Genomic DNA, 111,361 nt, shown 5'->3' on the forward strand with positions numbered 1-111,361 from the left:
GTCGGCTTCCCCAAGGGCGTCATCAACATCCTGACCGGCGCCGCCGGCGAGATCGGCGACGAGATCTGCGCCAACCCGCTGGTCAAGAAGATCACCTTCACCGGCTCGACCGAGGTCGGCAAGATNCTGATCCAGAAGTCGTCCGTCACCGTCAAGAAGGTGTCGATGGAACTNGGCGGCAACGCGCCGTTCCTGGTCTTCGACGACGCCGATATCGAGCGCGCCGTCGCCGGCGCGATCACCGCCAAATACCGCAATTCCGGCCAGACCTGCGTCTGCACCAACCGCTTCCTGGTCCAGGCCGGCGTCTACGACAAGTTCGTCGAAAAGCTCGCCGCCGCCAGCAACGGGCTGAAGGTCGGTTCCGGCCTCGATGACGGCGTGCAGCAGGGGCCGCTGATCGACGAGAAGGCGGTCGAGAAGGTCGAGGAACTGATCGCCGACGCCACCGCCAAGGGCGGCAAGATCGTCGCCGGCGGCAAGCGCCATGCGCTCGGCGGTTCGTTCTTTCAGCCGACGGTGATCGCCGACGCGACACCGAAGATGCGCTTCATGAAGGAAGAGATCTTTGGCCCGGTAGCGCCCGTGTTCAAGTTCGAAACCGAAGAGGAGGCGATCGCACTCGCCAACGATACCGAGTTCGGCCTCGCCTGCTACTTCTACACCGGCGATCTCGGCCGCGCCTTCCGGGTCATGGAAGGGCTGAAATACGGCATGGTCGGCGTCAATGAAGGCCTCATCACCACGCCTGAGGCGCCGTTCGGCGGCGTCAAGGAATCGGGCCTCGGCAAGGAAGGCGGACATCAGGGCATCGAGGATTATCTCGACACCAAATATGTCTGCATCGGCGGCCTCGGCCTCTGATCGGGCAGGGTCTGTTGACTGTCAATGGACCCAAGCCGGCCCACGCGGCGAGCCGGGATCGATCAACCAACTGGCGTTTCGGGCATGGCGATGAAGGACGGTGAGGTTTTCGGCACGACGCAGGCGGGCGACGCCATCCGCCGCTTCAGCATCCGCGGCGGCGGCCTCACCGCCAACATCATCGGGCTGGGCGCCATCATCCAGGATCTGCGCCTGGCCGGCCACGATGCGCCGCTGGTGCTCGGCTATGACAGTTTTGAGCCCTATGAAACGGATACGGCCTTCTTCGGCGCCGTCGTCGGACGCTATGCCAACCGTATCCGCGATGGCCGCTTCACAATCGCCGGCCAGCGCTACCAGACCGAGCGCAACTTCCTCGACAAGCACACGCTGCATGGCGGCTCGCAAGGTTTTTCGCACCGGCCATGGGAGGTTTCCCTGCATGGCAGGGATTTTGTCACGCTGACGCTGCATGATCCCGACGGCACGATGGGCTTTCCCGGCGCGCTCGACGTGACCTGCACCTACAGGTTGAAGATCCCAGGGACGCTCAGCGTCGAGCTGACCGCCACCTGCGAGGAGCCGACGCTGTGCAATCTCACCCAGCATTCCTATTTCAACCTGGATGACGGCGGCGCCGGCGATGTCCTCGATCACCGGCTGATGCTGAACGCCGGCGCCTATCTTCCGGTCGATGGCGACCTGATCCCGACCGGCGTCGTGAAGCCGGTCGACGGCACGCCGTTCGATTTCCGTCAGGCGCGGCCGCTGCGCATGGAGAGCGAGGGCAAGCAGCTCCCCTACGACCAGAATTTCTGCCTTGCCTCGACGCGCGGGCCGCTCAAGCTGGCATCATGGGCGCAAGGCGCGAATTCAGGTGTCGAGATGGAGCTGTGGACCACGGAACCGGGCGTCCAGCTCTATACCGGCCAGTATCTGGCGCCAGCTTCGCCAGGGCTCGGGGCCTTTCATTACAAGGCTTATTCGGGCTTCTGCCTGGAGCCGCAGGTCTGGCCGGATGCGCCGAACCGGCCGTATTTCCCGCAGGCCACGCTATGGCCGGGCCAGATCTATCATCATGTGACGGAATACCGGTTCCGACTGCCTGACGCCTGACGCCGGAAGCCGGAACCGGCCTTTTGCTGTGCTGACCTTCGGTCCGGAAAGGATCATGCGCAAAGTTCAAAGAGCGTCCTTTGCGCTTCCATTAGACGCGCGACGCTCTCGGATCGGAACCCAATCCACGCTCGCGGAAAAGGACTGTCGGCGCTGACGGGATTGGCGTAAGCTACGGCCTTTGGGGTGCATCCATGCACCGTATCATCACCGTAGCTATTGTCGCGCTCGCGGCCGCCGCGCTTAGCTGTCCTGCGCGGGCGGAGGTGCTGATCGGGGTCGCAGGCCCGATGACCGGAAAGCTCGAATGGACTGGCACACAATTGAAGCGCGGCGCAGAGGTGGCTGTGGCCGACATCAATACGGCGGGCGGCGTCCTCGGCGAGCCGGTGCGGCTCATCACGGTCGACGACTTCTGCGATCCCAATCAAGCGGTGGCTGCTGCCCAAAAGCTGGTGGCTGACGGTGTAGTGTTCGTCGTCGGGCACTACTGCTCTGGAGCCTCGATTCCGGCATCGGAGGTGTACGAGGCGGCGGGAATTCTGCAGATTTCGCCGTCCTCGACCAATCCGATGTTGACCGAACAAGGCCGCGCCAACGTTTTCCGCGTCTGCAGTCGCGACGATGCGCAGGGCTTCGAGGCCGGCAACTACTTGGCCGATCATTGGAGCGACAAGAAGATCGCGATCCTTCACGACAATACGACCTATGGGAAGGGTCTCGCCGATGAGACAAGAAAGCAGTTGAACAAGCGGGGCGTGACCGAATCAATCTATGAAGGCTACACTCCCGGGAAAGACGACTACTCGGCCGAGATCAGCACGTTACAGGGGGCGGATATCGCCGTGCTGTACATGGGCGGGTATCATACCGAGGCTGCGCTTATGGTCCGTGCGGCGCGCGACCGGGGCTACTCGGTTCAGCTGATCTCGGGTGACGATACAGCGACCGAGGCATTCGGGCTGATTGCCGGCCCTGCCGCCGAGGGCACGCTCTTCACCTTTGTCCCCGACCCGCGTCGAAATGCCGAAGCGGCCAAAGTCGTCGAACGATTCCGAGCCGAGAACTTCGAACCCGATTCCTGGACGCTGCACAGTTACGGCGCCGCCCAGACCTGGGCGCAGGCGGTCGAGAAGGCAGGCTCACTAGAACTCCAAGCCGTGATTGCATCACTGCGCGGCAATCAATTTGACACTGTGTTGGGCCGTATGGACTTTGATAATAAGGGCGACCTCACTGTTCAGAGTTGGGTATGGTATGTCTGGAAGGGTGGCGAATACGTGCCGTTGGAGTAATGGACCACCGATCCGGCGAATCGCCTTGAGCCAATCTGTGCAGACCCTATCGGCCGCGCCAGCTGAATCAATGCGTCGCCGCGATGCTTAAGCGTCTCGGCATACGCGGCCGTCTGTTGCTCGCTTTTTTCGGTATCAGCACCTTCGCGGTGCTCGCGACAACAGCCGCTCTTTATGCCTTCCTCGAGGTGGGGGAGGTCGTCGACCACATCACCAAGGAGCGTGTGCCGTCGGCGCTCGCGTCCCTCCAGCTGTCGCGCCAGGCCGAGCGGGTCGCCGCCACTGCGCCCGCCGCACTTGCTTCGACCAGCAAGGCTCAGCATAACGAGGTCTCGACTGCGATCGCGGCAGAGATGACGCGCCTCGAGGAACTGCTTGCCGCTCTCAAAGGCGCCAAGCCTAGCACGGCGGTAGTGGCTGAGATCGAGGCTGCGGTGCTTGGTCTGCGGCGCAATCTCAACGCCCTCGACGACCTTGTCGCCGCCCGCCTCACCGTGGTGGCGCGCAAAGAGGAACTGTTACGTCGCCTGTCGGCTACGACAAATGCAAGCCAGCGCCTTGTGGCGCCCGGCATGCTCGTGATGAATTCCAAACTCCAGCAATGGCGGGCGGTCACGGCCGACACGCCGCTCGCGTCCGATCGAGGCGCGGAGGCGACGGCCGACCTGGTCCAGTCGATAGCGGCCTACATCCCGCAGCAGAAGGCGCAGCAGGAGATCTCGGCGGTCAATGACGCGCTGGTCAACACGGCGGACGCGCCGACGCCAGGCGATCTGGCGTTGATCCTGTTTCCGCTGCGCCGGTCACTCGCCGTTCTGGACACGATTTCCAACGAGATCGACGATAGGCTGCGAACCCGTTTCCAGCAGCGGGTCAACGAGTTCAAGGCACTGATCGACGGTGGAAACAGCATCCCGAAGGCGCGGCAGGACGAGTTCGCCGTCCTGGCGCAGGGCGAAGAGCTTCTGGCCGAAAACAATCAGCTGTCGCGCAGTCTTACCGTTGCCGTCGATCGCCTGGTCGCTGCGGCAGACCGCGAGATCACCGCATCTGGTCTCGAAGCCGCGGTCGTCCAGCGCTACGGGACCGGAGTTGTCCTTGGCTCCGCCTTTCTCAGCCTCTTGAGTTCCGTTCTGGTTGTTTGGCTCTATGTCGACCGCAGCCTCCTCGCCCGCCTGGGAGGGGTGAGCCAAAGCATGCTCGCAATCGCCGGTGGCAATCTTCGTGCGCCATTGCCTGCCGTGGGCCACGACGAAATCGGCCGCATGGCCGAGGCGCTCAGGCTCTTCCGGGACACTGCAGTCGAGATCGAGGAAAAGAACCTGCGCGAGGTCGCCGAAGCGCGCCAGCGGCTCATCGATGCCATCGAGAGCATCTCCGAGGGATTCGCTCTCTACGACGGCGAGGACCGGCTCATCCTTAGCAATAGCCGCTACCGCGAACTGCTCTACAGCGACCTTGCGATCGAACTGACGCCCGGTACGACATTCGAGCACATCATCCGCCGATCCGCTGAGCGCGGCTACATCAGGGATGCCGAGGGACGATTCGAGGAATGGGTCGCCGAGCGGCTCTCCCGGCACCGCAACCCTGGCGAACCGTGGGAGCAGCTGCGAGGCGACGGAAGATGGATCATGATAAGCGAGCGGCGGATCACCGGCGGCGGCACAGTCGCGGTCTACTCGGACATCACCGAGCTGAAGCTACGGGAGGAGAATCTCGCCGAGAAATCCGCGGCTCTCGAGGCGCTTTCCAGCAAGCTGGCGAAGTACTTGGCGCCCCAGGTGTACAACTCGATATTCACCGGCCGTCAGGAAGTCAGGATCGCCAGCCAGCGGAAGAAGCTGACAATATGCTTCTCGGATATCGCCGGCTTTACCGAGACCACCGACAAGATGGAGTCGGAGGACCTCACCCAGCTCCTCAATCACTATCTGACGGAAATGTCGAAAATTGCTTCGGATCATGGCGCGACGATCGACAAGTATGTCGGCGACGCGATTCTGATGTTTTTCGGCGATCCGGAAACTCGCGGCGTCAAGGAGGACGCGCTCGCCGGCGTGCAAATGGCTCTCGCCATGCAGAAGCGGATGAGCGAACTTGCCGAAGTCTGGCGCGACATTGGAATTGAAACACCACTGCGCTGCCGCATCGGCATTCACACCGACTACTGCACTGTCGGCAACTTCGGCAGCGAGGACCGGATGGACTACACGATAATCGGCGGCGCTGTGAATCTCGCCTCACGTCTTGAGCAGGAGGCGCAGCCAGGGACCGTGCTCATTTCTTATGAGACGTTTGCGCAAGTGAAGGACACGATTGACTGCGACGAGCTGGGGCGCATCCACGTCAAAGGGATCGCCTATCCGGTCGCCACGTATCGCGTCATCGATGCGAAGGCCAATCTTGTCGCTGCCCGTCGCGCCGTTCGAACCGAACTGCCGCATCTCAGACTGGAAGCTGAGCCCGAGCTGATGTCTGCTGACGAGCGTGACGAAGCCGCAACTGCGCTTCGAGACCTGCTCGATCGACTTTGTCACAAGCCTGGGTAGGAGGGATCGTCGCCTCCTACAGCGCTCACCTCGTCGACCACCACACCTAGGCAGTGCCTCGGCCAGCGTCTCGAGACTCGACCTTCCCGACGGCGCTGGCAAGGTCCGGACTTGTGATGGGTTTCGGATGCCGGCCGGGGCATCGGCTCAGATCATACCGCGATGGAGCGTTCTACGTCTCAATCGGGTGGCTTTGCCTATGGCGGTATCATCACGGCGATCAATGTGCCCGACCGCTGGGGCAGGCTCGACAACGTCGTGCTCGGCTTCAAGAAACTCGCCGACTACGAATCCTTGACCCCCTATTTCGGCGCCTTGATCGGGCGCTACGGCAATCGCAGACCGGTGCGCGGAATGAACTGCGACGAGTTTGGAGACAATGTAGCGGTTTTGATGGCCGGAGGTCCGCTCATGGCAGCGCGATACAGACGTTCCTGTTTCTGATATCCATTGAGGCTGTGAAAAGTGCCCGTGCAATGCGTGGTTGGTGTGTGTTGATACTTCCTGCGCTTGATCAGCTCTGTTAGGCGTTGGAAGGATTTTATCGGAGCGCAACGGCATGCCGACGGCCTTCTTTATCACCCATCCGGAAGTTTCCGTTGATCCCGCCCTGCCAGTCCCAGCCTGGCGGCTTTCGGGTCGCGGCGTTACCCGGATGAGGGCTTTCGCGGGCAACGCGGTGCTGTCGGGCCTGAGGTCCATCTGGTCGAGCTCCGAGGCCAAGGCAATTGAAGCGGCTGGCCTGCTGGCCGCAGGGTTTGGCTTGCCCGTCCAACTGGATAAGCACCTTGGCGAGAATGATCGCTCCGCAACAGGCTTTCTTCCACCCGCTGATTTCGAACGAGTTGCTGACGCCTTCTTCGCCAATCCACATGAGAGCGTTTGCGGATGGGAGCGCGCGCTCGATGCCCAGGATCGCGTAGCGCGGGCCGTGTTTCGCATTCTTGCGACCCATCACGACGGCGACATTGCTTTCATCGCGCACGGCGGTGTTGGCACGCTGCTGCTCTGCAAGCTGCTGGATGCGCCGATTTCGCGCAGTCGGGATCAACCATTCCAAGGACATTTCTTCGCTTTCGACTTGCCAGGTTGCAAGATCATCCACGAATGGCAGCCGATCGCCGAGCCTTAACCTCAACTTTTCCCTGCAGAATTGGGCCTTGAGTACAAAGAGCCGGGGAACGAATGGAAGCAGAAACAATGACGGAATTGACTGCGTGAATGGTGACGATAACGATCGGATGCTGTTTGCGACTGCGCTGGCGCGGCGCGGCGGCGAACTCGGCCTGCAATATTTCCGACAACTGGAGACACTCACAATCGAGAGCAAGGGTCATCAGGACCTGGTCTCCGAGGCCGACCGGAATGTCGAGACGTTCATCCGCCGGGAGCTTGCGGCGCAATATCCTGAAGACGGTGTTATCGGAGAGGAACACGCCGCACTCGCCGGCGGATCGGGTTACACATGGGTGATAGATCCAATCGACGGCACTGCCAACTTTCTGCGCGGCATCCCGGCCTGGACCGTCGTCATCGCCTGCGTCAAGGAGGGTGTGGCGGTCGTGGGCGTTATCCATGAACCCTCTACCGGCGAGACATTTTATGGACGCCGCGGCGGCGGCGCTTTCCTCAACGGCCGGCCCATCAAGACAAGCCCGACGACGAGCCTGACGCAAGGCTCGGTCGGAACCGGCTTCTCCAATCGTCGTGAAGCGCGCACCGTCGCCAAGCTGATCGATCTCCTGCTTCAGGAGGGCGGCGTGTTTTTCCGCAATGCATCCGGTGCGCTTATGCTTGCCTACGTCGCCTCGGGCAGACTGCTCGCCTATGTCGAGGAGCATATGAATGCTTGGGACTGCCTCGCCGGCATGCTTCTGGTCGAAGAGGCCGGCGGGTCGGTCGTCACGCCCGACCCGAAAACGGTCCTCGAGGAAGGAACACTGGTCATCGCGGGCGGCAAGGGCGTGTTCGACAAGGTCCACGCGCTCTGCAAAGAGGCGTTCAGTCTGTGATCAGCACGGGTCCGCGTTCGGGAAAGCCGATGCTCACCGGCTGCCCCGCTCGAAACTCGGTATCGACATCCGGCGAGACCACGAAGACTTCGCCGAATTGCGTGGCGATTACGAACTCGAGGTGGCTGCCGACATAGGTCACTTTTTCAAGCGTGCCGGGCAAGGCGCCAGGCGCATTCGGCTCACCAATCTCGAGGCGGCTCGGTCGCGCCGCCAGCTTGGCCGGCCCCGGTTTGCGGCCGCGAGCCGGCAGCTTCAGCACGGCGGGTCCCAGATGCACGGTGGCGCTGTCGCCCTCGACCGACACGACTTCGCATTGGAACATGTTGGCTTCGCCGATGAAGTCGGCCACGAAAGCATTCGCGGGCTGCTCGTAGAGGTCGCGTGGCGTGCCGTCTTGGGCGATCACCGCATTGTTCATGACAATGATGCGATCGGAGACGGCGAGCGCTTCCTCCTGGTCGTGGGTGACATAGACGACGGTCAGGCCCAGTTTCTGCTGAATCTCGCGGATTTCCTCGCGCACGCGCCGGCGGAGCTTGGCATCCAGGTTCGATAAAGGCTCGTCGAAGAGCAGCACCTGCGGCTCCAGAACCAGCGCCCGCGCCACCGCGACACGCTGTTGCTGTCCGCCCGAAAGCTGGCTCGGCAGGCGGTCGCCGAAATTGGAGAGGCCGACCAGTTCAAGCCCGGCTCTGGCCCTCTCGGCCGTCTCCTTCCTGCCGAATCCGGAAAAGCCCAGGCCGTATTCGACGTTCTGGGTCACGGTCATGTGCGGGAAAAGCGCGTAGGATTGAAACACCATGGAGACATCACGATCAGTGGCCGGCAGCCGGGTGACGTCGGCGCCCCCGATCAGGATCTGGCCGCTCGTTACCATTTCCAGTCCGGCTATCATGCGCAAGGTGGTCGTCTTGCCGCAGCCCGACGGTCCAAGGAGGGTGACCAGCTTCCCGGCCTCGATGAACAGCGAGATGTCGTTGACGGCGGGCGCCTTGCTCTTGCCGTAGATCTTGGTGACATTCCTGAATTCGACTGAGGCGGCATTGCCGCGAATTTCGGCCATCATCCGCCTCCCGAGATCGCCGGCTGTGGACGCGCCACGACCGCCTGGCTGACATTGGTGCGCGACTGCGCCAGATCGCCGTCGAGACCGCGCCGGCCGATCATGCGGCTGCCAACGGCAAGCTGCATCAGACCGATCACCGCCAGCATGACGCCGATAAGGACGGCGGAATAAGCAATGGCGACGCCATATTCGTTATTCTCGACGCGGCCGACGATATAGCTGGTCGACATGTCATACTGGGCGCTGACCAAGAAGATGATGGCGCTGATGGCGGTCATGGCGCGAACGAAGGAATAGACCAGCGCGGCAAGGATGGCCGGCCGCAGCAGCGGCAGCACCACTTTGCGGAAGGTCTGCCAGGAGTTGGCTCCCAGAGTGAGGGACGACTCGTCGAGGCTGCGGTCGATCTGCGACATCGACGCGACACCGGCGCGGACCCCGACAGGCATGTTGCGGAAGATGAAGGAGAGCACCAGGATGATGCCGGTGCCGGTGAGCTCGATCGGCGGCACATTGAACGCGATCACATAGGACACGCCGATCACAGTGCCGGGAATGGCGAAGGACAGCATCGTCGCGAATTCGAAGGTGTCCTTGCCGGCAAAGTTCTGGCGGACCAGCAAATAGGCGGTCAAAAGTCCGATGGCCGCGGTCAGCGGCGCGGAGATCATCGCTATTTCCATGGTCGTCCAGAAAGAACTCCAGGCCGACCCGCGCCAGTGGATGCCGAACTCGTTCCAGCCGATGGAGAACGCCGTCACGTAGTGTTCAAAAGTCAGAGAGAAATCGACGCCCCACAGCTTGACGAAGCTGCCGTAAAAGATCGTCACGTAAATCAGCAAGGTAAAAAGCGTCCAGACGGCGGCCACCGCGAAGACGACGTTGCGCAATCTTGCCGGCAGATGCGGGTGAACGCCGGCGTCGCCTTTGCCGGAGACGGTCGTGTAGGACTTCTTCCCAAGCCAGAATCGCTGGGCGTAGAACGCCCCGAGCGTGAAGAACAGGAGCACGAGGGCGAGGATCGCCGCCTGCGCCTGGTCGTATTGCGCACCGACGATGGCGAAGAAGATCTCGGTGGACAGCACATCGAAATTGCCGCCGAGCACCAGCGGATTGCCGAAATCAGCCATGCTCTCGATAAAGCCGAGCAGAAAGGCATTGGCCAGGCCCGGCCGCATCAACGGCAAGGAGACGGTGATGAATGTCTGCCAGCGATTGGCGCGCAGGGTCTGCGCGGCCTCCTCCATGGATGGGCTCACACCCTCGACCACACCGATCATCACCAGAAAAGCGATCGGCGTGAACGCCAGCACCTGGGCGATGAGCAGGCCAGGCAGGCCGTAGACCCATCGCGTCGGTTGGACGCCGATCAGCTCGGCGAAACCCAGATTGATGGCGCCCGAGAGGCCGAACAGAAGGATGATGGCGAGGCCGATGACGAAGGGTGGTGTGATGATCGGCAGCACGGTCAGCGCGCGCAACAGCGCGCCGTAGCGAAAGCCGGTACGGGTCACCACCAGGGCAAAGACAAGGCCGAGCGCGGTGGTCGTCACGCCGACGAGCACGGCGAGAAGGAGCGAATTCCAGGCGACCCCGCAGCGCGGGCCGCCGGTGAGGCAGCCGAGGCTCCAGAGCCGGTCGCTTGAGAGTTTCGCGAGAAAGACGGGAAGCGAATAGTCGCCCTCTTGCGTGAGCAGCGCGCTCCCCAGCATTTGACCGATCGGCATGAAGATGAAGACGGCGACAACAGCGACAACGAAGCCGATCGAGCCGGCGACGAATTCGTCGCCTGCCACCGCGCCGCGAGCCGCAAGCCCGAGGGTGAACAGGAACAGGAAAGCGCAGCCTACCAGCAGTGCTCCCCAGCCCATGCCAAACTGGCGGTCATCAAGCTCGCCAAACGGCGAGGTCAGCCATTGCCACTGGAAGCCACGCAGGCCAATGCCGAAGCCTTGAAGCAGGAAATAGGCGCCGCCGGTCGCGCCGACGGCGATCAGCAAATAGCCAAAGAAGGGATCGGACTTGCGCCGCCGCCATAGCAGGAGCGGCGCGAGAAGCAGCGGGCCGATAGGGGCGAGCCAGAGTTTGTCGCCTTGCAGCACAAGGAAAAGCGCCGGCGCTACGTCATCGTCAAGCGGATAGCCGTCCAGCAGCCAGGACAGGGTGAAGAGATTGCTGTCCAACCCGTACCAAGGCAGCAGCGCATAGCCGAGCAAGCCGACCGCCGTCCACAGGACGACGGTCGGGTGAAGCGCGCTCGTGGCAGTGCGGACGCGCATGATCACTGCGGCAGGGTCGAGACCTCCGTATCCCACTTCTGCAGCAGGCGCTTGCGCTCGGCGCTCGATCCATACTTCTTGAAATCGTAGTCGATGAGCTTGATGGTCGACAGGTCGGGCGACAATTCGGACGCGGTGGCGTTCTTGTTCGACGGCAACTGGAACGACTTCACGTCCTTGGCCTTCGACTGCATCTCGGCGGTCAGCGCCCAGTCGTAGAACTGCTTCGCCGCTTCCGGGTTGCGGGCGCCCTTGATCAGCGACATCGAGCCGATCTCATAGCCGGTGCCTTCGCAAGGCGCCACCGTGACGATCGGGAAGCCGGCTGCCGTCTGCGCTACCGCATCATGCATGAAAACGATGCCGATGGTCGTTTCGCCGAGACCCGCGGCCTTAATCGGAGCGGAGCCGGACTTGGTGTACTGGTTGATGTTGGCGTGGAGCGCCTTCAGGTACTCAAAACCCTTGTCCTCGCCCATCAGCTGAACCATCGTCGCGAGCATTGTATAGGCGGTGCCCGATGAGTTCGGGTTGGCCATCTGGATGTGGCCCTTGTATTCCGGCTTGGTCAGATCGGCCCAGCATTTCGGCTCCGGCAGGTTGCCCTTGGCCAACAGATCCTTGTTGTAGCCGAAGCCGAGCGCACCGGAGTAAACGCCGATCGTCTTGTTGTTGGCGGCTTCCGCCTGCTTGATCGCCCAGTCGTGCAGTTCGCCGCGCATCGGGGACATATATTCCTCGGTCAGTCCTTCCTCGGCGGCCTGAAGATGAGGATCGCCGGTGCCGCCCCACCAAACGTCGCCCTTTGGGTTTCCGGCCTCGGCACGCACCTGGGCATATGTCTCGCCTGAGCTCTTGCGGGTCATGTCGACGGTGATGCCGGTCTTTTCCTCGAAGCTGGTCTTGATTTGCTGGCACCAGGCCTCGTCGGCGGCGCAATAGAGGGTGAGGCTGTCGGCGTAAGCCGAGCTGGCGGCAGAGACGAGCATTACTGCCGTTGCCGCCAGACGGACACAGGTCTTTTTCATGTGCGAATTTCCTCCCATTGTTTCGCCGTCTAACAAGTATCAAGCATTGCTGCGGCGGCGACCAGATTGGGAGCTTTTGCGCCGATTTGCAAATCGAGTCGGCGGCGGCTGGAACAGCGGATCCTACGCGTGGCGAAGGGGGAAACCGATCAGGCAAGTTGCGGCAGTTCCGTTCCCCTCCAACACGACCAACCGCTTCATCTTGCCGAAAGGACGGCCGATGAAGGCATGAGCGGAAAGATGGCAGCAGTCACCGAAGCATGGGAAGGGCGCGCCTTGTCGGCGAGAGTCGCAAACGGCGGCGCCCGGAATAGCGTCACACTTGTTACTCCCACTGGTCGTTTTCCGGTGCCAAACTATTTTAGGCCCAACAACCAGCGATGAGCAGCGAATGAGCCGTGCTTCAGCGACGCGGGAATTCGCCCAGATCAGGAGGAAGCCATGACTTCAGCAGCCAAGAGCGAACGGAAAAGCGGACAGACTGCCATGCGCACGCCACCGGTGGTGTCGCCGCAGGAGTGGGAAGCGGCCCACGAGCAGCTGCTCGTGAAGGAAAAGGCCCAGACCCGCGCCCGTGACGCGCTGGCCGCCGAGCGGCGGCGGATGCCGTGGATGGCGGTGGAGAAGAATTATGCGTTCGAGGGGCCCGACGGGAAGGTGAGCCTGCTCGACCTGTTCGACGGTCGGCGTCAGCTGATCGTCTACCGCGCCTTCTTCGAGCCGGGAGTGTTCGGCTGGCCCGACCATGCCTGCCGCGGCTGCTCCATGGTGGCCGACCAGGTCGCCCACCTCGCCCATATGCACGCCCGTGACACCACTCTCGTCTTCGTCTCGCGTGCGCCGCAGGCGGATATTGCGCGGTTGAAGGCGCGGATGGGCTGGGAGATACCATGGTTCACCCTCACCGACAGCTTCGACGCCGATTTCGGTGTCGACGAGTGGCACGGCCACAACGTGTTCATCCGCGACGGCGACCGCGTGTTCCGCACCTACTTCATCAACAACCGCGGCGACGAGCAGATGGGCGGCACCTGGAACTATCTCGACATCACGCCGCTGGGCCGGCAGGAGGTCTGGGAGGACTCGCCCGAGGGCTATCCCCAGACCCCGGCCTACAAATGGTGGAACTGGCACGACAGCTACGCCGCGGATCCGGCAGCCGACAAGAAGTGGGCCGAGGTGTCGGAGGCCGGAGAGGCGGCGTTCCGGGAGGCGAGCACGAAGCAATGAGCCAGGCCTGATCCGCTGAGATCGACGGCGGCGACGGTCGATCGGCTATCCGGATATCCGGGCCCGAGACATTGCCGCTGGACCATTGCCGAGGCAAGCGCGGCGACGACGGCTGGCGGAAGCCGCTCGCCGCTATTCATGCCGACTTGACGATCGACAATGTGCGTTTGTGGGTGGCCGGTTTGGTGCGGAAATTCGCGGCGGGAGCAGGTCGGCCGACGTGAAAGCCCTGGATCTTATCGATGTCGAATTCGCGGATAAGGGCCAGTTGCTCGTCGGTTTCCACCCCCTCGACCAGGATTTTATGGCCGCGATTTCGCACCAGGGCAATAATGTCCTGCAGCATCGCCTTGCCCCTTGGGGTGCCGCAGTCATGCAGGAACGAGCGGTCGATCTTCACCGTATCGAAATCGATGAGACGAAGCCATGAGAGGCCCGCGAAGCCCGTCCCGAAGTCGTCAAGCCATACCCTGACCCCCAGCAGCTTCAGGTCGCTGATGCAGCGCAGAATGTCGGAGTGCATCTCCATCTCCAGCCCTTCGGTGATTTCGAGGGCCAGCCTGCTGCCGGCGATGCCGGTCTCGCTCAAAATCGTCGCAACCGAAGCTGCGAAGCCGGGCGTCTTGAGCTGAATTGGAGAGACGTTGACGCTGACGACACGGACGTGATCGTCCGCCAGGAGTTCAGTGCACACTGTCCTTATGGCCCAGCGCCCGAGTTCCAGCACCGCGCCGGTTCGTTCCGCAACAGGAATGAACAGGCTCGGCGGAACCGATGTGCCGTCCAGCATTTTGAGGCGCATCAGAGCCTCGACGGCTTCAACCCGGCCAGACGCCACATTCTGGATCGGCTGATAGACGAGTGAAACGAGATCCTGGCCGATCGCGATCTTCAGCAAGGCCGCAATATTCTCGCTCTCGTCGCTGCTCTGGGGATCGTTTGGATCGAACAGCCAGGTACAATTGCGACCGCCTGCTTTTGCCAGATAGAGCGCACGATCGGCCTCGTGGATGATCTTTTCCAGCTTGGCGCCGGTCTGCGGCCTGGTGAAGGCAGCGCCAACGCTCACCGTCACCACCGAGGTGCCGTCCCTGCGCTGCTGGTGGGGAAGCGCGAGGTTCTCCACCGTGCTTCGAATGGCTTCCGCGAGACCTGCAACCTGTTCCCTTTTCTCCATGCGAGCCAGGACGATGAATTCTTCCCCGCCGTAGCGGCCGATTGAGCCATTGTGCTGCTTGATCATCTCGGCAAGGGCATTGGCGACAAGTATCAGGCAGCGGTCGCCTTCCTGATGTCCGTAGTAGTCGTTGAACCTTTTGAAGAAGTCCACGTCGATGAGGATCGCCACAAAAACGCTGCCATGCCTTTGCCAGTCGCTCCAGTAGTCGCGCAGCTTCTCGTCAATCGCCCGCCGGTTCTCCAGACCCGTAAGCGGATCGGTTCTCGACAGACTCAACAGCGCCTGGCCGCGCTCGGTGGCTTCCTTGTGCTGGATTTTGGCTTCGAGGGCGTTCAGGAAGACGTTGTAACGTTCCTCGTTCAGCTTCCAGTTTACGTAGGATGTGAATGTGAAGCATGAGATGTAGAAAGTTCCAAAGACCATTTTGTACGTTAAAGTGGAGGGCACAAAGTAATTTACAATATACAATATTACGAGAATTATACTTGAAGTCACGATAGACAGGCTGAATTTAAACGTGAAAAATAGATTGGCGCTCATCATAAAGATGGTGCCGAAGACCATATAATAAGAGACGCTTTCCTTGTCCGTGCCCAACACCGCTGGGGACAACCAACCGACATAGCCAAAGATGATGGCCGCAGCGCAAGTCACGTCAATCCATTCCGTGGCGACCCCGCGGCGAAGTTGTGCTTCCAGGGTCAACAGCGCCGTCACTCCGACCGCGAAGCGTGCCATGATCGTATAGAGCGCGACATCCGGGATCAGCAGCAGATCCGTTGCCGAAAACAGCAGATAGATGGCAACGGCGATCCAAAGCCCCGGCCTGGCGTCCATTCTTCGCTTCGCCTGGCCTTCCTCTCGGTAGAGGTTGCGGAGTTCGTCGGATCGCGGCTCGTAGCGCCGCTCAAGCGGTTCCGCATGAACCATATCGGCCAATGCGGATGACGCGTATTCGTTCGTCACCCTAAGCCCCATTTGAACGGGGCTTTGTATGCCGAACTCATTTCTAGCTTCTGCCCCCACGCCGGCCGACTCCTCAGGCGCGACAGCGAATTGCGGCGCCTCGCAAGCAATATGCAGTCGCGCATATAGGTTTGCGTTAACTCGTATCGGGAATCCGACCCGCGAGGCGTCCAAAAAACCAGCATGGTTGGCGGCAATTTAACGACACCGCTAAAATGCCGGGGATGTGTCTTGGCAAAGATAAAATTTTAGGCAATATCTAACTATATCTAGTTAAATGTGATTATGGAGTTCTGCGGTGGCAACAATCCTCGATGGCAAAAGTCTGATTACTGCCGAGATGATCGCCGCCAGTCTCCCTCGAAGCAAGCTCGAGCCTCATAGCGAAGCGTTCGAAACCGCTCGCGTCGAGCTTGCGCTCATTCTCCACATCACGCACCAGCAGATCGAGCAGCAGAAGGACCCCGCGGAGATCATTCGCCGTCTGATGGCGCATCTCGAAGCAATGCGTACCAAGGTTCATCCGGACGTTTGGCAAGCATTGATGCCGGTGGTGCGGGACCACCCGGTCCTGGAGTACTTTCTTGAGGATCCGCTGACGCGGTGGTCCCACGACAAGCCCAGAGGTTATTCCGGCGACGCACAGTTGCTCGACTACATCTATTGTGATCCGCACGTGGCGGAGAGCGTGGCAAACGCCTCGGAGGTCGGCAAGGCGCTCTACAGGCATACCAAGGATGTGCCGTCGTGCGTCGCGGCACGCGAACGACGCGATCTTTTGACCCGATATGTCGATGAGATTGCGACCAGGAATGGACCTCAAGCCGAGGTCCTGGCGATTGCGGCCGGCCATTTAAGGGAGGCCAATCGCTCCGCCGCCTTACAGGAGGGCCGTCTCAAGCGCTGGGTTGCGCTCGATCAGGATCCTCAGAGTGTTGGATTGATCACGCGCGACTTTCAGGGCACTGCGGTAGAGGCGATCGACGGCTCGGTGCGAACCATGCTCACGAGGGGCCACAAGCTTGGCAAGTTCGACTTCATCTATGCCTCCGGCCTTTACGACTACCTTGCGCACAACGTCGCCGTGAAGCTCACGAAAACCTGCCTGCAGATGTTGAAGCCGAACGGGACATTCCTCTTCGCGAACTACGCAGAGGGCAACCCTGACGCCGGCTACCGGGAGACGTTCATGAACTGGGTGTTGCTGCTGCGGTCGGAGGCCGATATGTGGAACATCATCAATGCCAGCGTCGACCGAAACACCGTCGAGGCGCAGGTGTTCTTTGGCGAGAACCGCAACGTCCTCTACGGCGTCATCGAAAAGCGCGGATAACGACCGCCTTGGGCTGCAAGCTTGTCGGCGGTTGGCGGCAGCCAGTCCGATTGCGTTTAATCTTCGAACGCCGCCCTTAACGTCTCGAATGGCGCCAGCGCGCCGCGCACCTGGACGACGGCGGCGGCGACGCGATGCGCGTGCAGCACCGCCGCGGTCGGGACATGGCCGGCAAGCCGGGCGGCGAGATAGGCGCCATTGAAGGAGTCGCCGGCGCCGGTGGTGTCGACCGGGGCGGCGACATGCACGGCCGGAACGGGTTGCAGGGTCCCGCTTGCGGCGATCAGCGCCGGCTCCTCGCCGTTCTTGACGACGACTTCGCCGACCAGCTTTCGCAGCCGTTCCGCGGTTTTCTGCGGCGCTGCGTCGCCGAACAGCATCTGCTCGTCGGGAAAGGTCGGCAGCGCGATGTCAGTGACTGCCAGCGCATCGAGGATCGCGGTCTGTGCTTCCTCGCGCTGGCGCCACAGCCGCGGCCGATAATTGGGATCGAAGGCGACAAGCGAGCCGGCGGCGCGCGCCTTGGCCACCGCCGCCAAAAGTGTCTTGCGCGCGGCGTCGTCCAGAATTGCCAAAGTGATTCCGGAAAAGTAAACAAGCACCTGATTTTCAAGGCTTTTCGCCAAAGCGGCCGCGTCGGAGGCAAGCTGCCTCGCGGCTGCGTCGCCGCGCCAGTAGGTGAAGGAGCGTTCGGCGCCAGTCAGCGTGATTGCATAGAGGCCAGGCCGTGCGCCTGGTATAATCGGGCTGGCGCCGATGCCGATGCCGTTTTGCGCGAAGAAATCGATCTGGTCGCGGGAGAACGGGTCGTCGCCGAAGGCCGACACATAGGTTGCCGGCCGGTCGCCGCTCAGCGCATGCAACGCCCACAGCGTATTGAACGTGTCGCCGGCAAAGCCCATGCGCCAGTTCGGCCCGGCCTGGCCTGAAAGCTCGAGCATGCATTCACCGATCGAGGCGACGCCGTTTCCTGCCATGTATCTCTCTCCTGGTGCATGTCGCCCACAGCTTGCGCAGCGGTTTTGGGATAACGACATGCACAAACCAAGATCCGGTGCTGTAGCTTTTTGCGGGCGCCAGCGCCATGCTTGGCGGCAGCGGATTTTTGCGCCGGCGGCGTTTTCTCAGCTGCGCGGCGGGACGCGATCCGCTCAGTGAGACGTTATTTCTGGAAGAGGAACCGGTTTGGCATCGTTATGGCGCTACGTTCTGGCAGGTGTTGGTCTGGCTGCCTTGCTGGCCGGCATTCTCGCCGCCGTCTCTCTGACCGCGCCGCAAGCGCCTCGGCTCGCCGGCTCCGAGATTGCCCGTTCGAAAGAGACGGCGAACGGCCTGTTTGTGGCCAGTTTCGAGCCGGAGCGGGGCGTTGTCAGGCAGGGCGAACTGCAATCCTGGCTGCTGACCCTGAAGACAAATGCGGGAACCCCGGTGGAGGGCGCTGCGATCTCGATATCCGGCGGCATGCCGCAGCACAGGCACGGTCTGCCGACCAGCCCGCATGCGACCGATTATCTGGGCGATGGCCGCTATCGCATCGGCGGGGTGAAATTCACAATGAGCGGATTGTGGCAACTGCATTTCGCCATTTCGGCGGCGGCCGGATCCGACACGGTGGTCTTCAATGTGTTGCTCTGAGCGCTGGAGCAAGATGAACCGCTTTCCGCGACTTTTCGCGCTGCTGGCGATGGCTGTGCTTGCCGGGTGCGGCAAGCCTGAGTTTTCCGATGCCGAAAAGAAGACCATCGCCTCGCTGGCGCTATCAGCCCTGCCGCCGCTGAAAGCCGACACCACCAACCGCTTCGCCGACGTGCCGGCCGCCGCCGCGCTCGGCGCGACGCTGTTTTTCGACGCCGGGATGAGCGGCGACGGCAAGGTTTCCTGCTCGACCTGCCACAAGATCGACCGGCAGTTCCAGGACGATCTGCCGCGAGCGGTCGGTGTCGGCCGCACCAACCGGCGCACCATGCCGCTGGCCGGCGTTGCGCATGACGCATGGTTCTTTTGGGACGGGCGGCGCGACAGTCTCTGGGCGCAGGCGCTGGCGCCGCTGGAAAATCCGCTGGAGCAGGCCGGCAACCGCGCCGCCTACGCGCATTATATCAAGGCGCGATTCGGCGAGCGCTACGAGCGCATCTTCGGGCCGCTGCCCGACCTTTCAAATGTGCCGGCCAATGCCAGTCCGCTCGGCAGCGATGCCGAGAAGGCTGCCTGGAATGCCATGTCCGATGCACAAGCCCAGGACGTCAACCGCGTCTTCGTCAACATCGGCAAGGCGATCGCCGCCTTCGAGCGATCGATCGCGCCGCCGCAGACGCGCTTCGACCGGTTCGCCGCCGCTTTGGATACCGGTATACAGGCGCCGCAAGGCGACGATGCCTTGTCGCCCGAAGAAATCCTCGGGCTAAAACTGTTCATCGGCAAGGCCAATTGCGTGACATGCCATACCGGGCCGCGTTTTACGGACGGCGGTTTTCACAACACCGGCGTGCCGGCGGTGGCGAATCTGCCGCCGGATCGCGGCCGCATGGACGCGGTGCGCCAAGTCGAGGCCGATCCGTTCAACTGTTTCGGCGCGTATCGCGATGGCGACGCCGGCGCCTGCGGCGAGCTGCGCTTCATGGTCAAGGCCGGGCCGGAACTCGTCCGCGCCTACAAGACGCCGCCGCTGCGCGGCGCCGCCACCCGTCCGCCCTACATGCATGCCGGGCAGTTTTCCTCGCTCGAGGAGGTTGTGGCGCATTATTCGAAGGCGCCTGCCAGTGTCGAGGGTGTATCCGAGATCCACCCGCTGCAGCTTTCGGACCGCGAGCGCGCGGCACTGGTGGCGTTCTTGAAGACGCTGGCCGAGTGAGGGACCCAGCTGCTCGGTAGCGATCCTTCGCGCCCCCCTCTGTCCTGCCGGACATCTCCCCCACAAGTGGGGAGATTGGCTGTCCCCTCGGCTTTCGCCAATTTTCAACATTGAAGAAAAAGGGCACTGTCGCCGAAGCCGCCGATCTCCCCCCAAGTGGGGGAGATGTCCGGCAGGACAGAGGGGGGCGCTGTCCCGCCAGCATCGAAAGTTCGTTACCGCAACAGCGCGCCTACCGGTCCTTCACCGTCTCCATTGCCACGAAGGTCGAGGTCTGGGCGACGTGGGGCAGGGCGGAGATGCGCTCGCCGAGCACGCGGCGATAGGCGGCGATGTCGGTGGTGCGGACTTTCAGCAGATAATCGAAGCTCGACGCCATCATGTGGCATTGCTCGATCTCCGGCACCGCCTGCACGGCACGGTTGAAGGCGTCGAGCGCGGCCGAGCGGGTGTCCGACAGTTTCACCTGGACGAAGGCGACATGGCCTTCGCCCATGCGCTCACGGTCGACGATCGCCTGGTAGCCTCGGATGATGCCGTCCTTTTCAAGCCGCTTGACCCGCGCCTGCACCGGCGTCTTCGACAGGCCAACCTTTGCCGCGAGTTCCGACATCGAAAGCCGGCCGTCGCTGCCCAGCGCCGAAAGGATGTTCCTGTCGATCCGGTCCAATTGGTCTTCTGTCATCGAGTTTTTGGTCAAGTTTGGGGAAATCAGGCCGAACGATAGATCAATCGACCTCTCCTGTCGATTTCTTTGGACCGATCGAAACCAAGCTTTGTGCTAGCTTGCGCCATTCGGTCCGGTGACCGCCGGACCGCTCACTGATGCTCGCTCCACAGGACCGTCATGCCAGCGCTCGAAGCCATCCGCCAGCAGATCCTTGCCAATTACTTGCCTGACGAAGACGAGGCCGTGCAGCGGCTGGCCGAGGCGACGAGGCTTTCACCGAAAGAGCGCAAGGCGATCTCGGCCCGCGCCGCCGATCTGGTGCGGGCGGTGCGCGGCTCGTCCGATCCGCGGCTGATGGAGGTTTTTCTGTCCGCCTACGGCCTGTCCACCAAGGAGGGCGTCGCGCTGATGTGCCTGGCCGAAGCGCTGCTGCGGGTGCCGGACACCGAGACGATGGACGACCTCATCGCCGACAAGATCGCGCCGCATGACTGGTCGGCGCATTCGGGCGGCTCGAGCTCGATCTTCGTCAATGCGTCGACCTGGGCGCTGATGCTGACCGGTCGAGTGCTCGACGAAGGCGAGGACGGCATCGAAGGCACGCTGCGCGCCATGGTGCGCCGGCTGGGCGAGCCGGTCATCCGCAGGGCGGTCGCCGCAGCCATGCGCGAAATGGGCGAGCAGTTCGTGCTCGGCCGCACCATTGCCGAGGCCGTCAAGCGCGGCCGGCCGATGACCCAGAAAGGCTATCTCTATTCCTTCGACATGCTGGGCGAAGCGGCCCGCACCGAGGCCGACGCGCTGCGCTATCTCAAGGCCTATGCCGACGCCATCTCGTCGCTCGATGCCGGCGCCAACGGCCCCGACATCCGCCAGAATCACGGCATCTCGGTCAAGCTGTCGGCGCTGCATCCGCGCTACGAGGCGACGCAGAAGGAAAAGATGCTGCCTGTGATGGCCGAGCGGCTTTTGTCGCTGGCGCTGGCGGCGCGCCATTCGCGCATGGGTCTCAACATCGACGCCGAGGAGGCCGACCGCCTCGACCTGTCGCTCGAAATCATCGAGCGGGTGCTGGCCGAGCCGGAGCTCGCCGGCTGGAACGGCTTTGGCGTCGTCGTCCAGGCCTATGGTCCACGCGCCGCCTTCGTCATCGACTGGCTCTATGCGCTGGCGAAGAAGCACGACCGCACCATCATGGTGCGGCTGGTCAAGGGCGCCTATTGGGACACCGAGATCAAGCGGGCGCAGGCGCTCGGCCTCGACGGTTATCCGGTGTTCACCCGCAAGGCCAACACCGATGTGTCCTACCTGGCCTGCGCGAAAAAACTGCTGTCGATGACCGACCGCATCTATCCGCAATTCGCCACCCACAACGCCCACACCGTCGCCGCCGTCCTGTCGATGGCCGGCGATCGCGACTCCTTCGAGTTCCAGCGCCTGCACGGCATGGGCGAGGCGTTGCACGAGACGGTGCGGCGGGCCGAGGGCACGCGCTGCCGCATCTATGCGCCGGTCGGCGCGCATTCCGACCTGCTCGCCTATCTGGTCCGCCGGCTGCTCGAAAACGGCGCCAACTCCTCCTTCGTCCACCAGCTCACCGACGAGGAGGTCGAGCCGGAGGATATTGCCCGCGACCCGCTCGAAACCGTCGAGAAACAGGGTCCGGCCGCCAATCCGGCGATTCCCAGCCCGTCGTCGATCTTCGGTGCTGCCCGCCGCAATTCGAAGGGGTTCGACATCACCGATCCGGTGACGCTCGCCGCGATCGACAAGGCCAGGGCTGAATTCGCCGGGCCGGACCGCTGGCACGCCAGGCCGATCACCCGTGCTGCCGGCTACGGCAATCAGCGTCCGGTGGTCAATCCGGCAAAGCCCGAGGAAGTGGTCGGCACGGTCAGCGAGGCTACCGCCAAACAGGTTGCGACCGCCATGCGCATCGCCATGGAGGCGCAACCGGCCTGGGCGAAGCGTGCCGTCGCCGAGCGCGCCGCCATCCTCAACCGCGCGGCCGACCTCTATGAGGCCAACGCCATCGAATTCTTCGCGCTCGCCACACGCGAGGCCGGCAAATCCCTGGCCGACGGCGTCGCTGAGGTGCGCGAGGCGGTCGATTTCCTGCGCTATTACGCGACCGAGGCGGCCAATGCCGAAACGGGAACCGAGGCGCGCGGCGTGATCGCGTGCATCTCGCCATGGAATTTTCCGCTCGCCATCTTCACCGGCCAGATTGCGGCAGCACTCGTCACCGGCAATTCGGTCATCGCCAAGCCGGCCGAGCAAACGCCGCTGATTGCCTTCCGCGCGGTCGAATTGCTGCGCGAAGCCGGCGTGCCGGAAGACGTCATCCAGCTTCTGCCCGGCGACGGCCCCTCGGTCGGCGGCCCGCTGACCGCCGATCCGCGCATTGCCGGCGTCTGCTTCACCGGCTCGACCGACGTCGCCAAGCTGATCGAAAAGCAGCTGGCCGAGACTGCCGCGCCCGACGCCATGCTGATCGCCGAGACCGGCGGGTTGAATGCGATGATCGTCGATTCCACTGCGCTGCCCGAGCAGGCGGTGCGCGACATCCTGGCCTCGGCCTTCCAGAGCGCCGGCCAGCGCTGCTCGGCGCTGCGCGTGCTCTACGTGCAGAAGGACGTCGAGAAGAAGATGCTGGACATGCTGAAAGGCGCCATGGAAGCGCTCAGCCTCGGCGATCCCTGGCGGATCTCGACCGATGTCGGGCCAGTCATCGACGAGGAGGCACAAAAATCGATCCGCGACTATTGCACTGAGATGGGCCTGCAGGGCCGGCTGATCGCCAAGCTCGAAGCGCCGAAGGATGGCCGCTTCGTGGCGCCGCATGTGTTTCGGGTCAAGGGCATCGAGGACATCGAGCGCGAGGTGTTCGGGCCGGTGCTGCATGTCGCCAGCTTCGACGCCGACGATATCGACGGGGTCATCGCCGCGATCAACCGCAAGGGTTATGGCCTGACCTTCGGCCTGCACACCCGCATCGAAGGCCGCGCCCAGCATTTCGTCGACGGCATCCATGCCGGCAACATCTATGTCAACCGCAACCAGATCGGCGCCGTGGTCGGCTCGCAGCCGTTCGGCGGCGAAGGACTTTCCGGCACCGGGCCGAAGGCCGGCGGGCCGCACTATCTCAGGCGGTTCCGCAAGGGGCCGCAGGCGGGCACGCCTGTTCTTGACGGCCGCAAGGTGACGGCGACCGAACTTGCCGACAATCTGCCGGACCCGACGCTTGGCGGCTGGTCGACGCGGGCGGACCGGGTGGCGGTGCTGAGGAAGCATTTGCGCGGCAAGGGTGCCGCGGCCATCGGTGCTGCCGCAAGCATCGATTTCGGCCAGGTCGATTTGCCCGGGCCGACCGGCGAGGCCAACACGCTGTCGCTGTCGCCGCGCGGCCGCGTGCTCTGCCTCGGACCGGACGCCGACACGCTGCTTGCCCAGACCATCCAGGCGCTCGCCGCCGGCAATGCGGTGCTAGCCGTCGCGCCGGGTGCGCCGGCAGCACTGTCATCACTGACCGGCAAAGGCCTGCCGCTGGCGGCCATTGACGGCCGGCCCGACCCGGTCGAGGCACGCGCGCTGCGTGTCGACGTCGTTGCCTTTTCCGGCACGCCCGAGGCCGCTCGCATCGTGCGCAAGGTCGTCGCCGACCGCGCCGGCCCGATCGTGCCGCTGGTCAGCGAAGTGCTCAACCCGGCCGCCTATGCGCATGAGCGCGCCGTCTGCGTCGACACCACGGCCGCCGGCGGCAACGCCAGCCTGCTGGCCGCGGCGTAAGGGTCGGCCGGGGCTTTCGCATAGCGAGGCGACTCTCCCTTCTCCCCTTGTGGGAGAAGGTGGCCGCGAAGCGGTCGGATGAGGGGTGTTCCAGCTTGGCACCAACAGCGATCCTTCCAACACCCCTCATCCGTCTTGGCGCTGCGCGCCAATCCACCTTCTCCCACAAGGGGAGAAGGGAGAAGGGGCGGCGCCGACTTCGACTATTGGTCGGCTGCGGGCGAGGCCTTGTCACGCGCCCTCGACGACCGAAAAGCCCTCGAACTGCGGATGGCCGAGATAGTGGACTTTGGTGGAGCCAGCGTTGCGGTGCGCGGCGCGGAAGTTCTCGGATTTGGTCCAGGCGACGAAATCCTCATGGCTCGCCCACACGGTGTGCGAAGCGAACAGCGTGTAGCCTTCGGCCTCGTTGACCGGACCGCGCAGCAGATGAAATTCCTTGAAACCCTTCATTTCGGACAGGCTGGAATCACGGTTCTTCCAGACGTCCTCGAAAGCGGCTTCCGAGCCGTTCTGGACCTTGAAGCGATTCATGGCGATGTACATTGGCTGTCCTTCCGGGATTGCGGATTATGATGCTTGGTGGATTGCCTGAAACGATGAGGCGCAGGCTGTTAAAATGGACCGATCCGCGCTTTAAACACCCAACTTGACTTGCCGGTTTCGCTTGGAATGGGAGGGAACGGCGCCTGCTTGCGCACCAGTGTTAAAGCGAATTGGTCAAGCTCCGCAGAACCTGAGCTTTCGGCAAGCTGTATATCGCTGATGCTGCCGTCGGCCATGACAACGAAAACGACCCTGGCATTGTTGCGAGCGCTGGCCTGTATCGCTTTCGAAACACGACGGTTGGCGCGGGCAAGCTTCTTCTGAACTTCACCGCTGTAGCGGGATTCTATCGCATTGCCTGCCGCTGCCTGCTCCTTGCCCTTGCTGGAAGTCACCGCGTCGCGTTCTTCGCCATCCGCGGCGCCGCGGGCATTGTAGGTTTCGCCGGCCCCGCCAAGACCTGGTGTCGCGCTCGGCCTTGGCGTCGGGATCGGCGGCTGCCCGAGATCGGCAGGAGGCGCCCCGGTGCTTTCGCCCGGAGCAGCCGGCTTTGCCGGCGTTTCGATCTTCGGAGCCACGCTCTGCTCGTCCAGCCGCGGAGTGTCGGCCATCATGTCTGGCGCGGCAGTGGATTGTTCGACAATCTGCGGCAAGGGCGCGGGCACGGCCATTTCCCTGATCGGCCGGTCACCGGTGGACCGGTCGGCAGGCGGCTCGGGCTTGACCTCTGGCTTGGCTGGCCGCGGGTCGGGCACCAGGGTAACGTTCAACGCACCCGGGACCTGACGATCCAAGTCGCTGCCGACCACGTTGGGGCCGGTTTGATCGGCGCCTTCCATCTCGATTGCGTCCCCGGCATCAAACGTGCCGGCAGGTGCGATGAGAAAAGCGGCCGCCACCGCCGCATGAAACAGGCAGGAGGCGACGATCGCCGCCGTCCATTTGCGGCTCATGGCTGACGGTCGGGCGGCCGGCGCAAGCGGTCCGGTCGGCGCAATCGCCAGTTCGCCATCGGCGTCGGGGAGGGGACTGATGTTCTGCATGGCTCGCGGCGAGACCTGCCGCAACCGGCGCGGACTTGTCAAATCAACATCATTTGCCCTGGCGGCAACAGGCCGGCCAGCGCGGGCTGCCTTCTCAGACCCCGAAAGCGATGCCGGTCTTGGTCTCGGTCTTCAGGTCACGCATGCAAGCGTCCGGCTGGATGCCGGTGCCGGCGCATTCGGTCGAGCTGTTGATCAGCACGCGGCTGACCTTGGCGCAGTCGGCGCCGGCAAGGTCGAAACGCGTCACCTTCGTCTTGCCCGCCGGCAGGTCCTTGAAGTCGAGCACGGTCAGCCGGTCGACGACGCCGGCCTCGTTGAACAGCGCGATCTCGAACGCCGCTTTCGAGAGATCGGCGCCGAGCGTGTTGTTGACCACGAACGTCAGACGGCAGCCCTTGTCGGAGGGTTGCGCGCCATTGAGCTCAAGCGTCAGAGCAGGGGCCGGCGCAGACTGTTGCGCCCACGCCGGACCCATCGCAAGCGGCATGGCCAGCACCGAGGTCAGCAGGCGAAGCGATGCCGTCAAGCTTGTCATTGTCGTCAGCCTCCAAATCGCATTGTCGCCGCCAGCTTCAGCGTGACGCCGGGCTCGTAGGCCGCGAAGACAGGCTCCGGAGGCTGGCCAGACGTGGTGATATTGAGCGGGTTGGCATATTTGACATCGAACAGGTTGTCGGCACGGAAATCAATCTTGAAATTGTCACTCGCCTGGTAACTGGCAAAGACATTGACCAGCGTATAATCGTCGGCGATCGGATTGCCTTTCGGTTTGCCATTGTACTGCACTTCGCCACCAACGGTGAGCTTGTCCTCCAGGAATCGCAACCCAAGCTGTGCTGTGACCTGTGAAGACGGGATGGTAAGCAGCTCAGCCCGCTCGCCATCGTAGGAAATCGTGTGACCATCGATGATCGAAGCTGAGAGCCCGGCATAGCCCCATCCGGCATCATAGACACCTTCCATCTCGAAGCCGTTGATCTTGGCCTTGGCGAAATTCTGGTATTGGACGCAGATCGGGATGCCGGGGCCGAACGGGCAGCCGCTGGTCGGGTCGAATGCCGATAGCGTTACATCTGCTATGTAGTCTTCGACGTCGTTGTTGAAGTAGGCGGCCTTGAAACGAAACGCGTCGCCGGCTTCGAAGATGTCGTCGTGCTTATAGTTGACGCCGAATTCGACGGTCTTGCCGGTTTCAGGCTTCAGATCGGGATTGGGGAGAAACGGAAAGCTGACGCCTGCCGGATGGTTGCCGCTGATGAGGGTTTCCGACAGCGAAGGAGAGCGATATCCCTCGGCATAGGTGCCGTAGAATTGCAGTCCCGAAAGGCTGGGCGTTTCGAACGGCGAGACGCCGACGGTGATGCGCGGCGACAGCCGGTCGCCGGAGGTTTCGCCGACATCGCTTTCGAGCTTGTAGCTGTCGTAACGCAGGCCGGCGATGATTTCGAGCCAGTCCCAGCTGAGCTTGTCCTGGATATAGGCGCCGGAAACGTTTCTCTTGCCCGAAGGGGTATAGAAACTGGCGCCGCCTGCGGCGCCACCGGTCTCGACGTCGTCGCCAACCCAGTCGCCGCCATAGGTCAGTTCGTGCGCAATGCCGGCGGTCTCGAACCGCGAGGTGTTCCAGATGTCGATGCCCGAAGTGCCGACATCGAAGGTCGACATCGAGCCCGCCGGCAGGACGATGGGAAGACCGGTGACTGGATCAAACCGGTTTTGCGGAACCAGGCTCGTCATTTCCATGTTGGTCTTGTTGTAGGACGCGTTGACGTGGAGATCGAGCCAGCTCTTGTCCTCATCGGTGATGTTGTAGCGCGCCGTGAAGGTATTCGCCTCAAGGTCGACGTCGTTCACCGGAGTGCCGCCGCTGACCTCGTTCCAGCCGTCGCTCGTACCATTCCAGCCCAGCTTCAGTTCGCTGTTTTCGCTGGGGCGGATGGTTGTCTTCAGCAGGCCGCTCAAAACGTCGAAGCCGGTGCCGTCGACCGTATCGCCGCCGCCATCCTTGTAGTCGTCGTAGTCGCGATAGACGATGTTGCCGAGGACATCCCAATTTTCGCTGAAACGGTAGGCGCCGGCAGCGCTGGTCGTCCAGCCTTCGCCATTGCTCTCATAGCGCCCGGTCGCAGACGCCGCCCATGTCTCGCCGTCGCGAAGATAGTCGTCCGCGTCCTTGGTTTCGAACAGGACAACGCCGCCAATGGCGCCCGAGCCGTAGGTGTTGGCGACCGGGCCGCGAATGACGTCGACGGATTTGATGAGTTCCGGGTCGATATAGAAGGTCGATTGCGGACCGTGGTCGGAGCGCTGGAAATTCTGCCGCGCACCGTCGACGATCACCGCGACGCGGCCGAAATCCTGCAAGCCACGGATGTTGATGCTGGAGGAGACGCGCCTCGCGTCGGCCTGGACCGCTACACCCGGCACACCCAACAGCATGTCGTTGGGCGTCGTCGCCATGCGGCGTTGCAATTGCTCCTGATCGACATGGCTGACCGAAGCCAGGGAATCGATCGCCGTCTCGCCGGTGCGGCTGACGACCAGGATCTGGTCGAGCAGCGTTGCGCCTGCCGCAGCCGTCACAGCCTGTTCAGGCGTCTGCGCCTGTTCGGCCTGCTGCTGATCTGTTGCAGTTTGGGCGGCCTGTTGGGCATTGGCCGACTGAGCATGGGCCGACGGGGTGAGCAGCGCGATCGTCGCAGCACCCGCCAGCAATGCTGCCATGCCCTTTGCCATTGATCGATGCCCCGGATCTGGGTTGCTATTCGCCAGACCCAGCCGTCCCCAATTCCCCAACCCCATGCCCCAACTCCAAAGATCCTGGTTCGATGCTGGCCGGCTTGACGCGCCGGCATTTTTCGTCGTGTCCGACTTCTTAAATCTTGACTCATATAGTCCGGTATTGCACTGACTAGTAAACATGAGTATTCAAGTCAAGAAATTAATCGGCATTTCACGCAGCGCCGCGCCAGCCGACCAGGCCCGGCCCAGGAAAGGGATCGAACCAGATGAACACGCACAATCCCAAAGACTTTCGGCCCAGTGACTTTCGGCCCAGTGACTTTCGCGATCGCGTTCGCCGTTCCGACGACAATTCGGCTCGTTTCGATCGGGTCCCGTTGACGGTGAGGACCCTGTCCAGCAACGCGCTGTTCCAGGGCGAGCACGAGATCGGCATCGAGCATCACGGAGCGCTCTACCGGTTAAAAATCACCCGCCAGGGCAAGCTCATCCTCAACAAGTAGGTAATAAAAATATGGACCAGCGCGTAAGGCCCGCGCCGCACGAGATCCGGCGGGCGCGGGCAGACAATCCGAAGACGCGCGAGCGCGATCTCGCCGCTCAGCTTGGCATTTCAGAGGCCGAGCTGGTCGCCGCGCATTGCGGCGACGGCGTCCTCCGCGTCGAGCCGCGCGTCAACGATCTTTTGACCGGCCTCGAGGCCGTCGGCGAGGTGATGGCGCTGACGCGCAATGAAAGCGCCGTGCACGAGAAGATCGGCGTCTACGACAAGGTCGTGACCGGCAACCACAATGCCATGGTGCTCGGCGCGAACATCGACCTGCGCATCTTCCCAAAAATCTGGGCGCACGGCTTTGCCGTCGAAAAGCGCGACGGCGGCGATATCAGGCGCAGCCTGCAGTTCTTCGATGCGGCAGGCGAGGCGGTGCACAAGGTGCATCTGAGGCCGGCGTCGAACCTCTATGCCTATCAGAAGCTGATGGCCGAACTGGAATCGCCGAACCAGGAGTCGAGCGTCGCGATTTCAGAGGAAGGGTCGATTTCAGACGGCGGGCCTGAAAGCGAGGCCGAGGCTTCCGCCGCTTCCGCTGACGTCGACGATCTGCGCGACCGCTGGAGCCGTCTGACCGACGTGCATCAGTTCTTCGGCATGCTGAAGACGCTGAAGCTCGACCGCCGTCAGGCGCTGCGCATGGTTGGCCAGGATTACGCCTGGCTGCTCGACCACGATGCCGTCAGCGCCATGTTCCATCATGCCGCCGAGGGCGAGATGCCGATCATGTGCTTTGTCGGCAATCGCGGCTGCATCCAGATCCATTCGGGCCCCATCAAGTCGATCAAGCCGATGGGGCCGTGGATCAACGTGCTGGACGAGACCTTCCACCTGCATCTGCGGACCGACCGCATCCAAGAGGTCTGGGTCGTGCGCAAGCCGACTAAGGATGGCCATGTCACGTCACTCGAAGCCTATGGCGCCGACGGCAAGATGATCATCCAGTTCTTCGGCAAGCGCCACGAAGGCGAAAGCGAGCGCGAGGACTGGCGGTTTCTGGCAGAAAACCTGCCGCGCATTCCAAGCCCGACCGCAGCCTGAGGACAACGACAATGGCTCCTTTGCTTGAACGGGCGCGTGTTTTTAGAATGGCGCTTGGGGCCACGATGTGCCTTTGCGTGGCCTTTGCGCTGCCGGCCCGCGCTGCCGAAGGCACGGAGGTTTTTGCGGACCCGTCGAAGATAGCGGCCATTGGCGGTTCGATCACCGAGATCGTCTTTGCGCTCGGCGAGCAGGACCGGCTGGTCGCTCGCGATTCGACCAGCCGTTATCCCGAGGCGGCGCTCAAGCTGCCTGACGTCGGTTACATGCGCCAGCTGTCGCCGGAAGGTGTACTGTCGGTCAATCCGTCGGGCATCCTGGCGCTGCACGGCAGCGGGCCGAAGGAAACCGTCGACGTGCTGAAGAAGACGAGCATCCCGTTCATCGAGGTGCCCGAGCGCTACGACCACGAAGGTATTCTCGAAAAGATCCGCATCGTCGGCAAGGCGCTTGGCGCCGAGGCCAAGGCCGATGCGCTGGCAGCCGAGATCGATGCCAAGCTGAAGGCGGCCGAAAAGCAGACGTCCGCGATCAAGGACCGCAAGCGCGTCCTGTTCGTGCTGTCGATGCGGGGCGGCAAGATCCTCGCTTCCGGCAGCAACACCGCCGCCGACGGCATCATCAAACTTTCGGGCGGCGTCAACGCGGTCGACGGCTTCTCCGGTTACAAGCAATTGTCGGACGAGGCTGTCATCACCGCCAGGCCCGACGTGATCCTGATGATGAACAATGCCGGTCCCGGCGTATCGGACGAGGAATTGTTTGCGAACCCGTCCATCCGGTCGACACCGGCGGGTGCGGCGCGCAAGGTGGTCCGCATGGATGGCGGCTATCTGCTCGGCTTCGGGCCGCGCACCGCCGACGTCATCCGCGACCTTGCCGCCTCGCTCTACGGCGGGCAGGCCGCGGACTGAGCGGGCGCCCGATGGTGGATCGATCGATTGCTGGTGCGGGCACTATGGCGACAGCATCCGACGGCGACCGCTCGGGGCGCGCGCGCATCGTCATCCTGGCTTTGTGCCTGGGACTTGCCGTTGCCGTCCTGTTGTCGCTGACATCAGGCGCATCCGATGCCTCGGCCGTCAGCGTCGTCGGCGACTGGCTGTTGGGTGCAGCACCCGGCAATGAGGCGCTGAGCGCGCGCGACCGCCTGATCGTCTACGACATCCGCCTGCCGCGCGTCACGCTCGGGGTGCTGATCGGCGCCGCGCTGGCCGTCTCCGGCGCGGTGATGCAAGGGCTGTTCCGCAACCCGCTGGCAGACCCCGGTCTCGTCGGCGTTTCGGCCGGAGCAAGCTTCGGCGCGGTGTCCGTCATCGTACTTGGCGCCACGGTGCTGGCGCCGATAACTTCGATGCTAGGCCCCCTCGCTCTGCCGCTGGCGGCGTTCTGCGGCGGGCTGGCGACGACATTGCTGCTTTATCAGGTGGCCACCCGGCACGGTCAAACCTCGGTCGCCACCATGCTGCTTGCCGGCATCGCGCTGGCGGCCTTTGCCATGGCGCTGACCGGTATCCTGATCTTCGTGGCCGACGACCGGCAGTTGCGCGACCTGACTTTCTGGCAGCTCGGCTCGCTCGCCGGCGCGACCTGGCAAAAAATCGGCTCCGTTGGGCCTGTGATCGTGCTGGCGTTGACGGCGATGCCGTTCCTGGCGCGCGGCCTCAACGCGCTGGCGCTGGGCGAAGCCACCGCCGGCCATCTCGGCATTCCGGTTCAGCGGCTGAAATACACGGCCATCGTCGGCGTCTCGGCGGCGGTCGGGGCGTCTGTCGCCGTCAGCGGCGGTATCGGCTTTGTCGGCATCGTCGTGCCGCATCTGCTGCGCCTGGCCATCGGCCCGGACAATCGTTATCTGCTGCCGGCCTCGGCCCTGCTTGGCGCTTGCCTGCTGCTGCTGGCCGATGCCGTCGCCCGCACCATCGTGGCGCCGGCGGAGCTGCCGATCGGCATCGTCACCGCGATCGCCGGCGCTCCGTTCTTCCTCTGGATCCTGCTGCGCAAGCGTGGCGTCATCGACCTATGAGAGGCGACCTGTGAGAGGGTTTTCATGATCGAAGCGCGGGATGTCTCGGTAGCGATCGGCGGCAAGGGCATCGTCGCCAATGTCGATTTCGACATGCGGCCCGGTGAGATCGCGGCCATCGTCGGTCCCAACGGTTCGGGCAAGACGACCTTCCTGAGGGCGCTGTCCGGCGATCTTGCCTATTCGGGAGAGGTCACCATCAACGGTCGCGACCTGTCGGTGATGAAGCCGGTCGAGGCAGCCATGCTGCGCGCCGTGCTGCCGCAGGCGACGACGCTGTCGTTTCCGTTCACGGTGCGCGAGATCGTCAGGCTTGGCCTGCTCGGCGGGCGCTCGGGCGCGCTGCCCGGCGAGGACGAGCGCCTGCCCGAACGGGCGCTGGCGCGCGTCGATCTCGACGGCTTTGCCGGCCGTTTCTACCAGGAGCTTTCGGGCGGCGAGCAGCAGCGCGTGCAGTTGGCCCGTGTGCTTTGCCAGGTCTGGGCGCCGGTCCTCGACGGCAAACCGCGCTATCTCTTCCTCGACGAGCCGGTTTCCAGCCTCGACATCAAGCACCAATTGATCATCATGAACATCGCCCGCGATTTCGCCAGGCGGGGCGGCGGCGTTGTCGCGATCTTGCACGACCTCAATTTGACGGCGATGTACGCCGACCGGATCTTCGTCATGCACCGCGGCAGGCTTGCCGCCACCGGCTCACCGCAGGACGTGCTGAGTGACGATCTGATCGAAAAAGTGTTCGATTGCCGGCTGAGGGTCGGCGTGCTGCCGGCTGGAGACATGCCGTTCGTCCTGCCGCAGTCAGCGGCGTAAGTTCCAGCTGGCAAGGTCGGCGCCGCCCCTTCTTCCTTCTCCCCTTGTGGGAGAAGGTGGATTGGCGCGCAGCGCCAAGACGGTTGAGGGGTGTTGGACGGAACGCTGTTGGTGCCAAGCTGGAACACCCCTCATCCGACCTCGCTTCGCGAGGCCACCTTCTCCCACAAGGGGAGAAGGGAGAGTTGCCAGCGCTGTTCGGCTATGGCTCGACCCGGATCAGGCGGCCGGCGCCCTTTGCACCAGCATGTCGATGCCGAGCAGGTGGCGCACGTTCGGGCGCGCCGCCACCATGTCGGCGATCGTATAGCGCTCCAGCACGGCGAAGAAGGCGTTGAGCGCCTCGCGCAGCGCCGAATTCAGGGCGCAACTGTCGACCAGCGGACATTCGGCGGCGTCGTTCTCGAAGCATTCGGCCATGGCGAAGCTCTCTTCGGTCACGCGCACGACGTCGAATAGGGTGATCGATTCGGCCGGGCGGCCGAGCCTGACGCCGCCGTTCCTGCCGCGCACCGTCTCGACCAGACCATGCTCGACCAAAGGCTGCAGGATCTTGAAAAGAAAGAGCTCGGACACCGAGTAGGCGGCAGCGATCTCCGGGATGCGGCTCAGCCGGTCGGTATTCGCGGCGCAATACATCAGAATGCGCATGGCGTAGTTGGTCTGGCGTGTCAGCCGCATTTTATCCTCACGAAGCAGTAGCTCAGGCCTAATATGGCCTATACCTTGGAATAATTCCAGACAAGCACCGTATAATAGTTGAATATTTTCATCATGTTTGTGTGGGCGGTCGTGCAAACCACGACCCTGATATGGCGCGCATTCGGATGAGCGGATTACTAAGTTAAGTCCGCGACATCGACCAGGAGCAGTTCATCCATGTCACAATCAGCACCGGCTTTGGCATCCGCCCGGTTCGATGCCGACGCGGAGGCCAAGCTTTCGGCGCTTCGGCGCACAAAATTCGTCGCCACCGCAGCGCTTGCGTTCTGCGTCCTCATATTTGCGGTGGCCAAGTCGTTCGAGGGCCGCTATCCGTGGCTGGGTTTCGTCGCCGCTTTCGCCGAGGCGGCGACGATCGGCGGGCTGGCCGACTGGTATGCGGTGGTGGCGTTGTTCAGACGGCCGCTCGGCCTGCCGATCCCGCACACCGCGATCATCCCGGAGAACCAGAACCGCATCGCCGACAATCTCGGCCGCTTCATCGAGGTCAATTTCCTGGCGCCCGAACCGGTGCGGGAAAAGCTTGCCGAGGTCGATTTTTCCGCACTCGTCGCCGACTGGCTGGCCGACCCCAACCGCGCCGCCGATCTGTCGCATTTCGTCGGCCGGCTGGTGCCGCAGACACTGACGGCGATCGAGCAATCCGGCCTGCGCGGCTTCGTCAGCAGCCGCATGCTGGAGCAGATCGAAAAGGTGCCGCTGGCGCCGCTCGCCGCCGAGTTGCTGTCGGCGCTAACCGATGATCGCCGCCACCAAAGACTGTTCGACGAATTCACCAAGGTCGTCGGCCGCTTCCTGAGCGACGAGGCGGCGCTGGCGACGATGCGCGAGAAGATCCGCGAGGAATTGCCGTCGCTGTTCAACCTGTTTCGCGCCGACGCGTATCTGCTGAAGAAGATCGTCGCCTCAGCCGGTTCGTTGCTCGACGAGGTGCGGGCCGATCCCGACCACCCGATGCGCGCCGAATTCGACCGTTTTGTCCTGAGCTTCGTCGAGCGGCTGAGGACATCCAAGCAATACGCCAAGCGCGCCGAGAAACTGAAGCGCGATTTCCTCGCCCGGCCGGAGCTGAAGGCGCTGGCCGGCGACATGTGGGAAAGCCTCAGTGTGTTCATCGAGCAGGACGCCAAGGCGCCGAATTCGATGATCCGCGCCCATCTCGCTAACATGTTCGTCGAGGTCGGCCGCCATCTTGCCGGCGACGCCCAGATCAGGGCCGACATGAACCAGGGGTTTATCGTTGCGCTGTCGTCCTTCGTCGAAAGCCAGAAGAGCGGGGTCTCGAAATTCATCGCCGATCAGGTCAAGCGCTGGGACCTTGCCCAGCTCACCAGGCTGATCGAGATGAACATCGGCCGGGACCTGCAATATATTCGCTTCAACGGCATGGTCATCGGCGGCCTGGCCGGCGTCGTGCTCCATGCGGTGGAACGGCTGTTCCTCGTCGACTGAGCCGCGATGTATTGCGCCTGCGAATGGACCGCGAAGCTCCAGTGCCCTATTGTTCTCTTCAGCTGCTGCATTCGTAGCAACAGGGGAGACGCCACCATGGCAAAGCGACCGGAATCCGACACCTTCATCGACATGTTCGGCAGGTTCGGCCGCGACCTGAAGCTGCCGAACGTCGATGTCGAGGCGATCCTCAGCCATCATCGCAAGAACCTCGAAGCACTGGAAAAGTCGGCCAGGGCAAGTGCTGCCGGAGCGTCGTCGCTGCTCTCCAGACAACGCGAGATGCTGCAGGACACGCTGCACGAGATCGCCGACATGGCGCAGGACTACAGGGCGCCGGGCGATCCTCGGGAGCTGATGGCCAAGCAAACGGCGTTCGCCAGGAAATCCTTCGAAACCGCATTGAAGAATGCCGGCGAGGTGGCCGAGCTGGCCAGGAAATCCGGCACCGAATCGGTCGAGATCCTGCGCGACCGCATCAAGGAGGCGATGGAGGAAATCCGCAGCGGCTACGACAAGAAATAGGCTGTTCCCCAAGCAGCTGGACTTTTCTCCCGTCATCCCCGCCGAGGCGCACAAAGTTCCTCTTGCCCGATAATCCTGTTGCCAGTGCTGGACGCCGGCACTGGACCCGCCACTGGCGCGATCCTGCCGAGGATATCGCAGCGGAACACACTGAGCGAATTGACAGAGGCGGCCGGTTCGTGGTCCGGAGGCAGGGCAAGCGATCGGGAAAGCAGGAATGACGCAAATACGGCTGAGGCCGCCGCCGACCTACGAACAGCTCAGGACGATGACAGGGCAGGAGCTTGGCGTGTCGGACTGGACGACGGTCGACCAGAGCCGCATCGACCAGTTCGCCGAATGCACCGGCGACCGCCAATGGATCCATGTCGATCCAGAGCGGGCGAAGCGGCAGAGCCCGTTCCGCGCCACGATCGCGCATGGCTATCTGACGCTGTCGATCATCGGCGCGCTGGCGCTCGACATGGGCATCGTGCCCGAAAATACGCAAGCCGTCTTCAACTATGGTTTCGACAAGGTGCGGTTCCTGGCGCCGGTCAGGGCCGGCGCGCGCATCAGGCTGCGCATCACGCTGCTGTCCATGGAGGACAAAGGCCCCGGCCAGTATCTGATGAAGGCCGCCAACATCGTCGAGATCGAAGGTGAGAAGAAGCCGGCGCTGACCGCCGAAACGCTGGTCATGCTCTATGAGCGGCGGCGGAGGCGGGCAGGGCCGTGAGGGGCGAAGCGCCAAGGCCTGGCATTTCCGTGACAGCGAAAATCAACGCGACATCGCCTCTTCAAGCGTCCTGAAAATTCTCTCGTCTGCCGACTGCGCGACGTTGAAGCGCAGGAAACGGCTGGCTGTTTGGGACAGGCTGAACGCATTGCCGGGCGCCAGCACGACATTGGCCGACAAGGCGCGGCGGGCTATTTCCGCTGCATCCACGCCTTCCGGCAGTCTGCACCACAAGAACATGCCGGTCGGCTGGTCGATCCACGGCATGACGCCGATCGCCTTCAGGCGGCTGCTTGTCTCAGCCATCGCGCGGGAAAGCCGCGTGCGCAGCAAATCGACGTGCTTGCGATAGCTGCCGTCCTTCAGCAGCGTCAGCACCAGTTCGCCGGCAAGCCGTCCGCTGCCGAAAGACGTGGCGATCTTGAGATCGGTCAGTCCCTCCATCCAGTCGCGCGGAGCCGCGATGAAGCCGCAGCGCACCGACGCCGAAAGTGTCTTGGAGAAGCTGCCGATATGGACGACCCGACCAAGACCGTCGAACGCCGCCAGCCTGGGCGCGGGGGTGTGTTCGAAGTCGGTAAAGATATCGTCTTCGATGATCGTCAGATCCGATTGGTCGGCGAGCTTGAGCAAGCGGTGGGCGACGACCGGCGACAGAATTGCACCCGTTGGATTGTGAAGCGCGGAATTGGTGATGTAGAGGCGCGGCCGGTGCTCGATCAGCGCCTGCGCAAACAGCTCGATATCCGGTCCCGACGGCGTGTAGGCAACGCCGACCACCTTGGCCCGGTGAGCGCGCAGCAGAGCATGGAAGTTGAAATAGCAGGGGTCGTCCACCAGCACCGTGTCGCCCGGCTCTAGCAGGAACCGGCACAGGAGGTCGATGGCCTGCGTGCCCGATTCCGTCAGCATGATCTGGTCGGGAGAGGCCTCGATGCCGTGCTCTGCCATGCGCCGTGCGAGCAGATGCCGCAGCGGCGGCAGCCCGAGCGGAGTGCCGTAATCGGTCAGGGTGACATCATCGCCGCGGGCCATTGTGCGCAGCGCCCGGCGCAACCCAGCCTCCGGCATCCACGCGGCCGGCAGCCAGCCGCAGCCGGGTTTGAGCACGCCGTCGCCGGCTTCCAGCGACTGGCGCGAAACCCAGAGCGGATCGACGGCACGGTCAAGCCTGGGGCCGATCTCGGCCAGCGACAAGGGAGCCAGCGGTCCGGCGGCATAAAAACCCGAGCCGGGACGCGAGCGGATGATGCCTTCTGCGGCGAGACGCTCATAGGCTTCGACCACTGTGGATTTCGAAACCTGCAGGGTTTTCGCGAAAGCCCGGATCGAAGGCAATCGGGTTCCCGGTGTCAGGCTGCGCGCGGCGATCCTGTGCCTGATCGTCGCCATGACGCTTTCGACAAGCGTCCCGCTGCCCTCGTTTGCCGTCGTCTGCTCGTCCATCCGTACTGCTCAATATACCATGACAGTTTTGTCGAACTGTACCTCATTGTCTCTGGCGGCGCCATAGATCCTGCCCGACAGAGGGCGACAACATCAGGAGCATGCGATGGACAAGACGGCGGGCGGCTGGATCAACGGATTCGTGGGCGTGCTGATTTTCAGCGGATCGCTTCCGGCAACGCGGGTTGCGGTGATGGATTTCGATCCGGCCTTCCTGACCGTCGCCCGCGCTGCCACGGCAGGCATCCTCGGCCTCGCGCTTCTGCTCGTCTTTCGCCAGAAGCGTCCGGAACGGCAGGATCTGTTGTCGCTGGCCATCGTGGCGCTCGGCGTCGTGGTCGGCTTTCCGCTGCTGACCGCGCTGGCGCTCACGCACATCACCTCGGCCCATTCCATCATCTTCATCGGCCTGTTGCCGCTGGCGACCGCGATCTTCGGCGTCATTCGCGGCGGCGATCGCCCCAAACCGGCTTTCTGGCTGTTTTCATGCCTTGGCAGCGCCCTTGTTGCCGGTTTTGCAGTGACCCAAGGTGTCTCGGCCTCGCCGCTTGGCGACATGCTGATGCTGGCGGCAATCATCGTGTGCGGACTGGGCTATGCGGAAGGCGCCACGCTGTCGCGCAAACTTGGCGGCTGGCAGGTGATCTCATGGGCGCTGGTGTTGTCGCTGCCGGTCATGCTGGCGCTGACGCTCATCACCATGCCACCGTCGCTCGAAAACGTCGGCAGGGCCGCCTGGATCGGCCTGGCCTATGTCTCGCTGTTCAGCATGCTGATCGGTTTTGTGTTCTGGTATCGCGGGCTGGCGCAAGGCGGCATCGCCGCGGTCGGGCAGTTGCAGCTTCTGCAGCCTTTCTTCGGCCTCGGGCTGGCGGCAATGCTGCTGCACGAGCAAGTCAGCCCCGCCATGATCGCCGTCACCGCCGCCGTCGTGCTCTGCGTGGTCGGTGCGAAGAAATATTCGCGGTAGGCGCCAGCCCTTCTTCCTTCTCCCCTTGTGGGAGAAGGTGGCCGAGCGAAGCTCGGTCGGATGAGGGGTGCTGGCCGGATCACTCCATTGAAGACGTAAATGCCTAAAATCCTTCGATATTTCACGCCGCGTTTCTTCCAACACCCCTCATCCGTCTCGGCGCTGTGCGGCTCTCCCCCTTCTCCCACAAGGGGAGAAGGGGGAGAGCCGCACGGCTAGAACTTCGTCACCACGCCGATGCCGATGCCTTCGAAGCCGCCCATCGCCATCAAGGCCGCGGGCGCCTCATCGAGGCTGATCCGCTTGCCGACCAGCAGTTCAGGCTTCAGCTTGCCGGTGCGGATCATCTCCATCATCGCCTGGTAGCGGTAGGCCTGCATGCCGTGGCTGCCGCGGATTTCGAGCTCGAAGGCGATCACCTTGTCCATCGGAATTTGCGGCCTGGCGTGATCTCCGAGCATCAGCCCGACCTGGACATGGCGGCCGCGCCGGCGCAGGTTGGCGATCGAGTTGAACGAGGTCGTCGGATGGCCGAGCGCGTCCATCGACATGTGCGCGCCGCCATTGGTGATCTGCTTGACCGCCTTGACCACGTTCGGCGTCCTGGCGGCATTGATCGTCGCCACCGCGCCGATTTTTTTGGCGAAGTCCAGCTTCTCGTCGGTCAGGTCGATGGCGATCACGTTGGCGCCCATGGCGCTGGCGATCATGATCGCCGACAGGCCGACGCCGCCACAGCCATGCACGGCCACCCATTCGCCTGGTGTCACCCGGCCCTGGTCGACAATGGCGCGGAACGAGGTGACGAAGCGGCAGCCGAGACTGGCGGCGGTGGCGAATTCCATCTCGTCCGGCAAGCGGACCAGATTGGTGTCGGCATGGTCGATGGCGACATATTCGGCGAACGAGCCCCAGCCGGTGAAGCCGGGCTGGGTCTGGTGCTCGCAGACCTGATGGTTGCCGGAGCTGCATTCGAAGCAGCGGCCGCAGCCGACGGCGAACGGCACGGTGACGCGCTCGCCGGTCTTCCAGCGGGTCACCTGGCTGCCGGCGGCCACCACGACGCCGGCAAGCTCGTGGCCCGGCACATGCGGCAGGCGGATGCCGTCGTCGTGGCCCATCCAGCCATGCCAGTCGCTGCGGCAGAGCCCGGTCGCCTCGACCTTGATGACAACGCCGCCCGGTGCTGGCTCCGGATCGGCAACAGTCTGGATCGTCGGCACCTCGCCGAATTTTTCGAAGACAACGGCTTTCATCGGCAATTCCTCATTAGGATGTGTTGATATTCAGGTGATGCCGGCCTGCGAACGGCGGTTTCCTGCGCTTCCGGTGCTCACGTACCCAAAAGTACGCTCCGCTCCGGTTCTCGGAAACCACCATTCTCGGCTCGCCCTGACCCGAATCTCAAACACCCTAATCCAACTTGCTCTACTCGGCATCGATCTGGTTCTCGGGTGCGGCCCTTTGGTAGGCCGGCAGCGCCATGCAGGCGGCGTGGATGCGGGCGATCGTCGGGTAGGGCGTCAGGTCGACGCCGAAACGCGCATTGCTGGTGACCTGGGCGGCCAGGCAGATGTCGGCCAACCCCGGCGTTTCGCCATGGCAGAATGTCCCGGTTTCGGCCGAGGAAGTCAGAATCTTTTCAAGCGGCTGGAAACCTTCGTTCACCCAGTGCCGGAACCAGTTGGCGACGTCCTCGTCGCCGGCGCCGAACAGCGTGCGCAGCGACGTCAGCACGCGCAGGTTGTTCACCGGATGGATGTCGCAGGCGATCATCTGCGCCAGCATCCTGACGCGGGCCCGGCCAAGCGCGTCCTGCGGCAAAAGCGGCGGTTCGGGCCTGGTCTCGTCGAGAAATTCGATGATCGCCAGCGACTGCGTCAGCAGCGTGCCGTCGCCCAGGATCAGCGCCGGCACTAGCCCCTGTGGATTGACCGAGAGATAGGCGGGCTCGAGATGCTCGCCGTGGCGCAGATGATGCGGCACATATTGGTAGGTCAGGCCCTTCATCTCCAGCGCGATCCGCACCCGGTAGGAGGTGGAGGAGCGGTAGTAGTTATGCAGGATGAGGTCGCTCATCCCTGCACATTCGGCCGATTTGGACGACCGGGCAAGGCGTGGTGGTCCTGAAATTGCCATCTCCGCCCTTCAGCCAGGGATGGCGATGTACTATTTGCCAATAATCTGGCCATGGTCACTGGGCTATTCTATCCTGCCCTGAACTGAAACGAACGCCATGACCGCAGTCAACGATCGCGCCCGGTTTCTGATCATCGACGACCACCCGCTGTTTCGCGAGGCGCTGCACAGCGCTGTGCAGATGGCCTATCCGGACGTCGACACTGTCGAGGCGCGTTCGATCACCGAGGCGTTCGAGCTTCTGGCGGACGCCAAGCCATTCGATCTCGCGCTGCTCGACCTCAGCATGCCTGATGTGCACGGCTTCGACGGGCTGCTGCAGCTTCGGACCCGCTATCCGCGCCTGCCGGTGGTCATCGTTTCGGGGCATGAGGAGCCAAAAATCATTTCCGAGGCGCTGTCCTATGGTGCTGCCGGCTTCATCCCGAAATCGGCGCGCAAGAGCGATCTGGCCGCCGCCATCCGCTCGGTGATGGAAGGCGCGATCTACGTGCCCGAAACCTATGAGGGCCAGCCGCCGGACGCCGACAGCACCGACCGCGCCGAGATGGTGCAGCGGCTTGCCAAACTGACGCCGCAGCAATTGCGGGTGCTGCAGATGCTGCGCCAGGGCCTGCTCAACAAGCAGATCGCCTACGAGCTGCAGGTCGGCGAAACCACTGTCAAGGCGCATGTCTCCGAGATCCTGCGCAAGCTCAATGTCTACAGCCGGACGCAAGCCGTCATCGAGGTTTCGAAGCTCGACAGCGCCGAGCTGTTTCGCGGCCAGGCGGGGTTTTAGGCGCACCCGTTAGGGTGAATAAACCGTCACCGAGAACTTACCTTTTCCGAAATCACGGTGACAGTGCACCATTTTCTTGTGGCTCGCGGTCTTCTGCCAACGTCTTTGGGATCAAGCCAAGAGATGCGCCAGCAGGGCGCGCAGCTGCGCCGGTTTCAGCGGCTTGCGCATCAGCTCGATGCCGGCGGCGCGGGCGGCTTTGGCGACGGTCTCCGAACCGTCGGCGGTGACGATCAGCGCCGGCACGGCGCGGGCGAGATAATCGCGGACCTCGGCGATGGTCGTGGTGCCGAGGTCGCCGCCGTCGAGATGCTGGTCGGCGATGACGATGTCCGGCACCCAGTCCGTATCGCCGAGCATCTCGAGCGCAGCATCGGTCGAGGTGGCGGGGCGCACCAGGCATTGCCAGCGCTCGAGCAGGGATGTCATCGCCTGCAGCACCTCGACGTCGTTCTCGACCAGCAGCACCTTTGTGCCGAACAGACCGTAGCCGCGCGGCCGCTCCATGTCGGCGCTGCTGGCAATGGCATCGACACTGGCGCCGATCCCGACCGGAACGTCGATGTGGAAGATCGTTCCGTGTCCGACTTTCGACGAGAACGTCACGGGATGGCCGAGTGCGGCGGCGATGCGGCGCACGATGGCCAGGCCCAGTCCCAGCCCACCGCCGGCTAGCCCGGCATCGGTCGGGAAAGTGCCGCGGTGGAACTCCTCGAACACCGCCTCGCGCTGGTCGTCGGGGATGCCGCAGCCGGTATCGGCGACATCGATGCGGATCGTGTCGCCGCGATGCCTGGTGCCGACCAGCACGCCGCCGGAGCGGGTGTAGCGCAGCGCGTTGGAAAGGATGTTCTGCAGGATGCGGCGCAGCAAGGTGCGGTCCGAACGCACGACGGCGTTGACCGGCCGGAATTTTAGCGTCAGGCCCTTCAATTCGGCGACCGGCAGGAAATCCGAGCGCAGCGACGAAAACAGCACCTCCAGGCTGACGTCGCCGATATCGGGCTGCACGACGCCGGCATCGAGCTTGGAGATGTCGAGCAGGGTGCGGAGCAGATCCTCCATCGTCTCCAGCGACCGCTCGACCTGCCGGACCAGTTTTTTGCCTTCGTCGCTGGTCTGCACTTCGGCCAGCGCCGAGACGGAGAGATGCGCGGCGTTCAGCGGTTGCAACACGTCGTGGCTGGCGGCTGCCAGGAACCTGGTCTTGGACAGGTTCGCCAGTTCGGCGTTTTCCTTGGCCGCGCTCAAATCGATGTTGGATTGTTCCAATCTGCGCAGTGTCGAGTGCAGTTCCTCGGTGCGCGTACGCACTCGATTCTCGAGCGAAATCGCGGTCTGGAACAGCGAGAACGCGTTGCCTTGCTGGTCCATCGAGCGCTCGACGCGGCTGACAAGGGCTGCGTTGATCTTCTTCAGCTTCTCCAGGTCGTTGATGTCCCTGAGCGGCATGAAACCTCCTACTCCGCCGCCTGCCGCTCTCCGAAGGCGATGCCGGTGAACGTCTGGTTCAGATGCATCGACCGGTACTGCTCGCCATAGGTGCCGAAGCCGATGACGTTGTTGACCTTGTAAAGTTCCGACATCTCCCGAAAGACCTGGCGGTTGCGCGCATCGAGCCTGCGCAGCACGCAGTCAAAGGCGAGGATCATGTCGATGCCGCCAAGCCTTTCCTCGACATCCCTGAAGGCGGCACGCGTCGATTCAACCATGTTCTTGGGTCGGGCGATGGACAGGACGACGCCATCGTCGATGGCGCAGAAGAACGACAGCGAGCCGTCCGCGTGCATCTTCTGGATCGAGCGGCAGTAAAACTCGCCGCCGACTTTCACCACCACCGGGTGCGAAGCGAAACTCAGCGGCGTCAGCATCTGCGGGATGACGCCGACCGAGGCGGCATATTCCTCGGCGGCATTGGTGGCGTTGAATTCGCGCACGGTGCGGTGATCGGGATCGGACGCGGTCACCACCAGCTTCTCGTCGGTGGGGACGAAATTGTCGGTCTTGAACACGTGGAAAGGAATTTCCGTGGTGATCAGCACGATGATGGCGCAGTCGCAGGCAACCTTGCCGTTCGAGATCAGCCGCGTCGTCTCGAACTTCAAATCATCGCCTGCCGACCCGCCGATCAATGGAATATCGTCGAGTCCCCAATGGATGGCGGAGGTGACCGCTTCCTCGGCATAGGACAGCCCGTCGATGAGGCAGAGCGCGAAAGTGGTGTCGGCTCCCTCGTGCCCGACGCGGCCGCGTAACGAACGCCTCAGCGACTCGACTTCGCCGGTGATCCCGTCCATGCCCGATGACGACAGATTTTCGACCATGGTGCTGGCTGCCGAAAAAGATGCGGAGGGAAGCAGCATGGCCATGACCTGGCCGTCCTCCAGGCCTTTGGGCGTAATCTCGCCGGCCGTCGAGCAGCCGGCATAGCGGAGCGCCGGCGCGTGGTTGTTCAGCGCTTCCGAAAGGGCGACGGCCCCAAGCAGGCTTTGCGAGAAAAACAGCAGGGCAAATCCAGCGTCGATGGCCGCGGCTTCCACTGCCACCGCCCGCGCGAACGCATCCGCGTCGGGTTCGTCGGTGGTGAGAACCGATAGGCCGCATGCATAGCGCGTCCGTGAACTGGCCAGCGGCTTCCTCCTCTATTTCCTCCGACGCTCTTTTTGTGCGCGGCTGTTTTTTTGTGCTCCTGTCGCGCCGGCGTCGAAGCCATTGTTGTCTTCAAGTGCTACTTTGGCAATGAGCCAACTTGACGGAATTGAATTTTCTGCTGTTTTTGACAGCATCGGCGCTCAGAAACGTCAGATCCAAAACCACAGCGGAAGGGAGTTATCCACGGACGCCCAGGTCAGGAAGCTATTCGAACGCTACGAGCGGCTTTTCCGGAAATCCCTCGCCGGTGATGCCGACATGGACGAAGTCACGTCGGTCTATGCTTCCGCCTTCATTGCGGCGTCGCCTGCCGGCGTCATGATCGGGAAGAACGACGACCAGCTCAAGCAGGCTATGGAACAAGGCTATGCTCGCTATCGAGCGATCGGCACCAAGGAGATGCGAATACGCGATGTTCGCATTTCGCCGATAGACGAGCATCATTGCGTTGCCCACGTCGCCTGGACGTCGATCTTTGCGCGCAAAGGCCAAACCGACGTCACGATCGATTTCGACGTCCACTATCTCGTGCAGAAGCTTGGTGGGGAGCCCAAAATATTCGGCTGGGTGTCAGGCGATGAGCAGGAGGTTCTCAGAAAACACGGCATCGGCTGAAATCGGCCTGGCCAGCCCCATTGCCGCTCATGGCCGGAAGGCGGCATCGCATGGCGATCGAGGCTTCGCTTCGTTGCGCCGTTTGCCTGTCTTTGCGTGACCGAAAGTACAATAGGCGGATTTTCGGCCGAACTGCATTCTCGCAATCTCGGCATTCCGCGGCACTATTTCCCGTGCTCTAAGCGGTATAAGAATAGCGGACAGATGGAGGGCTCGGGCACCACCGACGCCAAAAACGACCAAGGTAGCACCCAGGGAGGTTTCATGTCGGAGATATCATTGACGGTGAACGGAAAGCGGGTCAGCGGCGCTGCCGAAGACCGTACGCTTCTGGTTCATTTCTTGAGGGAGAATCTCGGCCTGACCGGGACGCATGTCGGCTGCGACACCTCGCAATGCGGCGCCTGTGTGATCCATGTCGACGGCAAGGCGGTAAAATCCTGCACGATGCTTGCGGTGCAAGCCTCCGGGTCCAGCGTTGTGACCATCGAAGGTCTGGGGGACGGCGCCGACCTGCATCCGATGCAGGCGGCGTTCAAGGAGCATCACGGCCTGCAATGCGGTTTCTGCACGCCGGGCATGATCATGGCGGCGACCGACATGGTCAACCGCCATCCCCAAGGCCTCGACGAGGCCACGGTGCGGGCCGAGCTCGAAGGCAATATCTGCCGCTGCACCGGCTACCACAACATCGTGAAGGCGATCCTCGCCGCATCGGAGACGATGTCTTCGAAGGGCAAGGCCAGGCAAGCGGCATGAGGGCAGTAAGGGAGTAGGGCAGTAAGGCAGTAGGGGAAGTCGGCTTAAATCCCTACTGCCCTACTCCCTTACTCCCCTATTCCCCTACTTTTTCGGGAGGAATTTCTGCGATGGGCATTGAAGGTGTTGGCGCTCGTGTAGCGCGCAAGGAAGACAAGCGGTTCATTACCGGCGCCGGGCGCTATGTCGACGACATGGTGGTTCCCGGCATGAAGCATGCGGCCTTCGTGCGCAGCCCGCACGCGCATGCTGAGATCAAGAAGATCGATGTCAAAAAAGCGCAGGCCATGCCGGGCGTCGTCGGCGTGCTGACCGGCAAGGAGCTCAAGGCCGACGGCATCGGCAATCTCATCTGCGGCTGGATGATCCATTCCAAGGACGGCTCGCCGATGAAGATGGGGGCGTGGTCGCCGCTGGCCTTCGACAGGGTCCGCTATGTCGGCGACGCGGTGGTCGTCGTGGTTGCCGAGACCAAGGGCCAGGCGCGCGACGCGGCCGAAGCGGTCGACATCGCCTATGAGGAACTGAAGGCAGTCGTCGACGCTCCGAAGGCGCTCGAAAGGAGTGCGCCACAGATCCATCCGGAAGCCGACGGCAATCTGATTTTCGACTGGGAGCTCGGCGACAGCGCGGCGACCAACGCGGCAATCAAGGCGGCTGCCCACATCACCCGCATGAAGATCGTCAACAACCGGCTGGTGCCCAACGCCATGGAGCCGCGCGCAGCGCTTGGTCACTACGACAAGGCCGAGGACCACTATACCTGCTGGACGACCTCCCAGAACCCGCATCTCGCGCGCCTGGTGATGAGCGCCTTCTACAATGTCGCGCCGGAAAACAAGCTGCGCGTCATCGCGCCGGATGTCGGCGGCGGGTTCGGTTCGAAGATCTACATCTATCCGGAAGAAATCATCTGCCTGTGGGCCTCGAAGAAGACCGGCGTGCCGGTCAAATGGGTGGCCGACCGCACTGAGAGCTTTCTCACCGACGCCCATGGCCGCGACCATGTCTCGACGGTCGAAATGGCCTTCGACAAGGACAACAGGATCACCGGGCTGAAGGTCGACACCATCGCCAATCTCGGCGCCTACATGTCGCTGTTTTCGTCCTGCGTGCCGACCTATCTCTACGCGACGCTGTTGTCGGGCCAGTACGACATTCCGGCGATCCACGCCAATGTGCGCGCCGTCTACACCAACACCGCGCCGGTCGACGCCTATCGCGGGGCAGGGCGGCCGGAGGCCACTTATCTGCTCGAACGCACCATGGAGACCGCCGCACGCGAGCTGGGCGTGTCGCCGGCGGAACTTCGCCGAAAGAACTTCATCACCTCGTTCCCGCACCAGACACCGGTCATCATGAACTATGATGCCGGCGATTATGCCGCTTCGCTGGACGCGGCGATGGCCGCTGCCGATTATGCCGGTTTTGCCCAGCGCAAGGCCGACGCCGCCAACAGAGGCAAGCTGCGCGGCATCGGCATGAGTTGCTATATCGAGGCCTGCGGACTGGCGCCGTCGGCGGCAGTCGGCAGTCTTGGAGCGGGTGTCGGCCTTTGGGAAAGTGCCGAGGTGCGCGTCAACGCCGCCGGAACCATCGAGGTGCTGACCGGCTCGCACAGCCACGGCCAGGGCCATGAGACGACTTTCGCACAACTGGTCAACCAGCGCTTCGGCGTGCCGATCGACAGCGTCTCCATCGTCCATGGCGATACCGACAAGGTGCAGATGGGCATGGGCACCTACGGCTCGCGCTCGGGGGCCGTCGGCATGTCGGCCGTTGTCAAGGCGCTCGACAAGGTCGAGGCCAAGGCCAAGAAGATCGCCGCCCATCTGCTCGAGGCCGACGAGGGCGACATCGTCATCGAAAACGGCGCCTTGAAGGTCGCCGGCACCGACAAACAAGTGCCGTGGTTCCAGATGGCGCTTGCTGCCTACACCGCCCACAACCTGCCTGGCGGCATGGAGCCGGGGCTGAAGGAGACCTCATTCTACGATCCGTCGAACTTCACCTTCCCGGCCGGCTGCTATGTCTGCGAGGTCGAGATCGATCCCGAGACCGGCGTGACCGAGGTCGTCCAGTTCGTCGCGGCCGACGATTTCGGCAACATCATCAACCCGATGATCGTCGAAGGCCAGGTGCATGGCGGCGTCGCCCAGGGAATCGGCCAGGCCTTGCTGGAGGGCACCCGCTACGACGCCAGCGGTCAGCTTTTGACGGCGAGCTACATGGACTACGCCATGCCGCGCGCCGACGACCTGCCGTCGTTCAAGGTCTCGACCTCGAACACGCCGTGCCCGGGCAATCCGCTCGGAATCAAGGGCTGCGGCGAGGCCGGCGCCATCGGCTCACCGCCGGCCGTGATCAACGCCATCACCGACGCCATCGGCATCACCGATATCGCCATGCCGGCATCGCCGTCCACGGTCTGGGCAGCGATCCGGGCGACGAAACATTGATAAGCAAATAGCGAATAGGGAGTAGCGAATAGGGAACAAAGTGCGTGCGAAGGGATAGGCCCTATTCGCTACTCACTACTCCCTATTCGCTCCTTTCCCCCGAAGGGAGAAAGACAAATGTACCCAGTCAACTATCACCGCGCCGCCTCGGTCGCCGATGCCGCCAAGCTGCTCAAGAGCGGCGATGCAAAGCTCTTGTCGGGCGGCATGACGCTGATCCCCGCGATGAAGACGCGGCTTGCCGCGCCTTCCGACCTCGTCGACCTGTCGCGGGTCAAGGAACTGCAAGGCGTCAAGGTGTCGGGCAAGACCGTCACCATCGGCGCTGCCACCACGCATCACGATGTCGCCAGCGACGAGAAGCTGAAGAATGCGTGTCCGGCGCTCGCCCATATGGCGTCCCGGATCGGCGATCCGGCGGTACGCTACAAGGGCACAATCGGCGGCTCGATCGCCAACAACGACCCCGCCGCCGATTATCCGGCGGCACTTCTGGCCCTCGACGCCACCATCGTCACCAACAAGCGCGAGATCGCCGCCGACGCATTCTTCACAGGGCTGTTCGAGACGGCGCTGGAGGACGGCGAGATCGTCACCGCGGTGACCTTCACCGCGCCGGCCAAGGCGGCCTATGAAAAGTTCCGCAATCCGGCATCGCGCTATGCGATCGTCGGTGTGTTCGTGGCCAACGGCGCGGACGGAGTCCGCGTTGCCGTCACCGGGGCCGGCGACAGCGGCGTCTTTCGTTCGAAGGAAATCGAGGCGGCACTTGCCACGAATTTCGACGCCGCCGCCCTCAACGGAGTGAAAGTGCCGGCGAATGATTTGATGAGCGACATCCACGCCTCGGCCGATTATCGCGCCAATCTGATCGTGGTGATGGCCAAGCGCGCAGTGGCCGCCGCCAACGCCTGAACCGGCCTCTTCTTCCTTCTCCCCTCTTGTGGGAGAAGGTGTCGCCGAAGGCGACGGATGAGGGGTGTTTCAGGGAATTCCGACGCTTCATTTCTTCCAACACCCCTCATCCGTCTCGGCGCTGCGCGCCGATCCACCTTCTCCCACAAGGGGAGAAGGAAGAGACGCACGAGCCGAGCGGTTCGCCCTGCAACAAACCGCAACTGGCAGGGCAGCGCCGTCGCCTCAGCCGGCTACTTGCCTGGTATAGTAGCGCACCGCCTTCTTGCCGCCGTGGATCACCGCGTCGCCGACCTCGACGAAGCCGAGCGCTGCGTGAAAGGCATCCGAAGCCGGGTTGGGCGGTTCGGCATTCACCTCGCAGGTGACGATGGTCTGGCCGGCACGCGAGACATGGTCGAACAGATCCTCATAGAGCCGCCGGGCATGGCCGCGGCCACGCGCTTCTCCCGCAACGACGACGCGGTCGACATAACGAAGCGCGGATAGCGCTCGCGGAACCACAGGAAGTTCGGGCTGTCGTAGCGGGCGTCCTGGTCGAAGGTCATGATGAAGGCTTCAAGCGCGCCGATGCGGCGCGCATAGAACGCTTCGCCGAGCAGGAAGGACAGGCGTTCCGGCTCAAGCCACGACAACTCGGCCGCGTGCGCGTTGTTGAGGGCGAGGATGGCGGGCTCGTCCTGCGGCGAAACCCGGTCGATCGGCAGGCGTGCCCGTTTGTTTTCTTCCTTCGCGATCATGCTTTCGCCGCCGCAATCGTCGCCGCCACCAGCGCCGCGTCGGTCACCGTGTTGCGGTACTCGCGGTCGAGGTCGGTGCCGCCCATGCCAAGCCGCGGATTGCGGTAGCGCATGGCACTCGGCACGTCCTTGAGTGCGGCGAAATGCATTTCGGTCAGTCCGGTTCTTTCCCGCACCTCGGCGATGTTGTTTGGGTCGAGCCCGCCGCAGCCGAGGATGATGATGCGCTTCCCCGCCTGTCGGACGAGGTCCGCCAGCAGGGCCACGCCCTCCAAAGCGGTGTCGCGCTGGCCGCTGGTCAGCACGCGGCCGACCTTGCTGTGGATCAGCGCTTCCAGCGCATCAGTCGGATCGCGTGTCATGTCGAAGGCACGGTGGCAGGTGACGTTCAAATGCCCTGCCGCCTGCACCAATTCGCTCATCCGCTTTTCGTCGATGGTACCGTCGGCATTCAGGCAGCCGACGACGACACCGGCCACGCCAAGCTCGCGCAGCGCGCTGATATCGGCGAGCATCGAACGATACTCGGCCTCGCTGTAGAGAAAATCGCCGCCGCGCGGCCGCACAATGACGTGGAATGGGATCGTCGCCAGTTCGACGGCTGCGCGCACCATGCCAAAACTCGGTGTGACGCCGCCCTCGACGAGGCTGGCGCAAAGCTCGACCCGGTCGGCGCCGGCGGCTTGCGCGGCGAGCAGGCCATCTATGCCTTCGACGCAGATTTCGATCAGCGGCAGGCGAGGGCGTTCGGTGTCGATCACAGGGCGATCCGTTGCTGATTCAAGATTTGCAGCCCTAGCATCGGGCTCCGTGCCGCGAAAGCCGGAATTATTGGCTCAACGCGACGGGTTGTTGCGGTGCATTGCGGCCAATCAACGCCTTCAAGCGCCTCAACGCCGCCACCCGGCAGATGGTCGGCGCCTGGGGGTGAGCCGGAGCGGCTCGCCGATCTGTGCCGTGGCTGGTTTCGCGGCGGCGCATCAGATCCGCAAATTGTGCGCGTTGGCGCGGACGAAATCGATGAACGCCCGCAGCTTTGGCGGGACGAGGCGGCGGCTGGGATAATAGAGGTGGAGCGGTTCGTAGGTGGGACAGAAAGGCTCCAGCACCTTGACCAGCGCGCCCGAGGCGAGAAGCGGCGCAGCGAGGCCTTCGACGGCAAAGGCCAGGCCAAGCCCTTGCGCGGCGGCGGTGATGCAGAGCGGCAGTGTGTTCACGACCAGACGTGCGTCGGGTGTGAACTCGACCTGGCGTCCATCGACAACAAACTCCCAGGGCGAGATGGCGCGGGTGCGGGTGAAGGCGAAGGCGATGCAGCGGTGGGCAGCGAGGTCGGCGGGTCGTTTTGGCGTGCCGTTACGCGCCAGGTAGTCGGGGCTGCCCAACACCACCGTCTGCAACGGCCCGCCCAGACGCGCGCCGATCATATCCTTCTCGAGAAGCTCGCCGATCCGCAGGCCGGCATCGAAGCCCTGCGCGGCGATATCGACGAAATTGTCGTCGAAGATCAGGCTAAGCCGCACCTCCGGGTAGGCCTCCATGAACGGCCCCATCAGCGGCTCGATCAGCAGCGGCGCGGCGATCCACGGCAGGCTCAGGCGCAGCGTGCCGGCGGGGCGATCGCGGGTCTCGCGCAGTGCCGCGCCGGCCGCCCGGATCTCCTCAGCCGCTGGGCGCACGTGGTCGAAATAGTGGGCGCCGGCTTCGGTCAGGCCAACGCTGCGGGTCGTGCGGTTGAGGAGCCGCACCCCGAGACGCTCCTCGAGGCCCTTGACCGCCTCGCTGAGCGAGGCCGGGGCGACGCCGAGTTCGGCGGCGGCGCGGGTGAAGCTTTTTGCCTCCGCGACCTTCACGAAGGCGACGATGCCGCTGAACTGGTCGAGTCGCATTGTGAGGATATTCCAAATAGCCTTGTCGAACTCTACGGGTTTTTCCGGCGAACCAAAAGCGTCATGTTGGCCCGACGAACGGGCTTCGCTGTCGCGATGGCCCGAAAGGCAAGGAGACAGGACCGATGACCAGGCTCGCTTCGCTCGCCGCCGGCACTCTCCTGGCGGTGTCCGCCGCCCCTGCCAACGGCGGCCCGCAGGAAGACCGCAACATCCAGTTGATCAAGGACTATTACGCAGCCTATGCGACCGGGAACCCGGAGGCCGTTCGGCCCTTCCTGGCGGCCGACATCGTGTGGCGCATTCCCGGCCACCATCCGCTGGCCGGCGACAAGCGCGGGCCGGAGGAAGTGGTCGCCTTCTTCCGTGGCCTGGCCGACGGCAAATTCAGGGCTGAGCCGATCTTCTTCCAGGCGCAGGGCGATCTCGTCGTCGACATCCATCGCGGCTGGTCCAACGTCGGCTCAGGTCCCGAGATCGACCAGCTCTACGCCCTGATGTTTCGCATCAGGGACGGCAAGATCACCGAGGCGCAGAATTTCTTGACAGACATGTACCAATCGGACGCCTTCTACTGGGCGCACCACAAGCTGAAGCCACTGCCCGGCCGACTGGCGGATGACCGCTGAGACGGCGGCCTTTATCCGTCGCTCCGCGCTTTTCGTTCCCGGCCAAAGGAGATTTGCGATGTTGAAAATTCTGACGCTGGCCACGGCAACCGCCGTCGCCCTCGGCTCAACCGCCTTCGCCGCACCGCGCGTCGAGCGCGTTGCTTTCGCCTCGCACGGTGAGCAGATCGTCGGCGATCTCTATCTGCCCGAGGATCTGGACCCGGCGAGACCTCGGCCCGCGCTGGTGGTGACCGGTGCCTGGATGACGGTGAAGGAACAGATGCCGGCCCGCTACGCCCGCGAGCTGGCCGACCACGGTTTCGTCGCCTTGACCTTCGATTTTCGCGGCTGGGGCGAGAGCGGCGGCGCCCGCCGCCAGTATGAGGACCCCAGCGCCAAGGTCGCCGACATCGAGGCGGCGGTCGCCTATCTCGCGGCCCGGCCCGAGATCAGCAAGGACCGCATCGGTGGACTCGGCATTTGCGCCAGCTCCGGCTACATGGTCACTGCCGCCGCCAAAAATGCCGCGATCAAGTCGGTCGCTTTGGTCGCGCCCTGGCTGCACGATGCCGAGGTGGTCGAGCAGACCTATGGCGGCAAGGACGGCATTGCCAGGCTTGAAGCCGCGGGCGATGCGGCCGAGGCCGCCTATCGCCGCACCGGCAAACAGGCATTCCTGCCCGCCGCCAGCCTGACCGACAAGCGGGCGATTATGTTCAAGATGCCTTACTATACAGAGGCTGGTCGCGGCATGATCCCGGCCTGGCGCAACGAGGCCGATCCGGCCTTCTGGCGCGGCTGGCTGACATTCGATGCGATCCAGGCTGCCCGGCGCCTGCATCAGCCCTTGCTGATGGTGCACAGCGAGGCGGCTGCCATCCCGCAGGGAGCGCGCAAATTCTATGCGCGGGTGACCGGGCCGAAGCAGCAGCTGTGGCTCGACAACGTCACCCAGTTCGACTTCTACGACCGCGCTGCGCCGGTAAAGTCGGCGAGCGACGCCGTTGCCGCGCATTTCCACGCCACACTGGGCAGTGCAGGGGAGGCAGGACAATGAGCCCCGTCACCCGCCGGTTTGTTTTGGCCTCGGCAGTTTTTGCCGCGACGCTTGCCGCTCTGCCGGCCTTGAGCACCATGCAGTCCACGGCTGCGCTGACGAGCGAAGACAAGACCGCCATCGCCGAGGCGGTAGCGGGGATCGGCCTCTATGCCGATTTGCGCGAATGGGATCGGGTAAAATCCTATTTCGCGGATCGCGTCACGACAGACTATACCAGCCTTTTCGGTGGCGAGGTCGCGACCAGCGACCGCGACGCGTTGATTGCCCAGTGGCAAGGCCTGCTGCCGGGCTTCGACGCCACCCAGCACCTCATCACCAACATCGTTGTCGAAGGCGCGGGTAACGATGCGGTCGCGCGCAGCCATGTTCGCGCTAGCCACTGGATCGACACGCGGTTCTGGACGGTCGGCGCCAGCTATCTGCACCGGCTGGTGCGGACGCCCGAAGGCTGGCGCGTCAGCGCCATCTCGATCCATCGCTTGTACGGGGAGGGCGACCGCGCCGTGCTGGCCGCCGCTGCGGACCGGGTGGAGGCGGCGGCGAAATGACAACGCAAGCTTGCGTCGGGAATCGGCGCCGACATTGGTGGTCCGGCCACTGCCCGATCATTCCATGTCGATGTGAACTCGTTTTGGTTCGGGAGCTTTGCCTCTCCTGAACATGCCTGGCGTCATGCCATGCATGGTCCGGAACGCACGGGAAAGATGGCTCTGGTCGGCGAAACCTGCGGCAATGGCGGCATCTGCGAGGCCGAGCCCCTGTTCGATCAAGGAGCTGGCGCGACGCAGTCTCCGGTCGCGGATATAGGCTGCAGGCGTCAGGCCAATCGCCTTCTTGAAATCCCGGATGACCTGGAACCGGGTGACGCGCGCGGCGTCGGCAAGCCGCTGCAGGTCGAACTGCGAGCCAAGGTCGCTTTCGACAAGCTCTTCGTAGAGCGAGAACCTCCGTCGCGATCCCGGGCTTTCGATCTCCTCTACCCGCCCGCTGCAATCGCCATGCCGAACGATGAGACGCCTCAATGCGACGAGCAGCGACGTCTCGGCTTGCGTCGCGTCCTGCGAGATTGAGCCCTGGTGTGCTGCCAGCAACGCTGCGGCGAGATCGCTGTCTTCGATATCAGGACGTGAGAAGACCGGAGCGTCAGCCCTGCCCAACTCGTGGGCGAGCCCCGCCATCAGCGGCACCGGGGGATAAAACGTCCGGTAGGTCCAGCCTTCCTCCGCACCCTGTTCCCCGTCATGCCACTCCTCGGGATTGACGACGGCAATGGTGCCTGCCGGAGCGACAATTTTGTGGCGTCCGATGCGGATGCGTTCGCAGCCGGCGGTGATCAGCGCGATCACATAGGTTGGGTGCGTGTGCAGTTCGTAGCGATGCTGCGTGAAGCGCGCCTTGAACAGGCCAAGCTCAGGGAAGCAGGGATGGCGCCAGTATTTCCTGGTCTCTGTCGCGTCCACGGCTTTTGTCCCTGCAGCGGTCAATCTGGTTCAAGACGCGTGTTGTGCGACCTTCTAATCGTGATCCAAACCGCCCTTTGCGGCTTGGAAGGAGAGCATCATGCTGCATAATGACCCGATCGCCGCTCTGACTCCAGAGGTCATAGCCTGGCGGCACCACATCCATGCCAATCCGGAGCTCGGATTCAAGGAATACGAAACGGCGCGTTTCGTTGCCGAGAAACTGCGCGCCTTCGGCTTCGACGAGGTGCATGAGGGGATCGGCGGCAGCGGGGTCGTCGGTGTCCTGCGCAGCGGCATGGGCACGCGCGCCATCGGTCTACGCGCCGAGCTGGACGCGCTTCCGGTCGTCGAGAGGACCGGTTTGCCCTATGCGTCCAGGAACGAGGGCGTGATGCACGCCTGCGGCCATGACGGCCACACCGCCATGCTGCTCGGCGCGGCCAGCCTGCTCAGCCAATCCCGCGCCTTCGACGGCACCGTCTACTTCGTCTTCCAGCCAGCCGAAGAAAACGAAGGCGGCAGCCTGCGCATGATCGAAGACGGCCTGTTCGAGCGTTTCCCGGTCGAGGCGATCTATGCCGTCCACAACTGGCCGGGCTTGGAGCAGGGGACGATCGCCGCTCGCGCTGGAGCACAGATGGCGGCGGTCGACAATTTCAAGCTGACCTTCGAGGGTTTTGGCGCGCATGCCGCCATGCCGCAGCTTGGCGACGACCCGATCCTGGCCGCGGGCGCCTTTGTCCAGGCCGTTCAGCGTATCGTCAGCCGCTCGGTCGATCCGCAAACCGCGCTGGTCGTCAGCCTCACCCAGATCCACGGCGGCAATGTCGGCAACATCGTGCCGGGCAGGGTCTGGCTGCAAGGCACCTGCCGGTTTTTCGAGCCCTGTCATTCCGATCATTGCGAGAAGCTGATCGGCGAGATCGCCCACGGCATTGCCGTTGCCCATGCGCTCAAGGCCACGCTCGACTACAAGAAGGGCTATCCGCCGCTCATCAACACGGCTGACGCCACGGCCCGCGCCATCGCGGCAGCCGCCGCCACCGTCGGCAGCGAGAACGTCTCGACCGAGTTCAGCCCGAGCCTCGGCTGCGAGGATTTCGCCTTCATGATCCGCGAGGCTGGCGGCTGCTACGCGTGGATCGGCGTCGGCGATGTCGGGCCCGGCGAGGGCCTGCACGGCGACCGCTACGTCTTCAATGACGAGATCGTGCCGACCGTGCTGCGCTACTACGTCAATCTGGTCGAGCAGACGCTTCCCGCCTCGTGAACCGTCAGAGGGAAAACTGACGGCTCAGCGGGAAATCGATCTGAATGCGATTCGTGGACGATAAGCCGGGAAGGGGTCAGGCGCGAACCAACCCGACGCATCTCAGCCGGCTGTTGCCACGAGTTGCGTTACGCGGACGGGATTTTCCAGCACTGCCTGTGCGGTATCGGCCTGATTTTCATCGACCTGCGCCATCACGAAAATGACGCCTTGTTCAACGTTCGGCTCACTCGGCTGTCTGGCAACATCGGCAGATGCCTGGAGAAGCCCACCAGCAAAGCCGCCGCAGGCCCCACCGACAAGAGTTAGGCCAGCCACCGCTCCGACAGGATCAATGCCGGTGGCCTCAAAAGCACCCAGGCCGATTAACAGACCAGCGGCCGCGCCAAGCGCGGCACCGCCCGGACCGCGCAGGACAGCCCTGATTTCGTCGTCGTAAGGTCCGATGACGCTGATCTGTTCTTGAGAAACTCCTGCCGCCTGAAGCGCCGCAACGGCACGCGCTGCCTGGTCGCGGGAATCGAAAAGTCTGCTGATTGTTCGCATTTTGACACTGCCCATCGCATAGTCGCCCGCCGCTCGTTTCGAAGCGGCGGGCGTCTCCTCCCATCGCGTTCAGGTCACTGAATGATCTTGACGATCTTGCGTGTGCCGGGATCAACAAGAACGGTGCGATTGTCAACGACGACGTAGCGATACTCGACGTCGGGAACTTCATGAAGCTCGACCGTCTCGGGTACCGTTGAACCAATATTGAGCTCCACGCCAGGGAGTTCCACGGATGCGAGCGGCTGCTTTTTCACATATTCCCTGATCACGGTCTCCTGTTCAGGTGCGATGATCACGTCCTGCGCGACAACAGCGCCAACGCTGGCCAGCAGAAACGCGGCTGCGGTGGAAAGATGCATTCTCATAAGAGCCTCCTTTATGTCTGTGACTTGTAAGCCCATTTGCGCTGGACGGCATCCGCGCCTTGCTTACCCAAACTTGAGGCAGCCGCAAACGTTCCTTAGCTGGGCTTCGGTCCGATTCGGCAGGGCCTTTGCGTAGGACCTCAGTCTGACGCGTCGCGCCCAAAGGGCGATGCCGCGGGTTTCGGGGCGCACCGACTGCACGCTTCAACTGCTATGAACCATGGGCGCTATGAAACCATAGGCGCTATAAACCGTAGGCGACAGCGCAACGCAAGACGGCCCGCCGCGTCCAAGCGGCAGGCGTCTCCTCCCCAGGCCATTTCAGTCAATCGATGATTTTAACGATCCTGCGTGTGCCTGGATCGACAAGAACGGTCCGATTGTCGACGACGACGTAGCGATATTGGACGTCGGGAACTTCATGAAGCTCGACCGTCTCGGGCAGCGCCGAGCCGATATTGAGCTCCACGCCAAGCAGGTTCACCGAGGCAAGCGGCTGCTTTTTCACATACTCCCTGATGACGGTCTCCTGTTCGGGCTGGATGATCACGTCCTGGGCAGCCACGGCGCCGACACTTGCCAGCAGCAGAAATCCTGCGGCTGCAGTGGAAAGATGCATTCTCATAAGTTTTTCCTTCCTGATGAGCTGTCTGCGCTGGGACGCATCTTCGTCGCGCCAAGCTCACCTTCAACAACGAGACAGCTGCAAACGTTCCGCGGCTGGGCTTCGGTCCGACCAGAGACGCCGTGCCGTTGGACCTAAGTCTGAATTGTCGTGCGCAAAGGGCGACGATGGAGTGTGGCCCGGAACCACGACTGCCTGCACTCGTTGCTCGCCGTGCGTCACGGGAGGAATCGATGGAGAATAGTGTTCACCAAGCCCGCTGGCTACTTGCACCGGTCTTCGCTGTCTCCATTGCCTTCCTGGCAATTGGAATAGTCGTCAGCTGACGAACGACCGACTTGACGATGTGACCGATGGACGAACATATCTGCGCAGCTAAGTCCCTTCCTGCGCCGATAAGGGACCACCCGCCATTCCTCGATTTGGCGGGTGGTCCCTCGTTTGCGTCCAATGTTCAAACGAGCTTTAGTGGGAAAACGGAAATGGACGACAACAACAAAGATTGATCGTTTCTCGACCGCGACCGCCTGTCGGTGGACCAGTATTACGAGGTGGAGCATTTCGCGCGAGAAAATGGCGTTTCGCCCAGCCAGGTCAGCAGGCTGATCAAAAAGAACGGCAACGATCGGACGACCCTTACGCAAGCGGTGAGAGAATTGCGCGACCGGAAGTGAAAGTACGCAGCACCTTCCGCCGCTGCCAGGGGCGACAGGTGCCGGCAGCACGTGGTTGAGGCGTCATATTTGCTGCCTCGCTCAACCATGGCAGTGGTGTTTGCGCAAAAAACCGCAAGGTTGCGGTTTTCGTCCAGCCCGCAAGCCCTAGGTTCCCTTGTTATTGATCGGTGCAGATCAAAGATGGCGTCACTTAGCGTCGTTCGACGACAGATTGGCTGGTTCTCTCGAATCGTGCCGCTGGCGCGACGCGCCGCCGACCGGGCCGGTGGAGATATGGCGCCATACAGACCGACAAGATTGCTCGATCGGTGGAATGCACTGTCGCTGGCCACTCAGTTTCTGCTCGCCGGCGGGCTGTTCTCGCTGTCGGCGATGATCGTGGTGGGAATGTCCGTGACAAGCCAGATTGAAGCCGCGGTCACCCGGAACTCGGCCGCCTCTAGCGCTCTTTACGTCGACAGCGTCATCGCGCCGCTGCTTCCCGACATGCGCAGGAGCGAGATGCTGGACGAGAGCGTTGCGCACGCGCTGGATGAAACGCTGGGACAAGGCGCGCTCGGCAAAAGGCTCGAATCGTTCAAGCTATGGCGCCGCGATGGCACCATCCTCTATTCAACCAATAAAAATCTGGTCGGGAAGCGCTTTCCACTCAGCGACAATCTCCGGGCCGCATTCGCAGGCGACATGGTTGCTGAATTGGACAGGCACTACGATAACCAGGCTGAGAGGGACAGCGGCCTGCATCTTCTTGAAATCTATAATCCGATGCTTCAGCCATGGTCGGGCGAAGTCGTGGCTGTTTTGGAATTCGACGAGATCGCCACCGATTTTGAAAAGGATCTCCGGCAGGCACTCGTTCGGACCTGGTTCGATGTCGCAGCCGTCACCGCGGTTTTTTTCCTCGGTCTTTCGGTGATCGTTTTTCGTGGCAGCCGCACGATTCGTTCGCAGAGCCGCTCCTTGAAGCAGCGCATTGCCGAACTTTCCGTCCTGGTTGCTCAAAACAGAATGTTGAGGCTGCGGGTGCAGCGTGCTTCGCAGCGCGCCACAGCACTTAACGAGCGTTACCTCAGGCGGATCGGCGCTGACCTGCACGACGGGCCGGCGCAACTGGTTGCCCTCGCTGCGCTAGGGATTGACAGCCCCGTGCTAGCCGATCCTGCCACGCCGGCTGCGGCGCGCGCGCGGGAATTGCAGGTGGTCAAAGCGAATCTGGACGATGCGATGCGAGAAATCAGGAATGTCAGCAAGGGTCTTATGCTGCCGCATGTCGAGAATGCCGAGTTGACGGAAATCCTCGAGCTTGCCGTGCGAGCGCACGAAGAGCGGACCGGCGTCAGAGTGATGCTGTCCATGACCGGGAACCACACACCCTTGTCGCCAGCGGCCAAGATCTGCATCTTTCGCTTCATTCAGGAGGCGCTGAACAACGGCTTCCACCATGCCGGGGGTGCCGGTCAATCAGTCGCGAAACAATTCGACGGGGAGCGCGTTTCTATCGAGGTTTCCGACACCGGCCCAGGTTTCGACCCGAAGATCATCCACCCTGAACGGCTGGGGCTCATCGGGCTGCGTGAGCGGGTAGAAAGCCTCGGCGGCCAATTTGATGTAACATCTTCACAGGATGGCACGGTGGTGAAAATGGTTCTCAACACAGTCGAAATAGGACAGGCGTGATGGCAGCGGCCATAAAGCTCGCCATTGTCGACGACCATCCGCTGTTCAGGGAAGGCGTTGTGCGCACCCTCGAGCAGATCGGCGGGTTCGAGATCGTTGCCCAAGGCAGCAGTAGAGATGAGGCCTTGCGGATATCGGAAGACCAGCAGCTCGATATTCTGCTGATGGACATCTCGGTGCCTGGAGGGGGCCTCAGCGCGGTCGAACCGGCTCTGGAGCGGCACCCGGATCTGAAAATCGTGATGCTGACCGTTTCGGAGGAAAACCAGCACGTCATGACCGCCTTGCAGAGCGGGGCAAGAGGCTACGTCCTGAAGGGTGTCGGGTCGAGAACCCTGGCCGCCATACTACGCACGGTGGCGATGGGCGAACGGTATGTTTGCCCGCAATTGTCGGCGCGCGTGTTGGTCGACCTGTCGAGCCAATCAACCGCGATCGAGAAACCCGACGTGCTGGCCGAACTCACCAGTCGCGAAAGAGAGATCCTGACGCTCGTTGCCGCGGGATTGAGCAACAAGCGGATCGGTCTTCAGCTGAACCTGCACGAGAAAACCATAAAGCATCACATGACGCGGATTCTGGCCAAGCTCAATGTGAGCAACCGGACCGAAGCCGCGATGACATTGCGCGACGCGACCGAGCATCAGCATCCGCCTGTCGGCCATCCTGCATGAAGCAAGACAGCCTTGCGGCCAGTGGAACGCGCCATCACTCGATCATCCGGAGCAGTCTTGGCCGATCGGAGTTCTTTGCCTGCCGCCGAATGATGGTGCGGCCCATGGCATCGCGCATCTCATAATGGCCGCCGTCGATGCGCTCGCTCAGCCCGTTGGAATGCACCACACCCACGCTTGCCCCGCGCACCTCGACCCGGTCTCCAGTGGTCGCGTTGATATATGTTTTGGGCTTGTTGCCAGGATTTAGCGCGGTAGCCGGATTTGTCGGCGGCGTGACGTTCAATGCTTTTGCTTCGTCCTCGTCCGCGCTGCCGTTCGGGTCCGTATCCTGTGGGTCTGCGGCATTTCCTGGGTCTGCGGCATTTCCAGGATCTGTGGCATTTCCAGGATCTGTGGCATTTCCAGGGTCTGCGGCATTTCCAGGGTCTGCGGCGTTGCCAGGCGCATTTCCAGAGTTGCCGGGGCTTTCAGTGTCTCCAGAGGTGCCGGAGTCAGAGTTCCCAGCGTTCCCAGAGTTCCCTTGTGCCCAGGCGGCCTGCGGGCTTAGCGTCAGGGACAGGCCGTCCTGTGCCACACGGTAGGGGCTCACGACGAGAACCAAGGCCGATGCGCTCAGGCAGATGGCGACGCGAAGCCCTCGAAGAGATTTGAGACTGCGCTGCGATTGAGGCCGGGCAGGCCGCGCACTGGCGAGAACTCTTGTCTCACAATGCTTCGGGCGCTGCGGCCGTATTGCTTCTGTGATCAATGAATTTGCCAATAGCACGCTAGAATATCCTTTGACCGTCACGCTCTACGCTGCATTTCCACCTATTTCGAATTCGCCCAAGTCAATCCTTCGCCCAAGTCAATCCTTTGCCCCGGCAATCCCTCGCCCTAGTCAATCCTCTGTACTCTGCACCAATTTATCACGCTTTCGCCATCATCGGGCTGTGTCAAGACCCACCAGTCTCAAGGGGAGAAACCGGTGGGTCTCGCTGGCGCAGGAAGGGACTCATGACTGCGCGAGTGCGTTGCCTTCATCGGTCGACCCCATCAGCCGATGAAAAGCCCAACGGCTGCGACCCCGAACACCAAGCCAAATACCGGAAAAAGCAGCCAACGTGCCTGGTGAATGCTGGGGTCCATTGCAGCCTCCTGTCACGGGGTCGGCATCGCAACGACGCCTGCAGGAGCTCGTTCCTAAAAATTCCCCCATTTCAGGCTTTTGCTATAGCGGTCCCGGACCAAAGCACTGCCTGGGCCAGCCCATGGTCGGCAAGCGGCCAGACCGAAGTCCTATCTTGGGCTCTTTGAGCAGGAAGGATCCTCGACACGCAGAAAGTCCGTCAGCTTGAACAGACGTGATAGCCGTCGCCTTCGGTGACAGGAACTGGTCAATGCAGGTGAGGGGTCCGCCGTGGGCAACGGACCCCTCCTTCAGCCCGAACAAGGGCGTTAGGCCAGAATAAGCACGATCTTGAGTGTACCCGGGTCGACGATGACGATACGGCCATCGGCCAACACGAAATACTCGTACTCTTCGTAAGCTGGGACGATTTCGATGATTCGCGGTGGCAGACGACGCAGTGTAACCTTCTGCCGCGGAACCTCGACACCCACCGAGATGTCAAAGTCGACGTCGGCAACCGGTTCGACCTTTTCCTGCTTGAGGATTTGGGTGATTTCCGTTTTCTGTTCAACGGTCACATTGCTGATCGCGCCGGTCTCCGTCTTATCCTGTGGCTGAGTAGTGCCCTGAGTCTGCTGCTCGGTGGCAGTACCGGCCTCGCCCTGAGTCTGCTGCTCGGTGGCAGTACCGGCCTCGCCCTGAGTCTGTTGCTCGGTGGTGGCGCCGGCCTCGCCCTGGGTCTGCTGCTCGGTCTGGGTCTTGGCCTTGTCCTGCGCCTGTTGCTCGGTTGTGGCGCCAGCCTCGCCTTGAGTCTGCTGCTCGGTGGTTACGCCGGCTTTACCCTGGGCTTGCTCGTCGGTCTGCATCTTCGCCTTGCCTTGAGCCTGCTCCTCGGTGGTGGCGCCGGCCTTACCCTGTTCGCCCATTGCACCTTCCGGGCAACCGGCCGAGCCGGCCGGGCAGTCGGTGCCGGACTGGCTTTGGGCCGGCTGCTGTTCCTGAGCGAATGCTGCGCCACAGCCAACGCCTATAGCCAGCATACTGGTGATCAGAACTTTTTTCACGAGACGTCTCCTTCGAAAAGTCTGTCCCTTCATGGGGAAAACCACCTCTGGAATGTTTTGTTCCAAGCGAATTGACGGGGCGCGGAAGCCGCGTCCAGGCGCGCCGGACTGAGCCATCGAGCGCGCGCCGGCCGGCCTGTTTTCGTCAGGAAAGGGGAGTTCATGGTGGAGGAAATCGAATGCTTGGCCGATGCTTTCGAGTTCCTGCAGAAATGGCCGAACAATCGCAGAGGGCCAATCTTTGACACGGCGTTCCGCGCCTGCCAGCGCGCCTATGATGGCCAGGTTCCCATTTCCGTTGCACGCGAGGCTTTCGCCGGCTTCGCGAGATCGGCCAAAATTCTCGAGGACGCCTCTGCAGCTATGACGGCACAGAAAACCGGTCGCGGTGGCGTGACGGCGTAACCGATGTAGCTGCCTAAAGCGCGTCGCGTTGGAATGGACCCATCCGACGCATGCGGCGCGCTCAGGGTTTTTGAAGTTATGCACGCCGTATTGCAAAACCGCTGCCGATTTGGAGCGGCGTGCTCGCCGATCGGAACTGCGTACTTAGAAATCGCACTTCTGGGCTTATGCAACGAACGCCAGCTAATCCGGCTTTGGCACAGAGGTTATCGTCGCCAGATAGAAGCCCGAGCAAATCGAAGTCGGACCATCTCTTTCACTAAGCAATTCCGGTCGGGCTTTTTGGCCGTCCAATTCGGGAACAATTAGCGTGGAAAGAATTTTGCTCAGCATCGCGTCCTCTGCCTTGGCCCTTCTGTCGGTATCTGTCGCTGCCTTTGCGCAGGCAGATGCTGCGCTGGGGCAAAGAGCGTTTCAACGCTGCTCAGGATGTCATTCAACCGCCGACCAGAGAAAAGCCGGCCCCGGCCTCGGCGGTATTGTCGGACGGCCGGCCGGATCTATGGAGGGGTACCGTTATTCGAAAGCCCTGAAGTCGTCCGGATTGGTATGGGACGAGGCAACGCTGGACCGGTTTCTAGCGGCGCCCCGCGAGGTTGTTCCGAAAACGACGATGACGATGGCCGTGTCCAAGCCTGAGGACCGACAGAATATTGTCGCATACCTGAAGTCCTTGTCGCAGTAGACTCGAATTTGCATCCTGGAATGCGGGCGTCGTTTTCGAACCCGCCCGCCATCGGAAAGTGGCGAGCCACCTTCCGCCATGCGCCGGCCTCCAACCCTGAGCACACGTGCAGTCTCTGCGACCTGCGGCAACGGACCCGCTTTGTTCCGACGTCCACCTCAACATTGCCAGGTGCTTTTCGAAGGTGAGCGGTGTTCGACGCCGCGCATGCCCTGACGCCTTGCCGCTCCGTGGGAGCGCAGCTGTCAGGGACAATGCGCTTCGGCGCGAGGGCCCCTACTTCAGGAGCCGGATCAACGGATCAACAATCGCCTGGCGGCCTTAGCAATGCGCCGAGTGTAGCTGGCACTTGTAGGAGGAAACCGGTCACGAAGGAGGAGGTGCCATCCTACCGGCGAGCCAGACGTTTCCAACCTGAAATTCGAGTCGCGGCCATCCGCTCGACTCTCCAACGCTGCATTTGAAACCGCCTTCGCCCACCATAGCAACGCCACCCTTTCCGAACACCCGATCCTGAGGTGCTTTTACGCATTGGACGACGACACTCGTATTCGCCTTCAACAGTCCGGGACGGCGTCACGAGCCAAATCGATATCGAGCGGCAGCTGGGCGTCAGCGCTGTCGCGATGAATTCCTGGAACTGTTTCTGGAGCGCAGCGTCCAGTGCGGCAGCATCGTCTTTACAATCAAGCAATTGCATCACGATCGCGGGGTGTGCCTGCTTCGTTCCAGACTTTGAACCGTAATGTCTTCGCCTACATGACTTCCGTCCGTACGTGGTCGAAGGCTGCTGGCACTGAATTGGACGACGACTGCGTCCGTCAGAGAGGCGTCCGAGGACGTTGCGCAGGAATCCAATTCCCCATCGGGCTGATGCTAGGCCTGCTTCTACTCCCTTTGCTTGGTGCATGGCTTATAGGCACCGCCTTTCTGCTGTCCAACAACGTCATCTATCTGTCATATTGTGAACTTCCCGAAAACTTAGCCGACGATAGACTCCCTGCCCGAACACCCCAAAGCGTGGCCAATGCTGGGCGACAGGGAAGGGGGAGGCATGGAGGCGTCAATGCGAGAAGGGAGGTCACTTCTTGCCCTGAAATGCGCGTTGCTGCTCGCAGTGATCCTCCTCACCAATCATGGCTTTATCGACCGCATCCGGTTGCTCATTGACGATCAGCGCCAGCTGACCTTGATGATCTTCAGCATCATCTGGGTCATCTCTGTGTTGGCAGTGTTGGCCGCTGCCTTTCATCCCAACTGGATCATTCGGCTCTTGTGGGCTGTCCCCCTCGCGATATCAAGCGCCGCAGCCTATGGCTATTACCTTGTCCAAGGGTCCGAGTTCTTCATCTTCGACGTTCTCAATTTCTGGACGGTCCGCCACGAGGCTCGCAGGGCGTCCGAATTTTATTCCAATGCGATTTGGTGGTCGGTCGCTGTCGCGATATTGGGTGTTGTCGCAATCGCCATGCCCCCCTCCCTTCCGCCACTGGCGACACGCAAGACCAGATACTGGTCACCACTAGTGCCCATGTTGCCGATCGTCCTCATTGCGGGCGTGGTTATTTATCGAGAGGGCAAAGGTTCAGAAGCGTTGCCGAAGCAGTTCTCGCCGCTGTCCCTGGTGGCGATCGCAGCCTACAAGGTGAACAGTGGAGCGTTCCCGGAGCGGGAAATCGTATCCATGACGCCGGAACGAAAACAGGCGCGGGCTATCGTGCTGCTGGTCGACGAAAGCATTCGGTCCGACTTCGTAAGCCTTGAGCCCCGTAACCCCGTCACTCCGCAACTGGCCGAACTCAGAAGCCGATTGATTGATTTTGGCCCCGCGGTGTCCGGCTCAAATTGCTCTCTTCAATCGAACGCATTGCTTCGCTTCATGGCCTATCCTCGAGATCTAATTCAATCAGTCAGGGCGAGCCCGACAGTTTGGCAGTATGCAAGGAGGGCAGGTTATCGCACCGTGTTCATAGACGCCCAGGCAGGTTTCGTCACCGTCTATGGCAAACTGCAAAACTACATGACGCCCGCCGAAGCGATTTCGATCGACCGATTCTACAAGTTGGACAATGCAATTCGAACGCATGATCTCGACGATGAACTCGTTAATATCGTGCTCAAGGAAATGAGCGTCGGCGATCCTGTTTTTATATACGCGAACAAGAATGGCGCGCATTTCCCCTACAGTGACGGGTCGCCTGCGGAGTTTGCATCCGACGCCGGCACCTCAGGGACGCTTCAATCCTATGCAAACGCGGTGCGCTGGTCGACAGACCGCACTTTGTCCCGTTTGATCGATGGGGCCGACTGGAGGGACGCAACGATGATTTACACGTCGGACCATGGACAAAATTTCAGCGTCGGCCGTCTCACGCACTGCAGTTCATATACGAATGTAGACCCGAACGAAGCCATAGTTCCAATGTTAGTTTCAACCGGGGATGAGGAGCTTCGGGCCCGCTTTGAGAAAGTCGCCACGCAATATCCGAACATGGCCACTCATTTTGCGATAGCGCCAACGCTGTTGGAGTTGATGGGGTACCGACCATCCGAAATATCGGCTCGATACGAAAGCTCCCTCCTTCACAGCCTGACATCGCAGCTTCAGTTCGTAACAGACGATATCCTCGGATTGTTCTCCAATCGTCCCGCTTGGCACTCCGTCGATCCAACGATTCAAAAGGGTCGCCAGCGGCTTGACCTCCTGGTTACGCTGACGAAGTCGCGTCCGAATATTTGCGAGGGCGGCATTGGCTGCGTCGCAGAACCGGAACCAATCTCGAGCGAATAGCAGGGATGGCAGAGAAAAAGGAAGATCGACAATGGCGAATGAACGCAAGTCGGCTGACGCGGCATTGAACGACAGCAAGAACACGCTATTGGATGGCCGCAAAACACATTCTCGACTTGTCCAGCAGATACCCAATGCCATAACAGCGCTGGCGCTTTGCTCGGGCTTGGCTTCCGTTCGCTTCTCGATCGAAAACGAGTTCGAATTCGCACTGTTGGCGATCGTCGTGGCAGCAGTGCTCGACGGTCTTGATGGCCGTCTGGCGAGGCGGTTGCATGCGTCGTCACAGTTCGGAGCCGAATTTGACAGTCTTGCGGATTTTCTTAGCTTCGGCGTAGCGCCGATCGTCCTGCTTTTCTTTTGGGGCGAGGCATTGATGACCGGCCCGTTCAGCCTGTGCCTAATGGCATTCGCTCTTGCTTCGGCCGCGCGCCTGGCGCGCTTCAATGCGCAGTCAAATTCGGCAGCAGCGGCATGGCAGAAAGCGTATTTCACTGGGATGCCGACACCGGCCGCTGCCCTAACGGTTTTGTTGCCCATATCGCTGGCTCCGCCGACACCTGCAACTGTTCAGATTGCGGGGCTGCACGCAGCTCTGATCGCTTTCTTGATGGTTTCGACGATCCCGACTTTTTCCGGGAAGAAGTGGGCTTGCCAAGTCCCCAAGGGGATGATGATTGCGTTGTTCTTAGCAGTCGCAGGGCTAGTTGCGGCCGTCGTGCTCTACCCCAGCGAGTTTCTGGTTGTTCTGACTGTCCTTTATCTCGCCTCCATTCCGATCAGCTGGATCAGTTTCCGTCATGATGAGAAAATTCACGACGAAATCGATGTCGAAACCGCTCGGGTAGTGGAATGACATCTGGAAGCCTTGATGGCTGTCCAGGTCCCGGCTCGGGCAGGCAGCAACTACCTCGCGGCAACTGCCGCCTCCCACCTATGGCGACCTTCCAAACGTCTGCAACGATTAGGGCCGCGCCGCTCTTCCCCGATCTGTGAGGACGGTCTCGGGCGGGTACCAAGCGTCCGATTCAATCCACTCTAGCCGGGTTTATGCACAGCGCTGAACGTTTGGCGGCCTGAGGTGTTGATCTTTCGAAGCGGAAGTAACAGTCCTTTTCAGGGCCGTTCGCCGCAACTGGCGCATCTACTGCTATTCGATCCCAGTGAACGGCAAAGCCGGCGCTGACCGCGCAAACGCGGACGTGCCTCGCCTGTGTGACGCATTCAGAAACCACGTTTCTAAGGCATGCAAATTGCGCAGTCTAATCCAGCATCGCCCGGCGAGCTAGCTTTAGCGCTAGCCACCAAATTGCCAATGTCTCAGTCGGCCGGGAAGCTCCAGGCCGCTTGGGAAGCCTATTCGGGTGGAGCAACCCAGGAGAACCTACCGGCCATGATCTCATTGAATATCAACGGGCGAGAGCACGAGGTTGACGTTGACCCGGAAACTGCGATCCTTTGGGTCCTGCGTGACACGCTTGGAATGAGCGGCACCAAATTCGGCTGTGGCGCAGCGCTCTGTGGCGCCTGTACGGTGCATCTGGACGGCGAGGCAATCCGCTCGTGCAGCACACCGGTTTCCGCCGTTGAAAGCGGCAAGATCACCACGATTGAAAAGACAACCGACGGCACCGACCGTGTCGGCGCGGCTGTCCACGCTGCATGGGTCAGGCACGACGTGGCACAATGCGGCTACTGTCAGAGCGGCCAGATCATGAGCGCGACGGCCTTGCTCGCGTCGCTGTCGCCCGGAGCGCAGCCGACCGCCGAAGAGATCGACTCCGCCATGGCCGGAAACATCTGCCGCTGTGGAACCTATGCCCGTATCCGCGCCGCTATAGCCGACGCCGCCAGCACCCTCGTCTGAAGGAGACGCATATGTTCCCCAACATGGATCACAAAGAGCTGCCGCGTGCGCTGCAACACATCATGGAACGGGGCCGTTCAACGACGGTCCAGGCGATGCCACGCCGCAGCTTTCTCAAGCTGACGGGGACCCTCGGCCTGGCTGTCGGCATTTTCCCTGATTTGGCAGTCGCGCAGTCGTCCGAGGCCGATGAGGCGGCAGTCAGTCTGAAGCCGACCGAGCAGCCCTCTGCATTTGTCCACATCGCGCCCAATGGAGAGGTTACGGTCACAATCAACCGGCTGGAGTTCGGTCAAGGCGTCCAAACGGCATTGCCCATGATCCTTGCCAAAGAACTCGATGCGGACTGGAACTTGGTGCGCAGCCAACTCGGCACCAATGACATCGCCTATGTCGATCCGCTCTTCGGCATGCACCTTACCGGCGGTTCGAACACAATCAAGAACAGCTTTACGCAGTATCGCGAACTGGGTGCTCGTGTTCGCGCCATGCTGCTGGCGGCCGCGGCGACCCGCTGGAACGTGGAGGCGTCCACTCTGCGAACTGAGGCCGGCGCGGTTCTGGCCTCCGATGGCCGCAAGCTTGGTTATGGAGAGCTTGCCGAGGCGGCCATGGCCTTGCCAGTGCCGCAGAAGATTGCGCTGAAGGATCCCAAGGATTTCCGCATCATCGGCCAGCCCACCCGGCGTTTGGACGCTCAAGCCAAGAGCAGCGGCCAACAGAGTTTTGGCATCGACTTCAAGCTGCCGGGACAGTTGACGGCCGGGGTGGCTCGTCCTCCGGTCTTCGGAGCCAAGATAGCCACCCTGGACGACAGCGCAGCCCGCGCCGTCAAGGGCGTGAAGGCCGTCCTGCGCGTGCCGCTGGATCGCGGTGCCGAGGGCGTGGCCGTCGTGGCCGACGGATATTGGCAGGCGTCTCAGGGCCGCGATGCCCTTAAGGTGGAGTGGGACACATCTGCCGTCGAAAAGGTCGATAGCGAACGGCAACTCGCGCACTATCGCGAGATGGCCGCTCGCCCCGGCCCGCGCCAGTTCGATTCCGACATGGTGCCATTGGAAACGGCGCCGCTGAAGCTGGAAGCTGAGTTCGTGTTCCCGTATCTCGCCCACGCGGCGATGGAACCGCTGAACTGCACGGTACGGCTTGCCGATGATCGTGCCGAGATCTGGATGGGAAGCCAAAGTGCCGGACCCGATGCCGCCGCTGCCGCATCCGCGCTCGGCCTCAAGCCGGAACAGGTCGTGCTTAACGTGCAGATGTCGGGCGGCGGCTTCGGTCGGCGCTTTTCCAGCACCTCCGACACCGTGGTCGAGGCCTGCGAAATAGCCAAGGCCGCCAGGTCGGCGGGGCTGAATGCACCGATCCGAACGCTTTGGAGCCGCGAGGACGATATGAGGGGCGGCTACTACCGTCCACTGCACCTGCACCGCGCCCGCATCGGCTTTGACAATCAAGGCAAGGTGCTGGCCTGGGATCACAGCATCGTCGGCCAGTCGATACTTACCGGAACCGTGTTCGAGCAGTTCATGGTGAAGAACGGCATCGACGCCGCCACGACGGAGGGCATGCGGGCTCCCTATCCGCTTCCAATGCGGCTGACCGTGCATCATCCCAAGGACAACGTGCCGGTTCTGTGGTGGCGCAGCGTCGGCTCCACCCATACGGCTTATGTGATGGAGACCCTGCTCGACGATATAGCGCGTGCAACCGACCAAGACCCTGTAGCCTACCGCATGCAGCTCTTCGGCGATCAGCACATCCGCCATCGTGACGCATTGCAACTGGCCGTTGACAAGAGCGGGTACGGCAAGACGCAATTGTCCGAGGGGCGGGCCTGGGGTGTGGCGGTGCACGAGTCCTTCAGCTCAGTGGTCGCTTACGTGGTGGAAGCCTCTGTTGCCGATGGACAGCCTAAACTGCATCGGGTCACGGCCGGGGTTCACTGCAATCTGGCCGTCAACCCTCTGACCGTGGAGGCGCAGGTACAGGGCGCGGCGATCATGGGCTTGTCGATGTGCTTGGCAGGCTCTGCAATAACGCTCAAGGACGGCGTCGTCGAGCAGAGCAACTTCAGTGACTATAGGGTTGCGCGCATCACGGACGTGCCGGAATTCGACATCCACATCGTGCCTAGCGCCGAACCGCCCACGGGCATGGGCGAGCCCGGCTTGCCACCATTGGCGCCGGCATTTGCCAACGCCATAGCACGGCTCACGGGAAAACCGCTGCGTCAATTGCCGTTCAATCTGACGTAGCCGTTTTTACGCCAGACCGCTTCTGCTCGCTGCTTGTTGTTCCGGCAGCGAGCAAGGCAGATAACGCCTTGTCGGCGCTCGGCCGCCATCGGTGCGTTCGGAATCCGCGCAGTACCAGGCAGTCCCGAATGCTGGCTTGTGCCGTCGGGGCTGCGCGGAGCATAAAATATGTCGAGACAGGCATGCTGATTATCCGCCATGATCCTCATGGATATAGAAATGAGGTTTATAGGTGAGAAGAGGCGACTTCAGCGAATGGGCTGTGTTTATCGCGGTTGCCGAGGAGGGGAGTTTTACACGCGCGGCCGCGAAGCTCGGCCTCTCCCAATCCGCGCTCAGCTATGCGGTGCGCATGCTCGAATAACGGATCGGTGTGCGGTTGATCTCGCGAACGACGCGCAGCCTGTCGCTGACCGAGGCAGGCGAAAGGCTGCTTGTCAGCCTGCGGCCGGCATTCGACCATATCGACAGTGAAATTGCTGCGCTCACCGCGCTTCGCGACAAGCCTGCAGGCACGATCCGCATCACCACGTTCCGGCATGCCGCCCAAACTGTCTTGTGGCCCGTATTGTCGAAACTGCTGCAGAATTATCCCGACATCACGGTTGAGGTCCATGTCGATGAAGGTCTCGCCGACATTGTCGCAGAGCGCTTCGAGGCCGGTATCCGCATGGGCGAACAGGTGCAAAAGGACATGGTGGCGGTCCGCATCAGCCCAGACGTCAGGATGGCAGTCGTGGGATCCCCGTCGTACTTTGCCAATCGTCCCGCCCCGCAGACACCCCGCGACTTGAGCGAACACCGATGCGCAAGCTATCGCCAGAACACCGGGGGCGGCCTTTATGCCTGGGAGTTCGAACAGGACGGTGTCGAACTCGAGGTCCGGGTCAATGGACCGGTTATTTTCAACGACAACGAGATGCTCTTGCATGCCGCGGTCGATGGCTTGTGTTTGGTGTACACGTTCGAAAACCAGATATCCCAGCATGTTGCGGACGGCCGCCTGGTCCGGGTGCTGGAAGACTGGTGCCCGCCATATTCGGGCTACCACCTCTATTATCCAAGCCGGCGGCAGCATACTGCCGCCTTCACGCTTCTGGTCGACGCTCTCCGATACAGGGGATAAGGGGGCGGCCGACCATTTATCAATGTGATTTCTAACTTCGTGCCGATTATGCCGTCTAATCGGCCTGCGCGACACTGGCCTTCGAGCTCAGCACCAACCTGGCCACCGCCAAAGGCTAAAGTATTCGACCGCGACTTAGATCCTCGCAACCTCGCATAGCGTTACTGGGCGTTCAGAGGGCTCCTGCGCGCCGTAGCGTAGAATGAGCGTTGGCTCCCCGGGCTGAACGAAACTGCGAACTATGTGTTGCCGATCCCCCTCAAAATTACGCCAGAGCCCTCGGCGAGGATGCGGAAGCGTGATCGCGACCGCGCCGAGCGGATCCGGCTTGCCGGAGGCCCGAAGCCGACGTTGAGGGAACGCGCCGTTTCGCTGGCTCGTGAGAAGGGCGAAGTCCGAACAAAAGACCTGACCGACATCGGGGTTCCCCGCCACTACCTCACCCGCATGTGCGAGGAAGGTTTACTCATGAAGGCCGGCTATGGGCGCTACCGTGCGGCAGTTCCCAAAGCAGCGTGATGGGACGATACGAACTGCCCTTAAGGGCGCAAGATGATGACGAGAGCCGGAGTAGGATTGGTAGGCTGGCGTAGAAAAAGGCGGGGTTTGTGCTTCGGGTGCCCGCGCACTTGTCGACGGAGAGTCGAAAGTTCATCGTCTTTCTGCAGAGCCAGCTCGGCCGCTCCGCGGAGGAGGCGGACGCGGCGCTGGAGCACTACGCCAATTCCTTCGTCGGCATATTCACTACCTTTGACCTTCCTAAGGCCGACATCGAAAGGCTGCTGTGCGAGATCAATGGCGAGGCGGATGAGCGGAACGATGAAGCCGCCTGAGCCCGGCACGGGCGCTTTCCCGCCACGGTCCGGCCTGCGGCCGGTGCGTCGTTGAAAGAGAGCGGTTCAACGTTTGATTCATTGAGCCGCTCTAAGTATTTGTTTTTGCGCAATTCCGGGCGGAACGCCGCAGACGCTTTTCCTGGAGTTGTTCTACGGTGACGATACTTGGCCCAGTATCATCTCCGCGGCGCGCTGTCCGATCATCATGCTGGGCGCATTGGTGTTGCCGCCGATCAGCGTCGGCATGACGGACGCATCGGCGACCCGCAAACCCGCGATGCCGCGCAGCTTCAGCGTTGCCGGATCGACGACGGCCATTGCGTCCGTGCCCATCTTGCAGGTCCCCACCGGATGATAGACGGTCAGAGCTTCGGCGCGCAGATAGGCGAGGATCTCGTCATCGCTGCGGACATCCTTGCCCGGCAGCATCTCCGTGCCCCTAATCTCGTCGAACCCAGGTGCGGCAAAGATTTGACGCGCAATCTTGATGCCTTCGACCAGCACCTTGGCGTCTTCCTCGTCGGAAAAGAACCGATGATCGATGAGTACATCCCGGGCCGAAGCGTGGCCTGACAGTTTGAGTTCGCCAACGCTTTTGGGCCTGAGCACGCAGGTGTGAACTGCGTACCCATGGCCGTACTCCACCAGTCTGCCGCGATGGCTGCGATAGCCGGGCACGAAGTGGAACTGCACGTCGGGAATGCCATTGGCGTACTTCGTCCTGGCAAAGCCGCCGGCCTCGACATAGTTCGTGGTGAGCATGCCCCTGCGGCCGGCAAAATACTGAAAGGGAGCCGCCAGCATCCGGGGCAGGTTGGGCAGCGACAGGCCGAGCGTCTTGGTGCTCGAGGAGCGAACCGTGATCATGCCGTCGATATGATCTTGCAGGTTCTTGCCCACGCCCGGCAAATCGGCAACCGGTCTTATGCCGATCGCCTGAAGCTCGGCCGCGGGACCGATCCCGGAGGCCAGCAAGATCTTCGGGGAGTTGATTGCGCCGGCCGACAGCACGATCTCGCGGCGGGCAGACAGCGTCTTCTCCTGGCCCTTGTGCCGCACCCGCACCCCTGTTGCGCGCCCCTCGGCTATATCGAGGTCGATCACCTCGCATTCGCTAAAGATCGTGAGATTTTTGCGATCGAACACCGGGCGTACGAACGCGGTAAAACTGCTGAAGCGCTGGCCGCGATCTTGCGTGACATTGTAGATGCCGAGGCCGAACTGGCTTTCGGCGTTGAAGTCGTCGTTGGACGGAAGGCCCGCATTGTTGCCAGCCTTGACGAACATCTCCGAAAGCACGTTCGGATCGCGCGGGTTGTCGACCAGCAACTCGCCGCTGGTGCCGTGGTAGCGCGGATCCTGGCCAAGCAGATTGCGCTCGAGCTTCTTGAAGACGGGAAGCACGTCGCTGAACGCCCAGCCTGTGCAGCCGAGCCGCGACCACTCGTCATAGTCTTGCGCGGCGCCCCTGATGTAGACCATCGAGTTGATTGAGCTCGAACCGCCCAGCGCCTTGCCGCGATTGACCGGAATCCTGCGGCCGTTGAGGTGGGGCTGAGACACGCCGACATAGCAGTAGTCATAGTTCGGATTGCCGTAGAGCGAGAGGATGCCGGCCGGCACCTTGACGCGCAGGTTGCTGTCGCTGCCGCCGGCCTCGACCAGGCACACGCTCGTGGATGGATTGGCGCTCAGGCGATTGGCCAGAACGCAACCGGCCGAGCCGGCGCCAATGACAATGTAATCAAAGTTTTCGGTCTGCATGCCCAGCCCCATTGAGACAAATGCCGGGGCCGTGGCCCCGACCGAGCGGCTCACTGAAGAAGCTGCGTCCAGACCTTGGTGACGAGTTCCTGTGCCGCCGGCGAGCACGCTTCGCTCATTTTGACCGGAACGGTCGGGAACAGTTCCGGGGCGTTTCCCTTGTTGTAGAGCGCCTTGCTCTCGTCGATCTTCACCGGCGAGGAATGACCGTAGTAGTTGTACTCGGCCGTCGCATTGTCGATCTCAGCCATAAAGTCGATGAACTTCTTGGCATTGTCGATATTGGGTGCGCCCTTCGGCACGACATAAGAATCCAGCCACCCGACCAAGCCTTCCTTAGGCATCGCATATTCAACTTTGGCCTTGTCGTTGCGGCGCACGCGCATGGAATTGCCGTCCCACCAGAAATGAGCGCCTACTTCGCCGCCACCGATCCGGTTCTCAATGTTGTCGCTGGAGTAGGTAGCGACGTAAGGCTTTTGCGCTTGTAGGAGATCGAGAACGCGCTTCATTTCCTGAGGATCTTCGCTGCAGTATTTGATGCCGAGATAATTCTGCGCAGCCGAAATGACTTCGTCAGGTTGCGCAAGGCTGGCGATTTTACCTTGCAGTTCGACCGGCGGCTCAAAATAGGTCTTCCAACTATCGACCGGACCCTTGTAGACGGCGCGGTTGACCGTGTAGCCGGCGTTGCCGAAGGCAAGCGGGATCGAATAGTTGCCGGTCGGATCCCACCATGGCTTCTGCCATTCCGGCAGGATTTGCTGATAGGCAGCCATGCTGCTGGCACCGATGTCCTCGAGCAGCCCGCTGTCGATCATGATCTTCACGAAATGCTGCGAGGGCGTCACGATATCGTAGCCGGAGGAGCCGGCCTGCAGCTTGGTCAGCAGGTCCTCGTTGGAGGAGAAGGCGTCGACCGTGACCTTGATGCCGGTTTCCTTCTCGAATTTTGCGACCATCTCGGGCGAGATGGAATCGGCCCATGCGTAGATGGCCAGATTGCCCTCGGCCAAAGCCGGCACGCTGAAGGCAAGGCTCACGGCACCGGCCATGGCAAATGCTGCAATACGGATTCTCATCGACATCTCATTCCCCTGTTTGTTGTTCTCCCGGCAGCGACGATAACAAAGCACCCGGTTCGATAAATTCGAATTGCCCGACGCCTTGATTAGGAAAAACTTTGCCGCGTCTACCGCCGCCGCTGGAGCAGAAAGGCCACGGTCGCCAGGACTACCGAAACAACCATGATCAAGGTCGAGATCGCGTTGAGCTGAGGCGACACGCCCTGCTTGATCAGGGAGAAAATGTAGACCGGCAATGTGGTGGCGCCGCCGGAATTCAACAGGTTGCTAGTGATGAAGTCGTCCATCGAGATGACAAAGGCGAGCATGGCGCCGGCGAACACGCCCGGCAGGATGAGCGGCAGCGTGACGCGCCGAAAGGCGACCCAACCGGTTGCATAAAGATCGCGGGCCGCTTCCTCCAGGTGCAGGTCCATGCCCTGCAGGCGCGCTCGTATCGGCAAGAAGGCGAACGGAATGCAAAAGGTTGTGTGCGCGATCATCAATTTCATTATTCCGTTGACGAGCCCGATCTCCGAGAAAAGGATCAGGACCGCAACAGCAACGACGACCTCGGGTAAAAGAAGTGGAAGGTTCACCACCGCTTCGGAGATGCGACGGAATCTGACGTTGCGGCCCCGCACCAGGACCAATGCTGCCATCAATGCGACAAGTGTCGAGGCGACCGTGGCGACCGTGGCGACGAGCAAGGAGGTCTTCACTGCCGTCAGGAGGTTCGCGTTGGACAGCGCGGTCGTGTACCAGTGCAAGGAGAACCCGCCCCAATTGGAGACGATCCGGTTCGCGTTGAAGGAATAGAACACCACGACGGCGATGGGCAGGTAGAGATACGCGAAGAAGATCGCGCTGAAGAAACCGAGGCCCGGATAGCGTCTGACATCATTGTCCGCGCTCATGACGCACGCTCCAGCCCTTCGATCCGCATGGACCGCAGACCCTGGAAGACCAGGAAGATCATGACCGCGGCCATCAACACGATGGCGATGGCGGCGCCGAGCGGCCAGTTGCGGGCTCCGCCGAACTGCAACTGGATGAGATTGCCCATCATCATCGTCTTGCCGCCGCCGAGCAGGGTCGGCTCCAGGACCGCGCCAAGGCTGGGAACGAACACTAGGATCGCTCCGGCGATCATGCCCGGCCGGATGAGCGGCAGGATAACGCGGCGCAATGTGGTGAGGCGGTTGCCATAAAGATCATGCGACGCCTCGATGAGCGCAGGGTCGAGCTTCTCGATGGAGGCGAAGATTGGCAGGATCATAAGCGGAATGTAGCTGTAGACGAGACCGACCAGCATGGCGGTATTGCCAAACAGCAGGGACCCCATGTTGTCGACGAGGCCCACACCCCGAAGGGTCTTTTCGATCACCCCGTCCTTGCCAAGGATGATGATCCAGGAATAGACGCGCACGATCATCGAAACCCAGAATGGCAGCGTCACCAGATAGATCAGCAGGACTTTGATCGTCGGTCGCTGGAGCGCGATGAAATAGGCAACCGGGAAGCTCAAAAGCAGGCAGATCGAGGTCGTCACCGCCGACAGCACCAGCGTCCTTGCAACGACAATGAGATATTGCGGATTGAACTCCAGCTCGCCGGTCCAGCCTTCGTTGAACAACAGCTGCTTGTAGGGCGCGGTGGTGAACACATATTCGAATCCGCCGTATGGCCCGCGCGTCGAGAACGACACGACGATGATGATCCCGATCGGGATGATCAGCGTCAGCACCATGATGAGATGGGCCGGCAGCAAGCCCAGGACATTCCAGTTCGGATTTCTGGTGGATGGCTTCATGCACCGAGGATCCGAACGGATTCGGCGGCAAAGCCGACTTTCACCGACTGTCCGATCGCGAACATCAGGCCGCGGCTGACATTGTTGCGCTTGGAAATGCGCAGCCTAGTGCCGCCCGTTTCAACGAGATAGTAGGTGTAGCCACCGAGATAGTTGGTGCCCATGATCGTGCCATCGACAGCGATCAGGTTGTCCTGGGCGGGCAGGCTGATTTTCTCCGGACGTATCGACATGAAGGCCTTCTGGCCGGCGACTGCCTTCTTGTGAGAGGCCGTCAAGGTCATGCCGAGCTGCGTTGTCACGGTCGCCTGCTCGCCGTCGACGGCAATCACCTCGGCGTCGAGGAAATTGGTCTCGCCGATGAAGTCGGCGACGAAGCGGTTTGACGGCTCCTCGTAGATCGCGGCAGGCGTGCCAAGCTGCTGGATTTCGCCATCGCCGAGAACGCAGATGCGATCCGACATGTCGAGTGCTTCTTCCTGATCATGAGTGACAAACACGAAGGTGATGCCGGTCTTGCGCTGCAGGATGCGCAGTTCGTCGCGCATGGCCTGGCGCAACTTCAGGTCGAGCGCCGAGAGCGGCTCGTCGAGCAAAAGCACTTCCGGTTCGGGCGCCAATGCGCGGGCGAGCGCGACGCGCTGGCGCTGGCCGCCCGACAATTGCTGCGGCTTGCGTCTGGCAAATGCCTCCATATGAACGAGGCGAAGCATATCGGCGACGCGTGCATCACGGCGGACTTTTTGCCAGCCCAGGTTTTCGAGCCCAAAGCCGATGTTCTGTTCAACACTCATGTGCGGAAACAGGGCATAGCTCTGGAAGACGGTGTTGACCCGCCGCTTGTGCGGGGGCATTCCCTGTATGTTCGATCCGTGCAGGAAAATCTGCCCCGCCGTTGGCTGCTCGAAGCCCGCCATCATGCGCAACAAGGTGGTCTTGCCGCAGCCGCTGGGACCGAGCAGCGTGAAGAACTCGTTGTCATAGATGTCGAAGGAAACAGGTTTTAACGCCTGATAAGTACCGAACAGCTTGGAGACGCCCTTGATCTCGACGGCCTTTCGAGGTGCGCGGTGGCCGGCTTCATCATTCATGGTCTGGGCGCTCCGGTCAGGACTTTTGCGAGCTCGGCGATGAGGAATTCAACGCCGCGTGCCAAGAGCGGGCGCGGCGTTGATTGGGTGGTTACATCTTCTCCCATTTGCCGTTGCGGACGACGAACATGTCGATATCGATGGCCATGTTGGTCTGTCCGGTCGCATCGAAGGAGACTTCTCCCAGAATGCCATCGTGGTGGATGTCGCGAATGGCTTTGCTCAGCGCCTCCTTATCGTCGACGCCCTTTTCCTTGATGACCTCGAGCAGGATCTGCGTGGCCTCGTAGGCATATTTGGCGTAGGAGCCGGCGGGATCGGAATAGGCCTTGGTTTCATAGGCCTTGTTGAACTCTTCGAGCTTCGGGTTCGACTGGACGGCTGGGGTTCCGGCAATGGTGCCTTCGGCGGCCGCCCCCGCGATCTCAATGAACTTCGGATCGTAGATGCCCGAAATTCCGTACATGGGCAGACTGCCCATTCCAAGGTCGGCCATCTGGCTGCGCACCAGCGCTGCTTCCGTAACGACGCCACCGAAGTAGACCGCGTCGGGGGACGCCGCCTTCACCTTGGTCAGCATGGCGCGGAAATCGGTCGTGCCGACGGCTGCGGCATCCGAAGAAACGATCTCGCCGCCGGCAGCCTTGAAGAAATCTCCGAACCACTTGATGTTGGCCGCGCCGTAGTCGGTCGTGTCCGAGATGATCGCGATCTTCTTGACCTTGCCTTGCTTGGCAATCGCTTCGGCCAGCGGCTTGTTCTCGTTGACCAAGGTTGGTGTCACGCGCGTCACGTTCGGCAAATTCTGCTCGGTGATCTTCGGACTGACCGCGCCCCAGACGATGAACGGCATCTGCGAGCGGTTGAAGATCGGGATTGTCGCCAGTGCGACCGAGCTGTTCCAATGTCCGGTTGCCGCAGTTACCGAGGGATCGTTGACCAGCTTCTGCGCCGCCGAAACGCCGACGGCCGGATCGGAAGCGTCATCAAGAACGATGCCTTCCACTTGGTACGGGTAGCCGTTGGCATTGGCCTGTTCGATGGCAAGAAGGAAGCCGTTGCGAGCACCGAGGCCCTGCTGGGCGTTGCCGCCGGAGAGCGGTCCGATGAAGCCGAGCTTGATTTGGTCGGCCTGAGCCTGGGCGGCGCCCAGTGCGATCACCAACAGAGACCCGGCCAGAATTGACGATACGCGGATAAGCGCGGTGCGCCTGTTTTGCATGGTTCCACCTCAATAGAATTATCTGCCGCCGTCGTAGCGACCCGGCCGATCGTGATCGTCGGCTGATCATCAGTGTATTGGCGCGTATTCAGTGATGAAATTCGGAAATTGTGACTCGTGAGTTCGGAGATTCGTTCTGTCCGCTCAGCGCGGCGGTTGATACCTGTCGGCTTCAATCGAGAGACGGACCCGCATGGCGGAACTGCTTGTCCAGCAACTGGTGAACTGGATAACCCTTGGCTGCATCTATGCATTGCTGGCTATCGGGTTCAGCCTGATCTTCGGTGTTCTGAACGTCATTCATTTCTCGCATGGCGATGTCGCGATGACGGCGCCGTTCATCACGCTGGGGCTCGCCCAGGCATTGGCGACCGCACTAGGCGCCTCGGTCCCCGCCTGGCTGGTCCTTGCGGTTCCGGTAGCCGTGCTCGCCGTCGGACTGATCGGCGTCTTGCTCGACAAGGTTGTCATCAGGCGTTTCCGCGACGCGCCCGCGATGATGGCGCTGGTGGCGACGGTGGCGCTCGGCATCGTCATTCGCGAACTGATCCGCCATCTCTATCCGCAGGGATCGAACCCGCATGCCTTCCCGCGCCTGGTGTCGGGCATGGCTTTCGAAATCTCCGGTGTCGCCGTCAGCTGGTTCGCGCTGCTTGTGGTTGTACTGACCGTCGCGCTGGTGGCCATGCTGTTTGTCTTCCTGCACATGACCCCGCTCGGCCTGCGTATCCGGGCGGCCTCGGAGGACCGGATCGTGGCACGGATGATGGGCATCCGCGATGCACGCGTCTTCCGTGCGACGTTCTTCATCGCCTCAGTGATCGGCGCTATCGCCGGGCTCTTGTTCGCAAGCTATGCCGGCGTGACACGGTTTGACTTCGGCGTCATGGCCGGCCTGCTCGGCTTTTCCGCCGCGGTGATCGGCGGGCTCGGCTCGATGCCGGGCGCCATCCTGGGCGGGCTGATCATCGCCGGCATCGAGGTGCTTGCCCAGACCTTCGTGACTGACGGCGCCTCCTACAGGCTGGTCTTCGTCTTCCTGCTGGTCATTGCCGTGCTCATCTTCCGTCCCGCCGGCCTGCTTGGGCGCACCGTCATGGAGAAAGTCTAGCATGCAGGCTCGGACTTCACTTGCTGCGCCGGGCAAAGCGGCGGCCGCGGCCTTCACCATCGCTTCGCAGCTGTGCGGGGCAACGTTCCTGTACCTCATTCTCAGGGTTGATGGCGGCTGGCAGGTGGTCGGCCTGCTGGCTTTGCTCGGCCTGGGCTTTTACCTGCTGGAAAGGCTGCCGTGGATCGCGGACTACGCGCTGGCCAGCTTTGCCCGGGTTCCCCTCGTGACGATGATCACCGCTGCGGTCGTCGTTCTGGCTTTTCCGTTCTTCGTCGGCTCGAATACGTATATGCTGCATCTGCTGATCGTCGCTGAGCTTTACGCCGTGCTTGCGCTGGCGCTCAATTTCCAGCTCGGCAGCGCCAACATCCCGAACTTCGCCACCGGCGCATCCTACGGCATCGGAGCCTATGTATCGGCTCTGCTGGCGATCAATTTCGGGGTCAGCTTCTGGCTGACGCTACCGGTCGCGGCGCTCGCGGCAACACTGTTCGGTTTCATCATTGGCATTCCGTCGATGCGCACGCGTGACACTTACCTTGCGCTTGTCACCATCGCCTTCGGTGTCGTCGTCCATCAATTGCTGAACAACTTCAGCTGGACCGGGGGACCCAACGGATTGGTCGGCATTCCTGCGCCCAGCCTGTTCGGCCATTCCTTTGCCGACCCGCTGGTGATCTTCGGCTGGAAGCTGCCGAGCCAGGCGAACTTCTATTATCTGTCGGCGGCGCTGGTCGTCGTCGCCATCGTCACCGCGCATCGCTTGCACGGCTCGCGCATCGGGCTGGCCTGGAACGCACTGCGTGCCGACGAGATCGCTGCCAGGGCGCAAGGCATCAATGTGGCGTGGTTCAAGGTTCTGGCGTTCGCGGTCGACGCCTTTCTCGCCGCCTTCGCCGGCACGATCTACGCCTTCTACGTCTCCTACATTTCTCCCGACAATTTCACCTTCCTTGTCTCCGTCACCATCATGACCATGGTCATCGTCGGCGGCATGGACAATGTTTTTGGTGTCATCGTTGGTGCGTTCCTGCTGACCATCCTGCCCGAGAAACTACGCGCCTTCGCCGACTACCGTCTGCTGTTCTTCGGGGTCGTCATCATCGGCTTCCTGATGATCCGGCCGCAGGGCTTGTTCCCGCAACGCATGCGGCGATACGGAGGCGACCTGTGAGCGCACTTCTCAAAGTTGAGAATGTGACTATGCGCTTCGGCGGCCTGGTTGCGCTCAACGATGTCAGCCTTTCGATCGACAAGGGTGCTGTGCTCGCCGTCATCGGTCCGAACGGCGCCGGCAAGTCGACGCTGTTCAACGTCGTGACCGGCGTCTACCTGCCGACCTCCGGGCGGGTGACCTTCGACGGCGCAGAGATCACCGGCCGCCCCTCCTACGACGTCGTCGACCGCGGCATCGCCCGCACATTTCAATCGTCGCGGCTGTTTTCGGATCTCAGCGTCCTCGACAACGTCATCATCGGCATGCACACCCGCACAAAGACCGGCGTGCTGCGTGCGCTGTTCCGGCCGCGCTCCTCGCGCCGCGAAATGGCCGCTTGCGTGGAACGGGCGGAGAGGCTGCTCAAGCTCGGCTCCGGTGACCTGTTTGAACAACGCTATCGGCCGGCGGGCACGCTGGCACAGGCCGATAGGCGGCGGCTGGAAATCGCCCGCGCACTGGCCTCGCAGCCCAAGCTTTTGCTGCTCGACGAGCCGTCGGTCGGCATGGACGATGTGGAAACCGACGCATTGGTGGCCGACATCGAGCGGCTGCGGGCGGACAACCCCGAACTGTCGGTGGTCCTGATCGAGCACGACATGCGGGTGGTCGAGGCTTTCCCGCACCACGTCACCTGCATCGACTATGGCAGCAAAATCGCCGAGGGCGACTTCGCGGCGGTGCGCGCCGATCCGCGCGTCCAGGAGGCCTATCTCGGGAAGGCGGTCGCCCATGCTTGAGTTGAAGAGTGTCGATACCAGCTACGGGCCGGTGCCGATGCTGCGCGGCGTAGCGATGAGCGTGCGTCCGGGCGAACTGGTCTGCCTGCTCGGGCCAAATGGTGCCGGCAAGACGACAACCTTCATGACGGTCTGCGGCGTGGTGCGAGCCCTGCGCGGAAAAGTCGTGGTGATGGGCAGGGACATGGCGACGCTTGGCACGGAAAACCTGGCGTCGCTCGGTGTCGGCCTCGTTCCGGAAGGGCGCCGGCTGTTTCCCAGCCTGACGGTGATCGAGAACCTGCGCCTGGGCTACGACGCGGTGTCCGGCCGGGGGCCCGACTTCGCGGCGCAGCTGGACAAGATGTGCACCCTGTTTCCGCGCATCCGGGAGCGCTTGCGCCAAGTGGCCGGCACTCTGTCGGGCGGCGAACAGGCGATGGTCGCGCTGGCGCGCGCGCTGATCGGCGAACCCAAGCTGGTGATAATGGACGAACCGTCGCTCGGCCTCTCGCCCAAGCTCATCGGTGAATATTTCGAGATCACCCGCGAGATCCATCGCCGCGGCACGACAATCCTGTTGATCGAACAGAACGCGGAAATGGGGCTGGGCGTCGCCGATCGCGGCTATGTCCTTGTTAAGGGCAAGGTCGCCCAGGAAGGGCCGGCAGAGGAGTTGCTCTCGTCCAAGGCGACCAGAAGCCTTTATCTCTGAGCCATCCGGTATTTGTCGCAACGGCGATGGTCCCGACGCTACATCCCGCGTTCTCGGCGATGGCCTCCAGCATTTAGGGACAAGCTAACCAGTGCCACATGAAATCGTAATTTTCGCTGCCCCGTCCCTCCAGTAAATCAACGACCAGACCTCCGTCGCATCCGCAGAAACTCTCGGGGAGAGCCAGAAAGGGCCGCTGAAATGTCAGTCGAAAAAGTAGACACGCTCATTGTCGGTGGCGGCCAGGCGGGGTTGGCCATGAGCGAGCATCTGAGCAAGTGCGGAGTGCCTCATCTTGTTCTCGAGCGGAACCGCATCGCTGAACGCTGGCGCTCCGAAAGATGGGACTCGCTGGTTGCCAACGGTCCCGCCTGGCATGATCGGTTTCCGGGCATGGAGTTTCCGGATACCGATCCCGATGCCTTTGTCGCCAAGGAGAAGGTTGCGGATTATTTTGTCGCCTACGCGCAGATGATCGCTGCCCCTGTCCGCTGCGGCGTGGAGGTCAGGAAAGTGCAAAGGCTTGTCGGTCGCGCCGGTTTCCAGGTCGAAACCTCGGACGGCGAGATTGAGGCCAGGAGCCTGGTCGCCGCGACCGGAGCTTTCCAGCGTCCCGTCATCCCGGCCGTCGTTCCCGAGGATGCAGGACCGGTTCAGATTCATTCCAGCGCCTATCGCAATCCCGGCCAGCTGCCCGAGGGTGCGGTGCTGGTGGTCGGCTCGGGATCCTCGGGGGTGCAGATCGCCGACGAACTCCAGCGTGCGGGACGTCGCGTCTACCTCTCGGTCGGGCCGCACGATCGGCCGCCTCGGGCCTATCGCGAGCGTGACTTCTGCTGGTGGCTGGGGGTTCTCGGCAAGTGGGACTCCCAGACCCCGGCGCCTGGCACGGAACATGTCACCATCGCCGTGAGCGGTGCGCGTGGCGGCGAGACGATCGATTTCCGGCGTCTTGCCGCGCAAGGGATGACGCTGGTAGGCCGGACGGAATCATACAAGGACGGCACCATGATATTCGCGCCCGATCTGGCCAGGAATATCGCGCGCGGCGATGCGAACTACATGTCGGTGCTGGACGAAGCCGACGCTTATATTGCCCGCAACGGCCTCAACCTTCCCGAAGAGCCCAGTGCCCGCAAGATCGGGCCGGATCCGCAATGCGTGACCGACCCCATTTTCGATCTGGACCTAACCGAAGCTGGAATAAGCTCGATTATCTGGGCAACGGGATTCACCGTCGATTACAGCTGGCTCAAGGTCGATGTGTTCGACGAAAAGGGCAAGCCGAGGCATCAGCGCGGTGTGTCGACCGAGTCCGGGATCTATTTCCTCGGGTTGCCTTGGCAATCGCGCAGGGGATCCAGCTTCATCTGGGGCGTCTGGCACGACGCCCAGCATCTGGCAGACCATATTTCCACGCAGCGCAAGTACCTTGCGTATCATACCGCCGCAAACCGCGAGACCAAGGTGGCGTAGCCAACGTCATTCTGCGGAAGCCGGGCCTTCCTCTAGCGAGGCGGGCCAGCGACTGGAATGCGCCACGGATCGCCCGAGCGGCCTCTCCAATGATTAGGAGCGGCCTTAGCAAGGATGAGAAAGACTGTTCTTTCAAAGCCTGTCCGCGCCGTGAATATTTGACGGACATATGCGGGCCGTGGTCCCGGCGTCCTTTCGTGAAGGCAGCCGTCGAGCCAAGCGTCGCGCAAAGGATGTGATGAGCTCGAGACGATCTGACGGAGACCAAGATGGCGCATAAAAGAATTCGAAAGTTCAATACGAAAGATACCTATCCTGAGCAGAAACTCGACAACGATCTGTGTCAGGCGGTCGTTACGCGGGGCGGCAGAACTGTCTATCTGCGTGGCCAGTGTCCGCAGGACCTCGACACGGCCAAGAACATCGATAGCCATGATCCAGCCGAGCAGACGCACAAGGTTATGCAGAACATCCGCCAGCTGATCGAGGAATGCGGCGGCACCATGGAGCACCTGGTCAAGGTGGTGGTTTACATCACCGACGTACGCCATCGCGAGGTGGTCTACCGCACCATGGGCGAGTACATCAAGGGCGTGCATCCCGTCTCAACCGGCCTTGTCGTGCAGGCTCTGGCGCGGCCGGACTGGCTGGTCGAGATCGACGGCACCGCCGTTGTTCCGGACTGACGGTCATGACCTTTTCCATTGTCGCGCGGTGCAACCGCACCGGCATGTTCGGGGTCGCGGTGTCATCGTCGTCCCCGGCTGTGGCGGCGCGCTGCGCCTATGCGCAGGCAGGCGTTGGCGCCATTGCCAGCCAGAACGTCACCGATCCGACGCTTGGGCTGCGAGGCCTCGAATTGCTGGCACGCGGCGCTTCGGCCGCCGAGGCGGTTGCCATACTGAAGCGCACCGGCGCCTATTCCGAATACAGGCAGGTGCTGGCTGTCGATGCCGCCGGAACGACCGCGATTCACTCAGGCCCCAAGGCGCTTGGCATCTGGGCGGAAGCACGCGCGGAAAATGTCGCTTGCGGCGGCAATATGCTGGCCCATGACGGGGTGCCGCAAGCCATGGTCGAGGCATATCTGGCGTCGGAAGGGCATCTGGGCGACCGCCTCATCGCCACCATGCACGCCGCGCTGAAAGCGGGTGGCGAGGCAGGTCCGGTCCATTCCGCCGGAATGAAGCTGATGCGCGAGGTTGCCTGGCCGGTCGCCGACCTGCGCTGCGACTGGACCGACGACTGCCCGATCGAGCAACTGGCGACGCTGTGGGAAATCTACAAGCCACAGCTCGATGCGTATGTGACGCGCGCGATAAATCCATCCGATGCACCGAGCTACGGCGTACCGGGCGATGAATAGTCCAGACAGAGCCACGGGTCACCTGCGATGAGCGAGTTCAGCCACAAGGACTGGATCGGCAAAGCGTCCGCCATCCGTTTTCGCGACAAGGCGTTCATCGACGGCAAGACGGTTGCGGCGCGTTCGGGCCGAACCTTCGCCTGCGTCAATCCTGCAACCGGCGAAACGCTGGCTGAAGTGGCGTCCTGTGGCGGAGAAGACATCGAGCTGGCCGTTGCCGCGGCCCGGCGCAGCTTCAACGCTGGCGTCTGGTCACGAACCAGCCCGGCGCACCGCAAGGAGGTGTTGCTGCGGCTGGCGCAGCTGCTGCGCGAAAACCTGCATGAACTGGCCCTGCTCGAAGCGCTCGACATGGGCAAACTCGTCAGCGATGCGGCCACGGTCGATGTTCCCGGCTCGGCCGCGATCTTCCAATGGTATGGCGAGGCCATCGACAAGATCTACGGCGAAGTGGCACCGACCGGCGAAGGCGATCTGGTGCTGGTGCGGCGGGAGCCACTCGGCGTCATCGGCGCGGTGGTGCCGTGGAATTTCCCTCTCGACATGGCCACCTGGAAGTGCGCGCCGGCGCTGGCGGCGGGCAATTCGGTGGTGCTGAAACCAGCCGAGCAGTCGCCTTTGTCGGCCCTGCGGCTGGCGGAACTGGCGATGGAAGCGGGCCTGCCGGCCGGCGTGCTCAATGTGGTGCCCGGCCTTGGCGAAACCGCCGGCCAGGCGCTGGGCCGCCATATGGATGTGGATTGCCTTGCCTTCACCGGTTCGACTGCGGTGGGCAAAATGTTCCTGCAGTATTCCGGTCAGTCGAACATGAAGCAGGTCTGGCTGGAAACCGGCGGCAAGAGCCCCAACCTTGTCTTTGCCGATTGCAGCGATCTCGATGCAGCGGCCGATATGGCGGCCTTCGGCATCTTCTTCAACCAGGGCGAAGTGTGTTCCGCCAATTCACGCTTGCTTGTACAACGCGGCATCAAGGATGCTCTCGTGGAGAAACTGGTACGGCGTGCGGCGGCCACCCAACCCGGCGATCCACTCGATCCGGCTTCGAAAATGGGCGCGATGGTCAATACCCGCCACGCGGCCAATGTCATGCGATTTGTCGAGGCCGGCAAGAAAACCGCGCGCTTGGTTGCCGGCGGCGATCTGGTCACGGTCAACGGGCGCGGCAGCTTTGTACAGCCCACCATCTTCGACGATGTCTCGCACACAGATCCGATTGCCCGAGAGGAAATATTCGGCCCAGTGCTTTCGGTCATCGCCTTCGATGACGAGGCAGAGGCGATCCGTATGGCCAATGACAGCCCATACGGGCTGGCCGCATCGTTGTGGACCGACAGCCTGTCGCGTGCGCACCGCATCGCCGGCCGACTCCACGCCGGGACGGTTTCCGTAAACACGGTCGACGCGCTGAGCCCGATGACGCCGTTCGGCGGCTTCAAGCAATCCGGCTTCGGCCGCGACCTGTCGCTGCATGCGCTCGACAAGTACACCGCACTTAAAACGACGTGGATCAAATACTGAGGGGCGGCAAGGCTTGATCGAAGCGCTCAAACCGGCAACATAGCCGCTCATGCCACTACGCTTCACGCTCAGACAGTTGGAATACTTCGTCGCCGTGGGCGAAGCCGGCTCCATTGCCAAGGCGGCCGAACAGGTCAACGTGTCACCGCCGTCGATTTCGGCCTCCATCGCTCAACTGGAGACCGAGTTCGGCGTCCAGCTTTTTGTCCGCAAACATTCGCACGGCCTTTCGCTGACGGCTGGCGGCCGCGTTTTCCTGAAGGAAGCCGCCCGGCTGCTCAACGATGCCGATGCCTTGCATGACGTCGCAGGCGACTTTGCCGAAAAGGTACGCGGCCCGCTGGCAGTGGGATGCCTGCTGACTTTCGCGCAGATTGTTCTGCCAGCTCTGCGCATGAGGTTCGAGCGCGCTTATCCTGATGTGCGCGTGCGCCAGTTCGAGCGCAATCAAGGGCAATTGCTCGAGATGCTGCAGCGGGGTGAAATCGACCTTGCCCTGACATACGATCTCGAACTGTCGCAGGACATGACCTTCGAGCCGCTGATGCTGGTGCCGGCCTATGTCATGCTGCCGGCGGGGCACCGCTTTGCGGGTAAGGCGTCGATCACGACGGAAGAACTGGCCAACGAGCCGATGGTGTTGCTTGACCTGCCGTTCAGCCGCGAATACTTCCTGTCGGCCTTCCATCAGCGGGGAATCCGACCCAACATCGCCGAGCGCACTGGCGACATCGCGGTCATGCGTTCAATGGTGGCGAACGGCTACGGCTACGGCATCGCCAATATGCGGCCGCTCAACACGCTGGCGCCGGATGGCAAGCCGCTTGTCTTTGTGCCGCTGGACGGCGACCTGCGGCCTCTGACCATGGGCGTCGCCTTGCCCAACTCCGAACATCGCACGCAAACAACCCAGGCGTTCATCGACCACTGTCGGCATTTCGTGGTCGAGCAAGGCGTGTTCGGCGCCGAGCGGGCCGTCGGCCAGGCAGCGGTTCCGCAGAAGTAACGCCCGGTTCCGCGACTCCGTTGAACCCGGAGCCGTCCGTTACGCCAGTTGAAGCTGCTGTTCGGCCAGCCGCTGCAGCAACTTTTCCAGCATGTCGTCGCAGCGGCGCATCTGCTCGACGCTGACGAATTCGTTCGGCTTGTGCCCCTGCGCCATCGACCCCGGTCCGCAGACGATTGTCGGCGTGCCGAGATCGCGGCTGAACAGGCCGCCTTCCGTGCCGAAGGCAACCTTGATGGTGTTGTTGGCGCCGGTCAGCGATTTGACGAAAGCGACGGCCTGCGAACTGACCGGCGTGTCCAGGCCGGGATAGGTGTTGGTGATGTCGATGTCGATCGCCGCCTCGGGCGCGATGGTCGAGGCTTCGGTGGCAATGCGCTCGGCCTCCGCGCGCAGGCGCTCGAGGATCTCGTGGGGGTCGTCGGCCGCAACATTGCGGATCTCGAAATCGACCTGGCAGAGGTTCGGCACGATGTTCAGCGCCACGCCGGCGTTGATCTTGCCGACATGGACGGTCGTGTAGGCAATGTCGTAGTCGCCGTCGCGGGCGCCATCGCGCACCAGCCGGTCCTGCTCGCGGCGCAAGGCGGCGACGAAGTCGCAGCCGAGATGGATGGCATTGAGCGCCAGCGGGGCCAGCGCCGAATGGCCCTCCCGTCCTTTGCAGAGGGCGCGTGCGGCCAGCTTACCCTTGTGGCCCGTCGCCACCTGCATATCGGTCGGCTCGCCGACGATGCACAGCAAGGGCCGTTGCGGGGCCGCCTGCAGCATGTCGATCAGGCTGCGCACACCGATGCAGCCGATCTCCTCGTCGTAGGAGAGTGCCAGGTGCAGCGGCGTGCGCAGCGTCATTCTCAAGGCCTTGAGGCAGGCCGAGAGCGCGCAGGCGACGAAGCCCTTCATGTCGGCTGCGCCGCGCCCATAAAGCTTGCCGTCGCGTTTCGTCATCTCGAAGGGCGGCAGCGTCCAGGCCTGCCCCTCGATGGGAACGACGTCGGTGTGACCGGACAGCATGATGCCGGAAGCGCCGGCCGGTCCGATGGTGGCAAAGAGGTTTGCCTTGTGGCCGTCCTCGCTGTGGATGATCTGGCAAGCAATGCCGTGCGTGTCCAGCAGCTCTGCCACATAGCCGATGAGGGCGAGGTTCGAGTCGCGGCTTACCGTCGGGAATGCGATCAGCTTTTCAAGGATCTGGATGCTGTCCATGCGTCCTGTGTCTCATTGGCCGTGCGCGCTCTCTAGCATCACGCGGCGTCACTCTTGAAGTTGCATTTGGCTCAGCCGGGATTCAGCGGACGCTAACCCAAGCGGCGTTGGCGGATTAGGCGCGTCCTAACCGGCACAGAAGAAATCTGTTGTTTCCCGGCGCTTACCGCAACTTATGAATGGTCTCACGGCATCAACCCACTGGGCCGGCCGGCTTGCGCTACGGATCGAACCATGATCGGGCATGCTGCAAGGCTGAGCTGGCAGGAAGGCACGTTCCATGCGCGATCCACGCTACGACATACTGTTCGAGCCCGTGAAGATCGGTCCGGTGACCGCCAAGAACCGCTTTTATCAGGTGCCGCATTGCAACGGCGGCGGATATCGCGACCCTTCGGCCGCGGCCGAGATGCGGCGTATCAAGTCGGAAGGCGGCTGGGGCGTCATCTTCACCGAACAGACCGAGATGCACCACACTTCGGAGATCACGCCCTTCATCGAACTCAGGCTCTGGGATGATGCCGATATCCCGGCATTGGCCAAAATGGCTGAGGCCATGCACCAGCATGGCGCGCTGGCCGGCATCCAGCTCGCCTATTCAGGCATCAACGGCCCCAACCTCTACACCAAGGAAGTACCGCGCGGGCCGTCGGCGTTGCCAATCCGGACCTTCACCAACGATCCAGTTCAGGCGCGCGCCATGGACAAGCAGGATATCCGCGACCTGCGCCGCTGGCATCGCAATGCCTTCAAACGGGCGAGGCTCGCGGGCTTCGATCTGGTGTGTCTCTACGGCGCGCATGGCTTCGGCATCATCCAGCACTTCCTTTCCAGGGCCACCAACCAGCGCACTGACGAATATGGCGGTTCGCTGGAAAACCGCTCCCGCCTGATGCGCGAGCTGATCGAGGAGGGACGCGACGCGATCGGCGAAACATGCGGGCTGACGTTGCGCCTATCCCTCGATGAGATCATCGGCGAACTCGGCTTCGGCAACGCCGAAGTGCGCGAGATGATCGAGATGCACGCTGACCTGCCTGATTTGTGGGATCTCGCCCACGGCGCTTGGGAAGACTGCTCGGGGCCGTCCCGCTTCAAGGACGAGAGCGCGCAGGAAAGCCTGGTGCGCGGCATCAAGGAGCTAAGCTCCAAACCGGTCGTGGGCGTCGGTCGTTTCACCTCGCCCGACGTCATGGTCAGAATGATCAAGTCCGGCACGCTCGATTTCATTGGATGCGCGCGCCCGTCTATCGCTGATCCTTTCCTGCCAAGGAAGATTGAGGAAGGCCGCATCGAGGACATCCGGGAGTGCATCGGCTGCAACATCTGCATCACCGGCGACGTGACCATGTCCATTTCGCGCTGCACGCAGAACCCGACCTTCATGGAAGAGTGGCGGAAGGACTGGCATCCCGAGCGCATGCAGGCAAAGGGCGACAGCGAGAGCGTCCTTATCGTCGGAGCAGGACCAGCTGGGCTGGAAGCGGCCCGCGCGCTCGGCGTCCGGGGCTATCAGGTGGCGATCGCCGAGGCCGGCACCGAACTTGGCGGCCGGGTCGCGCGCGAATGCCTTCTGCCAGGCCTGTCGGCCTGGGGCCGCGTGCGGGACTACCGCCAGTACCAGCTGAGCCAGATGTCCAATGCCGATATCTATTTCGAGAGCCGGCTTTCGGCGGACGACATCCTGGCGTTCGGCTTCCAGAACATCGCCATCGCGACCGGCTCCACTTGGCGGCGTGACGGGGTAGCTCGCTCGCATGTCGTGCCCATGCCGATCGACCCGGCAATGGCGGTCTACACGCCTGACGACCTGATGGGCGGAAGTGTTCCCGCCAGAGATGTCGTGCTGTTCGATGACGACCACTATTACATGGGCGGCGTCCTGGCCGAACTGATGGTGCGGCAAGGGGCGAAAGTGACACTGGTGACGCCGTCGGCCTACGTTTCGGATTGGACCCGCAACACGCTTGAACAGGGGGCCATCCATCGCCGCCTTGCCGAACTCGGAGTACAGATCGTGCTCAACAAGACGGTCACGCGAATCGAGGCCGGCGGCGTGGCGACGGCCTGTGTCTACACCGGCACGCGGCAGGACATCGCCGCCGATGCCGTTGTGCTGGTAACTTCCCGCAACCAGGACGATGCCGTCTGGTCCGAACTGAAAAGTCGTGAGGCCGAGTGGGCCGACAACGGCATCCGCTCGATCAAGGTGATCGGCGACGCCGAGGCGCCGGGTCCGATTGCATGGGCGACCTATGCCGGCCACCGCTTTGCCCGCGAGCTGGATGAAGCCGATATTGGCGATGCACTGCCCTTCCGCCGCGAGGTCACGGCGTTGGCCGCGGAATAGGTCTAAGGAGCGAAATGAAATAGAGTGAGCCATTCCTGCTATCCATTGCCCAGCATTCGCTCGTTGACTGGGGAATACCAGAAGACATCGGAGCGACTACGCTCGGCGGCAACGTTCGCGTCTGTGGACGCTTTGATCTTGGTACCCCGGACAGTCCCGTGTTCGGCGATGTCTATGCTGCGACGCGTGGTGCGTACCGCGTCGTCTATCCCTTTCACGAGCATGCGACGCCGTTCACGGCGCAATCGCGCCGGGTGCAGGTCTTTTCACGATGTCGCCGCCGAATCTACGATGAGGGCTTTGCCGGCCTAGGCGAGGGCAGGGCGCTGCGTTAGCTTACCACTGACTTCGATCGGCATCTCTGCTGTTTGCGAGCCATTTCCAGCAGAAACGAATCGGATCGATGCGTAGGGAAAAATCGCACGTCGGCGCGCAATATCGCGCCCTGGCGTAGAAAGGCTGTGGCTCCCCGGGCCGGATTCGAACCAGCGACCAACCGGTTAACAGCCGGTTGCTCTACCACTGAGCTACCGGGGAACAGAGGCTCTCATGTGAGTGGCGCAGCCTATAGCAAACCCGTTTCGGCTTTGCAAAGAAGCATTTCGTATTTTTCGGCGCTTTTTCGCGCCACGATTTCTGGCAATCATGTGCGGGCGTCCTCATATGAGCCGTCTGGCGGGGTGCGCGGAACCGAAAAGGCGGTTGCGGCTTTCGTCAGCTGATGCTTTTACTTTGCCCGAACGGACCACAAACCAGACATGAGCGCAGCAAGCCACAACCACCCACCGGCACGGAAAATATCGGTCTTCGGCCGTGAGTTCACCATGCCGCGCTCGCGCGGCCTCAGGATTGCAATCGGCGTCGTGCTGATCTTCGGCGGCATTCTCGGCTTTCTGCCGATCCTGGGCTTCTGGATGGTGCCGATCGGATTGCTGGTGCTCTCCTACGAGTTTGCCGTCGTGCGTCGCCACCGGCGCCGGCTCGTCGTGTGGTGGGAACGGCGGCGGCGGCCGAACTGACGGCTGTACTGACTTCGCAAGCCGGCAAGCCCTGCGAAGGCGTCTTTCCGGCTCGACTCAGCTGGCTAAATGCCCGGGCTGGCTGAGAGCCTGTTTGGAAATTCTGCTCCGACGGCCAGATGATGGCGGTTCTGCGCTTATCTACGGCGCCGCGCGTCCAATTGGAAGCGCAGCGCTCTAACCTCCGTTGCGTTCCGTTTCTCGGAGCATGCGTGTCGTTGGCTCGACGCGTGGCATCGTGGCCGAGGGGAAACCGTCGGGAATGCACCATGGCCGCTTGACGGCATTTTCGCCGCAACCTATTGGAACCGGGTGGAACGCCGGGAGCAATGAGGCCTCGTGGCGGAGTGGTTACGCAGAGGACTGCAAATCCTTGCACCCCGGTTCGATTCCGGGCGAGGCCTCCAGTTGCCCAAGCTCCCGCGCACCAGCGCCAGGGGGCTTGAGTTCCAGTCGACATGAGCCGCGGTCTTGGCGCGGCAAGCGGATCGATCTTGGCGGATTGATCTTGGGCAGATTGGTCTTGGGCGGATTGGTTGGAACATGAGCGCTGATTTTGCCGAACGTCGAGTAAAAATGGTTGACGGCCAGGTCCGCACCACCGACGTAACCAGCGCGCCGCTGCTCGAGGCGATGCTTGTCGTGCCGCGCGAGGCCTTTGTCGCCCCCGATCAGCGCGATCTGGCCTATATCGACGAGGACATCCGCATTGCCAATACCGCGGACGGCCCGCGCTATCTCATGGAGCCTTCGCCGCTGGCCAAGTTGATGCAACTGGCCGAGATCGGCCCTGGCGATTCGGCGCTCGATGTCGGCTGCGGCACCGGCTATGCGGCGGCGATCCTGTCGCGGCTGGCAAAGTCCATCGTTGCGCTGGAAAGCGATCCGGCATTGGCCGAGACCGCGATGTCGACGCTTTCGGCGCTGGGCTGCGACAATGTCAGCGTGATCAACGGACCGCTGCCGGAAGGCCATGCCGCGGGAGCACCCTACGACGTCATTTTCATCGGCGGCAGCGTCGCGAAAGTGCCGGAACCGTTGCTCGACCAGCTTGCGGAAGGCGGTCGGCTCGTCGCCGTCGAAGGGCAGGGGAATTCGGGCGTGGCCCGATTGTTCCTGAAAAAAGGGGGGGTCGTAACCGGAAGAGGCGCCTTTAATGCGGCAATTAAGCCACTACCGGGATTCGAACGTATCCGTGCGTTCGAGTTCTGAATGATTTTGGCTTGCAGCAAAGCCTTTGTCATGTTCGCTTGCGCTTGAACAATTGTTGCTGATCCGCACAACCGGGGTGTTCTTTTTGGGGGCTGACAGCAGGGAACCTGAAACACACCGCGCCGGCTGCTCGAATGGGAGAAGCCGGCGCGGTGTGGTTCCCATGCAAAACGAATGAGGGAATAACGTGCCGTCTTTACGCAAGAGTCTTTTTGCCGTCCTCTTTTCGGCGACCGCGCTTTCTCCGCTAGGCGCCTCGGCGGAAACCATTCTCGGGGCACTTTCAAAAGCCTATCAGAACAATTCCCAGCTCAATTCGGCCCGCGCCGGCGTCCGCGTCACCGATGAGGGCGTTGCCATCGCCAAGTCCGGCTGGCGCCCGACCATCACCGGTTCCGCGAACATCGACTTCTCCAGAAGCCATTTCGATGCCCGTAGCGGGCCGAACCGAAGCATCTCGTTAACCACCGGCAACTTCGGCGTCCAGATCGACCAGACCCTGTTCGACGGCTTCCAGACCAGGAACAACGTCGCCGCCGCCGAAGCGCAGGTCCGCGCCTCGTTCGAGAGCTTGCGCAACACCGAAGAGAATATTCTGTTCAATGCGGCAAGCGCCTATATGGACGTGATTCGCGACCGCCAAGTGGCGGTGCTGACGGAGCAAAACCTGCAGTTCCTGACCGAGCAGGCACGCGCCGCGCGTTCGCGCTTTGAGGTCGGCGAAGGCACCCGCACCGACGTGGCACAGGCCGATGCCGAGCGCTCCTCCGCCGTGGCGGAACTGGCCGCCGCCCGCGCGCAGGCGCTGGCAAGCGCTGCGACTTATCGCCAGATCGTCGGCGACGAGCCCGGCAGGCTCAGGGCCGCTTCGCCGCTGGCGAAACTGTTGCCGTCGAACCTCGATGCGGCGATCACGATTGCATCCGTTGAGCACCCGGCCATCCTCGCCACCCAGCATCTGGTCGACGCGGCGGCGTTTACGGTGAAATCGGCAGAAGGCGCGCTGCTGCCGCAGCTTTCGGCTTCCGCCGGCGTTTCCAGCGCCTACCGCAGGACGGCACCGGGCTCTGCCGATACGGGCCAGGATGGCACAACCAATTCCGCCAGCATCGGTGCCACCTTGACCATACCGATCTATTCGGGCGGGCGGACGTCGGCGATAGTGCGTCAGAACAAGGAATCGCTCAGCCAGGCCCGGATCGAGGTCGATGTCAGCCGCGACACCGTGCGGCAGGCCGTGACCTCGGCGTGGACGCAATATACCGCCGCTCAGCAAACCGTGGTGGCCAACAGGCAGGTGATCGCCGCCGCGCAGCTTGCCCTGAGCGGCGTCATCGAGGAGCGCAACGTCGGCCAGCGCACCACGCTCGACGTTCTCAACGCGCAGGCCACGCTCATCACCGCCAAGATCAACCAGGCCGCCGCCGAACGCGATTTGGTGGTGGCGAGCTATGCCATCCTGTCGGCTATCGGTCGTCTTTCGGTCGAGCGTCTCGCCCTCCAGGTCGTGAAATACAAGCCCGAAGAACATTACAATGCGGTCAAGGACAAGTGGTTCGGCCTGCGCACGCCAGACGGCCGCTGATCCCCTCACCAGTTTCAACTTCCGTCCAGTTTCAAGCTATTTAGAGCCCGCGCGTCCAAAAGGTCGCGCGGGCTCTAATCTGTTGAAATCCAACATGCCCTCAGATTGGGGATTCTCGTAAGTCGATCCGTGGGTTACGCTGTTGCCATGATTCGAATCCGGCTTTGGCCGGACAGGAAATCTGAACGAGTCACAAGGGCGGCGGATGTGACGATGGCGACGGCAAGCAGCGTACAGCGCGAACCTTCCATGGAGGAGATACTGGCTTCCATCAGGAGGATCATCGAGGACAACGACACCGGCCGCAAGCAGCCGGACGATACGGACGACCTGCTGCAGGATCTGACGTCGGTAGCCGTGCCGGCACCGGCGGTAGGCGTGGCCCCGCCGGAGGCAGGCAGGGCGCCGCCTGAGGGAGGCGGGGCGCCGCCTGAGGTGAGTGCGTTTCGCGCCGAGTTGCGTCCGGGATTCGACGCCAGGAGGCCGGCCACGCTGACCGAGGTGCAGGCGCAACCGTCGGCCGTCGAGCCTGTCATCGCGCGCGTGGAGCCGCCGGTGCGTTCCGAATCGCCCGTGACGCTTGCTGGTGACAGGGTCGCGGCCGAAGCGGCCCCGGCCGCCAAGCCGGAGCCGAATGCGCCTGCGACGGCAAGGGTTGCGGAGACGACCGACAGTATCGTTGCCGGGTGGCGGCGTGATATCGCCGCAATTAGCGAAGCGAAGACCGCGGCCAAGCCGGACAGGGCCCGAGATAGGGCAGAGCTGCGACAGACGCCGGATGCCGAACCGAAGGCCGAAGTTTTCGAGCACGCAGCCGAACCTGCTTTCGAGCCGGCCCCGCCGCGGAGCGGGTTGGCGCGCCCGGCGACGAGCGAGGCACCGTCCGTTCGTCCGGCGATCCTTTCCGAACATACGGGCCGGCAAGTTGCCGCCGCCTTCGGCGAGCTTTCCGATGCGTTCGCCAGCCGCAGCAAGAAAACCTTCGACGAGATGGCCGAGGAGATGCTGAGGCCCATGCTGCAAGACTGGCTGGACAACAATCTGCCGACGCTGGTCGAGCGGCTGGTACGCGAAGAAATCGAACGCGTAGCGCGCGGCGCGCAGTAACCGGCAAATCGCCGAAGTCGGCGCCGCCCCTCATCTGCCTGCCGGCATCTTCTCCCCGTATAGGGACGGGGAGAAGGGGCTGGCCGCAACCTGGGCACCCTTTTCTGCAACACTTGAGATTGGCGAAATCGTTCGCGAAGGCCTTTTTCTCCCCGTCCCTACACGGGGAGAAATGCCCGGTCCACCCTCCGCAGCTGCTGCGGAGGACGGGCAGGGCAATGAGGGGCAGCGCAAGCCTCTAAGCGATTGCCCTGCGACGCTCACTTCTGCAAGTTGCCCCGATCTGCCCAGGCGCTATTTGCTGGCATGGCCGTCTACCGCTCGCTTGCGGTTGACTTGGCCAAAACCTTCCGATTTACACCGGACCAGCAAAAACCCGACAGCCCGGACGCCTTCCCATGCTCGAAAAAACCTACGACGCAAAAATCGTCGAGCCGAAGATCGCCAAAGTCTGGGAGGAGGCCGACGCGTTTCGTGCCGGCGCAGGCGCCGAGGAGGGCGCGGAAGCCTTCACCATCGTCATCCCGCCGCCGAACGTCACCGGTTCGCTGCATATGGGCCATGCGCTCAACAACACGCTGCAGGACATTCTGGTGCGCTTCGAGCGCATGCGCGGCAAGAACGTGCTGTGGCAGCCCGGCATGGACCACGCCGGCATCGCCACGCAGATGGTGGTCGAGCGCCAGCTTATGGAGAAGCAGATCCACCGCCGCGACCTGACGCGCGATGAGTTCATCGAGAAGGTCTGGGAGTGGAAGGCGGAATCCGGCGGCGCGATCTTCAACCAGCTGAAGCGGCTGGGGGCCTCGGCCGACTGGAGCCGGGAGCGTTTCACCATGGACGAGGGTCTGTCCAGGGCGGTGCTCGAAGTGTTTGTCACCCTCTACAAGGAAGGCCTGATCTACAAGGACAAGCGCCTTGTGAACTGGGACCCGAAGCTGTTGACTGCGATTTCCGACCTCGAGGTCGAACAGCAGGAGGTCAACGGCAATCTCTGGCATTTCCGCTATCCCGTCGAGGGCGCGGTTTTCGATCCGGACAATCCAAAAACCTTCATCACCGTGGCGACGACGCGCCCCGAGACGATGCTGGGCGATACGGCGGTGGCGGTGCATCCCGACGACGAGCGTTTTCGGCATCTGCTCGGCAAGAACCTCGTCCTGCCGATCGTCGGCCGCAAGATCCCGGTGGTGGCGGACCAATATTCCGATCCGGAGAAAGGCAGCGGCGCGGTCAAGATCACGCCGGCGCACGACTTCAACGACTTCGAGGTCGGCAGGCGCCACAAGCTGCCGGCGATCAATATCCTCACCGTCGAGGCGGCGGTCGCCCTCACCGACAATGACGAGTTTCTCGCCGGGCTGGAGGTAACGCCCGAGCGTCAGGCCGTCTGGGATGAGCTCAACGGCCTCGATCGGTTCGTCGCGCGCAAGAAGATCGTCGAACTGATGGAGGCGGGCGGCTTCCTCGAAAAGGTCGAGCCGCATCGCCATGCCGTGCCGCATGGCGATCGCGGCGGCGTGCCGATCGAACCGTTCCTGACCGAACAATGGTACGCGAACGCGGCGGAACTCGCCAAGCCGGCGATCGCCTCGGTGCGCGAAGGCCGCACCAGGTTCGTGCCGAAAAACTGGGAGAAGACTTATTTCGACTGGATGGAGAACATTCAGCCCTGGTGCATTTCGCGCCAACTCTGGTGGGGACACCAGATCCCGGCCTGGTACGGGCCGGACGGCCGCATCTTCGTCGAGAAGACCGAGGAGGAGGCGCTCGCCGCCGCAATCGAATATTATCTGGCGCTGGAAGGGCCGTGGAAGGCCTGGGTCGAGGACAAACTCGAGAATTTCAAGCCGGGCGAGATCCTGACCCGCGACGAGGATGTGCTCGACACATGGTTCTCGTCGGCGCTGTGGCCGTTCTCGACGCTCGGCTGGCCGGACCAGACGCCGGAGCTGAAGACCTATTACCAGACCGACGCGCTGGTAACCGGCTTCGACATCATCTTCTTCTGGGTCGCTCGCATGATGATGATGGGCCTGCATTTCATGGGGGAGGAGCCGTTTCACACCGTCTATGTCCATGCGCTGGTGCGCGACAAGAACGGGCAGAAGATGTCGAAGTCGAAAGGCAACGTCATCGACCCGCTCGATCTCATCGACGAATATGGCGCCGACGCACTGCGCTTCACGCTGACGGTGATGGCCGCGCAAGGGCGTGACGTGAAGCTCGATCCGGCTCGTATCGCCGGCTACCGCAATTTTGGCACCAAGCTGTGGAACGCGACGCGTTTTGCCGAGATGAACGACGTCGCGAGAAACGACGATTTCTGGCTGAACGACGCCAAGCTGGCGGTCAACCGCTGGATCCTGACCGAACTGACACGCGCGGCGCGCGAAATCACCGACGGCATCACTTCATACCGGTTCAACGACGCTGCGACTGCTGCCTACCGCTTCGTCTGGAACCTGTTCTGCGACTGGTACCTGGAACTGCTGAAGCCGGTCTTCATGGGCGCGGACGAGGCTGCCAAGGCCGAGAGCCGGGCTTGCGTCGCCTTCGTGCTCGACGAGATCTACAAGCTGCTGCACCCGATGATGCCGTTCATGACCGAAGAGCTGTGGGCTGAGACATCGGGTGAGGGCAAGGAACGGCCGTCGCTGCTTTGCCATGCCGCGTGGCCGTCGCCCGACTTCGAGGACGAGGCAGCGGCCGCCGACATCAACTGGCTGATCGACCTGGTCTCAGGCATTCGTTCCGTGCGTTCGGAAATGAACGTGCCGCCGGCGGCGATAGCGCCGCTGATGGTGATCGGCGCCAATACCGCAACCCGCGAAAGGCTTGAGCGTCAGGCATCGGCCGTCAAGCGACTGGCGCGGGTCGGCGACATCTCGCTTGTCGATACGGCGCCCAAGGGCTCCGCCCAGATCGTGCTCAACGAGGCCACCATCTGCCTGCCGCTCGGCAGCCTGATCGACCTTGCCGCCGAGGCGGCGCGGCTGCAGAAGGAATTGGTCAAGGTGACCGAAGAGATCGCCCGCCTGCACAAGAAGCTGTCCAACGACAAATTCGTCGCCAACGCGCCGGAAGATGTCGTCGAAGCCGAGCGCGAAAAACTCGCCGAGTATCGCGAGGCGCAAGAGAAACTTTCGGTGGCGCTGACACGCGTGCGCGACGCCGGTTGACCCATCTGTGGTATTTGAGAATCGAATCGACTGAGGAGCGGATTTTGCCAAACCGGCTTCCGCTTTTTAGGCCTGACGCTCAGGATTCGCGAGCTCTGCGAACGCGCTTTTCGGGCGGCTTCCTGCACGAAAAATAGGCATTCCGCAGGGTAAATCTTGACGTAAACGGAATGTTTTAGCCCCATTGTTGCCATAATGTAACAATGAGGCCTCGTCTTCGCAAAACGGGCGGTTTTTGCGGCGTCCGGGGGCGTTTTTCCGAGTTTTTGCTCGATTTGCAGCCAAACGGGCCATTTTCCGGCGCTGCGGTGAAGCTGTCACTGTGTCTGAAATGCGGTCGGCGAAGGCGTACATGTACGCATCGAGAATTCGTTGTTGCGCCGTTAACCCGAATTGGTTCTAGCTTAGTCCATTCGTACTAGGGGAGGGACATTCATGAACAATTTGCGTCGGAAAGCGCTGCTGGGGGCGGGGTGCTTTTCGCTGGCTTTGATCGGGACGGCGCATGCCGGCGGCCTCGAGCGCGGCGGCTACAACATCGACCTGCTTTTCGATCCGGCGCCTGTCGCCGGAGAGCTTTCGGGCACTTATGTGATGCCGGAACGGAAGATCAAGAATGCCGTAGACACGGATACAAGTAGCGCTTTTCCACTGCCCGTTACTGGTCGTGGCGGTGGCGATTTGAACTCTCGGTCCGGTTCTGCCGATGATTCGGAGAGCTATTTTGTTCCCCGCATGGGAATTAAGGTCGGAGTCGGGGACCACCTCGATTGCATGGGCGATTATTCTCAGCCTTGGGGGATCCATTCGGCCCCCGGTCTGAATTGGGCAGGTGCCAACAGCAATATCGAAACCAAGATCGAAAGCGAAAATTTTGCAGCCACCTGCTCCTACAAGATGGATGCGGGCAAAGGCCAGTTTCGCTTCATTGGCGGTGTGTTCTACCAGGATATCAGTGGCTTCAAGGAGCGGCTGGTCCAAGATTTTAGTGGCTTTCCTGTACCTTTGTCCGGCGTAGGTCGGATCGACCTCGAAGGCAACGGGGTTGGCTGGCGCATCGGCGCCGCTTATGAGATTCCGGAAATCGCGCTCCGTGCCAGCTTGGTCTACAACAGCGAAGTTGATTTGGGAGACGTGACCGGGGACGTCGATCTTACGCAGGTTGGCCGGGGTGTAATTCCCGTGATCGGTACGGCGACCATGCCGCAGTCGGTCGAGTTCAAGGTCCAGTCGGGTATTGCTCCGGGCTGGCTTGCCTTCGGGTCGGTGAAGTGGGTCGACTGGAGTGTGCTGCAGATTGTCAATTTCTGCGCTGTCGGCGCTCCGGTTGCCTGCACCTACGGAGGTCCGAGCTTCATCACGTCTCTGGATCTGCTCTATCGCGACGGATGGACCGTCTCCGGCGGTATCGGCCACAAGTTCAACGATCGGTGGAGCGCTGCAGCGACGCTCACTTGGGATCGCGGAACGACCACGGGCCTGAGCACCCAAACCGATACCTGGACGGTTGGTGCCGGCGCGTCCTTTTCGCCCAACAAAAACGTCGAAGTCCGCTTCGGCGGTGCCATCGGCATCCTGACCAGTGGTTCGGTCGGAGTGGTCACTGACGAGGCGGGCATTCCTCACGGTACAGACGTTTCGTACGATTTCGGCGACGATCTCGTGACCGCCTTGTCAGCTTCCTTCAAGGTCAAGTGGTAGGTTACTAAAATTAAACGATAAAAAGGCCGGGCTCTGCCCGGTCTTTTTTTTGGTCGAATCGGCTTTCTGGCCGGCGGTCCCAAGCTGATGGCATCGGTCCGTCGTTGCAAGGACGCCGCTTCCCTCTGCCTCACGCGATGGTGATGTTTTGGCAACAGTTTCTGAACAACCCTCGCGCCACAACGGCGCCCGCCGACATTGCCTACTTCCCGCCATAAACCCGGCGCACCTCGAATGCGTCCCAAGGAATGTCAAAAGGCTCGGCTATGGGGCAGGTCGCGCCGCTCGCGGCAAGGGAAGAGAATGAACGCCAGAGTCATCTCCAAGGCCAAGCTGCCCAGCCGCTATGTGACCGTCGGTCCGGCGCGTGCGCCGCACCGCTCCTATCTTTATGCGATGGGCTTGTCGGCGGCCGAGATCGCGCAGCCACTGGTCGGCGTCGCCAGCTGCTGGAACGAGGCGGCACCCTGCAACATCTCGCTGATGCGCCAGGCGCAGGTGGTCAAGAAGGGCGTCGCCGCGGCTAGCGGCACGCCGCGCGAATTCTGCACCATCACCGTCACGGACGGCATCGCCATGGGCCACCAGGGCATGAAATCGTCACTGGTGTCGCGCGAGGTCATCGCCGATTCGGTCGAACTCACCATGCGCGGCCATTGCTACGATGCGCTGGTCGGCCTTGCCGGTTGCGACAAGTCGCTGCCCGGCATGATGATGGCCATGGTGCGGCTCAACGTGCCGTCGATCTTCATTTATGGCGGCTCGATCCTGCCCGGTTCCTACAAGGGCCGGCAGATCACCGTGCAGGATGTGTTCGAGGCCGTCGGCCAGCACTCGGTCGGCACGATCGGCGACGCCGAACTCCTCGAAATCGAGCAAGCCGCTTGTCCGTCGGCCGGCTCCTGCGGCGCCCAGTTCACCGCCAACACCATGGCCACCGTCGCCGAGGCCATCGGGTTGGCGCTGCCCTATTCCTGCGGGGCGCCGGCGCCCTATGAGATGCGCGACCGCTTCAATTTCGCCTCCGGCGAAAAGATCATGGAGCTGATCGCAAAAAATATCCGCCCGCGCGACATCGTCACTCTGGAGGCGCTGGAGAATGCGGCGACCGTGGTTTCGGCCACCGGCGGCTCGACCAACGCGGCGCTGCATCTGCCGGCGATCGCGCATGAGGCGGGGATAAAGTTCGACCTGTTCGACGTCGCCAGGATCTTCGAGAAGACGCCTTATATCGCCGACCTGAAGCCGGGCGGCAAATATGTCGCCAAGGATATGTTCGAGGCCGGCGGCATTCCGCTCTTGATGAAGACGTTGCTCGACCACGGCTATCTGCATGGCGACTGCCTGACCGTGACCGGCCGCACTTTAGCCGAAAATATGGAGCACGTTGCTTGGAATGATAGCCAGGATGTGGTCCGTCCCGCCAACCGACCAATCACCCGAACGGGTGGCGTCGTGGGCTTGAAGGGAAACCTTGCCCCCGAAGGCGCGATCGTCAAGGTCGCGGGCATGTCGGAGCTTAAATTCTCTGGTCCGGCACGCTGCTTCGATTCGGAAGAGGAATGTTTCCAGGCGGTTACGGATCGCAGCTACAGCGAAGGCGAGGTCCTCGTGATCCGCTACGAGGGACCGCGCGGCGGTCCGGGCATGCGCGAAATGCTGTCGACGACGGCGGCTCTCTATGGCCAGGGCATGGGCGGCAAGGTGGCTCTCATCACCGACGGGCGTTTTTCGGGCGCGACACGCGGTTTCTGCATCGGCCATGTCGGGCCGGAAGCCGCCGTGGGTGGCCCGATCGGGCTGCTCAGGGATGGCGACTTGATCACGATCGACGCGGTGAACGGCACCATCGAGGTGGCGCTGTCCGACACCGAACTGGCGACCAGGGCAAAGGCATGGAAGGCGCGCGCGACCGACTATCAGTCGGGCGCGATCTGGAAATATGCACAAACGGTAGGGCCTGCCCGCGACGGGGCGGTCACCCATCCCGGTGGTGCGAGAGAAACACATTGTTATGCGGATATCTGAGTTGCTGAGGCTGTCTGTCTTTTCGGCACTGGTCGCGATCGCCACTTTTGGCGCGACCTTGGGCGCCGCAGGCCAGGCCATGGCCTTCGATGACAAGGTGTTCGACGACAAGACCGGCGTGAAGCCGCAGTCGAGCCCGTGGGCGGTGTTCCAGTTCGGCTTCTCCGCCTACAAGAACGGCCGCAAGGAGCAGGCTGCGGAGGCTTATAAATACGCGGCCGAAAACGGCCAGATCGGCGCCACCTGGAAGCTTGCGCGCATGTATGCCGAGGGTGACGGCGTCGAGCGCGACGACTACGCGGCGTTCAAGTTCTTCAGCGAGATCGTCGACCAGGACGTCGAGCCCGGTTCGCCGGAAGAGAGCTATGTCTCGGACGCGCTCGTGGCGCTCGGCGACTATCTGAGGAAGGGCATCCCCGGCAGCCCGATCAAAGAGAACGAGGTGGCGGCCCAGGAGTACTACATGCGCGCCGCCGCCAACTACCGCAACCCGAATGCCCAGTTCGAGATGGGCCAGATCTTCCTGAATGGCAAGGGCGGCGTCAAGGCGAGCATCAAGCAGGCCGGACGCTGGTTCCAACTCGCTGCGGAAAAGGGCCATGCCGGCGCGCAGGCGACGCTCGGCCACCTGCTCTTCCAGAGCGGCAAGATCGTTCGGGGGCTGGCGATGATGACCGCGGCGCTTGAACGGGCCGCGCCTTCCGACCAGCCATGGATACGCGGCATGCAGGAAGAGGCGTTTGCCGCCGCGGGCGAGGCCGACCGCCGCACCGCGATTTCGCTGGCCGACGACATCCTCACCAAGGGTGGCGGCGACCGGTAGTCGCGAAGCCAACAGCCAGGAAAGACTGGGTCAATAGTCAGGAAGAGTGGGGATCTCGAAAAAGTCGGGATCAATTCTCGGTCGGTTTTGTCGGAACGGGACCGGACTCCGGCGTTGAAATCGGCGTGGCCGGCGGCGCCAGCTTGGTTTTAGGACAATCGTCGCGGATCCTTGTCCATGACGTGTTGTTGAGCACCATGTCGCAGCGGGCGAGATGGCTCCGGCCGGAAAGCGTCAGGCAGGCGACCTGGCCGATCTGGAATGATGTTCCGTTGGCCAGGCATGCAGGATTGGCAAAAGCCGACGTTGCCGCGAGGGCGAGCGCGGCGGCACATGGGCAAATCGCAAACCTGATCGTCATCCTGAACCCCGGCCGAACCCGGATTGCAGCGGAAACCCCGATTGTGGCGATATGACGGTCCATCCACCGGGAATCCGGCGGTTCGGGCCGCGAAACGATCAGATTGGCGCAAAACCCAGTTCGATGGCCACCGGCACGTGATCCGAGGGTTTTTCCCAGGCGCGCACATGCTTTTCGATCGAGGCCGAGGAAAAGCGATTGGCGGCCTCGGGCGAGAGCAGCAAGTGATCGATGCGGATGCCGTTGTTCTTCTGCCAGGCGCCGGCCTGATAGTCCCAGAACGTAAAAATGTCCGGTGAGTCGGTGACCGCGCGCACGGCTTCGGTGAAGCCGAGATTCTTCAGCCGCCGGAACGCCTGCCTGGTCTGCGGCTGGAACAGCGCATCGCCGAGCCAGTTCTCCGGGAATTTCGCATCGATCGGTTCGGGGATGACATTGTAGTCGCCGGCCAGCACCAGCGCCTCTTCGAGCGAGAGCCTTTCCTCGGCCCAGCGCTCCAGCCGCGCCATCCAGGACAGCTTGTAGGAGAACTTCTTCTCGTCATCGATCGGGTTGCCGTTCGGCAAGTAGAGCGAGGCAACGCGCAACGCGCCCTTGTCGGTCGAGAACACACCCTCGATGAAACGCGCCTGCTCGTCCGTATCGTCGCCCGGCAAGCCTCTGATAACCTCGTCGAAGCGCAGCTTCGACAGGATGGCGACGCCGTTAAAACCCTTTTGGCCATAGATTTCGGCGTGGTAGCCAAGCGCCTCGATCTCGGCCCGCGGAAACTGCTCGTCGACCGTCTTGATCTCCTGCAGGCAGGCAATATCGGGCGCGCTTTCCGTCAGCCAGTGGGTCAAATTGCCGATACGGGCCCGAACACCATTGATGTTCCAGGTGACGATTTTCATGACGGCCTCATTGCTGCTCGGGCGGATGGCGTTCGACGAGGCCGATCGTATTGCCTGCCGGATCCTTTAGGAAGGCCATCCATTCGCTTTCCCCCGCCGGCCCGAACAGGCCCTCGGTGTCGCGGTGGACGAGCATCGGCGGCGCGGTGAAGGGGACACCGGCGGCTTTTGCCGAGGCGTGGAAATCGTCAAGGCCCGAAATGTCGAGATAGACGGTGCCGGCCGGCAGGCCATCGGTGAACAGCAACCGCACATCGCCGGCCATGATGAAGGCGATGCCAGGCGGATCGAAGCGCACGTGCACGGCCATGCCAAGCACATCCTGCCAGAACGCCAGCGTTGCATCGAGATCGCGCCCGGCTGAAAGCGCGACCTGACGGACCGCGCTAATGGTAGGCATTCCCTAAATACTGAAGCTGGTGCCGCAGCCGCACGAGGCGACCGCATTCGGGTTCCTGATCTGGAACGACTGGCCCATCAGATCGTCGACGAAATCGATCACCGAGCCACCCATATAAACCAGCGAGAGGTCGTCGATCAGCACGGTGGCGCCGTCCTTCTCAATGGCGACGTCGTCATCGTTGCGGGTGTCGACCAGGTCGAACTTGTAGGAAAAGCCGGAACAGCCACCGCCCTCGACCGAAACGCGCAGCGCCGTCTTGCCGGCTTCGCCAGAGACAATCTTGGCAATCCGCCTGGCGGCGGCGTCGGTCATCTCGACTTTCATGGCGGTCTTGGCATCAGCGCCCATGGGCGTCACCTTGCTTTCGGTTTCACATGATAGGTATGAAGCGCGAGGGGGCAAGTCAACTGCGTCGTAGGCTATGGAAAATTGATTGGGGCTATGGAAATTGGTTGGGGTTATGGAAATCGGTTGGGGCGATGACAAATGAGTTGGGCGACATCGGATTTGGTTATCGGCCGCGCGCCGCCTATGCCTGCGATCCGGCAAAGTCGCGGGGGCGGCTGTTCGACGAGGTGGAGAGCCCGACCCGCACGCCGTTCCAGCGCGACCGCGACCGCATCATCCATTCGACGGCCTTCCGCCGGCTCAAGCACAAGACGCAGGTGTTCGTCGCGCATGAGGGCGACCATTACCGCACCCGGCTGACGCATTCGATCGAGGTGGCGCAGATCGCGCGCGCCCTGGCGCGGGCGCTGCGCGGCGACGAGGACCTGGCAGAGGCGGTGGCGCTGGTGCACGATTTCGGCCACACGCCCTTCGGCCATACCGGCGAGGATGCGCTGAACAAGAAGATGGCGGCCTGGGGCGGCTTCGACCACAATGCACAGTCGCTGCGCGTGGTAACGCGGCTGGAGAGCCGCTATGCCGAATTCGACGGGCTGAACCTCACCTGGGAGACGCTGGAGGGGCTGGTCAAGCACAACGGACCGCTGACCGACGCCAGCGGAAACGGGCTGAAGGGGCCGGTGCCGCAAGCGATCCGCGACTATTCGGAGCTGCACGACCTCGAGCTCGACCGCTTCGCCGGCATCGAGGCGCAGTGCGCGGCGATCGCCGACGACATCGCTTACAACAGCCATGACATCGATGACGGCCTGAGGTCGGGCCTTCTGAAGCTGGACATGCTGGAAAATGTCTCGCTGCCCGGCTCGATCCTCGACGGCGTGCGTCAGCGCTATCCGGCGCTGGACGATGTGAGGACAGGGCACGAACTGATGCGCCGGCAGATCACGATGATGGTCGAGGATGTCATCGTCTCCACCACCGCCAATCTGGCCCGCATCAAGCCGGACAGCGCCGACGCGGTGAGGGCGGCAGGCGAGACGATGGTGACCTTTTCGGCCGAAATGGCCGCTTTCGAAGAGGAATTGAAAGCCTTTCTCTACAAGCATCTCTATCGACACAGCGAAGTCGTGCGCGTGCGCAACCAGGCCGAGCAGATCGTCAACGACCTGTTCGAGGTCTATTTCGCCGATCCGCGCGCCATGCCCTATGGCTGGCGCGAAGGGCTCGACCGGGCTGATGATCGCATCAAGGCGCGCAGCGTCGCCGATTTCCTGGCGGGCATGACGGATACCTACGCTTTGAAGGAACACCGCCGTTTGTTTGACCATACGCCTGAATTAAGCTAGGCGGGGCTCGATTTTGCCGGCCAATAGACCGGATTCCCGCAAAGCCGCCAGAGCCAGGGCCACAACAATGAACATCTTCGCCGATTTCAACGCGCGAATTATAAAGGCCGTCGAAGCGCTTGATTTGAAAGACAAAGACGGCGGTTCGCTGGACTTGTCGCGCGTCGCCGTCGAGCCGCCACGCGACGCCAGCCATGGCGACCTGGCGACCAATGCGGCAATGGTGCTGGCCAAGCCGACCGGCCAGCCGCCGCGCGCACTGGCTGAAAGGCTGGCGCAAGCGCTGCGCGCCGACCCGGACATCGCCGCTGCAGACGTTGCCGGTCCGGGCTTCGTCAATCTCAGGCTCAAGGACGCGTTCTGGCAGGTGCATCTGACTGCGCTGCTCGGCGAAGGCCGCAATTACGGCCGCTCGACCGTTGGCGGCGGCAAGAAGGCCAATGTCGAATATGTCTCGGCCAACCCGACCGGACCGATGCATGTCGGCCATTGCCGCGGCGCGGTGGTGGGTGATGCGCTCGCCAATCTGATGGCCTTCGCCGGTTATGACGTGATCAAGGAATATGTCATCAACGACGCTGGTTCGCAGATCGACGTGCTCGGCCGCTCCGCCATGCTGCGTTACCGCGAGGCGCTCGGCGACGACATCGGCGAGATTCCTGCCGGGCTCTATCCAGGCGACTATCTCGTGCCGGTCGGCCAGGCTCTGGTAAGCGAATTTGGCCGTTCCTTGCTGCAGATGCCGGACGAGGAAGCGCTTGCCATTGTCAAGGACAGGACGATCGACGCGATGATGGCAATGATCCGTGAGGATCTGGCGCTGCTCAATGTGCATCACGACGTCTTTTTCTCGGAGCGCACCCTGCACGCCGACAACGCCCGGAAAATCCGCTCGGCGATCAACGACCTGACCCTCAAGGGCCATATCTACAAGGGCAAGCTGCCGCCGCCCAAGGGCGAGAAGCCGGACGACTGGGAGGATCGCGAGCAGACGCTGTTCCGCTCGACAGCGGTCGGCGACGACATGGACCGGGCGCTGGTCAAGTCGGACGGCACCTTCACCTATTTTGCCGCGGACGTCGCCTATCTGAAAGACAAGGTCGATCGCGGTTTCGTCGAGCTGATCTATGTGCTTGGCGCCGATCATGGCGGTTATGTGAAGCGCCTGGAAGCGCTCGCCCGGGCGATTTCCGGCGACGAGGTGAAGCTCACCGTGCTGCTTTGTCAGTTGGTAAAGCTTTTTCGCGAGGGCGAGCCGGTGCGCATGTCGAAGCGGTCGGGCGATTTCGTAACGCTGCGCGAAGTGGTGGAGGAGGTCGGTCGCGACCCGATCCGCTTCATGATGCTCTACCGCAAGAACGATGCACCGCTCGATTTCGACTTCGCCAAAGTGACCGAGCAGTCGAAGGACAATCCGGTGTTCTACGTCCAGTACGCCTCGGCGCGCTGCCATTCGGTGTTCCGGCAGGCGAGCGAACAGCTGGGCGAGGCCAATTTCGACCGCAATCGGCTGGCCGCCGCCACCGCTTCGCTGACCGACGAAGGCGAGATCGGCCTGATCAGGAAACTTGCCGAATATCCGCGGCTGATCGAATCCGCGGCACTTGCGCTCGAGCCGCACCGGCTGGCATTCTACCTCTACGATCTCGCCTCCAGCTTCCACGGACATTGGAACCGCGGCACCGAAAATCCCGACTTACGTTTTGTTAAGGTTAACGACCGACAATTGACCCATGCCAGACTAGGGCTGGTGCAGGCTGTTTCGGACGTTTTGACGTCCGGCCTGACGCTGATCGGAGCCGATGCGCCCACCGAAATGCGTTAGGTTTGACTAAAAAACCTGTCACCTTTTGCCCACATTGCGCTGGTAAGGGCCAACCCTGCGCGACGTCAACGGCGTCCGAATGAGTGCGAGTTCGGGAACAATAATGGCAGACAGAACCCAGCTGAAAGCAGCCGCCCAAAACGATATCGCCAACGATGATCCGTTCGCGGAACTGACCAGGATCATGGGCTTCGACCCGCGCCAGCCGGTCAAGCCGCAGGCCCAGTCGACGGCGGCTGCAGCAAGTCAGCCAGCGGACGACGGCGATTTCGGCATCGACCTCGAGAAGGAGTTGATGGGCGAATTCGGCGGCGACGCCAATGACGGGGCAGCCGAGCTTCGCGAGCCGGCTTTCGACGCGGCTGCTACTGACCCAATCGACGACGAGCTTGTCGCGTCGCTCGAACAGGATCTCCTGCTCGACGACGATGCGGTAGACGAAACCGCCGTTGCCATTGCTGCCGACGATGTGCGCTCTGGCGTTGCCGGAACTCCCTCGGCTGCTGAAGCTGCTTTCGACGACGATTTCGACGAAGCGCTCGCCAGTTCGCTCGAAGACGTGTCGCTATTCGAAGACGATTTGCCGGTGGACGACAGGCTTGGGAACGACGAGCTTGGGAACGACGAGCTTGCCGCGTCGCTCGAACAGGATTTCCGGCTGGACGACGACACGGCGGACGAAACTGCCCATGCCGTTGCCGCCGCCGACCTGGGTTCCGGTGTTGCCGAAGTATCCGCGCCGGCTGTTGAAGCGGCGTTCGACGACGATTTTGACCATGCGATCGCCAGTTCGCTCGAAGACGTGTCGCCGTTCGAAGACGATTTGCCGGTAAACGACGAACTCTCTGCGTCGCTCGAACAGGATTTCCGGCTGGACGACGATGCGACGGACGAACAGAATACCGCCGCCGACATCTCCGCGCCGGCCGCTGACCCCGCCTTCGACGATGAATTCGACAACGCCGTCGCAAGCTCGCTCGAAGACGA

General features: G+C 62.3%; 97 protein-coding genes, 2 tRNA genes and 4 pseudogenes. 65 read left to right on the top strand and 38 right to left on the bottom strand.

Annotated elements, in window-relative coordinates; genetic code table 11:
* The 7 genes from M727_RS0133390 to M727_RS0133420 all read left to right on the top strand — a co-directional run.
* Positions 1–864, top strand: an 864-nt coding sequence (locus M727_RS0133390) for an aldehyde dehydrogenase family protein (protein ID WP_027156129.1), incomplete at its 5' end; no start/stop codon positions are given.
* Positions 865–948: 84 nt separating this feature from the next.
* Positions 949–1,980: an aldose epimerase family protein gene (locus tag M727_RS0133395; protein ID WP_027156130.1), complete on the top strand. Its 1,032-nt coding sequence runs from the start codon at positions 949–951 to the stop codon at positions 1,978–1,980.
* A gap of 194 nt (positions 1,981–2,174) precedes the next feature.
* Positions 2,175–3,275, top strand: coding sequence for a branched-chain amino acid ABC transporter substrate-binding protein (locus M727_RS0133400; RefSeq protein ID WP_027156131.1), 1,101 nt, complete (start codon positions 2,175–2,177; stop codon positions 3,273–3,275).
* An 83-nt stretch (positions 3,276–3,358) separates the two neighbouring features.
* A complete protein-coding gene (locus M727_RS0133405; RefSeq protein ID WP_027156132.1) occupies positions 3,359–5,827 on the top strand; it encodes an adenylate/guanylate cyclase domain-containing protein in 2,469 nt (822 codons plus the stop codon).
* A 162-nt stretch (positions 5,828–5,989) separates the two neighbouring features.
* Positions 5,990–6,271, top strand: coding sequence for a hypothetical protein (locus tag M727_RS0133410; RefSeq protein ID WP_027156133.1), 282 nt, complete (start codon positions 5,990–5,992; stop codon positions 6,269–6,271).
* 115 nt (positions 6,272–6,386) lie between these two features.
* Positions 6,387–6,959, top strand: a complete 573-nt coding sequence (locus M727_RS0133415) for a histidine phosphatase family protein (protein WP_027156134.1) — start codon at positions 6,387–6,389, stop codon at positions 6,957–6,959.
* Between the two features lie 109 nt (positions 6,960–7,068).
* Positions 7,069–7,839 carry an inositol monophosphatase family protein gene (locus M727_RS0133420; RefSeq protein WP_023803562.1) on the top strand — a complete coding sequence of 257 codons (771 nt, stop codon included), beginning with the start codon at positions 7,069–7,071 and terminating at the stop codon, positions 7,837–7,839.
* On the opposite strand, the gene M727_RS0133425 is transcribed toward M727_RS0133420, so the two are convergent.
* From M727_RS0133425 to M727_RS0133435, 3 genes are read right to left on the bottom strand one after another with little or no spacing between them, the layout of a single operon-like run.
* Positions 7,829–8,905, bottom strand: coding sequence for an ABC transporter ATP-binding protein (locus M727_RS0133425; RefSeq protein WP_027156135.1), 1,077 nt, complete (start codon positions 8,903–8,905; stop codon positions 7,829–7,831). The two genes, M727_RS0133420 and M727_RS0133425, sit on opposite strands and share 11 nt — an antisense overlap.
* Positions 8,905–11,187 (bottom strand): iron ABC transporter permease, encoded by a 2,283-nt coding sequence (locus M727_RS0133430; RefSeq protein WP_027156136.1) that lies wholly within the window; start codon positions 11,185–11,187, stop codon positions 8,905–8,907. Before M727_RS0133430 ends, M727_RS0133425 begins: the two co-directional genes overlap by 1 nt.
* Before the next feature lie 2 nt (positions 11,188–11,189).
* Positions 11,190–12,215 (bottom strand): ABC transporter substrate-binding protein, encoded by a 1,026-nt coding sequence (locus M727_RS0133435; RefSeq protein WP_027156137.1) that lies wholly within the window; start codon positions 12,213–12,215, stop codon positions 11,190–11,192.
* Between the two features lie 441 nt (positions 12,216–12,656).
* Between M727_RS0133435 and M727_RS0133440 the strand changes: the two genes are divergently transcribed.
* Positions 12,657–13,445, top strand: a complete 789-nt coding sequence (locus tag M727_RS0133440) for a DUF899 domain-containing protein (protein ID WP_051505856.1) — start codon at positions 12,657–12,659, stop codon at positions 13,443–13,445.
* Between the two features lie 136 nt (positions 13,446–13,581).
* Here the strand turns inward: M727_RS0133440 and M727_RS0133445 are convergent, their stop codons facing one another.
* The gene (locus M727_RS0133445) at positions 13,582–15,555 is read right to left on the bottom strand and encodes an EAL domain-containing protein (protein ID WP_036264460.1); all 1,974 of its coding nucleotides are present in this window, start codon (positions 15,553–15,555) and stop codon (positions 13,582–13,584) included.
* A gap of 334 nt (positions 15,556–15,889) precedes the next feature.
* Between M727_RS0133445 and M727_RS0133450 the strand changes: the two genes are divergently transcribed.
* Positions 15,890–16,924, top strand: a complete 1,035-nt coding sequence (locus M727_RS0133450) for a class I SAM-dependent methyltransferase (RefSeq protein ID WP_027156140.1) — start codon at positions 15,890–15,892, stop codon at positions 16,922–16,924.
* A gap of 56 nt (positions 16,925–16,980) precedes the next feature.
* On the opposite strand, the gene M727_RS0133455 is transcribed toward M727_RS0133450, so the two are convergent.
* Entirely contained in the window at positions 16,981–17,901 is a 921-nt protein-coding gene (locus tag M727_RS0133455; RefSeq protein ID WP_027156141.1) for a sugar kinase, read from the bottom strand.
* A 208-nt stretch (positions 17,902–18,109) separates the two neighbouring features.
* Between M727_RS0133455 and M727_RS0133460 the strand changes: the two genes are divergently transcribed.
* On the top strand, positions 18,110–18,559 hold the full coding sequence (locus tag M727_RS0133460; RefSeq protein ID WP_027156142.1) for a FixH family protein: 450 nt from the start codon (positions 18,110–18,112) through the stop codon (positions 18,557–18,559).
* Between the two features lie 13 nt (positions 18,560–18,572).
* On the top strand, positions 18,573–19,775 hold the full coding sequence (locus tag M727_RS0133465; RefSeq protein ID WP_027156143.1) for a cytochrome c peroxidase: 1,203 nt from the start codon (positions 18,573–18,575) through the stop codon (positions 19,773–19,775).
* A 232-nt stretch (positions 19,776–20,007) separates the two neighbouring features.
* Here M727_RS0133465 and M727_RS0133470 read toward each other — a convergent pair whose 3' ends face one another.
* Entirely contained in the window at positions 20,008–20,460 is a 453-nt protein-coding gene (locus M727_RS0133470; protein ID WP_023803583.1) for an Lrp/AsnC ligand binding domain-containing protein, read from the bottom strand.
* A gap of 162 nt (positions 20,461–20,622) precedes the next feature.
* Between M727_RS0133470 and putA the strand changes: the two genes are divergently transcribed.
* A complete protein-coding gene (gene putA, locus M727_RS0133475; RefSeq protein ID WP_027156144.1) occupies positions 20,623–24,234 on the top strand; it encodes a bifunctional proline dehydrogenase/L-glutamate gamma-semialdehyde dehydrogenase PutA in 3,612 nt (1,203 codons plus the stop codon).
* Between the two features lie 231 nt (positions 24,235–24,465).
* Here putA and M727_RS0133480 read toward each other — a convergent pair whose 3' ends face one another.
* The 4 genes from M727_RS0133480 to M727_RS0133495 all read right to left on the bottom strand — a co-directional run bounded on the left by M727_RS0133480 (position 24,466) and on the right by M727_RS0133495 (position 28,550).
* Positions 24,466–24,780 (bottom strand): antibiotic biosynthesis monooxygenase, encoded by a 315-nt coding sequence (locus M727_RS0133480; RefSeq protein ID WP_027156145.1) that lies wholly within the window; start codon positions 24,778–24,780, stop codon positions 24,466–24,468.
* A 68-nt stretch (positions 24,781–24,848) separates the two neighbouring features.
* Positions 24,849–25,865, bottom strand: coding sequence for an energy transducer TonB (locus M727_RS0133485; protein WP_245269167.1), 1,017 nt, complete (start codon positions 25,863–25,865; stop codon positions 24,849–24,851).
* A 52-nt stretch (positions 25,866–25,917) separates the two neighbouring features.
* A complete protein-coding gene (locus M727_RS0133490) occupies positions 25,918–26,361 on the bottom strand; it encodes a hypothetical protein (RefSeq protein ID WP_027156147.1) in 444 nt (147 codons plus the stop codon).
* A 5-nt stretch (positions 26,362–26,366) separates the two neighbouring features.
* On the bottom strand, positions 26,367–28,550 hold the full coding sequence (locus tag M727_RS0133495) for a TonB-dependent hemoglobin/transferrin/lactoferrin family receptor (RefSeq protein ID WP_027156148.1): 2,184 nt from the start codon (positions 28,548–28,550) through the stop codon (positions 26,367–26,369).
* A 284-nt stretch (positions 28,551–28,834) separates the two neighbouring features.
* On the opposite strand from M727_RS0133495, the gene hemP reads away from it, so the two are divergent.
* From hemP to M727_RS0133520, 5 genes are all read left to right on the top strand, one after another.
* Positions 28,835–29,071, top strand: a complete 237-nt coding sequence (gene hemP / locus M727_RS0133500) for a hemin uptake protein HemP (protein ID WP_027156149.1) — start codon at positions 28,835–28,837, stop codon at positions 29,069–29,071.
* Between the two features lie 11 nt (positions 29,072–29,082).
* Positions 29,083–30,162, top strand: a complete 1,080-nt coding sequence (locus M727_RS0133505; protein ID WP_027156150.1) for a hemin-degrading factor — start codon at positions 29,083–29,085, stop codon at positions 30,160–30,162.
* 65 nt (positions 30,163–30,227) lie between these two features.
* Positions 30,228–31,076, top strand: coding sequence for a hemin ABC transporter substrate-binding protein (locus tag M727_RS0133510; protein ID WP_245269178.1), 849 nt, complete (start codon positions 30,228–30,230; stop codon positions 31,074–31,076).
* An 11-nt stretch (positions 31,077–31,087) separates the two neighbouring features.
* On the top strand, positions 31,088–32,188 hold the full coding sequence (locus M727_RS0133515; protein ID WP_027156152.1) for an iron ABC transporter permease: 1,101 nt from the start codon (positions 31,088–31,090) through the stop codon (positions 32,186–32,188).
* Positions 32,189–32,212: 24 nt separating this feature from the next.
* On the top strand, positions 32,213–33,001 hold the full coding sequence (locus M727_RS0133520) for a heme ABC transporter ATP-binding protein (protein ID WP_027156153.1): 789 nt from the start codon (positions 32,213–32,215) through the stop codon (positions 32,999–33,001).
* A gap of 219 nt (positions 33,002–33,220) precedes the next feature.
* On the opposite strand, the gene rirA is transcribed toward M727_RS0133520, so the two are convergent.
* Positions 33,221–33,682 (bottom strand): iron-responsive transcriptional regulator RirA, encoded by a 462-nt coding sequence (gene rirA / locus M727_RS0133525; protein WP_027156154.1) that lies wholly within the window; start codon positions 33,680–33,682, stop codon positions 33,221–33,223.
* Positions 33,683–33,880: 198 nt separating this feature from the next.
* On the opposite strand from rirA, the gene M727_RS0133530 reads away from it, so the two are divergent.
* The 3 genes from M727_RS0133530 to M727_RS0133540 all read left to right on the top strand — a co-directional run bounded on the left by M727_RS0133530 (position 33,881) and on the right by M727_RS0133540 (position 36,419).
* A complete protein-coding gene (locus M727_RS0133530) occupies positions 33,881–35,176 on the top strand; it encodes a DUF445 domain-containing protein (protein WP_027156155.1) in 1,296 nt (431 codons plus the stop codon).
* A 96-nt stretch (positions 35,177–35,272) separates the two neighbouring features.
* Complete coding sequence (locus M727_RS0133535) at positions 35,273–35,701, top strand: phasin family protein (RefSeq protein WP_027156156.1); 429 nt, start codon at positions 35,273–35,275, stop codon at positions 35,699–35,701.
* 217 nt (positions 35,702–35,918) lie between these two features.
* Positions 35,919–36,419: a MaoC family dehydratase gene (locus tag M727_RS0133540; protein WP_027156157.1), complete on the top strand. Its 501-nt coding sequence runs from the start codon at positions 35,919–35,921 to the stop codon at positions 36,417–36,419.
* 42 nt (positions 36,420–36,461) lie between these two features.
* Here the strand turns inward: M727_RS0133540 and M727_RS0133545 are convergent, their stop codons facing one another.
* Complete coding sequence (locus M727_RS0133545; protein ID WP_027156158.1) at positions 36,462–37,865, bottom strand: PLP-dependent aminotransferase family protein; 1,404 nt, start codon at positions 37,863–37,865, stop codon at positions 36,462–36,464.
* A gap of 106 nt (positions 37,866–37,971) precedes the next feature.
* Between M727_RS0133545 and M727_RS0133550 the strand changes: the two genes are divergently transcribed.
* Positions 37,972–38,835 (top strand): DMT family transporter, encoded by an 864-nt coding sequence (locus tag M727_RS0133550; RefSeq protein ID WP_027156159.1) that lies wholly within the window; start codon positions 37,972–37,974, stop codon positions 38,833–38,835.
* 215 nt (positions 38,836–39,050) lie between these two features.
* Here M727_RS0133550 and M727_RS0133555 read toward each other — a convergent pair whose 3' ends face one another.
* Together M727_RS0133555 and maiA are read right to left on the bottom strand one after the other, a co-directional pair.
* Positions 39,051–40,091 carry a zinc-dependent alcohol dehydrogenase family protein gene (locus tag M727_RS0133555; RefSeq protein WP_027156160.1) on the bottom strand — a complete coding sequence of 347 codons (1,041 nt, stop codon included), beginning with the start codon at positions 40,089–40,091 and terminating at the stop codon, positions 39,051–39,053.
* Positions 40,092–40,263: 172 nt separating this feature from the next.
* On the bottom strand, positions 40,264–40,914 hold the full coding sequence (gene maiA, locus M727_RS0133560; RefSeq protein ID WP_027156161.1) for a maleylacetoacetate isomerase: 651 nt from the start codon (positions 40,912–40,914) through the stop codon (positions 40,264–40,266).
* A gap of 157 nt (positions 40,915–41,071) precedes the next feature.
* Between maiA and M727_RS0133565 the strand changes: the two genes are divergently transcribed.
* Positions 41,072–41,755: a response regulator transcription factor gene (locus M727_RS0133565; RefSeq protein ID WP_023803603.1), complete on the top strand. Its 684-nt coding sequence runs from the start codon at positions 41,072–41,074 to the stop codon at positions 41,753–41,755.
* Between the two features lie 111 nt (positions 41,756–41,866).
* Here the strand turns inward: M727_RS0133565 and M727_RS0133570 are convergent, their stop codons facing one another.
* Entirely contained in the window at positions 41,867–43,207 is a 1,341-nt protein-coding gene (locus tag M727_RS0133570) for a hybrid sensor histidine kinase/response regulator (protein WP_027156162.1), read from the bottom strand.
* Positions 43,208–43,215: 8 nt separating this feature from the next.
* Complete coding sequence (locus M727_RS0133575) at positions 43,216–44,295, bottom strand: FIST signal transduction protein (RefSeq protein WP_245269169.1); 1,080 nt, start codon at positions 44,293–44,295, stop codon at positions 43,216–43,218.
* Between the two features lie 199 nt (positions 44,296–44,494).
* On the opposite strand from M727_RS0133575, the gene M727_RS0133580 reads away from it, so the two are divergent.
* From M727_RS0133580 to M727_RS0133595, 4 genes are all read left to right on the top strand, one after another.
* On the top strand, positions 44,495–45,022 hold the full coding sequence (locus tag M727_RS0133580) for a nuclear transport factor 2 family protein (RefSeq protein WP_245269170.1): 528 nt from the start codon (positions 44,495–44,497) through the stop codon (positions 45,020–45,022).
* A gap of 264 nt (positions 45,023–45,286) precedes the next feature.
* Positions 45,287–45,781: a (2Fe-2S)-binding protein gene (locus tag M727_RS0133585; RefSeq protein ID WP_027156165.1), complete on the top strand. Its 495-nt coding sequence runs from the start codon at positions 45,287–45,289 to the stop codon at positions 45,779–45,781.
* 110 nt (positions 45,782–45,891) lie between these two features.
* The gene (locus tag M727_RS0133590; protein WP_027156166.1) at positions 45,892–48,240 is read left to right on the top strand and encodes a xanthine dehydrogenase family protein molybdopterin-binding subunit; all 2,349 of its coding nucleotides are present in this window, start codon (positions 45,892–45,894) and stop codon (positions 48,238–48,240) included.
* Positions 48,241–48,357: 117 nt separating this feature from the next.
* The gene (locus M727_RS0133595) at positions 48,358–49,155 is read left to right on the top strand and encodes a xanthine dehydrogenase family protein subunit M (protein ID WP_027156167.1); all 798 of its coding nucleotides are present in this window, start codon (positions 48,358–48,360) and stop codon (positions 49,153–49,155) included.
* Positions 49,156–49,380: 225 nt separating this feature from the next.
* Here the strand turns inward: M727_RS0133595 and M727_RS38805 are convergent.
* The 3 genes and pseudogenes from M727_RS38805 to M727_RS0133610 all read right to left on the bottom strand — a co-directional run bounded on the left by M727_RS38805 (position 49,381) and on the right by M727_RS0133610 (position 51,784).
* Positions 49,381–49,895: pseudogene (locus M727_RS38805) on the bottom strand (GNAT family N-acetyltransferase).
* Positions 49,892–50,656: a copper homeostasis protein CutC gene (locus tag M727_RS0133605; RefSeq protein WP_084647023.1), complete on the bottom strand. Its 765-nt coding sequence runs from the start codon at positions 50,654–50,656 to the stop codon at positions 49,892–49,894. Before M727_RS0133605 ends, M727_RS38805 begins: the two are co-directional and overlap by 4 nt.
* A gap of 219 nt (positions 50,657–50,875) precedes the next feature.
* Positions 50,876–51,784: a LysR family transcriptional regulator gene (locus M727_RS0133610; RefSeq protein WP_027156169.1), complete on the bottom strand. Its 909-nt coding sequence runs from the start codon at positions 51,782–51,784 to the stop codon at positions 50,876–50,878.
* 125 nt (positions 51,785–51,909) lie between these two features.
* Between M727_RS0133610 and M727_RS38810 the strand changes: the two genes are divergently transcribed.
* The 3 genes from M727_RS38810 to M727_RS38815 are packed head-to-tail and all read left to right on the top strand — an operon-like array spanning position 51,910 to position 54,003.
* Positions 51,910–52,413, top strand: coding sequence for a nuclear transport factor 2 family protein (locus tag M727_RS38810; RefSeq protein ID WP_084647024.1), 504 nt, complete (start codon positions 51,910–51,912; stop codon positions 52,411–52,413).
* A gap of 58 nt (positions 52,414–52,471) precedes the next feature.
* A complete protein-coding gene (locus M727_RS0133620) occupies positions 52,472–53,452 on the top strand; it encodes an alpha/beta fold hydrolase (RefSeq protein WP_027156170.1) in 981 nt (326 codons plus the stop codon).
* On the top strand, positions 53,449–54,003 hold the full coding sequence (locus M727_RS38815) for a nuclear transport factor 2 family protein (protein ID WP_051505859.1): 555 nt from the start codon (positions 53,449–53,451) through the stop codon (positions 54,001–54,003). Before M727_RS0133620 ends, M727_RS38815 begins: the two co-directional genes overlap by 4 nt.
* A 57-nt stretch (positions 54,004–54,060) precedes the next feature.
* Here M727_RS38815 and M727_RS38820 read toward each other — a convergent pair whose 3' ends face one another.
* On the bottom strand, positions 54,061–54,915 hold the full coding sequence (locus M727_RS38820) for an AraC family ligand binding domain-containing protein (protein ID WP_051505860.1): 855 nt from the start codon (positions 54,913–54,915) through the stop codon (positions 54,061–54,063).
* 100 nt (positions 54,916–55,015) lie between these two features.
* Between M727_RS38820 and M727_RS0133635 the strand changes: the two genes are divergently transcribed.
* A complete protein-coding gene (locus M727_RS0133635; protein ID WP_027156171.1) occupies positions 55,016–56,188 on the top strand; it encodes an amidohydrolase in 1,173 nt (390 codons plus the stop codon).
* 102 nt (positions 56,189–56,290) lie between these two features.
* Here M727_RS0133635 and M727_RS0133640 read toward each other — a convergent pair whose 3' ends face one another.
* The 3 genes from M727_RS0133640 to M727_RS0133650 form a co-directional block, all read right to left on the bottom strand.
* Complete coding sequence (locus tag M727_RS0133640; protein WP_051505861.1) at positions 56,291–56,749, bottom strand: hypothetical protein; 459 nt, start codon at positions 56,747–56,749, stop codon at positions 56,291–56,293.
* Between the two features lie 59 nt (positions 56,750–56,808).
* Positions 56,809–57,102, bottom strand: coding sequence for a DUF1236 domain-containing protein (locus M727_RS0133645; RefSeq protein ID WP_027156173.1), 294 nt, complete (start codon positions 57,100–57,102; stop codon positions 56,809–56,811).
* 325 nt (positions 57,103–57,427) lie between these two features.
* Positions 57,428–57,727 carry a DUF1236 domain-containing protein gene (locus tag M727_RS0133650; protein ID WP_027156174.1) on the bottom strand — a complete coding sequence of 100 codons (300 nt, stop codon included), beginning with the start codon at positions 57,725–57,727 and terminating at the stop codon, positions 57,428–57,430.
* Between the two features lie 521 nt (positions 57,728–58,248).
* On the opposite strand from M727_RS0133650, the pseudogene M727_RS41200 reads away from it, so the two are divergent.
* The 3 genes and pseudogenes from M727_RS41200 to M727_RS0133665 form a co-directional block, all read left to right on the top strand.
* Positions 58,249–58,401 (top strand): annotated as a pseudogene (locus tag M727_RS41200) (DUF3606 domain-containing protein); the annotation flags it as partial.
* A 276-nt stretch (positions 58,402–58,677) separates the two neighbouring features.
* Positions 58,678–60,081, top strand: coding sequence for a sensor histidine kinase (locus M727_RS0133660; RefSeq protein WP_027156175.1), 1,404 nt, complete (start codon positions 58,678–58,680; stop codon positions 60,079–60,081).
* The gene (locus M727_RS0133665) at positions 60,081–60,755 is read left to right on the top strand and encodes a response regulator transcription factor (protein WP_027156176.1); all 675 of its coding nucleotides are present in this window, start codon (positions 60,081–60,083) and stop codon (positions 60,753–60,755) included. The genes M727_RS0133660 and M727_RS0133665 overlap by 1 nt, the downstream gene beginning before the upstream one ends.
* 34 nt (positions 60,756–60,789) lie before the next feature.
* On the opposite strand, the gene M727_RS42145 is transcribed toward M727_RS0133665, so the two are convergent.
* The 3 genes from M727_RS42145 to M727_RS0133680 form a co-directional block, all read right to left on the bottom strand.
* Positions 60,790–61,041, bottom strand: coding sequence for a hypothetical protein (locus tag M727_RS42145; protein WP_027156177.1), 252 nt, complete (start codon positions 61,039–61,041; stop codon positions 60,790–60,792).
* Positions 61,038–61,205 carry a hypothetical protein gene (locus tag M727_RS42150; RefSeq protein WP_156941735.1) on the bottom strand — a complete coding sequence of 56 codons (168 nt, stop codon included), beginning with the start codon at positions 61,203–61,205 and terminating at the stop codon, positions 61,038–61,040. The genes M727_RS42145 and M727_RS42150 overlap by 4 nt, the downstream gene beginning before the upstream one ends.
* Before the next feature lie 990 nt (positions 61,206–62,195).
* On the bottom strand, positions 62,196–62,933 hold the full coding sequence (locus M727_RS0133680; RefSeq protein ID WP_027156178.1) for a DUF1236 domain-containing protein: 738 nt from the start codon (positions 62,931–62,933) through the stop codon (positions 62,196–62,198).
* Between the two features lie 162 nt (positions 62,934–63,095).
* Between M727_RS0133680 and M727_RS0133685 the strand changes: the two genes are divergently transcribed.
* From M727_RS0133685 to M727_RS0133725, 9 genes and pseudogenes are all read left to right on the top strand, one after another.
* The gene (locus tag M727_RS0133685) at positions 63,096–63,338 is read left to right on the top strand and encodes a DUF982 domain-containing protein (RefSeq protein ID WP_051505862.1); all 243 of its coding nucleotides are present in this window, start codon (positions 63,096–63,098) and stop codon (positions 63,336–63,338) included.
* A gap of 310 nt (positions 63,339–63,648) precedes the next feature.
* A complete protein-coding gene (locus M727_RS0133690; RefSeq protein WP_027156180.1) occupies positions 63,649–64,023 on the top strand; it encodes a c-type cytochrome in 375 nt (124 codons plus the stop codon).
* Between the two features lie 1,027 nt (positions 64,024–65,050).
* Positions 65,051–66,814 carry a sulfatase-like hydrolase/transferase gene (locus M727_RS0133695; protein ID WP_036264469.1) on the top strand — a complete coding sequence of 588 codons (1,764 nt, stop codon included), beginning with the start codon at positions 65,051–65,053 and terminating at the stop codon, positions 66,812–66,814.
* Between the two features lie 31 nt (positions 66,815–66,845).
* A complete protein-coding gene (gene pssA / locus M727_RS38830) occupies positions 66,846–67,670 on the top strand; it encodes a CDP-diacylglycerol--serine O-phosphatidyltransferase (protein WP_051505863.1) in 825 nt (274 codons plus the stop codon).
* Between the two features lie 537 nt (positions 67,671–68,207).
* Positions 68,208–68,681, top strand: a complete 474-nt coding sequence (locus M727_RS0133705) for a (2Fe-2S)-binding protein (protein ID WP_027156182.1) — start codon at positions 68,208–68,210, stop codon at positions 68,679–68,681.
* Positions 68,682–68,692: 11 nt separating this feature from the next.
* Positions 68,693–70,939, top strand: a complete 2,247-nt coding sequence (locus M727_RS0133710; RefSeq protein ID WP_027156183.1) for a xanthine dehydrogenase family protein molybdopterin-binding subunit — start codon at positions 68,693–68,695, stop codon at positions 70,937–70,939.
* A 232-nt stretch (positions 70,940–71,171) separates the two neighbouring features.
* Positions 71,172–72,065: pseudogene (locus M727_RS38835) on the top strand (LysR family transcriptional regulator).
* A gap of 288 nt (positions 72,066–72,353) precedes the next feature.
* Entirely contained in the window at positions 72,354–72,584 is a 231-nt protein-coding gene (locus M727_RS38840) for a type IV toxin-antitoxin system AbiEi family antitoxin domain-containing protein (RefSeq protein ID WP_036264471.1), read from the top strand.
* 110 nt (positions 72,585–72,694) lie between these two features.
* Positions 72,695–72,898, top strand: coding sequence for a hypothetical protein (locus tag M727_RS0133725; RefSeq protein WP_027156185.1), 204 nt, complete (start codon positions 72,695–72,697; stop codon positions 72,896–72,898).
* Positions 72,899–73,051: 153 nt separating this feature from the next.
* On the opposite strand, the gene M727_RS0133730 is transcribed toward M727_RS0133725, so the two are convergent.
* From M727_RS0133730 to M727_RS0133755, 6 genes are all read right to left on the bottom strand, one after another.
* Complete coding sequence (locus M727_RS0133730) at positions 73,052–74,665, bottom strand: GMC family oxidoreductase N-terminal domain-containing protein (protein ID WP_027156186.1); 1,614 nt, start codon at positions 74,663–74,665, stop codon at positions 73,052–73,054.
* Between the two features lie 50 nt (positions 74,666–74,715).
* Positions 74,716–75,747: an extracellular solute-binding protein gene (locus M727_RS0133735; RefSeq protein ID WP_027156187.1), complete on the bottom strand. Its 1,032-nt coding sequence runs from the start codon at positions 75,745–75,747 to the stop codon at positions 74,716–74,718.
* Between the two features lie 110 nt (positions 75,748–75,857).
* Positions 75,858–76,646, bottom strand: a complete 789-nt coding sequence (locus tag M727_RS0133740) for an ABC transporter permease (protein ID WP_027156188.1) — start codon at positions 76,644–76,646, stop codon at positions 75,858–75,860.
* Entirely contained in the window at positions 76,643–77,542 is a 900-nt protein-coding gene (locus M727_RS0133745; protein ID WP_027156189.1) for an ABC transporter permease, read from the bottom strand. The genes M727_RS0133740 and M727_RS0133745 overlap by 4 nt, the downstream gene beginning before the upstream one ends.
* Positions 77,539–78,633 (bottom strand): ABC transporter ATP-binding protein, encoded by a 1,095-nt coding sequence (locus M727_RS0133750; RefSeq protein ID WP_027156190.1) that lies wholly within the window; start codon positions 78,631–78,633, stop codon positions 77,539–77,541. Before M727_RS0133750 ends, M727_RS0133745 begins: the two co-directional genes overlap by 4 nt.
* A gap of 91 nt (positions 78,634–78,724) precedes the next feature.
* Complete coding sequence (locus tag M727_RS0133755) at positions 78,725–79,855, bottom strand: branched-chain amino acid ABC transporter substrate-binding protein (protein ID WP_027156191.1); 1,131 nt, start codon at positions 79,853–79,855, stop codon at positions 78,725–78,727.
* A gap of 193 nt (positions 79,856–80,048) precedes the next feature.
* Between M727_RS0133755 and M727_RS0133760 the strand changes: the two genes are divergently transcribed.
* From M727_RS0133760 to M727_RS0133800, 9 genes are all read left to right on the top strand, one after another.
* On the top strand, positions 80,049–80,966 hold the full coding sequence (locus M727_RS0133760) for a branched-chain amino acid ABC transporter permease (RefSeq protein WP_027156192.1): 918 nt from the start codon (positions 80,049–80,051) through the stop codon (positions 80,964–80,966).
* Between the two features lies 1 nt (position 80,967).
* On the top strand, positions 80,968–82,143 hold the full coding sequence (locus tag M727_RS0133765; protein ID WP_027156193.1) for a branched-chain amino acid ABC transporter permease: 1,176 nt from the start codon (positions 80,968–80,970) through the stop codon (positions 82,141–82,143).
* Positions 82,140–82,925: an ABC transporter ATP-binding protein gene (locus tag M727_RS0133770; protein ID WP_245269172.1), complete on the top strand. Its 786-nt coding sequence runs from the start codon at positions 82,140–82,142 to the stop codon at positions 82,923–82,925. The genes M727_RS0133765 and M727_RS0133770 overlap by 4 nt, the downstream gene beginning before the upstream one ends.
* Positions 82,918–83,619 (top strand): ABC transporter ATP-binding protein, encoded by a 702-nt coding sequence (locus tag M727_RS0133775; RefSeq protein ID WP_027156194.1) that lies wholly within the window; start codon positions 82,918–82,920, stop codon positions 83,617–83,619. The genes M727_RS0133770 and M727_RS0133775 overlap by 8 nt, the downstream gene beginning before the upstream one ends.
* Positions 83,620–83,820: 201 nt before the next feature.
* Positions 83,821–85,095 carry an NAD(P)/FAD-dependent oxidoreductase gene (locus M727_RS0133780; RefSeq protein ID WP_027156195.1) on the top strand — a complete coding sequence of 425 codons (1,275 nt, stop codon included), beginning with the start codon at positions 83,821–83,823 and terminating at the stop codon, positions 85,093–85,095.
* 269 nt (positions 85,096–85,364) lie between these two features.
* The gene (locus M727_RS0133785; RefSeq protein WP_027156196.1) at positions 85,365–85,781 is read left to right on the top strand and encodes a RidA family protein; all 417 of its coding nucleotides are present in this window, start codon (positions 85,365–85,367) and stop codon (positions 85,779–85,781) included.
* Between the two features lie 5 nt (positions 85,782–85,786).
* Entirely contained in the window at positions 85,787–86,461 is a 675-nt protein-coding gene (locus M727_RS0133790) for a DUF1028 domain-containing protein (protein WP_027156197.1), read from the top strand.
* Positions 86,462–86,488: 27 nt separating this feature from the next.
* Complete coding sequence (locus M727_RS0133795) at positions 86,489–87,979, top strand: aldehyde dehydrogenase (protein WP_027156198.1); 1,491 nt, start codon at positions 86,489–86,491, stop codon at positions 87,977–87,979.
* A gap of 49 nt (positions 87,980–88,028) precedes the next feature.
* Complete coding sequence (locus tag M727_RS0133800; RefSeq protein WP_027156199.1) at positions 88,029–88,985, top strand: LysR substrate-binding domain-containing protein; 957 nt, start codon at positions 88,029–88,031, stop codon at positions 88,983–88,985.
* 39 nt (positions 88,986–89,024) lie between these two features.
* On the opposite strand, the gene argE is transcribed toward M727_RS0133800, so the two are convergent.
* Positions 89,025–90,191, bottom strand: a complete 1,167-nt coding sequence (gene argE, locus M727_RS0133805; protein ID WP_027156200.1) for an acetylornithine deacetylase — start codon at positions 90,189–90,191, stop codon at positions 89,025–89,027.
* 280 nt (positions 90,192–90,471) lie between these two features.
* Here argE and M727_RS0133810 point away from each other — a divergent pair, with 280 nt between their 5' ends.
* Both M727_RS0133810 and M727_RS42155 read left to right on the top strand, forming a co-directional pair.
* Complete coding sequence (locus M727_RS0133810) at positions 90,472–92,541, top strand: NAD(P)-binding protein (RefSeq protein WP_027156201.1); 2,070 nt, start codon at positions 90,472–90,474, stop codon at positions 92,539–92,541.
* 158 nt (positions 92,542–92,699) lie between these two features.
* On the top strand, positions 92,700–92,876 hold the full coding sequence (locus tag M727_RS42155; RefSeq protein ID WP_156941736.1) for a hypothetical protein: 177 nt from the start codon (positions 92,700–92,702) through the stop codon (positions 92,874–92,876).
* Positions 92,877–93,003: 127 nt separating this feature from the next.
* Here M727_RS42155 and M727_RS0133820 read toward each other — a convergent pair.
* A tRNA-Asn gene (locus M727_RS0133820) sits at positions 93,004–93,078 on the bottom strand.
* A 221-nt stretch (positions 93,079–93,299) separates the two neighbouring features.
* Between M727_RS0133820 and M727_RS0133825 the strand changes: the two genes are divergently transcribed.
* The 9 genes from M727_RS0133825 to M727_RS0133865 all read left to right on the top strand — a co-directional run bounded on the left by M727_RS0133825 (position 93,300) and on the right by M727_RS0133865 (position 105,198).
* On the top strand, positions 93,300–93,560 hold the full coding sequence (locus tag M727_RS0133825) for a hypothetical protein (protein WP_023802589.1): 261 nt from the start codon (positions 93,300–93,302) through the stop codon (positions 93,558–93,560).
* 333 nt (positions 93,561–93,893) lie between these two features.
* Positions 93,894–93,967 (top strand) — tRNA-Cys (locus M727_RS0133830).
* Between the two features lie 136 nt (positions 93,968–94,103).
* Complete coding sequence (locus M727_RS0133835; RefSeq protein ID WP_027156202.1) at positions 94,104–94,772, top strand: protein-L-isoaspartate O-methyltransferase; 669 nt, start codon at positions 94,104–94,106, stop codon at positions 94,770–94,772.
* A 187-nt stretch (positions 94,773–94,959) separates the two neighbouring features.
* On the top strand, positions 94,960–96,357 hold the full coding sequence (locus M727_RS0133840) for a TolC family outer membrane protein (protein ID WP_027156203.1): 1,398 nt from the start codon (positions 94,960–94,962) through the stop codon (positions 96,355–96,357).
* A 213-nt stretch (positions 96,358–96,570) separates the two neighbouring features.
* Positions 96,571–97,464, top strand: a complete 894-nt coding sequence (locus tag M727_RS0133845) for a DUF2497 domain-containing protein (RefSeq protein ID WP_027156204.1) — start codon at positions 96,571–96,573, stop codon at positions 97,462–97,464.
* Between the two features lie 398 nt (positions 97,465–97,862).
* Positions 97,863–100,646 (top strand): valine--tRNA ligase, encoded by a 2,784-nt coding sequence (locus M727_RS0133850; protein ID WP_027156205.1) that lies wholly within the window; start codon positions 97,863–97,865, stop codon positions 100,644–100,646.
* A gap of 435 nt (positions 100,647–101,081) precedes the next feature.
* Positions 101,082–102,347: an OmpP1/FadL family transporter gene (locus tag M727_RS0133855; RefSeq protein ID WP_027156206.1), complete on the top strand. Its 1,266-nt coding sequence runs from the start codon at positions 101,082–101,084 to the stop codon at positions 102,345–102,347.
* 303 nt (positions 102,348–102,650) lie between these two features.
* The gene (gene ilvD / locus M727_RS0133860; RefSeq protein ID WP_027156207.1) at positions 102,651–104,375 is read left to right on the top strand and encodes a dihydroxy-acid dehydratase; all 1,725 of its coding nucleotides are present in this window, start codon (positions 102,651–102,653) and stop codon (positions 104,373–104,375) included.
* The gene (locus M727_RS0133865) at positions 104,362–105,198 is read left to right on the top strand and encodes a tetratricopeptide repeat protein (RefSeq protein ID WP_023802582.1); all 837 of its coding nucleotides are present in this window, start codon (positions 104,362–104,364) and stop codon (positions 105,196–105,198) included. The genes ilvD and M727_RS0133865 overlap by 14 nt, the downstream gene beginning before the upstream one ends.
* A 70-nt stretch (positions 105,199–105,268) precedes the next feature.
* Here M727_RS0133865 and M727_RS0133870 read toward each other — a convergent pair whose 3' ends face one another.
* The 4 genes from M727_RS0133870 to erpA all read right to left on the bottom strand — a co-directional run bounded on the left by M727_RS0133870 (position 105,269) and on the right by erpA (position 107,203).
* Positions 105,269–105,559, bottom strand: a complete 291-nt coding sequence (locus M727_RS0133870) for a hypothetical protein (protein ID WP_027156208.1) — start codon at positions 105,557–105,559, stop codon at positions 105,269–105,271.
* A 98-nt stretch (positions 105,560–105,657) separates the two neighbouring features.
* The gene (gene xth / locus M727_RS0133875; protein ID WP_036264480.1) at positions 105,658–106,452 is read right to left on the bottom strand and encodes an exodeoxyribonuclease III; all 795 of its coding nucleotides are present in this window, start codon (positions 106,450–106,452) and stop codon (positions 105,658–105,660) included.
* 7 nt (positions 106,453–106,459) lie between these two features.
* Positions 106,460–106,852 (bottom strand): VOC family protein, encoded by a 393-nt coding sequence (locus M727_RS0133880; protein WP_023802579.1) that lies wholly within the window; start codon positions 106,850–106,852, stop codon positions 106,460–106,462.
* A gap of 3 nt (positions 106,853–106,855) precedes the next feature.
* Positions 106,856–107,203, bottom strand: coding sequence for an iron-sulfur cluster insertion protein ErpA (gene erpA, locus M727_RS0133885; RefSeq protein WP_006335221.1), 348 nt, complete (start codon positions 107,201–107,203; stop codon positions 106,856–106,858).
* A 131-nt stretch (positions 107,204–107,334) separates the two neighbouring features.
* Here erpA and M727_RS0133890 point away from each other — a divergent pair, with 131 nt between their 5' ends.
* The 3 genes and pseudogenes from M727_RS0133890 to M727_RS43670 form a co-directional block, all read left to right on the top strand.
* Complete coding sequence (locus M727_RS0133890) at positions 107,335–108,549, top strand: deoxyguanosinetriphosphate triphosphohydrolase (RefSeq protein ID WP_027156210.1); 1,215 nt, start codon at positions 107,335–107,337, stop codon at positions 108,547–108,549.
* 67 nt (positions 108,550–108,616) lie between these two features.
* The gene (gene argS / locus M727_RS0133895) at positions 108,617–110,374 is read left to right on the top strand and encodes an arginine--tRNA ligase (protein ID WP_027156211.1); all 1,758 of its coding nucleotides are present in this window, start codon (positions 108,617–108,619) and stop codon (positions 110,372–110,374) included.
* Between the two features lie 103 nt (positions 110,375–110,477).
* Positions 110,478–111,361: pseudogene (locus M727_RS43670) on the top strand (SPOR domain-containing protein); the annotation flags it as partial.

It is taken from the genome of Mesorhizobium sp. WSM2561, assembly GCF_000513915.1.
GTDB classification, from domain to species: Bacteria; Pseudomonadota; Alphaproteobacteria; order Rhizobiales; family Rhizobiaceae; genus Mesorhizobium; species Mesorhizobium muleiense.

Bases quoted from the DNA above. Each gene is read 5' to 3' on its own strand.
- M727_RS0133785 (WP_027156196.1), top strand. From the start codon at position 85,365: ATGGCGCATAAAAGAATTCGAAAGTTCAATACGAAAGATACCTATCCT.
- hemP (WP_027156149.1), top strand. From the start codon at position 28,835: ATGAACACGCACAATCCCAAAGACTTTCGGCCCAGTGACTTTCGGCCC.
- M727_RS0133510 (WP_245269178.1), top strand. From the start codon at position 30,228: ATGTGCCTTTGCGTGGCCTTTGCGCTGCCGGCCCGCGCTGCCGAAGGC.
- M727_RS0133395 (WP_027156130.1), top strand. From the start codon at position 949: ATGGCGATGAAGGACGGTGAGGTTTTCGGCACGACGCAGGCGGGCGAC.
- argE (WP_027156200.1), bottom strand. From the start codon at position 90,191: ATGGACAGCATCCAGATCCTTGAAAAGCTGATCGCATTCCCGACGGTA.
- M727_RS42150 (WP_156941735.1), bottom strand. From the start codon at position 61,205: ATGCGCCTGGCAACGCCGCAGACCCTGGAAATGCCGCAGACCCTGGAA.
- M727_RS0133710 (WP_027156183.1), top strand. From the start codon at position 68,693: ATGTTCCCCAACATGGATCACAAAGAGCTGCCGCGTGCGCTGCAACAC.
- M727_RS0133590 (WP_027156166.1), top strand. From the start codon at position 45,892: ATGGGCATTGAAGGTGTTGGCGCTCGTGTAGCGCGCAAGGAAGACAAG.
- M727_RS0133445 (WP_036264460.1), bottom strand. From the start codon at position 15,555: ATGGTTCATGCGGAACCGCTTGAGCGGCGCTACGAGCCGCGATCCGAC.
- M727_RS0133465 (WP_027156143.1), top strand. From the start codon at position 18,573: ATGAACCGCTTTCCGCGACTTTTCGCGCTGCTGGCGATGGCTGTGCTT.
- M727_RS0133870 (WP_027156208.1), bottom strand. From the start codon at position 105,559: ATGACGATCAGGTTTGCGATTTGCCCATGTGCCGCCGCGCTCGCCCTC.
- M727_RS0133650 (WP_027156174.1), bottom strand. From the start codon at position 57,727: ATGAGAATGCATCTTTCCACTGCAGCCGCAGGATTTCTGCTGCTGGCA.
- M727_RS0133730 (WP_027156186.1), bottom strand. From the start codon at position 74,665: ATGCAGACCGAAAACTTTGATTACATTGTCATTGGCGCCGGCTCGGCC.
- ilvD (WP_027156207.1), top strand. From the start codon at position 102,651: ATGAACGCCAGAGTCATCTCCAAGGCCAAGCTGCCCAGCCGCTATGTG.
- M727_RS0133405 (WP_027156132.1), top strand. From the start codon at position 3,359: ATGCTTAAGCGTCTCGGCATACGCGGCCGTCTGTTGCTCGCTTTTTTC.
- M727_RS0133555 (WP_027156160.1), bottom strand. From the start codon at position 40,091: ATGAAAGCCGTTGTCTTCGAAAAATTCGGCGAGGTGCCGACGATCCAG.
- M727_RS0133880 (WP_023802579.1), bottom strand. From the start codon at position 106,852: ATGCCTACCATTAGCGCGGTCCGTCAGGTCGCGCTTTCAGCCGGGCGC.
- M727_RS0133610 (WP_027156169.1), bottom strand. From the start codon at position 51,784: ATGCGACTCGACCAGTTCAGCGGCATCGTCGCCTTCGTGAAGGTCGCG.
- M727_RS0133455 (WP_027156141.1), bottom strand. From the start codon at position 17,901: ATGGCAGGAAACGGCGTCGCCTCGATCGGTGAATGCATGCTCGAGCTT.
- M727_RS0133850 (WP_027156205.1), top strand. From the start codon at position 97,863: ATGCTCGAAAAAACCTACGACGCAAAAATCGTCGAGCCGAAGATCGCC.
- xth (WP_036264480.1), bottom strand. From the start codon at position 106,452: ATGAAAATCGTCACCTGGAACATCAATGGTGTTCGGGCCCGTATCGGC.
- M727_RS0133855 (WP_027156206.1), top strand. From the start codon at position 101,082: ATGAACAATTTGCGTCGGAAAGCGCTGCTGGGGGCGGGGTGCTTTTCG.
- rirA (WP_027156154.1), bottom strand. From the start codon at position 33,682: ATGCGGCTGACACGCCAGACCAACTACGCCATGCGCATTCTGATGTAT.
- M727_RS0133890 (WP_027156210.1), top strand. From the start codon at position 107,335: ATGACAAATGAGTTGGGCGACATCGGATTTGGTTATCGGCCGCGCGCC.
- M727_RS0133410 (WP_027156133.1), top strand. From the start codon at position 5,990: ATGGAGCGTTCTACGTCTCAATCGGGTGGCTTTGCCTATGGCGGTATC.
- M727_RS0133660 (WP_027156175.1), top strand. From the start codon at position 58,678: ATGGCGCCATACAGACCGACAAGATTGCTCGATCGGTGGAATGCACTG.
- M727_RS0133800 (WP_027156199.1), top strand. From the start codon at position 88,029: ATGCCACTACGCTTCACGCTCAGACAGTTGGAATACTTCGTCGCCGTG.
- maiA (WP_027156161.1), bottom strand. From the start codon at position 40,914: ATGAGCGACCTCATCCTGCATAACTACTACCGCTCCTCCACCTCCTAC.
- M727_RS0133810 (WP_027156201.1), top strand. From the start codon at position 90,472: ATGCGCGATCCACGCTACGACATACTGTTCGAGCCCGTGAAGATCGGT.
- M727_RS0133735 (WP_027156187.1), bottom strand. From the start codon at position 75,747: ATGAGAATCCGTATTGCAGCATTTGCCATGGCCGGTGCCGTGAGCCTT.
- M727_RS0133425 (WP_027156135.1), bottom strand. From the start codon at position 8,905: ATGGCCGAAATTCGCGGCAATGCCGCCTCAGTCGAATTCAGGAATGTC.
- M727_RS38815 (WP_051505859.1), top strand. From the start codon at position 53,449: ATGAGCCCCGTCACCCGCCGGTTTGTTTTGGCCTCGGCAGTTTTTGCC.
- M727_RS0133685 (WP_051505862.1), top strand. From the start codon at position 63,096: ATGGTGGAGGAAATCGAATGCTTGGCCGATGCTTTCGAGTTCCTGCAG.
- M727_RS0133520 (WP_027156153.1), top strand. From the start codon at position 32,213: ATGATCGAAGCGCGGGATGTCTCGGTAGCGATCGGCGGCAAGGGCATC.
- M727_RS0133595 (WP_027156167.1), top strand. From the start codon at position 48,358: ATGTACCCAGTCAACTATCACCGCGCCGCCTCGGTCGCCGATGCCGCC.
- M727_RS0133740 (WP_027156188.1), bottom strand. From the start codon at position 76,646: ATGAGCGCGGACAATGATGTCAGACGCTATCCGGGCCTCGGTTTCTTC.
- M727_RS0133780 (WP_027156195.1), top strand. From the start codon at position 83,821: ATGTCAGTCGAAAAAGTAGACACGCTCATTGTCGGTGGCGGCCAGGCG.
- erpA (WP_006335221.1), bottom strand. From the start codon at position 107,203: ATGGGCGCTGATGCCAAGACCGCCATGAAAGTCGAGATGACCGACGCC.
- M727_RS0133430 (WP_027156136.1), bottom strand. From the start codon at position 11,187: ATGCGCGTCCGCACTGCCACGAGCGCGCTTCACCCGACCGTCGTCCTG.
- M727_RS0133400 (WP_027156131.1), top strand. From the start codon at position 2,175: ATGCACCGTATCATCACCGTAGCTATTGTCGCGCTCGCGGCCGCCGCG.
- M727_RS0133755 (WP_027156191.1), bottom strand. From the start codon at position 79,855: ATGCAAAACAGGCGCACCGCGCTTATCCGCGTATCGTCAATTCTGGCC.
- M727_RS0133440 (WP_051505856.1), top strand. From the start codon at position 12,657: ATGACTTCAGCAGCCAAGAGCGAACGGAAAAGCGGACAGACTGCCATG.
- M727_RS0133635 (WP_027156171.1), top strand. From the start codon at position 55,016: ATGCTGCATAATGACCCGATCGCCGCTCTGACTCCAGAGGTCATAGCC.
- M727_RS0133545 (WP_027156158.1), bottom strand. From the start codon at position 37,865: ATGGACGAGCAGACGACGGCAAACGAGGGCAGCGGGACGCTTGTCGAA.
- M727_RS0133565 (WP_023803603.1), top strand. From the start codon at position 41,072: ATGACCGCAGTCAACGATCGCGCCCGGTTTCTGATCATCGACGACCAC.
- M727_RS0133515 (WP_027156152.1), top strand. From the start codon at position 31,088: ATGGTGGATCGATCGATTGCTGGTGCGGGCACTATGGCGACAGCATCC.
- M727_RS0133505 (WP_027156150.1), top strand. From the start codon at position 29,083: ATGGACCAGCGCGTAAGGCCCGCGCCGCACGAGATCCGGCGGGCGCGG.
- M727_RS0133835 (WP_027156202.1), top strand. From the start codon at position 94,104: ATGAGCGCTGATTTTGCCGAACGTCGAGTAAAAATGGTTGACGGCCAG.
- M727_RS0133420 (WP_023803562.1), top strand. From the start codon at position 7,069: ATGCTGTTTGCGACTGCGCTGGCGCGGCGCGGCGGCGAACTCGGCCTG.
- M727_RS0133540 (WP_027156157.1), top strand. From the start codon at position 35,919: ATGACGCAAATACGGCTGAGGCCGCCGCCGACCTACGAACAGCTCAGG.
- M727_RS0133415 (WP_027156134.1), top strand. From the start codon at position 6,387: ATGCCGACGGCCTTCTTTATCACCCATCCGGAAGTTTCCGTTGATCCC.
- M727_RS0133745 (WP_027156189.1), bottom strand. From the start codon at position 77,542: ATGAAGCCATCCACCAGAAATCCGAACTGGAATGTCCTGGGCTTGCTG.
- M727_RS0133490 (WP_027156147.1), bottom strand. From the start codon at position 26,361: ATGACAAGCTTGACGGCATCGCTTCGCCTGCTGACCTCGGTGCTGGCC.
- M727_RS0133535 (WP_027156156.1), top strand. From the start codon at position 35,273: ATGGCAAAGCGACCGGAATCCGACACCTTCATCGACATGTTCGGCAGG.
- M727_RS0133790 (WP_027156197.1), top strand. From the start codon at position 85,787: ATGACCTTTTCCATTGTCGCGCGGTGCAACCGCACCGGCATGTTCGGG.
- M727_RS0133825 (WP_023802589.1), top strand. From the start codon at position 93,300: ATGAGCGCAGCAAGCCACAACCACCCACCGGCACGGAAAATATCGGTC.
- M727_RS0133645 (WP_027156173.1), bottom strand. From the start codon at position 57,102: ATGAGAATGCATCTTTCCACCGCAGCCGCGTTTCTGCTGGCCAGCGTT.
- M727_RS0133530 (WP_027156155.1), top strand. From the start codon at position 33,881: ATGTCACAATCAGCACCGGCTTTGGCATCCGCCCGGTTCGATGCCGAC.
- M727_RS0133865 (WP_023802582.1), top strand. From the start codon at position 104,362: ATGCGGATATCTGAGTTGCTGAGGCTGTCTGTCTTTTCGGCACTGGTC.
- M727_RS0133495 (WP_027156148.1), bottom strand. From the start codon at position 28,550: ATGGCAGCATTGCTGGCGGGTGCTGCGACGATCGCGCTGCTCACCCCG.
- argS (WP_027156211.1), top strand. From the start codon at position 108,617: ATGAACATCTTCGCCGATTTCAACGCGCGAATTATAAAGGCCGTCGAA.
- pssA (WP_051505863.1), top strand. From the start codon at position 66,846: ATGGCGAATGAACGCAAGTCGGCTGACGCGGCATTGAACGACAGCAAG.
- M727_RS0133705 (WP_027156182.1), top strand. From the start codon at position 68,208: ATGATCTCATTGAATATCAACGGGCGAGAGCACGAGGTTGACGTTGAC.
- M727_RS0133845 (WP_027156204.1), top strand. From the start codon at position 96,571: ATGGCGACGGCAAGCAGCGTACAGCGCGAACCTTCCATGGAGGAGATA.
- M727_RS38810 (WP_084647024.1), top strand. From the start codon at position 51,910: ATGACCAGGCTCGCTTCGCTCGCCGCCGGCACTCTCCTGGCGGTGTCC.
- M727_RS0133480 (WP_027156145.1), bottom strand. From the start codon at position 24,780: ATGTACATCGCCATGAATCGCTTCAAGGTCCAGAACGGCTCGGAAGCC.
- M727_RS0133640 (WP_051505861.1), bottom strand. From the start codon at position 56,749: ATGGGCAGTGTCAAAATGCGAACAATCAGCAGACTTTTCGATTCCCGC.
- M727_RS0133470 (WP_023803583.1), bottom strand. From the start codon at position 20,460: ATGACAGAAGACCAATTGGACCGGATCGACAGGAACATCCTTTCGGCG.
- M727_RS0133620 (WP_027156170.1), top strand. From the start codon at position 52,472: ATGTTGAAAATTCTGACGCTGGCCACGGCAACCGCCGTCGCCCTCGGC.
- M727_RS0133550 (WP_027156159.1), top strand. From the start codon at position 37,972: ATGGACAAGACGGCGGGCGGCTGGATCAACGGATTCGTGGGCGTGCTG.
- M727_RS0133750 (WP_027156190.1), bottom strand. From the start codon at position 78,633: ATGAATGATGAAGCCGGCCACCGCGCACCTCGAAAGGCCGTCGAGATC.
- M727_RS0133435 (WP_027156137.1), bottom strand. From the start codon at position 12,215: ATGAAAAAGACCTGTGTCCGTCTGGCGGCAACGGCAGTAATGCTCGTC.
- M727_RS0133585 (WP_027156165.1), top strand. From the start codon at position 45,287: ATGTCGGAGATATCATTGACGGTGAACGGAAAGCGGGTCAGCGGCGCT.
- M727_RS0133775 (WP_027156194.1), top strand. From the start codon at position 82,918: ATGCTTGAGTTGAAGAGTGTCGATACCAGCTACGGGCCGGTGCCGATG.
- M727_RS0133695 (WP_036264469.1), top strand. From the start codon at position 65,051: ATGCTGGGCGACAGGGAAGGGGGAGGCATGGAGGCGTCAATGCGAGAA.
- putA (WP_027156144.1), top strand. From the start codon at position 20,623: ATGCCAGCGCTCGAAGCCATCCGCCAGCAGATCCTTGCCAATTACTTG.
- M727_RS0133795 (WP_027156198.1), top strand. From the start codon at position 86,489: ATGAGCGAGTTCAGCCACAAGGACTGGATCGGCAAAGCGTCCGCCATC.
- M727_RS38840 (WP_036264471.1), top strand. From the start codon at position 72,354: ATGCGGAAGCGTGATCGCGACCGCGCCGAGCGGATCCGGCTTGCCGGA.
- M727_RS0133580 (WP_245269170.1), top strand. From the start codon at position 44,495: ATGAGCCAACTTGACGGAATTGAATTTTCTGCTGTTTTTGACAGCATC.
- M727_RS0133765 (WP_027156193.1), top strand. From the start codon at position 80,968: ATGCAGGCTCGGACTTCACTTGCTGCGCCGGGCAAAGCGGCGGCCGCG.
- M727_RS0133665 (WP_027156176.1), top strand. From the start codon at position 60,081: ATGGCAGCGGCCATAAAGCTCGCCATTGTCGACGACCATCCGCTGTTC.
- M727_RS0133760 (WP_027156192.1), top strand. From the start codon at position 80,049: ATGGCGGAACTGCTTGTCCAGCAACTGGTGAACTGGATAACCCTTGGC.
- M727_RS0133570 (WP_027156162.1), bottom strand. From the start codon at position 43,207: ATGCCGCTCAGGGACATCAACGACCTGGAGAAGCTGAAGAAGATCAAC.